The following is an 83,631-nucleotide window of genomic DNA, read 5'->3' on the forward strand; positions in this document are numbered from 1 at the left end:
ACGCCTCGGCCTTGAACTTCGTGTGCGGCGTGATCGAGCCCGGCTTCGCCAGAACCTGACCGCGCTCCACGTCCTCGCGCTTCGTGCCGCGCAGCAGAACGCCCACGTTGTCGCCAGCCTCGCCCTGGTCCAGCAGCTTGCGGAACATCTCGACGCCCGTGCAGGTCGTCTTCACCGTGTCCTTGATGCCGACGATCTCGATTTCCTCGCCCACCTTCACGATCCCGCGCTCGATACGGCCGGTCACCACCGTGCCGCGACCCGAGATCGAGAACACGTCCTCGATCGGCATCAGGAACGGAAGGTTCTTGGGACGCTCCGGCGTCGGGATGTAGGCGTCGACCGTCTCCATCAGCGCCAGGATCGCCTTGCGGCCGATCTCGTCGTTGCTGTCCTCAAGCGCGGCCAGAGCCGAACCCTTGGTGATCGGAATGTCGTCGCCCGGGAACTCGTACGACGACAGCAGCTCGCGGATCTCGAGCTCCACCAGCTCCAGAAGCTCCTCGTCGTCCACCTGGTCGACCTTGTTCATGAACACCACAAGCGCCGGAACGCCGACCTGGCGCGCCAGAAGGATGTGCTCGCGGGTCTGCGGCATCGGGCCGTCGGCCGCCGACACAACCAGAATCGCGCCGTCCATCTGCGCCGCACCCGTGATCATGTTCTTCACGTAGTCGGCGTGGCCCGGGCAATCCACATGCGCGTAGTGACGGTTCTGCGTCTCGTACTCGACATGCGCCGTCGAGATCGTGATGCCGCGCGCCTTCTCTTCAGGCGCCTTGTCGATGGCGTCGTACGCCATGAACGTCGCGCCGCCAGACTCTGCAAGCGTCTTCGTGATCGCGGCCGTCAGCGTCGTCTTGCCATGGTCGACGTGACCGATCGTGCCGATGTTGCAGTGCGGCTTTGTCCGCGCGAATTTCTCCTTGGCCATCTCGTCGTTCCCGTCGGCTGCATCGTGGAGGCATCCAGGAGATGCCGGAAAAATCTAACCTCTGTTCAAGGTCTTGTCGGTCGGTCGCGATCCGGTCAGCGAGTGGTGGTGGGGGTAGGATTCGAACCTACGTACGCATACGCGGGCAGATTTACAGTCTGCTGCCTTTAACCACTCGGCCACCCCACCTTTGGATCGGATCGCTATCTCGCTTCCGCAAGCCCCGTTCCTGAGGGAGTGCGAACTATGTTAATTCGCGACCGTTTGTCAACGACGAACGCGACAAAAAATGTCCGCGCCGGTAATCCAGGCGGATTGTCGTCTCCCAACACAGGAAAACCCTAGCATAGCCATGGCGAAACGAAAATACGGCGGCCGCCCCAACCGCGCGGCGAAATCCCCGGCATCCGGTCGCGACCGGTCCGCTGGCTCCCCCACGCCCCCCGGCCGCGACGCCGAGCGGACATCCCACGACCCGACTCTGCTGTTCGGACGCCATGCCGTCATGGCCGCGCTGGGCAATCCCCGGCGGACCGTCCGTGCGCTGACGGGCAGCGCCGAGACCGCGGCGGAACTGGCCGAGGTCGTGGCCGCCCTGCCCGAGACCCGCCGACAGGCCCTGCCCGTCCCCCGGACGGCGACGGCGGAGGAGATCGTCGCCCTGGTCGGCGAGGGCGCGGTGCACCAGGGGCTCGTCGCCCGGGTCGACCCGCTGCCGGACACCGCCCTGGAGGAGGTGCTCGACGCCGCCGGCCCGCAGGCGCTGCTGATGGTGCTCGACCAGGTGACGGATCCGCACAACCTCGGGGCGGTGCTGCGCTCCGCGGCGGCCTTCGGCGCCGACGCGGTGATCGTCCAGGACCGGCACACGCCGCAGGTGACCGCGGTGGTGGCCAAGACCGCGTCCGGAGCGCTGGACGTCACCCCGCTGGTGCGGGTGATCAATCTGGCCCGTGCCCTGCGCAGCGTTCAGGAGGCCGGATTCTGGTGCGTCGGGCTCGCCGAGGAAGGGCCGGTGGCGCTGGACACCCTGGATCTGTCGGGGCGGGCCGCCCTGGTGATGGGGGCGGAGGGCGACGGCCTGCGCCGGCTGACCCGCGAGACCTGCGACCAGCTCGTGCACCTGCCGACCCGGGCGCCGATCCGCTCGCTGAACGTCTCCGCCGCCGCGGCGATCGCCCTGCATCACGCCGCTGTCGCGCCGGGGCGAAAGGTCGGTTAACCTAATATCAAAGGTTTCTTGGCGATAAACCGACCCTCGACCAGCGCGGCGGGCTCCGGCCCGCGGGTACTATTGCAGGAGTCACATTCGTTATGGTGTTCACGCCGCGCGAGGACATCGAGGTCGCCAAGGCAGCCGTCTGCGAGGAAGCCGCGGACCTCTTCACGGCGGACGCCCGTGAGGTGATGACCCGCGCCGCCGCCGCCTATCTCGGCCCCCGCAAGCTGACCGCGATCGAGGTGCTGTACAGCCCGCGCCATCAGGCCGACCTGATGAACAGCGGCACCAGCGCCATGCAGGCGGTCCAGAAGGCCGCAAGCTGGCAGGTCCGCGGCATGAGCGTGCCGGTGAGCGAGCGCATCCGGCGGCTGTGGGACATTCTCGACCAGGCCAAGGCCGCCTTGGCCGAGGACGTCGCGGCCGTCGCCCCGGCGCCGATGACGCCGGAGACCGCCGGCACGCTGCTGGCCCGCCGCGACCAGGAAACCGACTCGGCCTATATCTTTCGCACCCTGTGCTCGATCGCCGCCGGCCTGGCCGAGAAGAAGACCTGGGCCGACAAGGTCGACACGCTGCTGAAATGCGCCGCCAGCGCCACCACGCCGGAGGCGCTCGGCTGCATGGACCGGTTCCTGGGCGAGCTGCTGCGCCCGGTGGACGTGCTTAAGGACGTCATCGGCGAGGTGCCCAATGCCGGCGACCAGATCGTCAGCCTGCTGGCCCTGGTCAACCAGACCGCGCGGCCGACCGACGCGCCGCCCAAGGCGGTCCTGGCGGTCCCCTTCTACAAACTCCTGACCCGGGCGCCGATGCCCGACACCCGCGCCGCCCTCGCCGGCCACATCGTCCGGCTGGTCGCGGGGTCGGACAAGATGACCGGCAAGGCCCTCTCCGACGAGATCCTGTTCGTCGTCGAGCTGCGGAACACCCTGACCCTCGAGGGCGCGCTGATCGGCGGCGACACCACCCAGCAGGCGCTGGAGCGGCGGCTCGGCCGCGCCCTGTCGGACCAGACCATCGACATGCTGATGCAGGGCACGCGCAGCGTCGGCGAGCGGGTGATGCGGTCGATCACCCTGCACACCAAGGTGTTCGGCGATACCGCGCGCACGTATCTGGAACAGTACATCGCCGAGTTGATGGCTCAGCCGAAGGTCGAGGCCAAGCTGGTGCCGGATGACCTGTCGGTACGCCAGCAGATCAAGGCGATGGGCACCCTGCACCGGGTGCTGAAGGGCTCCCAGCTGACCGAACGGGCCAGGGACCGCATGGCCCGGCAGGTCGAACAGGCCCAGACCGCCCTGCTCGACAGCTCCCGCCTGCTGGAGAAGCTGAACGACGGCACCGGCTCTGCCGCCGAGCGCCTGCTGCGCGTGGTCGACCTATGCCGCGAGGGCGCTTTCACCGAGGGCGAGAACGCCGAGCGCGCCCGGGCCGCCGCCCAGCAGCTCATGAAGCGGCCGGATTTCCTCGACAGCTACCTGGACGGCGCCGAGCAAAAGGGCGAACGTGCGTCCCGTCTGCGCGACCTGCAGCGCAAACTGGCCGAAGCGAGGATCGTTTGAGCGCTCCTGACCGGGATGGACCCAACCGGGACGACCCCAATTTCCAGCCGCATCTGGACCGCGACATGGTCGGCTACGGCCGCACCCCACCCCACGCCAACTGGCCCGGCGGCGCGCGGCTGGCGATCAATTTCGTCATGAACTACGAGGAGGGGTCGGAATACTCGATCCCCGAGGGCGACGGCTTCTCCGAAGGCAGCCTGACCGACTCGCCGGACAGCCCCAACGGCCCCGGCTCGCGCGATCTGGCGGCGGAGTCGATGTTCGAATACGGCACCCGGGTCGGGTTCTGGCGGCTGCACCGGCTGTTCACAGAGCGCAACCTGCCGCTCACCGTCAACGCCTGCGCCCTGGCCCTGGAGCGCAACGACGAGGCCGCCGCCGCGATCCGCGAGAGCGGCTGGGACATCTGCTGCCACGGCTGGCGCTGGGTGAACCATTTCCAGCTCAGCGAGGCCGAGGAGCGCGACCACATCGCCCGCGCGGTGGCGAGCCTGGAGCGCACCACCGGCGCCAAACCGGCCGGCTGGTACTGCCGCCACGGCCCGAGCGTCCATACCCGCCGGCTGGTGGTCGAGCATGGCGGCTTCCTCTACGACAGCGACAGCTATGCCGACGAGCTGCCGTACTGGACCGAAGTGTCGGGCCGGCCGCATCTGGTGGTGCCCTATTCGCTGACCACCAACGACAGCAAGTTCGCCCGCAACCATTTCCCCACCGGCGACGACTATTTCGCCTTCGTGAAGGACGCGATCGACATGCTGTGGGAGGAAGGCGCGACCAGTCCGCGGATGATGTCCTGCGGTCTGCACCTGCGCCTGATCGGCCACCCGTCGAGGGCGGCGGGCCTGGCGAAGCTGCTGGACTATGTGCAGGAGAAGGGCGGCATCTGGGTGACCGGCCGCCGGGACATCGCCGAACACTGGGTCCGAGAGCATCCGCACGCGTGAGGCGGGGGCGACCACGGGACGCTTGACGTCAGGCTCCGAACTGCGCAGAAACGCAGGCGTGCCGGCATAGCTCAGCTGGTAGAGCATCTGATTTGTAATCAGAGGGTCGCGGGTTCAAGTCCTGCTGCCGGCACCACTCCAGCGGACATCTCACCTCAATGAAAATCCCGCGACTTCGGCAGGATCCGCACGTTGCGCGGATGCCGTGCCGGGGCGGAGGGGATCGGCCTCGCCACCTCGTCGGCGCGGGCGAGCGGCGGGTCCAGCGCCATGTCCGGGCGGCCGTCGGACAGGGTGTCCAGAAGGGCCGTGTGGTCCTCCATGTGCTCCGCCACCACGTGGATCACCGTCTCCGACACCTGCACCCGGCCGGTCACCGCCATCAGGCGGGCGCCCATCACGATCGGGCGGTAGGTCTCCAGCGCGTCCGGCCAGACCACCAGATTGGCGATGCCGCTCTCGTCCTCCAGGGTGACGAAGACCACACCCTTCGCACTGCCCGGCCGCTGGCGGATCAGCACCACCCCGGCCACCTTCACCCGCTGGCCGAACCGGGCCTTCTCCAGATCGGCCGTGCGGCGGAAGCCGAGCCCGGCGTAATGGTCGCGCAGGAAGCTCATGGGATGGGCCTTCAGCGACAGGCGGGTGGTCTGGTAGTCGACCACCACATGCTCGCTGAGCGGCATCGCCGGCAGGGTGACGGCCACATCCGGCCCCTCCTGTTCCACCCCGCCCCGAGTGAACAGCGGCAGGTCGGGGGCGTCGCGGATCGCCCGTGCGTCCCACAGCGCGGCCCGCCGGTCGCGGCCCAGGGAGCGGAAGGCGTCGGCCGAGGCCAGCAGCCGGATGCCCCGGCCCGAGACCCCGGCGCGGTCGTGCAGGTCGTCTAGGCTGTCATAAGGCGTGCTGCGCCGGGCCATCAGCCGAGCCGCGTCCTCCTGGGACAGCCCCTCCACCTGGCGCAGGCCGAGGCGCAGGGCATAGTCCGGCGGGCCGAGCGTCCGTCCCTTCCCCCGTCTCGGGCGCGCCATCGGCTCCAGGGTGTTGTCCCAGCCGCTGAAATTGACATCGACCGGCAGCACGGTGACCCCGTGCTCGCGGGCGTCGCGCACGATCTGGGCCGGGGCGTAGAAGCCCATCGGCTGGGAGTTCAGCAGGGCCGCCGCGAAGGCCGCCGGGTAGTGGCACTTCATCCAGCTCGAGACATAGACCAGCAGGGCGAAGCTGGCGGCGTGGCTCTCGGGGAAGCCGTATTCGCCGAACCCCTCGATCTGGCTGAAGCAGCGCTCGGCGAAATCCGGGTCGTAGCCGCGCTCGATCATCCGGCCGACCATCTTCTCCTTGTGCGCGCTGACCTGGCCACGCGAGCGGAAGGTCGCCATCGCCTTACGCAGCTGGTTGGCCTCCACCGGCGAGAACCGGGCGGCGACCATGGCGATCTTCATGGCCTGCTCCTGGAAGATCGGCACGCCCAGGGTGCGCTTCAGGATGTTGCGCAGCTCGTCCGGGTCGTGCTCGGGCCCGGGCGAGGGATAGGTCTCCTGCTCGCGGCCCTGCCGGCGGCGCAGATAGGGATGCACCATGTCGCCCTGGATCGGGCCCGGGCGCACGATCGCCACCTCCACCACCAGGTCGTAGAAGCAGCGCGGCTTCAGACGCGGCAGCATGTTCATCTGCGCCCGGCTCTCGACCTGGAACACGCCGAGGGAGTCGCCCCGGCACAGCATGTCGTAGACCGTCCGGTCCTCCTGCGGGACGCTCGCCAGGGTGTAGGACTTGTTGTAATGCGCCGCGATCAGGTCGAGGCCCTTGCGGATGCAGGTCAGCATGCCGAGCGCCAGCACATCGATCTTCATCATGCGCAGCGCGTCGATATCGTCCTTGTCCCATTCGATGAAGCTGCGGTCGGCCATGGCACCGTTGCCGACCGGCACGGTCTCGATCAGCGGGCTGTCGGTCAGCACGAAGCCGCCCACATGCTGGGACAGGTGGCGCGGCATGCCCATCAGTTCGCCGGCCAGCATCAGGGTGCGGCGCAGATGCGGGTCCGCCAGGTCGAGCCCGGCCTCGCGCACCCGCACCTCGTCCACGCCGCTGCCCCAGGAGCCCCAGACGGTTCGGGCGAGCGCGGCGGTCACGTCCTCCGACAGGCCCATCGCCCTGCCGACCTCGCGCACCGCCAGGCGGGGGCGGTAGTGGATGACGGTGGCGCAGAGACCGGCGCGGTCACGGCCGTAGCGCCGGTAGATGTGCTGGATCACCTCCTCGCGCCGCTCATGCTCGAAATCCACGTCGATATCCGGCGGCTCCCGGCGCTCCTCGGAGATGAAGCGCTCAAACAGCAGCTCGTGCTGGGCCGGGTCGACGGCGGTGATGCCGAGGCAGTAGCACACCGCACTGTTCGCCGCCGACCCGCGGCCCTGGCACAGGATGCCCTCGCCCTTGGCGTAGCCGACGATCTCGTCGATGGTCAGGAAGTAGCGGGCGATGTCGAGCTTGGCGATCATCGCCAGCTCCTTGTCCAGCGTCTCCCGGACCCGTTTCGGAATCCCCCTGGGATAGCGCTTGTTCGCCCCGATCCAGGTGAGCGTCGCCAGGTGCGCGTCGGGGGTGCGGCCCTCGGGGACGGTCTCCTGCGGGTATTCGTAGCGCAGTTCGGACAGGGAGAAGCGGCAGGCATCGGCGATCAGCCGGCTCTGGTCGATGGCGTCGGGCCAGTCGGCGAACAGCCGCCGCATCTCCTGCGGGCTCTTCAGGTGGCGCTCGCCGTTGGGATGCAGCCGGTCGCCGGCGGTGAAGATCGTCACCTTCTCGCGGATGCAGGTCATCACGTCCTGCAGCGGCCGGCGGGCCGGGGTGTGGTAGCGGACGTCGTTGGTCGCCACGATCCGCAAGCCCTGCTCCCGCGCCAGGCCGTCCAGCCGGTTGATCCGCGCCCGGTCGTCACCCCGATAGAGATGACTGGCGGCGACATGGCCGAGGCCGGGCAGCGCCGCCACCAGACGCGGCAGGTCGGCGGCGAAGGCGTCCAGATCCTCACCCGGCACCGCAATCAGCAGCGGATCGCCTATCGGTCCCAGGATCTCGGCGACCATGGACAGGGTCAGGTCGCACACCCCCTTGCGCTGCCAGTTGCCGTCGGCGTCCCGCATCTTGCCGGCCGACAGCAGGCGGCACAGCCGGCCATACCCCGCCCGGCTCTTCGGATAGGCGTAGAGCGCAGGCGCGTCCAGCAGTTCCAGGCGGCAGCCGATCAGCGGGCGCAGACCGCTCTCCTCGGCAGCGACATGAAAGCGCACCACGCCGGCCAGCGTGTTCACATCGGCGAGGCCGAGCGAGTCGTAGCCGAGGGTGGCGGCCCCCTCGACCAGCTCATGGGCGTGCGAGGCGCCCTGCAGGAACGAGAAGTTCGAGACCGTCCCCAGTTCGACGAAGGGTGCGCGCACGGCTCCGCTCCCTCACGCGTCCAGGCCGTGGACGAACCAGCGCGGCGCCCCGCCCCGGCCGTCCCCGGGCAGGCCCTCGCGATAGATCCAGTAGCGCCGGCCCTCGGCATCCTCCACCCGGTAATAGTCGCGCAGCCGGGTGGTGGAGCGCTCCCGCCACCATTCCGGGGCGATCCGCTCCGGTCCCTCGCTGCGCACCACCCGGTGGGTCTGCCGGCGCCAGACCAGCCGGGCCGGCGGGCCGTCCGGGACGGCGTAGAGCACATCGGCGGCTTCCGGCGGCCGCAGCAGGCGCACCGGGCGGGGCTTTGCCGGACCCTTCGGCCGCGGCACCTCCCCCGCCTCCAGGTCGGCCGGACGGAACCGGGAGGCACGCTCGGGAATATGGCTGGCGGTCTCCACCGGCCGCAGCACCGCGTCGCGGCCGAGCCGGGCGGTCAGACGGTCGATCAGCCGGGTCAGATCGAGGTCGCCGCTGTCGCCGCCGGACAAGTCCCATTGCAGGGCCTCCATCTCCTCCAGCACCAGGGCGTCGAGGGTCATCACCTCGAAGCCGAAGCCGGCATCGAGCCCCTCCAGCCGGTCGCGGAACAGCCGGGCGAGATGGTCCGGGTCGCGGTTGGCCCGGGCGGCGGCGGTCTCCACCGAGGCGGTGCCGCCATCGACCCGGTAGCCGGTCAGCCGCAGCCGCCGGGCGCCCTGACCACGGCGCTCCATCTCCGCGGTCAGATCCTTCAGCAGTTCCGCCAGGACCTGGCTGACGCTGTCGACATCGACGATCGGCTCCACCAGTTGGCGCAGGGCGCGGGGGGCCGGCGGCGGCATCTCCGGCATCAGCGGCTCCGCCACCCGGCCCAGCGTCTGGTCCAGCCGGCGGGCCGGATTGGCTTCATCGGGCGCCCGCTCGCGGAACCGGCGGACAAGGGCCGTCCGCGACACCGCCTGAAGCGCATCGACGGTCTTCAGCCCCAGCCGGTGCAGCAGCGACACCGTCTCCTCGTCGAGCCGCAGGGCGACGACCGGCAGGTCGGCCAGGGTTTGCGACAGCGCGTCCGGGGCGCAGATCACCGGCGAGACCGCTCCGTACCGCGCCAGAGCCCAGGCGGCGCCCAGGGTCGGCGCGGCGGCGGCCCGCACACTCAGCCCGATCCGTGCAAAGGCCGAAACCATCGCCGCCAGCATCGCCGCCTCTCCGCCCCACAGATGATCCGACCCGGTGGTGTCGAGCAGCAGCCCGTCGGCCCCGTCGGCGCGGGTCCAGGGACACCAGCGCAGCGCCCAGCGGGCCAGCCGCACGAGCTCCGCCTGATCCGCCTCCAGGGTGGCCGGTTCCACCTGGACGCTCGGCAGCAGGGTGCGGGCGTCGCTGATCCCCATCCCGCCGGCGAGGCCGTGGCGGGCGGCGGCGGGGGTCAGGTCGTGGATGACCGGCCCGTGCCGACCGTCGCGCAGCAGCACGACGGCCTGTTCCGCCTCAGCCCCAGACCTGCTGTCGCGCCGGCTCCTCCGCCAGCACTGGATCGGATACTGCGGCAGAAAAATCGAGACGATGCGCCTGTCGTTCATAGCTCGCCTCCCATGCGCCAGGTCTGGTGTCCCGCGCCCGGAACAGGGTGGTGCGCCAGCGCGGCGCGCCCGGGGCGCGGGGATCGAACGGATGCGGCGCGGAGGCAAGGGTCGTCACCCGCCAGCGCCGCCGCGCCGCCGACAGGGTCTCCTCGGCGGCGTAGCGGATCAGAAAGCACGGGACCCCCGACCGCTCCGCCCGGATGGCGAGCCGCTTGGTCACGGTGAAGTCCAGCGCCTTCGGCATGCCCCAGATCTCCCCGATCACCGCGCCCAGGGACCGGCAGGCCAGCGCCTCCTCCATCGACCACAGCACGTCGGCGGCCCGGCGGGCGCAGACCAGCACCAGCCGGTCGGGATCGACGCCGAAGCCGCGCAGCCCCGGACCGTAGGGCCAGCCCGCCTGCTGTGCGGCCATCCGGTCCAGCACCCAGACGATCGGGCGGCCGGGGGGCACCTGGGCCAGCGTGAAGCCGGTCGCGCCCATGTCCCGGGACTGGGCGAACACCTCCGCGAGCTGCGCCGACTTCGCGAGCGGCGGCGGGACAAGGCGGGGCGCGGCACCCCCCTTTGAGAAGGGCTCCGAAACCCGTCTGATGGGCAGGAGCGTCACGGACATATCTCCACTCCGTTCCGGCGTCGCTTATAAATGTTCTTTCTTTGTTCTTTTAAAATCCAACCCGCCCGAAGAGTCAATTCGCGTTTGAGTCTCGGCTGAGGCTCGGCGGAGTCCCTGGCTTTCCGCGACGGGTTCACGCTGGTATTGCGACTCATTTTCATTTAGAGACGGATTGAATATCCCTTTCACCGGCTTCCGTCGCCCCGCGCGCGCCCATCCGCCCCCGAGTCCCATGACGGCCAATCGCGACACGGCACAGCGCGATCCTGCGGAGGTTTTCGTCGAGCATCGGGCGGATCTGGTGCAGTACGCCGCACGGATCCTCGGCTCGCGCAGCAGTGCCGAGGATGTGGTGCAGGAGGCCTATCTGCGCTTCGCCCGCCAGAGCGAAGGCGGCGGGGCGCCCGGCGATGGTCCGTCCCGGGACGGCATGCGAGGCGACCGGATCCTGGAACCGGTGCGCTACCTGTACCGGATCGTGCGCAACCTGGCCTATGACTGGGGCCGGCGGCCGAGCATGCCGCTGGTCGACGATCTGGATGACGGGCTGCTGGCCCGCGCTGCGAGCACCACACCGAGCCCGGAGGAGAACCTGCGCTGGCGCCAGGATCTCGGCCGGGTCGAGCGGGCACTGGATGGGTTGCCGGAGCGCACCCGCCTGGCCTTCGAGATGCACCGGCTGGGCGGCCTGCCCCTGAAGGAGATCGCCGCCCGGCTCGACATCTCGGTGACCCGCACCCACCAGCTCATCAAGACCGCCCTGACCGTCTGCGCCGAGCAGCTTGCCGACGATCCGGGCGAGGACGGCCGGTGATGGGTCAATTGTCGATGGAAGGTGAAAAACCGGGCGCCCCGCTCGTCATTAGCATGAGGCGCACCGGAACCGACGCGCCGCCGCACCCGGCCAGGGCGGTCCCATGATACGCGAAGAGTCTTCGATGGCGAACGGACGGCTGCAGCAGGATCCCGCCTGGAACCAGGCGCTGGACTGGCTTCTGAAGCTGCAGGAACGGCCGCAGGATGCCCGGCTACGCGCCGATCTGGAAACCTGGCTGGACGCCGCCCCCCGGCACCGCGCCGCCTACGGCAAGGCGCAGCGGGTCTGGGCCCTGACCGGCGAGGCCGTCCCCCGGACCGAGCTACGGGAGGCCGACGAGGACAGCGCCGTCGTTGCCTTCACGCCCCGCCGACCGGCAAGACATCGACGGTGGCTCGCCGCCGGAGCGCTGGCCGCGTGTCTGGCTTTCCTGGTCCTGCTTGGGCCGGTGCAGCGGCTGCTGGACGGAGCGGACCTGTCCTCCGCGACCGCCGAACTGGTCACCCGCACCCAGCCCGACGGCAGCGTCATCACCCTGAACGCGGACAGCGCGGTGAAGACCGACTTCTCCGGCGCCCATCGCCAGGTAGTGCTGGTCGAGGGCGAGGCATTCTTCCAGGTCACCCACGATCAGGCGCGACCCTTCACCGTTCGGGCCGCCGAGACGGTGGTCACGGTAACCGGCACCGCCTTCGGCACCCGGATCGACGCCGCGGCCGTGACGGTCGAGGTCGAAGAGGGGTCGGTCGCCGTCGCCACCCCCGGACGGCCCGAACCGGTGCGGCTGGCGCCCGGCGACCGGCTCTCCATCGACCGGGCCAACGGTGACATCCACGTGGCCGCCGTGCCGGCTGGTCATATCGCCGCCTGGCGGCGCCACCTGCTGATTGCCGAGGGCGAACCGCTGGGTCAGGTGCTCGACCGCATCCGCCCGCATTACCGGGGCATGGTGCTGGCCACGGACGATGCCCTTCTCGATCGGCCGGTCAGCGGCGTCTTCGACCTGCGCCAGCCGCTGGAGGCCCTGCGCGCCGCCGCAACAGCCCGTTCCGCCTCGGTCTACGAGATCACCCCGCTGCTGGCTCTGGTCGTGCCGAACTGACCACCGGGTCGGTTTTCACGCTCGGAGACGAAAAAATTCCGTCCGCCCCCTGAAAAACCGGGTTCGGGTCTCGTCGTCATTAATGCGAATGGATCGCATTTGCATTTTTGTCCGCCCGCGCGGCGGTACCGATCGACCACGAGGGGACTGAAGGCGATGAGACTGCGGGATGGGAGTCCGGCACTGACCGGAGCTGCAAACGGTGCGAACAGGCGGGGCACCCGCACGGCGCTGCACGGGGCGATCGCGGCGGGCGTCGCCTCGCTCATCGCCACCTCCGCTCTGGCGGAGGCGACGGTGGACCAGGTGACGGTGGACCAGGCTGCGGCCGCTTCGTCGGCGCAACAGCTCGCCCAGGCCGAGGCGAAGCGCTTCGACATTGCCGCCAAGTCGCTGGAACAGGCGCTGATCGACTTCGGTCAGCAGGCGGATTTCCAGGTCTCCTTCGATCCGGCCCTGACCGAGGGCCTGACCACCAACAGCCTGCAGGGCCGGTTCACGCCGGATGCCGCCCTGCGCCGGCTTCTGTCGGGCCTGCCGATCACCGCCACCTTCAGCGGCACCAACACCGTGACCCTCAGCCGGGTGACCTCGGACTCCAGCGCCATGATGCTGGGTCCGGTCGTCGTGGAGGGCGAAGGCCAGACCGCCACCGGGCCGGTGGACGGCTACGTGGCGACCCGCAGCGGCAGCGTCTCCAAGACCGACACGCCGATCATCGAGACCCCGCGCTCGGTCTCGGTCGTTACCGCCGATGCGATCAGCGACCGTAAGACCATGACCGTGGAGGACAGCCTGCGCTACGTGCCCGGCGTCCAGGTCAACGGCTACGGCAACGATCCGCGCTTCGACCAGATCAAGGTCCGCGGCTTCGCCGTCACCAGCACGGCCGATTTCCGCGACGGCCTGCGCCAGCCCAATACCGGCTGGCTGTCCTATTTCCACACCGAGCCCTATGCGCTGGAGCGCATCGACGTGGTGAAAGGGCCGAACTCGGTGCTGTTCGGCCAGTCCGCCCCGGGCGGCATGGTCAACCGCGTCACCAAGCGGCCGACCGCGGACACCCGCGGCGAGGTCGAGGTGCAACTCGGCACCGACGAGCACCGCCAGGGCCAGGTCGACCTCTCCGGTCCGGTGACCGAGGACGAGACGCTGCTTTACCGCTTCGTCGGCGTGCTGCGCGAGAGCGAGAGCGGGCTGATGGGCGTCAACAACGACGTCCAGTTCATCGCGCCCTCGGTGACCTGGAAGCCGACCGAGAAGCTCACCCTGACCTTCCTCGGCGAGGCGCAGCATTTCGAGACGGCCGGATCGTCGCGCCCCTACCAATTCGCGTCCGGCGAGCTCAGCGACTTCTGGGCCGGCGACGAGGATTTCGACGGGCTCAAGCAGACCCAGTATATCGGCGGCTACGAGGGCCGGTACGAGTTCAACGAGATCTTCGCCCTGCGCCAGAACTTCCGCTACGGCACGGTGGAGACCGAGAACCAGTATCTCTCCAGCTCGATGACCGGCGACGGCCACACCCTGTCGCGCACCACCTACGGCGTCTACGAGGAGATGGACAATCTCTCGGTCGATACCGCCGCCGAGGCCCGCTTCACCACCGGGGCGGTCAGGCACACCGCGATGATCGGTATCGACTACTCGAAGATCGACGCCGACGTGCAGTACGCCTACGGCACCGGACCGAGCATCGACATGCTGAACCCGGACTACCACCAGGACGTCTCCCGCCCCGGCACGATCCTGGTCGACCAGAACATCGACGCCCATCAGCTCGGATTCTACGCCAACGAGCAGATGGAATGGGGCGGCTGGCGCTTCAACGGCGGCCTGCGCCACGACCGGGCGGAGAAGGAGACCACCAACAACCTGACCGGCGGCGTCACCGAGGGCGAGAACAGCGCAACCACCGGCAGCGCCGGCCTGCTGTACCTGTTCGACAGCGGTTTCGCACCCTATGCCAGCTACGCCACCTCCTTCACCCCGGATTTCGGCACCGACATCAACGGCGACTCCTTCGAGCCGACGGAGGGCGAGCAGTATGAGATTGGCCTGAAGTACCAGCCGCCGGGCCGCGCCAGCATCTACACCGTGAGCCTGTACAACCTGGTCGAAACCAACGTGAAGACCCAGGATCCGAACAACATCGCCAACAGCATCCAGACCGGCGAGCAGCGCTCCCGCGGCCTCGAGCTGGAGGCGGCGATGAAGCTGAGCGACAACATCGACCTGGTCGCCGGCTACTCCTACATCGACGCCGAGACCACCAAGAGCAACGACGGCGACGAGGGCAACGTCCCGGTCGGCGTGGCCGAGCATATGGCCTCGGTCTGGGGCAACTACAGCTTCATCGCCGGCACCCTCGACGGTCTGGAGCTGGGCGCCGGCGCCCGCTATCTCGGCGAAACCTACGACGACAGCGCCAACACCAACACCAACGACGCCGTCACCATGTTCGATGCCCGGATCAGCTACGATCTGGACATGCTCGCCCCGGGCGCTTCCATCGGTCTCACCGGCACCAACCTGACCGACGAGGAGCACATCACCTGCGAGGCCGGCTACTGCTACCGCGGCCGTGGACGCACGGTGATCGGCAGCCTGACCTACCGGTGGTAAGCGGCTGATGGCCGACGCCACCCTTATCGACACCTGGTGCCCGGCTTCCCTGCCGGGCACCAGCGTTTTCGACATCGCGCCGTCCGGCGATGCCGGCGTCCTGCCGTACCGGGTGTTCGTCTACACCCCGTCGGGGGAGGCGTCCGAGACCGGCTGGCCGGTGCTGTACATGGTCGACGGCAACGCGGTCTTCGCCACCGCGATCGACGCGGTGCGTGCCCAGGCGTCCTATCCCAAGGGCACCAACGTCACCCACGGCATGGTCGTCGCCATCGGCTATCCGACCGACGCGGCCTATGACCCGCTGCGCCGCTCCTGGGACCTGAGCCCGCCGCCGGGCCGGGCCTATCCGCCGTTCCACATGGGCGGACCGGACGTGCGCACTGGCGGGGGCGAGGATTTCCTCCGTTTCATCGAGGACGCCCTGAAACCGATGCTGGAGGCGCGCTTCCCGATCGACCGCGGCCGGCAGACCCTGTTCGGCCATTCCTTCGGCGGACTGTTCGCGCTCTACGCCCTGTTCCGCCGGCCGGCCGCCTTCCGGACCTGGGTGGCGGCGAGCCCGGCGATCTACTGGGAGGACACGGTCATCGCCCGCAGCCGGGACGCGCTTTCCGGCGACGACTGGCGCGACTTCAAGGGGCGGGTCCTGCTGTCGGCCGGCGAATACGAGACCGCCGAACTTGCGCCGTTCCAGCGCCGCGCCCCGGATGCCGAAAGCCGCCGCACGCATCTGAGCAAGGTCCGCACCGTGGAGACGGCCCGCGAATGGGCGGACGAGATCAACGTCCTGGCCGGCCGCGTCGACGCCGCGACCTTCGAGCGCTTCGCCGGCGAAAACCACATGTCGGTGCTGCCGGTCGCGGTCAACCGCGCCGTCCAGGCGACCTTCGTGGCGCAGACGGAAGAACCGTGAGCCAGCCCGGCGCCGCCTTCTCCCTGCGCGAGATCGGTCTCCGGATCGGCGAGCGTACCGTGCTGCACCCGCTGACCCTGGAGCTGCCGGCCGGGGCCGTCACCGGCCTGCTCGGCCATAACGGGTCGGGCAAGTCGACGCTGATGAAGATCCTGGCGCGCCAGCTCCAGCCCGACAGCGGCGAGATCGCCCTGTTCGGCACCCCGCTGGCCGCCCATGCACCGCGCCGACTGGCCCGGTCGCTGGCCTATCTGCCGCAGCACACGCCCGATACCGACGGGCTGACGGTGCGCGAGCTGGCGGCGCTGGGGCGCTATCCCTGGCACGGGCCGTTCGGGCGGGTCGGCGATCTCGACCGGCAGAAGACCGAAACCGCCCTAGCGACCGCCAACCTGCTGCCGCTGGCCGACCGGCTGGTCGACACCCTGTCCGGCGGCGAGCGGCAGCGGGCCTTCCTGGCGATGCTGGTGGCGCAGGACGCCGTCTGCCTGCTGCTGGACGAGCCGATCTCCGCCCTCGACGTGGCGCAGCAGATCGACGTCATGGCCTTCGTGCGCCGCCAGGCGACCGAGCACGGCCGCTCGGTGGTGGTGATCCTGCACGACCTGAACATCGCCGCCCGGTTCTGCGACCGGCTGGTGGTGCTGTCCCGGGGCCGGGTGGCCGCGCAGGGGACGCCGGACGCGCTGCTCCATCCCGACCGGCTGGAGGCCCTCTACGGCGTACCCATGGGCGTCTTTCCCCACCCGGCCAGTGGACGGCCGGTCACCTATGTTCTGTGAAACCGCAATGGACCTGACGCGCCGCCACCTGCTGGCCGGGCTCGGCGCCGTCGCCTGCGCTGGACCTGCTTGGACCGGGCCAGCTTGGGCCGGGACCGGGCCGCGCTTCGCCTCGCTGGATCACGGTCTCGCCCAGACCCTGATAGCGCTCGGCGCCGACCTCACCGCCATCGCCCAACTGCCGTATTGGGACATCTGGACCGTCGAGCCGCCGCTGCCGCCGGGTGCGGCCAATCTCGGCCTGGCGCGGGAGCCGAACATGGAATCCCTCGCCCGGCTCGCCCCCGACCTGATCCTCTCCACCCCCTATCTGGAGGGCGTACGCCACCAGCTCGAGCTGGTGGCCCCGGTGGAGTCCTTCCCCATTCACGCTCTGGGCACCTCGCCCTGGCCCAACATCCTGGCCGCGACCCGCCGGTTGGGGACCCTGTCGGGCAGAGAGGCCGCGGCCGACCGGCTGATCGTGGATACCGAGGCGGAACTGGCCCGGATCCGAGACCGCCTCACCCGCCTGCCCGAGTTGCCCATCGTGCCGCTGCATTTCGTCGACACCCGCCATGTGCGGATCTACGGCGACAACGGCATCATCCAGGACACCCTGGACCGCCTCGACCTGCGCAACGGCTGGTCCGGGCCGACCAACGCCTGGGGCTTCGCCACCGCCGGCATCGAGCGTCTGGTGGAGATCGGCGACGCCCGGGTGCTGGTTTTCGACCCGGTCCCGCCGGACGTGGAGGCGACCCTGGCCGGCAGTCCGCTGTGGCAGGGCCTCCCCTTCGTGCGCGAAGGCCGGATGCGGCGGTTCCCCAACGTGGCCGCCTTCGGCACCCTGCCCGCCGCCACCCGTCTCGCCCGGCTGCTGGAATCCTTCGAGCGCGACCATGCCTGACACCCTCGGCCGTTCCGCCCTCTGGCTTGCGGCGATGGCGGTGCTCGCCGCCTGCCTGACCGCCGTCAACCTGGCGCCTGGCCTCGCCTCCCTCGGCCTCGACCGGCTGCTGGCCCCCGTGCCCAGCGACGTAGAGGCCATGGTCATGGCCTACAGCCGCCTGCCGCGGCTGTGCATCGGCCTGCTCTGCGGCGCAGCACTGGGCCTGTCGGGGACACTGTTCCAGCAGGTGATGCGCAACCCCCTGGCCTCGCCCTCGACCATCGGCGTGGAGGCGGGCGCCGGCTTCGCCCTCGCCGCCGCCACGCTCTACCTACCGGGCCTGCTGGGGTGGAGCCGCGGCCTGGTGGCGCTGACCGGCGGGTTTGCCGCGGTGGCGCTGGTCCTCATGATCGCCGGCCGGTTTCGCTTCGCCCCGCTGGCCGTGGTGCTGGGGGGGCTGGTGGTCGGTTTCTACCTCAGCGCGGCGACGACGACCCTCGCCCTGCTGCACGAGTACCGGCTCGCCGGGCTGTTCGTGTGGGGCAGCGGCTCGCTTAGCCAGCAGGACTGGCGCCCCACCCTGGAGCTGCTGCCGCGCCTCGCCCTGGCGGCCCTGGCCGCCGCGTTGCTGGCCCGGCCACTGGTCCTGCTGCAGCTCGACGAGGCGGCGCGCGGGCTCGGCTTGCGGATTGCCTTGGTGCGGGCCGGCGCGCTGGCGGTCGCCGTCGCGCTCGCCGGATTCACCGTCAGCGCGGTCGGGGTGATCGGCTTCCTCGGCCTCGCCGCCCCCAGCATCGCTCGGGCGATCGGTGCCCGACGGCTGGCGAGCCGGATGGTCGTCGCCCCGCTGGTGGGAGCTCTGCTGCTGACCGTCACCGATCAGGCGCTGCAGATACTTACCGCCGCCACCGGCATGTTCCTGCCGACCGGTGCCGTCACGGCGATGCTCGGCGCCCCGGCCCTGTTCCTGCTGGCCACGCGCCTGCGGGCCGCCGAGCCGCAGCATGGCGCCCGCGCGCTCGTCCTGACTCGGGTGTCGTCCACCTGGCTGGTCGCCCTGCTTGCGACCCTGGCCGTGCTGGCCTTGGCCTCGCTCGTCCTCGGCCGCGATCTGGGCGGCGCCTGGGTGGCGGACCTGGGAGCCGGGCTGGAACCCTTCCTCGCCTGGCGGCTGCCGCGCATGGTCGGCGCGCTGGCCGCCGGTGCCCTGCTGGCGGTGGCCGGGGTCATGCTCCAGCGCCTGACCCGCAATCCCATGGCAAGCCCGGAAGTCCTGGGCGTCAGCGCCGGCAGCGCCTTCGGCCTGATGGTCGCCCTCTTCACGATGAGCGCGCCGGGGCAGGTCGCCCTGACCGCCTGCGCCGCCCTGGGAGCGGCGGCGACCCTGGGCGTACTCCTGCTCGGCGTAAGGCGACGCGGGCTCGGCGGCAATCAGGCACTGCTGACCGGCGTGGCGGTGGCGGCCTTTCTGATGGCTCTCCTATCGGCGGTGACCGCGACCGGCGACCCGCGCGCCCTGCTACTCATGGGTTGGATGGCCGGCTCGACCTATCGGGTCGATGCGGCCGGAGCCACGGTCGCCGCCGTCCTCGCGCTGGCCATGCTGCCGGCCCTGCCCGCCCTCGCCCGCCAGCTCGAGCATCTGAGCCTCGGCATGCCACACGCCCGCGCCCTCGGCATTCCGGCGGAACGCAGCGCCCTGCTGGTGCTCTGCGGCGCCGGCCTGCTGACGGCGGCAGCGACCCTCATCGTCGGCCCGCTGAGTTTCGTCGGGTTGATGGCACCGCATATCGCGAAGCGGCTCGGCTTCGCCCGCTGCCTGCCGCAGCTCGCGGCGGCGGCACTGCTAGGGGCCGGCGTCATGGTGACGGCCGACCTGCTTGGTCGCACGGTGCACTTCCCCTGGCAGATCCCGGCCGGACTGCTGAGCGCCCTGATCGGCGCGCCGATCCTGCTCGTCCTTCTGCTGCGGCCGCAGCGCCGGCGCGCCCGACAGTCGGCAAGGGAACCGATCCGGGCCTGAGGCGTTTTTACGGAGACCTCCACACAATCCCGAGTTCCCCGTCCGATGCCGCCACGCACCGCCACGCTGATCGTGAACCCGAAGGCCGGCAGCCTTCTGGACAGTTCGATCACGCCGCAGGACATCGCCGAGCGCGTCCGTGCCACCGGCATCGAGGTCGAGCTGCTGACCGGCGACCCCTCGGAGCTGGGCGACCTGGTCGAGCAGGCGATCAACGGGCCGGCCGAGCTGGTGATCGTCGCCGGCGGCGACGGCACGGTGAACGCCGCCGCCCGCCGGGTCGCGGGATCGGACAAGATCCTGGGCATCCTGCCGAGCGGAACCCTCAACCACCTCTCCCAGGATCTCGGCATTCCCCAGGACCTGGACGGCGCGATCGCCGTGCTGAGCGACGGCGAGCCGGTGGAGATCGATATCGGCGAGGTGAACGGCCACTCCTTCATGTGCAGCTCGGTGATCGGCTTCGCCTCTCGCCTCGCCCGCCAGCGCGAGCACTGGCGCGGCCGCCTGAACCCGGTACGCTGGGCCCGGGTGATCGCCCATCTGTTCAGGACCATGGACCGCGATCCGGCGGTCGAGGTGCAGATCTCGAACCCTGCCAAGGTGTCCCTGCGCACCCGGCACCTGACCGTTGCGGTCGGCGACTATATCGACGAACCCGGCCGGCTGTTCGTGCGCACCGAACTCGACAGCGGGTTCCTCGGCCTCTATGCGCTGCGCCGCCCGTCGCCGGGCAAGATCCTGAAGCTGGCGACCGCCGCCCTGGTCGGGCGTTGGCGGGCCGATCCGGAGTTGACGGCCGAGCGGGTGCGCGCGGCCACGGTGACGAGCCGCCGGAAGCAGATCCGCGTGCTGAACGACGGCGAGATCCTGCTCCTCGACCTGCCGGTGGAATACCGCATCCGCCACCGCGCGCTGCGGGTGATCCGGGCACGCGAGGCGATCGAGGCGGCGACCGCGCGGCCTGAGGAGACGCCGGCGGAGGTCGCATGACCCGGCTGGTCCACCTCTCCGATCTGCATTTCGGCAAGACCGACCTGCGGCTGATCGAGCCCCTGCGTCAGGAGATCGAGCATGCCAAGCCGGATCTGGTCGTCATCAGCGGCGATCTGACCCTGCGGGCGCGCAACCGCGAATTCTCCGAGGCGGCCAAGTTCATCTCGGACCTGTCGGCGCCCTGCTTCGTGGTCCCGGGCAATCACGACATTCCCTACTACCACGCGCTGCTGGAACGCTTCGCCGACCCGTATCGCCGCTGGCGCCAGCACATCGGCGATGCGCTGGAGCCGACCTGGGTCGGCGAGCGGGTCGCCGTGGTCGGGATCAACACCGTGCGCCGCGCCCAGTGGCGCCTGAACTGGGCGGACGGGAAGATCAGCCGCAGCCAGCTCGCCCGGATCGACCGCCGGCTGGCGGCGGTGCCGAAGGGTCGGGTGCGGATCGTCGTCGGCCATCACCCGTTCCTGGCGCCGGAACCCCGGCTGCAGAACCGGGTCGTGCGCCGCGCCGAGGCGGCGCTGTCGCTGTTCCGCCGTCACCGGGTCAGCCTGGTTCTGGCCGGGCACCTGCACCTGCCGTTCATCCGCACCCTGCCGGGGGCAGCGCCCAACCGCCCGATGCTGGTGGTGCATGGCGGCACGACGATCTCCACCCGCCTGCGGGGCGAACCGAATGCCTTCAACGTGATCGACGTGGACGCCCAAGGAGAGATCGGCATCGAGACCCGGATCTGGACCGAGAGCGGCTGGCAGCGCGACGAGCGGAAGCACCAGGCGGCATGAGCCGACAGAGGGCAAGCGGCCCCGTCGGCCTAGCCATCGCATCGCCTGCAGTAGCCCCTTGAGTAAGCGGGATTTTCATGTCTATCTGACGCCGAAATTTGGCGAGCCTGCGGTGGGGAGTGCGGGGGGTCCGGATCGACCCGGCGGCTACCAATTTGTCTCCGTCACTCTGTCATTCGCCAAAGATATTCGGCAACGAGCGTGGAATCGGTGAAAGCAGCAAGCGGGCGATCCCGCCGTTCAGTGGTGCGTGGCCTGCTGTGGAGCGCCGCAGCCCTGTCGGGCGCCAACGGTCTGGGAATGCGGACGGCCTGGGCGGACGACGAGGCACCCACCGGCTTCGGGGACGTGGTCGCCCAGGCTCAGGCACTGGCCGAGCGCGAGTTCGGCGACCGGCCCCCGGCGGGACCGGGCGAGCTGGCCGAGCTGACCTACGATCAGTATCACGACATCCGCTTCCGCCAGGAGCACGCCCTGTGGGTCGAGCAGGGGCTCGGCTTCGAGGTCGATCTGTTCCATCCGGGCTTCCGCTTCATGCGGCCGGTGGAGGTCTATGACGTCGACGGGACCGGCAGGCATCCGGTGACCCTGTCGCCGGAGATGTTCGACTACGGCCCCCGGGTCACGCCGCCCGCCTCGGATACGGATCTCGCCTTCACCGGCTTCCGTGCCCGGGCCCCTATCAACGCGCCGGACCGCCTGGACGAGTTCGCGGTGTTCCAGGGCGGCACCCGCTTCAGGGCGGTCGGCTCAGGCCAGCGCTACGGCGTGTCGGCCCGCGGCCTCGCCATCAACACCGCCGATGCCGAAGGCGAGGAATTCCCCGACTTCACCGCCTTCTGGCTGATCAGGCCGGTGCAGGGCGATTCGACCATGACGGTCCTGGCGCTCATGGACAGCCCGTCGATCGCCGGCGCCTACCGGTTCCAGATCCGCCCGGGGGAGTCGACCGTGATCGACGTGGACACGGTTCTGTTTCCGCGCCGGCAGGTGGCCAAGATCGGGCTCGGCCCCCTGACCTCCATGTTCCTGTACGACGCCTCGGCGCGGGCGGGCTACGACGACTTCCGCACCGCCGTGCACAATTCGGACGGGCTGCAGATGCTCACCGGCAACGGCGAGCGGATCTTCCGTCCGCTGGCCAATCCGTCGCGCCTGCAGATCTCGGCCTTCCAGGACACCAACCCGCGCGGCTTCGGTCTGGTCCAGCGCAACCGCCACTTCGCCGATTTCCAGGACCTGGACAGCCGGTTCGACCTGCGGCCCTCCACCTGGGTGGAGCCGGTCGGCGAGTGGGGTCCCGGTTCGGTCGTCCTTGTCGAGATCCCGACCGACGCGGAGACCAACGACAACATCGTCGCCTATTGGCGTCCGAGCGCCCCGTTCGAACCGGGCAGCCGGACCGACCTGTCCTACCGGCTGCACTACTGCAGCACGCCGCCGGACAACGTTCCGCTGGCCCGCGTCGCCGCCACCCGCGGCGGACGCGGCGGCGACGGCCGGCGACGGCTCTTCGTGATCGACTTCGTCGGCCTGCCGGCCATCGAACGCATGCCCCGCGCCGAGGTCAGCCAGTCCAACGGCGTGATCCTGAACGTCATGGCCGAGCCCAATCCGGTGGACGGTTCCTACCGGGTCAGCTTCGAAGTGGACCCGGGCGACGAGTCCCTGGTCGAATTGCGCGTGGTCCTGGTCGGCGATGCCGGCCCCGTGAGCGAAACCTGGCTGTACCGATGGACCAGCGCGTAGAAGCCGACCCGCCGGCGCCAGCCGATCGCTTGGCCGAACGCCGGGCCGATCACTGGGCCGATCACTGGGCCGATCGCCCGGCGGACTATCCGTCGACGCCGCCCGGCATGCCGCTGGACATGCCGACCCAGACCTTCCGCCGCACGGTGCGGGCGCAGGTGCGCACGCGCGGCCGCCCCTGGACGGCCACCTTCATCGCCCGGCTGGTCGTCTTCGGCGGCGCGCTGCTGCTGACCGCGCTCGCGGCCCGGCAGATGGCACTGGCCGTGGCGGTCGGCGAAGTGACCGCGCTGCAGGCCCTGCTGGTCGCGATCTTCACCGTGACCTTCTGGTGGATCTCCATGTCCACCACCTCCGCCCTCGCCGGCCTGCTGAGATCGCTGCAGCCCAGCGCCGGCTCCGGAACGGCGCTGCCGCAGGAGGCGCCCGGCCTCTGCGCCCTGGTGATGCCGGTCTACAACGAGGACCCGGCCGCCACCACCGGCGCGTTGGCTGCGATCGCCGAGGATCTGGAGCGGACCGGCGCCGCCGGCGGGTTCGAGATCTTCATCCTGTCGGACACCACAGACCCCGCCGTCTGGGTGGTGGAGACCGCCGCCGTCGTCAGACTGCGCGAGCGGCTGGGCAGCACGATGAAGGTCTGGTACCGCCACCGGGCGCGCAACATCGACCGCAAGTCCGGCAACATCCACGATTTCGTCATCCGCTGGGGCGGGCGCTACGAAACCATGCTGGTGCTCGACGCCGACAGCCTGATGACCGCGGCCTCCATCCTGGCCCTGCGCGAGCGCATGGCGGCGGATCCCGCGCTCGGCCTGGTGCAGACGGTCCCGGTGCTGATCGGCCGCGACAGCCTGTTCGCCCGCATGCAGCAGTTCGCCGGCCGGATCTACGGCCCGATCGTCGCCCGCGGGGTCGCCGCCTGGCAGGGCGACGACGGCAATTTCTGGGGCCATAACGCGATCATCCGCACCCAGGCCTTCGCCCAGGCCTGCGGCCTGCCCCGGCTGCCGGGCCGCAAGCCGTTCGGCGGCACGATCATGAGCCACGACTTCGTCGAGGCCGCCCTGCTGCGCCGGGCCGGCTGGGCGGTGCAGATGGCGCCGGAGATCGGCGGATCGTGGGAATCCTCGCCGCCGTCGCTGCTCGACTTCGCCATGCGCGACCGGCGCTGGGCCCAGGGCAACATCCAGCACCTGGCGGTGATCGGCGCGCGCGGCCTGCGCTGGCCGAGCCGGATGCACCTGCTGAACGGCGTGATGAGCTATCTCTCCTCGCCGCTCTGGTTCGCCCTGATCCTGGTCGGTGTCGGGCTGACGGTGCAGGCCTATCTGCTGCGGCCGAAATACTTCACCGAGGCGTTCCAGCTGTTCCCGACCTGGCCGCGCTTCGACAGCGAGCGGATGATCCTGCTCTTTGTGCTGACCATCGGCGCGCTGCTGGTGCCCAAGATCATCGGCCTGCTGCGCGCGATGATCGACCGCTCGGTGGTGAAGAGTTTCGGCGACGCCCGGCGGCTGGTGGTCGGCTGGATCTTCGAGGTGCTGCTGTCGGCCCTGTTCGCGCCGATCATGATGCTGATCCAGTCGCGCCACGTCTGGTCGATCCTGCGCGGCACCGATTCCGGCTGGGGGCCGCAGCGCCGCGACGACGGTGGCATGGGGCTGCGCGAGGCGGTGCGGTTCCATCTCGGCCATACCGCCCTCGGCCTGGTGGTGGTCGCCGCCATCGCGCCGCTGTCCATACCGGTCCTGGCCTGGCTGTCGCCGGTGCTGGCCGGGTGGATCCTGTCGATCCCGCTGTCCTGGGGCAGCGGCAGCGCGTGGCTCGGCCGCAAGCTGGCCGCGCTGGGAATCCTGGTGATCCCGGAGGAGCGCGAGATCCCGGCCCTGGTCACCGCCGCCCGGACCGAGCGGGAGGCGGCCGAGGCGGACCTGGCAGAGGTGTCGCTGGGCCGGCTGCTGGGCGATCCGGCGCTCGCCGACCGGCACTTCGCCCTGGCGGGCGATCACTGGCTGGCCGAGCGCGGCCATCCGGATGTCGAGATGCTGACCGCCGCCGCCAAGGTGGCCGACGCCCGCACCCGGGCCGAGGCGCTCGGCTGGCTACGCCCGGTGGAGCGCATGCGGCTGCTCGGCGACCGGCGGACCTTCGACACCCTGCTCTCCCTGCCGGCATAGGGGAAGCCTGCCCTCCACGGCCCCGCGCCGGGATCCGGGAAAGACGCGGCTGGAGTGCCCGGCGATAATTCTCCGCCGCTCCGGCAAGCGGTCCCCGGGGCCCCGGCGCAGGGCCGGGGAGACTGTGGGGGGAGACGGAGAGGCGGGAGGTGGGGAGGAGCGGGCGCCTCCCCCGCCCTTCAGCGCGGCAGCGGGTCGTACCGATACAGCCAGGTTTCCGTCAGCGCGCCGGCGTCCGTGCGCAGGAAGGCGCGCAATTCCGACGGGTCCGGGACGTTCGGATAGAGGTCGAAGATGATCCGCCACCGCTTGGTGCCGGGGACCTTCTCGGCGAAAGCGTCGTCCACCCGGCCCGATGAGGCCGCGACCACCGCCTCGGGCTCTTCGCCGTCCTTCAGCGCCGACAGCGCCGGACCGTCGAACTCGACCACGAACTTGCGGGCGTCGGTCTGCCGGGTCTGGCCGGGCCGTCCGCCATGGCCGAGGCGGGTCGACACGCAGACCGCAACCGGGCGCGGCGGGGTCGGCATGTCGGTCTGCCAGTACTGCCGGTACTTGAAGGTGTAGCTGTTGCCGGCCCGCGCCGGACCCTCGGGCACCCAGAAGGCGCCGATATTGTCGTGGATCTCGTCGTCGGTGCGCAGCTCCATGAGCTGCACCGAGCCGCGGCCCCAGTCACCGACCGGCTCGATCCACAGGCTCGGTCGGCGGTCGTAGTACACACCGTCGAGATAGTGCTCGAAGTTCCGGTCGCGCTGCATCAGCCCGAAGCCCTTGGGGTTCTCGTCCAGGAAGGAGGAGACGTTCGGGACGCGCGGGTTGGTCAGCGGCCGCCAGATCCGCTCGCCATTGCCGGTCCAGATCGCCAGCCCGTCGGAGTCGTGGATCTCCGGACGCCAGTCGCTGCTGATCTCGGCGTTGCTCTCGCCGTACCAGTACATCGAGGTCAGCGGGGCGATGCCCAGGCGCTCGATGTCGCGGCGCAGGAACAGCCGCGCCTCGACCTCCATCACCACGCCCTTGGTGCGCCGCGCCGTGATCCTGTAGGCGCCGGTGATGCCGGGACCGTCCAGCAGGGCCAGGATGACGTTGGGATCGTCCTTGCGCGCCGCCGGGGTCAGATAGAACTCGCGGAACTCGGGGAACTCCTCCGGGCCCGGCGTGGCACTGTCGATGGCCACGCCGCGGGCGGACAGGCCGTACTGGCCGAGATCGCCGATCGCCCGCCAGTAGCTGGCGCCGAGGAAGGCCAGCCAGTCCTGGGTCCGCCAGTCGTCCCGCGACCGGCTCTCCTGAAAGCGGAAGCCGGCGAAGCCGACATCGCTGGGAAGCTGCTTGGCGACGCTGTCCGCCGGCATGTCGAACAGCTCGGGGCTGTAACGCACCTGCCGCGCATGGCCGTCCATCAGGGTGTGCATCTTCACGCCACGCGCGAAGTAGCGACCGACATGGAAGAAGGTGACCGGGTAGTTGCCGGAGCCGTCGCCGAACACCGCCTCGTCGGGGCGGTAGCGCAGCTTGCCGTGGGTGTCGTAGTCGATCGCCTCGATGACGTCGGGGGCGACGATGGGCGCCGCCGCATAGGGGGTGGCGGCCATCTCGCGGGCGCGGTCGACCAGCGCCTCGTAGCCGAATTCGAAGGGCTGTCCGAAGGACAGGGTGGGAGCCGCGGCCCGGGCGAGGTGCGGATGCGCGAGAACGGCCAGCAGCGCGGCACCCGCGCCCTGGATCACGTCACGCCTGTTAGAATGGGACATGGAAGGACCTGCGAAGACAACAAACGGCACATTGCCGGGCGGGCCGCGACCGTAACCGGGAGCATCCGATCGGCCCCCGCCAGCGACGCGTTACATGACACCGAACCGGGGTTAGCTCAAGCGTCCGATAACCAAGGCCGCGGGACGGTTATGCACAGAGTCGGGACGGGCCGGCGCTAGGATTTCCTGGAGCGCCGGCGCCGGGTCTTCGGCAGCCCGATCCAGTGCTTGCGCAGAAAATAGACCAGCATGGAGAGGCCGCACACGGCCATCAGCCCCAGGGCGAACGGATAGCCGTAGCGCCAGCCCAGCTCCGGCATGTTCCACTCGGAGGCGTCCCGGTCGAAATTCATGCCGTAGAGGCTGGCGATGAAGCTCAGGGGCATGAAGATCGTCGCGATCAGCGTCAGCATCTTCATGATGTCGTTGAGCCGGGCGTTCATGCAGGAGTGATAGACGTCCACCAGGTTGGAGGCAATCTCACGCTCGGTCTCCACGATGTCCATGAGCTGGGCCACGTGGTCGTAGCAGTCGCGCAGGAACACCCGGGTGCGACCATCGATCAGCGGACTGTCGTCGCGGATCAGGGCGTTCACCAGATCGCGGTGCGGCCAGATCGCGCGCCGCATGTCCAGCAGGTCGCGGCGGACCCGATAGACCTCATGGATCTGACCTTCCTGCGGATGCAGGATCACCGCCTCCTCCAACGCCTCCAGATCCTCGCCGATCGCCTCCACCGCCGGGAAATATCCGTCGACCACCGCATCGATCAGGGCATAGGCGAGGTAGTCGGCACCGTACTGGCGGATCTTGCCGTTCTCGCGCCGCAGCCGGTCGCGCACCAGCCCGAGGCAATCGGCCCGGTCGTCGCGGAACGACAGCACGAAGCCCTGGCCCAGCAGCATGGCCATCTGCCGCGTCTCCACCCCGCGCCCTTCCGGCGCCATCCGAGTGACGATGAAGAGCTGGTCGTCGTATTCCTCGAACTTGGGCCGCTGGTGGACGTTGATCACATCCTCCAACGCCAGGCCGTGCAGGCCGAACAGGGCGCCGAGCCGCTCGATCAGCGCGATATCCGCCAGGCCGGTGACGTCGACCCACAGGGTGCCCGCCGTGCCTTTCAGCGCGGTCACGTCCTCGACCGTCAGATCGTGTTTCTCGAAGAACCGCCCGGCGTCATAGCCGATGGCCGAGATCGACGAGCCCTGAGCCTCGGGATCCGCGACCAGCGTTCCGGGCGCCGCTCCGGGCGGGGTGCGGCGGCGGTGTCGCCGGCGTGCGGGCCGGGAGATATGCGGTTGCGTATCGGTCGCACCCATTGTCGGTCTGCCTCGCGATGTCCAAACGTCCCCTGGCTCCAATGGAAGGCTATCTTCTTCGCACCATGTCAGGCGAGCAGGTGTTCCGTGGCGCCGGACGAAAGGCCGTCCCGCGTCATCTGCCCTAGAGCCAAATCCGACCATATTGAATCAGTTCACGGCCCAATATGGTCGGTGAATTTATTTATAAAACAATGAGATAGAGAATATTCACGCACGCTGACGCGATCACGAAGTGATCCCGTCACCGCACGATCTACTCTAGATGTAGAGGTCGACGAAGATCTTCTGAAGTACACCGATGAGAAGCACCAGGGCCAGCATGACCAAGACCGGTACGACCTCGTGGTCCAGAGTTCCGCGAAGCCGCAGGGCGGTACTCCTCACATAGCGGCCAAGCCGGAGGCGTGGGCCGGTCCTTCCCCGTGAACGCCCGTGATTCTTCGGGTCCGGCATGGGCCGGTCAGAAGCTGTAGGTCAGGCCGATCAGGCCCAGGGGCTGTGTCCGTTCCTCCACCAGAGGACTGTTCGCCGCCTCGTCGAGCAGGTGCGACACGCCGATGGACCCGACAGCACTTAGGGAGTCGGTCACCCGATAACGAGCGCTCAGGTGCAGGGTGACGTCCCGGAAGCCGCTTCCGGGCGCGTAGCTCCGCAAGCCCGATGACGACGCCTCGGCCCCGTCGATGCCGAAATATCCGTCCATGAATTTCTCGTTGGCCCAAGTCACCCCGAGGCTGGGCGTGAGCGTCAGCCGATCGGTCGCGTGCACCGGGTAGGCCAGCCCCACCCCCACGGTCATTCCCCGGTCGGTATCGCTCACCCCCTGGGTCGCCTCGAGCGTCGCCACCGCGCCATTGAAGCGCGCCGACAGAAAAAGGCGGGCGCTCAGAGCGTCGTCGGCCCCCTCGACCCCGTCCGGCACGTCGTCGTCGTCATATCCCCGCATCCAGTTGACGGCGACCCCGGCGGCGAAGACGGGGGTCTGAAGCACGTTGACGCCGATTCCGTCTCCGGTCCTGGCGAAGAACCGGCCATACTTCACATCGACCAGCGGCACCGGTTCAATTTCGTAGTCGTCCGATCCCTTGAATTTGGGGGTCCAGGCCGCGCCGGCTCCCACCGTCCAATGGTCGTCATCCTTCTTGGTCTCTGCGTCCTTCTTGGTCTCGGCGCCGGAAGCGAGAACGGCAGCCGACGCTGGGTCTTTCTTCGCGGCGGACCCCGCCTGAGCGGCGTCTGGAAAGGCGATCGTCAGTGCTGTGGCGGCAAGCCACGTTCCGGTGGCGATCCGACGGATCAGAGAGTTGGGGCTTGTCACGTGCATGGCTCCGCAAATAAGATGCATTTTCGTATCTTATAGAGATGACCGAACGATCGAGTCAAGATGCATTGATGCATCTTATTGGGGTGACTGACGCATGAAGGAACGCCGTCGCGGCGCGGATCTGGAAGCGGCCCTGTTGGAGGCCGCCTGGATGGAACTGACGGAACGGGGCTACGCCGGACTGACCATGGAAGGGGTGGCCGCGCGGGCCGGCACGAGCCGGCCGGTAATTGCCCGCCGATGGTCGAGCACCGCCGACCTCGCCATCGCGGCGATCCGCAAGGAGCTGGAAAACCACCCGATGTCTGTGGCCGAGTCAGGCGATCTCCGGGGCGAACTCCTGGAGTATCTGGACCGGGCCTCGAAACGTGCCCAAGGCATCGCTGCGGCCTTCTCCGTTTTCGCCAGTGGATACTTCCAGGAAACCGCCTCCACGCCGCAGGACTTCCGCGAGGCGCTCGGCGCCGGCGGCAACGATACCTTGGGCGGCATTCTGCGCCGGGCGGCGGATCGCGGCGAGATCGAGGAGCACTGCCTCGCCCCACCGGTCGTCACGTTGCTGAGCGACCTCTTCCGCTATCACGCCATCATGTCGTTCTCGCCCCCCTCGCCGGAGCTACGAACCGCCTGGGTGGACAAGATCTTTCTCCCCTTGGTCAGGAGCGACCGTGACCGCTAGGCGGCGCGGTCTCCGCAAACAAGCGCCACCACCGATAAGAGAATGTTTTGCCGGTTGCAAAATCTTGCGCTGTCGGCCACCGTTCACGCCCTCCTGCCCGCGTCAGTAGAATGGGCGGTACAACCTGATCAGGGCCGGCCAGTGGCATCGGTATCGGACTTCCGCGCTCCGGCGGTTTCCCCGGCCGCATGGTACATGCTCACCGCCCTGATCTTCGCGATCATGCTGGCCCTGTTCAAATGGCTCGGGCAGAGCCTGCCGACCACCCAGCTCCTGCTGCTGCGGCAGCTCGGCGTCATGGCGATTCTGGTGCCCGCGATGGTGCAGTCCCGGGGCGAGGTGCTGCGGGCCGAGCGTCCGGGGCTCAACCTGTTCCGCGGCCTGCTCTCGGCCGGCTCGATGCTGCTCGGCTTCACCGCCGTGGTGCATCTGTCCCTGGCGGAATCCACGACCCTGCATTTCACCAAGGTGTTCTTCGTGGTGCTGCTTGGCGGCCTGCTGCTGCGCGAGCGGATGACCGTGACCCGGTGGGGCGCGATGGCGCTGGGTTTCGCCGGGGTGGCCGTGGTGCTCGCCCCCAGCGCCAGTTCGATGGTCGATCCGATGGCGGTCTTCGCCGTCCTGGCCGCGGCGATGACGGCCGGCACGATGCTGGTCGTGCGCACGCTGGCCCAGGTGGAACGGACCTCCACCATGATGATCTGGCAATCGGCCGTGGTGCTCGCCGTGGTGGCGATCCCGGGCACCACCGGATGGATCATGCCGAGCCTGGAGCAGTGGGGCTGGATCGCCCTGCTCTGCCTGCTGATGGGGGCGGCGCAGTGGACCATGATCCGCGCCCACCGCAGCGCCGAGGCCTCCGCCCTGTCGCCGCTGGAATATACCCGGCTGCTCTATGCGGCCGTCTTCGGGTACCTGATCTTCGACCACGTGCCGGAGGGCAACACCCTGCTCGGGGCGATCCTGATCGTTGCCGCGGCGATCTGGGTCCGGCGGGACGCGCGGGCCGCCCCGGTGGAGGACGAGGACGACATCTCCGACCCGGCGGAGCGGCGTTAGACGCGCCGGGATATTGACGATCCGCCCGCGCGACCGATCTTGAAGGGATCAAGGTTAACGACCATTGCCGGAGAGTTTCGTGAACCGCCTCCTGCTCGCTTCCTTTCTGATCGCGTTTTCCACGCCCGCTTTGGCCGCCGGCGGCCCGATGCGCGCCACCTACGAGGTCTATTTCGGCGGGCTGCACATCCTGAGCGCGGAGTCCGAGTTCGCGCCGGAGACGCGCCGCTACGCCGTGACGGCGAAGGCGGAGACCCGGGGCATCCTCAGCGTGTTCTTCGGCTGGCGCGGCGAGACCCGGTCGGCCGGTCGGTTCGACGGTCGCCGCGCGGTGCCGGACCGGCACACGAATTTCGGATGGCGCGGGGACGAGCAGCGCTCGGTGATCCTGACCTACGGCCCCGACGGCGAGGTGACCGAGACCCGCATCGACCCGGCCCCGGATCCCGAGGAGGTGACCGCCCTGCCGGAGGATGCGGAGACCGGAACCATCGACCCGCTGACCGTGATCGCCCAGGTCTCGCGGACGATGAACCAGACGGGGACCTGCGACGGCGAGTTCGCGGTGTTCGACGGCCGCCGGCGCTACGACCTGCGGGTCAGCGACCAGGGCATGGAGACCTTGCCGGCCACCAGCTACTCGATCTTCAGCGGCGAGGCGCGGCGCTGCCGGGTGGAATACGCCATGCTCGGCGGCGAACGGAAGGATCCCAGCAAGTACAGCAAGACCGCCCGCGACCGGGTGGTCTACGTGGCCCGCCCGGTGAAGGACGCGCCGGCCATTCCGGTGGCGCTGAAGATCGAAACCGATTTCGGCACGCTGATGGCCCACCTCACCGGCGTCGAGACTCGCAAGGATCTGGCGTTGAGCGATGAAACCGCCGCGCGCGGCTCACGCTGAGGCCACGATCTCCATCCGCAGATCGCAGGCGACCCGACCTTCCGCATTCACCGCGCTGAGCTGGGCCTGGCGATCGTCTTCCGGGTCCTGCGCGACCAGGGTCAGCGGATCGTCCCAGAACACCGGCCGCTTGAACCGGGCCACCACCATCGCCACCGGTGCGGCGCGCAGCCGCTCGGCCAGATGGGCCACCATCCAGGTCATGGTCATCAGTCCCTGTGCCAGCGGCGCGCGGTAGCCGTAGCGGGCGGCGAATTCCGGGTCGAAATGGATCTCGTTGCCCACCGACTTGGAATAGGTGACCACGTCCTGCGGCTGCATCGCCTTCCGAGCGATCGCCGTGCCCGGCACCGGATCTGGCGCGGACGCCGAGCCGGAACTGGGCTTGGCGCCCATCTTCTCCAGGTCGGGCAGCAGGCGGATATGTTCCGACACCACTGCCAGACTGCGGTCGGCCCGGCGGACCTCGAAGCGCTGGACGATGCGGCGGCCACGCGGCACCGCCTCGTTCGACACGGTCTCGCCGGAGAACAGCACCGCCTCGCCCAGCGGCACCGTACCGGACAGGGTCAGCCGCTGCTCCACATGGATGTAGCCGTCGATCTCCTGACCCGCCGCCGACATTGCGCGGAACCCGTCATTGCCCCACAGGGTCGGCTCGGTCAGCCCGCCCCACGCCGCCGGATCGACGGCGCAGGCCTTCAGCGCCTCCTCCTGGGCGGCCGGATCGCGGGACAGGGTGACCTCGGGGAACCGGAAGCCGGGGATCAGGGTCTCGCCCGCCATCCTCAGTCCTCGATCTCGGCGGCGTCGACCATGCCGCCATAGACCGTGTAGCCGCCGTCCACCGGCAGGTTCACGCCGGTGACCGTGCGGGCCAGCGGCGAGGCGAGGAAGATCATGGCATCGGCGATGGCGCTCGGCGGCAGCATCTCGCCGAGCGGGGTGCGGCGACGGATCTTCTTCTCGTCGATCTTGCCCTGGTCGATCAGGTTCTGGACCAGCGGCGTGCGGATATAGCCGGGGGCGATGGCATTCACCCGGATGCCCTTCTGCGCCCATTCGCAGGCGAGGTTGCGGGTCAGCCCGACGATGCCGTGCTTGGCCGCGGTATAGGCGTTGCGCCGCGGCAGGGCGAGGATGCCGGCGATGGAGGAGATGTTGATCACCACCCCATAGCCGGCGGCGATCATCTCCCGCGCCGCCCGCTTCGACATCACGAAGGTGCCGGTCAGGTGCACGTCGATCAGCCGCTGCCAGTGCTCGGCGGTCTGGTCGATGGTGTCGAGGAAGGTGTCGGACATGCCCGCACAGTTGATCAGCACGTCGATCCGGCCGAAGGCGTCCATGGTGGCCGAGACCAGCCGGTCGGCCGTCGCCTCGGTCGAGACATCGCCGCCGAGCCCGATGTGCCCGTCGCCCAGGGTCGCCGCCTGGGCCTGGGCCGTGTCCTGGTTGAGGTCGGCGATGGCGATCCGCGCGCCGCGTTTGGCGAAGGCCTGGGCGGCGGCGTAGCCGATCCCGCTGGCGCCCCCGGTGATGAGCACAGCCTGACCGCTGAAATCCGTGTCGGACATCCGTTTCCTCCTGGATGGGTCCGCGCTTTCCCGGTCGGGCGCGCGGTTATCCCGGAAGTCTAGGCCGCGCCGATCCTCCGCGTCATCCCGTGGAAAAGCGGGTTCCGCCTTTCCCTTCAATCGTCATCCCGGGAGAGCCCGGACCTGATCCGGGGTCTGCCCGGGACCCTGCACCGAACGATGTGGCTGGGTCCCGGCCGAGCTCCGGGTCGAGCCCGGACCTCACCGGGATGACGATGAAGGGGAGGACGACGCTTGAGACAGCGCCAGCCGCATGCCGAGGATCACCAGCGCCAGCCCGGCGAACAGGCCCAGACCCAGCGTCTCCCCCAGCAGCAGCGCGCCCAGGGCCGACGCGGTGATCGGCGCCAGCGCCAGGAACAGGGTGACCTCGGTCGCCACCATCTCGCGCAGGGAATACAGCCAGGTGATGTAGCCGACACCGCTCAAGATGCCGATGAAGGCCACGATCCCCCAGGGAGCGGCGTCCAGGGCGTCCCAGCCGATCGGCGGGCCGTCGAACGGTGACAGCATCGCCAGGAACAGCACCGAGGCCCCCATGGCGAGGCCGCTGACCTGCACCGTGGGATAGCGGGTCAGGTAGGGCCGGTAGAGCACGGAGCACACCGCCCCGGTGAAGGCACTGGCCAGGGCGGCCGCGATGCCGATCCATAGACCCGCGCCACCCGCCTCGCCGATCAGCCGGTCGCTGAGCGCCGCCGCGACCCCCAGCGTGGTCAGGGCGGCACCGGCCAGCCGGCGCAGGGTCAGCGCCTGACGGCCGAGCAGAGCCGAGATCAGCACCGTCTGCACCGGCATGGTGGCGAAGATCAGGCTGCCCAGGCCGGCGGAGATATGCATCACCGCCAGGTTCAGCAGGGCGACCAGGATGCCGAACTGGCCGATGCCCAGGGCGGCGATCACCCAGAGATCGCGCAGGGGGATTCGGCGCCAGCCGAGATGCACCGCCAGCGGCAGGATCATCGCGGCGCCGATGCTGTAGCGGAACAGCGCCAGCACCGTGGGGCCGAGATCGTCCACCGCCACCCGGCTGGCGACGATCGAGAGGCCGACCTGCACCCCGGTGAAGGCTGCGGTCATGACCGCGAGGGGCGGCCGGGATGCGCTCATCGACCGGTGCTCGTGGGGGCTGGGCTCACAGATCGCGTTCCCAGGTCTCCGCCACCATGGACACGCCGAAGGCGTTTAGCGGCTCGCTGGCGACATGGTCGAACCCGGCCTTGCGGTAGATCTCGCGGGCGGCGGTGAGGATGTCGTTGGTCCACAGGGTCATGCGGGAATAGCCGGCGGACCGGGCGAAGCGCATCGCCTCCTCGGTCAGCCGCTTGCCGATGCCGAGGCCGCGGGCCCGCCCGTCGACGAACAGCATGCGCAGCTTGGCGGTGGTTTCGTCCGCGTCGACGATGAAGACCGAGCCGACCACCACGCCGTCGCGCTCGGCGATCCAGCAGCAGTGGCGAGCCGGGTCGAAGTTGTCGATGAAATCGGCGGCGATCCGGGCGACCAGCGCCTCGAAGCTCATGTCGAACCCGTATTCGGCGGCATAGAGCCTGCCATGGGCGGCGATCACCTCGCCCATGTCGCCGGGCCGGTGCGGCCGCAGCAGATAAGGCTCCGCCGGCGCGGCCGTCGGATCGATGATCGCCTGAATCGTTCCCATGGCCGATAGCAGTCGCCTGCGGTCCTCAGGCGCCAGGGCTTCCAGGGCCTCGGCGGCCACGACATTGGCCCGGTCGTACATGGGCGTGAAGGCGGCCCGGCCGGCCTCGGTCAGGGACAGGCGCCGGACCCGGCCGTCGGTGGCGTCCGGTACGGCGGCGACCCAGCCCTTGGCCCGGAAGCCCTTGAGCAGGCGGCTCACATAGCCGGGATCGACCCGCATGTCGGCGCTGATCTCCTTGGCCGTCGGACCCTCGCGATGGGCGATCTCGTAGAGCACGCGCATCTCGGTGAGCGAGACCGCACTGCCCTGATGGTCCGGCCCGAGCGCCCCGATATAGGACGTGTAGAACCGGCTGAACCGCCGGAACGCGGCAACTTCGGGAGCGAGGGTGGCAGCGGGGTCGGCCATATAGGTGATTATAGCACTGGATTAGATGCCTTAGACAACTAGATCCATCATACCCCGTCATTCCGGCGAGGTCCGGGCCCGACCCGGAGTTCGGCCGGGACTCAGTCTGGGCGCCTGGTGCAAGGTCCCGGGCAGACCCCGGATCAAGTCCGGGCTCTCCCGGGATGACGCGTTAGGGTCATGTCGGGAGCAAACCACGTCACCCGTTTCCGGCACCCCCGCCGTCGCGCTATGCTCGCCGCGTCCGCGACGGACCAACGAGAAACGACCACCATATTCGCCAGGGAGAACCCGCCATGTCCGCCTCTTCGGACGCCAAACGACTGACCGTGCGCCTGAGCAAGGCCGACAACGTCATCACCGCCCGCTTCGACCTCACCCCCGGCGTGGAGCTGTCCGGCGAGGGCATCGCCACCAAGGCCGCGATCCCGGCCGGCCACAAGATCGCCACCAAGCCGATCGCGGCGGGCGAGCCGATCCGCAAATACGACCAGATCATCGGCTTCGCCACCGAGTCGATCGAGCCCGGCGCCCATGTCCACGTGCACAACGTCGAGATGCAGGATTTCGAACGCGACTACGCGTTCGGCGCGGACGTGAAGCCGACCGCCTATTTCAACAACAGCGAACAGGCGACCTTCCAGGGCTTCAAGCGCGACAGCGGCCGGATCGGCACCCGCAACTATATCGGCGTGCTGACCAGCGTGAACTGCTCGGCCACCGCGGCGAGGTACATCGCCGAGGCGATCACCCCGCAGGTGCTGGAGCAGTATCCGAATGTGGACGGCGTGGTGGCGCTCACCCACTCCACCGGCTGCGGCATGGCCGGCGACGGCGAGGGCTACGCCAACCTGCAGCGGGTGCTCTGGGGCATGGCGCGGCATCCGAACTTCGCCGGCGTTCTGATGGTCGGGCTGGGCTGCGAGGTCAACCAGATCGACTTCCTCCTGGAGGCCTACGGCATCAAGCGCGGCGACGCGTTCCAGACCATGAACATCCAGGACGCGGGCGGGCTGCGGAAGACCGTCGACTGGGGCTCGGGCATGATCCGGGAGATGCTGCCCAAGGCGAACGAGGCCGGGCGCAGCACCTGCCCGGCGAGCGAGCTGACCCTAGCGCTGCAATGCGGCGGCTCCGACGCCTATTCCGGCATGACCGCCAACCCGGCCCTGGGCGAGGCGGCGAACCTGCTGGTACGCCATGGCGGCACCGCGGTGCTGGCCGAGACGCCGGAGATCTACGGCGCCGAACACCTGCTCACCCGCCGGGCGGTCAGCCAGGAGGTCGGCGAGAAGCTGGTCGAGCGGATTAAATGGTGGGAGGACTACACCGCCCGCAACGGCGGCGAGATGAACAACAACCCCTCGCCCGGCAACAAGCGCGGCGGGCTTACCACCATCCTGGAGAAGTCGCTGGGGGCGGCGGCCAAGGGCGGCACCACCAACCTGACCGGCGTGTACAAATACGGCGAGACCATCGACACCAAGGGCTTCGTCTTCATGGACAGCCCCGGCTACGACCCGTGCTCGATCACCGGCGAGGTGGCCAGCGGCTCCAACGTCGTCGCCTTCACCACCGGCCGCGGCTCGGTCTACGGCTGCAAGCCCGCCCCCTCGCTGAAGCTCGCCACCAACACGCCGATGTACAGCCGCATGTCGGACGACATGGACATCAACTGCGGCGAGGTGCTGGACGAGGGGATCTCCATCGAGGAGATGGGCCAGCGGATCTTCGACCGGCTGCTGGACGTGGCGTCCGGTTCGCCGACCAAGTCGGAGGCCCAGGGCATGGGCGACAACGAGTTCATCCCGTGGCAGATCGGCGCGGTCATGTGACCGGGGTCCAAGGCACCTCATGAGCGGATCCTTCGCCGACAGCTATCTCGGCCGGCTCCGCGCGATCATCGGCCCGCGTCCGGTCCTGATGCCGGGGGCGCGGGTGATCGTGGAGAACCCCGCCGGCGAGATCCTGCTGATCCGGCGCGGCGATTTCCAGCTGTGGAGCTGGCCCGCCGGCTCGGCGGAGATGGGCCAGACGATCGAGGACACGGCCCGCACCGAACTGCGCGAAGAGACAGGCCTCGTCGCCGGCCCCCTCACTCCGATCGGCTTCGCCAGCCACCCGGAGCACGACCGGGTGGCGTATCCGCACGGCGACGTGCTCTATGCCTACGCGATGATCTTTCACGCCACGGCGTGGGAGGGGGAATTGAGGGCCGACGGGCATGAGAGCCTGGACGTGCAGTTCTTTGCCCAGGACGCGTTGCCGGAGGACCGGACCGGCACGGTCGACCGAACCCTCGGCGTGCTGCACCGCTTCCGCGCCAGCGGCGGGGTGTTTCAGTTGATCTGACACCCCGTCGAGGGGTTAAGCCTTAAACCCCGCCAGCACCCGCTCGGTATCGCTAACCCAGCCGAACAGGTTGTTCTCGCCGTAGACCAGCGAGATCGCGGCGTCGTGCAGCTCCGGCGTCGTGGCGGCACAGGCGTCCTCCACCGTCAGGCAGCGGAAGCCGCGGTCGACCGCCTCGCGCATGGTCGACGCCACGCAGCATTGGGTGGTCACGCCCGTCAGGATCAGCGCGTCCACACCCCGGGCGCGCAGGCGGTCCTCCAGGTCGGTACGGTAGAAGGCGCCGAAGCCCGGCTTGTCCAGGACCAGTTCCCCCGCGGCCGGGCGGCACTCCGCGATGTGGTCCTGGCCCGGCTCGCCGCGGATGAGGAAGCGGCCCAGCGGCCCGTCGCTTCCGGCCACCTTGCGGTCACGCTTGAGCGCGTGCATGTCGGAAAGGTCGGGCGCGTAGCCCTCGCGGGTGTGAACCAGCATGAGGCCGGCCTGCCGGGCGGCGGCGATCAGGGCGACCGCGTTGGGGATGATGGCCCGCATCGGCGCGATGTCGTCGCCCAAGGCGGCCACCATGCCGCCGGGGTCGAGGAAATCGCGCTGGAAGTCGATGGCGACCAGCGCGGTTCTGGCCGGATCGGCCGTGAAGCTCAGTCCGGCATTGCAGGAGATCGTGCCCATGGGTCCGGTTTAACCGGAACCAGGGGCGCACACCATCCGCTGATTTGCCCGGCGCGGCCTATTCCGCCGCCGCCTTCTCCTGGGCGATGGTCGCCTGGGCCGCCGCCAGCCGCGCGATCGGCACGCGGAACGGCGAGCAACTCACATAGTCCAGCCCGATCTCCTCGCAGAAACCGATGGAGGACGGATCGCCGCCATGCTCGCCGCAGATGCCGAGCTTGATGTCCGGGCGGGTCTTGCGGCCACGCTCGGCCGCGATCTTCACCAGTTCGCCGACCCCCTGCTGGTCCAGGCTGACGAACGGGTCGACCTCGATGATGCCCTTCTCCTCGTAGAAGTGGATGAAGGCGCCGGCATCGTCGCGCGACAGGCCGTAGGTGGTCTGGGTCAGGTCGTTGGTGCCGAAGCTGAAGAACTCCGCCTCGACCGCGATCTTGTCGGCCTGCAGGGCGGCGCGCGGCAATTCGATCATCGTGCCGACCAGATAGTCGACCGTGATCCCGCTCTCCTTGGCCACCTGGCCGGCGACGTCGTCGATGATCGCCTTGATGATGCGGACCTCGGCGTCGGTGGCGGCCAGCGGGATCATCACCTCCGGCAGCGGCGCCTCGCCGCGCTTGGCGATCTCGGTCGCCGCCTCGAAGATCGCCCGGGCCTGCATCTCGGAGATCTCCGGATAGCTGATGGCCAGACGGCAGCCGCGATGGCCGAGCATCGGGTTGCTTTCGGTCAGCTCCAGCGCCCGGCGCTTCACCGTCTCCACGGAGACGCCGGCGGCCTTGGCGACCTCTTCCATCTCCTCTTCGGTATGCGGCAGGAACTCGTGCAGCGGCGGGTCGAGCAGGCGGATGGTGACCGGCAGGCCCTCCATGATCCGGAACAGCTCGATGAAATCGTCGCGCTGCATCGGCAGCAGCTTGGCCAGCGCCGCGCGGCGGCCGGCCTCGGTGGTGGAGACGATCATCTCGCGCATGGCGACGATGCGCTCGCCCTCGAAGAACATGTGCTCGGTGCGGCACAGGCCGATGCCCTCGGCGCCGAAATCGCGGGCGACCTGGGCGTCGGCCGGGGTCTCGGCATTGGCGCGGATGCGCATGCGGCGCGCCGCGTCGGCCCATTCCATGACCTTGGCGAAATTGCCCGACAGTTCCGGCTGGATGGTCGGAACCTCGCCGAGCATCACCTCGCCGGTGCCGCCGTCGATGGTGATGCGGTCGCCGACCTTCACCTCGGTGCCGCCGACGAAGAAGGTCTTGTTGGCGTAGTCGACACGGATCTGGCCGGCGCCGGACACGCAGGGCCGACCCATGCCGCGGGCGACCACGGCCGCGTGGCTGGTCATGCCGCCGCGGGTGGTCAGGATGCCCTCCGCGGCGTGCATGCCGTGGATGTCCTCGGGGCTGGTCTCGATGCGGACCAGGATCACCCGCTCGCCCTCGCGGGCGGCGGCCTCGGCGTTGTCGGCAGAGAACACCACCTTGCCCGAGGCGGCCCCGGGCGAGGCCGGCAGCCCCTTGGCGATGACGTTGCGTTCCGCCTCGGGATCGAGGGTCGGATGCAGGAGCTGGTCGAGGCCCTGGGGCTCGATCCGCGACACCGCCTCGCGCTCGGTGATCAGGCCTTCCTCGCACATGTCGACGGCGATCTGCAGGGCGGCGTGGACGGTGCGCTTCCCGTTGCGGGTCTGCAGCATGTACAGCTTCTTCTGCTGCACGGTGAACTCGATGTCCTGCATGTCGCGGTAATGCGTCTCGAGCTTGATGCGCACGTCGTCGAGCTGCTGGAACACCTCCGGCATGACCTCTTCCATCGCCGGCAGGTCGGAGCCCTGCTTGCGTTTGGCGGCGACGGTCAGGCTCTGCGGCGTGCGGATGCCGGCGACCACGTCCTCGCCCTGGGCGTTCACCAGGAACTCGCCGTAGAACATGTTCTCGCCGGTCGAGGGATCGCGGGTGAAGGCCACGCCGGTGGCGCAGTCGTCGCCCATATTGCCGAACACCATGGCCTGGACGTTGACGGCGGTGCCCCAGCTTTCCGGGATGCCGTGCAGACGGCGGTATACATTGGCCCGCTGGTTGCGCCAGGAGCCGAAGACGGCGGTGATCGCACCCCAGAGCTGGTCGCGCGGGTCCTCGGGGAACGGCTCGTCGAGCTGCTCCTTCACCTTCGCCTTGAACTGATCGACGAGGGCTTTCATGTCGTCGGCGCTGAGCTCGGTGTCGAGGGAGACGCCCTTCTCCTCCTTCGCCAGCTCCAGCAGTTCCTCGAAATGGCCGTGGTCGACGCCCATGACGACGTCGGCATACATCTGAATGAAGCGGCGGTAGCTGTCATAGGCGAAGCGCGCGTCGTTGCTGCGCTTGATCAGCCCTTCCACCGTGGTGTCGTTGAGGCCGAGGTTCAGGACCGTGTCCATCATCCCCGGCATGGAGACCCGGGCGCCGGAGCGCACCGAGACCAGCAGCGGGTTCTCGGCATCGCCGAACACCATGCCGACCTCGTCCTCGATCTTTTTGATCGCGACCTCGACGGCGTCGGTCAGGTCCTCGGGATACTGCTCGCCGTGGTCGTAGTAGTAGGTGCAGACCTCGGTGGAGATCGTGAAGCCCGGCGGCACCGGCAGCCCGATGGAGCTCATCTCGGCCAGATTGGCGCCCTTGCCGCCCAGGAGATTGCGCATATCCGCGCGACCCTCGGCAGAGCCGCCACCGAATCCGTAGACCCACTGTGTCATGCTGTCTTTCCCTCGATCCTCTAGCCTTCAACCCGCGAGAAATCGGCAATATTCCCCATTGCCGTTCTGACGGCGTCGAGCAGGCGCAGGCGATTGGTTCTCAGTGCCGCGTCATCGGCGTTGACCGTGACCGCGTCGAAGAATGCGTCGATCGGCCCCCTGAGGTTAGATAGAGACGCCATAGCACTGGTAAAGGCCTCAGCGGCCAGATGGTTCCCGATCTCGGTGTCGGCCGCCCGCACGGCGTCGTACAGGGCCGTCTCCTCCGCCTGGGCCAGAATCGACGGATCGATCCGGTCGGCGAAGGTCTCTTCCGTGGCGGAGAACGGCCCGTCCTTCTTCTCCTCGGCGCGCAGGATGTTGGACGCGCGGCGGTAGCCGGCCAGCAGATTGGCGCCGTCATCGGTGGCCAGGAAGTCCGCCAGCGCGTGGACCCGGGCCAGCAGGCGGACTAGGTCGTCCTCGCCACCCAATTCGAACACGGCGGCGATCAGATCGTGGCGCACGCCCTGCTCACGCAGGTGGACCTTCAGGCGGTCGGCGAAGAAGTCGAGGAGCTTGGCATCGGCCTCCGCCGCCCCTTCGGCACCGGCGATGCGGGCGCGGGCCTGGGCGAACAGCGGCAAAAGACTGATCCGCAGCCCGTTCTCGATGATCAGCCGGATCACGCCGAGCGCGGCGCGGCGCAGGGCGAACGGGTCCTTCGAGCCGGTCGGGGTCTCGCCGATGGCGAAGAAGCCGACCAGGGTGTCGATCTTGTCGGCCATCGCCACGGCGACCGAGACCGGCGCGGTCGGGCAGGTGTCGGTCGGGCCGACGGGCGAGTAGTGCTGGGCGATGGCGTCGGCCACCTGGGCGTCCTCGCCGGCGTCGAGCGCGTAGTAGCGGCCCATCAGGCCCTGCAGCTCCGGGAACTCGCCGACCATGCCGGTGGTCAGGTCCGCCTTGGCCAGGGTCGCGGCGTGGCGGGCGGTGTCGGCATCGGCGCCGACCATCGGGGCGATCTCGGCGGCGAGCTGCGACACCCGCTCCACCTTGTCGGCCATGGTGCCGAGCTTGTCGTAGAACTTGACGTCGCGCAGGGCGTCGCGGCGGTCGGCGAGCTTCACCGCCCGGTCCTGGTCCCAGAAGAACTTGGCGTCGCTCAGCCGCGCGCGCAGGACCTTCTCGTTGCCGGCGGTGATATTGGCGTTGCGGGTCTCCTCGCTCGCCATGTTGGAGACCAGGATGAACCGGTCGGCCAGGGTGCCGTCGGGCTTCTCCACCGCGAAATACTTCTGGTGGCTGCGCATGGAGGTGACCAGCACCTCCGGCGGCACCGACATGAACTCGGCGTCGATCCGGCCCATCAGTGGCACCGGCCATTCGACCAGCCCGCAGACCTCGTCCAGCAGGCCCGGGTCGTCGCGCAGCACCAGCCCCTCGGCCTCGCACAGGGCCTTGGCCTCGGCGAGAATGGCTTCCTTGCGGTCCTCGCGGTCGAGCATCACGAAGGCGCCGCCGATCTCGGTGCGGTACTCGTGGAACGAGCCGACCGTCACGGCATCCGGCGCCAGGAAGCGGTGGCCCCGCGTCTCGCCGGTGAAGGTGAGCTGGGTCTCGCCCAGGTCCAGGCCGCCGTCCAGGACCGCGCCGTCGAACACGGCCAAGATGTGGTGCAGCGGGCGCACCCAGCGGAAGGTGTTGCGGCCCCAGCGCATGGATTTCGGCCAGGGCAGCTCGCGGATGGACGACAGAATGATCTCCGGCAGGACGTCGGCGGTCGCCGCGCCCTTCTTCTCGATCACCACGAACCAGAACTCGCCCTTGCCTGTGTCACGCTTCTCGCACTGGTCCAGGGTCAGGCCGGTGGAGCCGAGGAAGCCCTGGATCGCCTTTTCCGGCGCGTCCACCCGCGGGCCGCGCCGCTCCTCGCTGACGTCCGGCTGCTTGTCCGGCAGACCGTCGACCACCAGGGTCAGCCGGCGCGGGGTCACATAGGCGTCGGCGCTGGAAAACTCCAGGCCCGCGGCCTTGAGCTTACCGGTGACGAGCCCTTTGAGGTCTTCCGCCGCACGCGCCTGCATGCGCGCCGGGATCTCCTCGGAGAACAGCTCCAGAAGCAGTTCAGCCATGATTCTTCTCGGAGCGCTTGGCCTCCGCCTTCTTCTTTTCCCAATCGGCCTTCCAGGCGGCGCTCACCTCGACCCACTTCTCGCAGCAGCCCTTCGCCAGCGTGCGCACCCGGCCGATATAGGCCTGGCGCTCGGTCACGCTGATCACGCCCCGCGCGTCCAACAGGTTGAAGGAGTGACCGGCCTTCAGGCACTGGTCATAGGCCGGCAGCGGCAGGTTCGCCTCCAGCAGCTTGGCGCACTCGGCCTCGCAGTCCTTGAAGCGCCGGAACAGCTGGTCGGTATCGGCGTATTCGAAGTTGTAGGTCGAGAACTCCAGCTCCGCCTGCTTGTAGACGTCGCCATAGACCTTGCCGCCCTCCTCTTCCGGGATGCCGTCCCAGTCGAGGTGGTACACGTCGTCCACGCCCTGGATGTACATCGCCAAGCGCTCCAGACCGTAGGTCAACTCCAGGCTGACCGGCGAACAGTCGATGCCGCCGACCTGCTGGAAATAGGTGTACTGGGACACTTCCATCCCGTCGCACCAGACCTCCCAGCCGAGTCCCCAGGCGCCCAGCGTCGGGTTCTCCCAGTCGTCCTCCACGAAGCGGATATCGTGGGCCAGCGGGTCGAGGCCGATGGCGCGCAGCGAGCCGAGATAGAGCTCCTGGCTGTCGACCGGCGACGGCTTCACGAGGACCTGGAACTGGTAATAGTGCTGCAGCCGGTTCGGGTTCTCGCCGTAGCGGCCGTCCGTCGGCCGCCGCGAGGGCTGCACATAGGCGGTGCGCCACACGTCGTCCGGACCGAGCGAGCGCAGGGTCGTCGCCGGATGCGACGTGCCCGCCCCCACTTCCATGTCGTAAGGCTGAAGGATCACGCAGCCCTTGCTCGCCCAATAGGCCTGGAGCGTCAGAATCAGGGACTGAAAATCGGTGCGTGGCTGATGCGCAGTGCCGGGCCTGTCGCCGTCGGGCATGTCTCGTCTCTCGCGGGATTTCGCGGGTGCGAGAAACTAGACGGGCACCGGGCCCAGATCAAGGCGCGATGGAGTCATGCCGCACTGCAGTCGGCGGCGGATAACGCCCTGCAAAGACTCCCGATACGGCTCAAGGAATGGAACCGCACCCCCACCGGTCTCGTTATCAGAGAGAAAGGTGGTTACTCGACATGGAAAAGGTACTCATCATCCTCAGCATGTTCGGTTGCTCCGACGCGGGCAACCAGTGCGACCTGCTCGACACCGGCGCCGAGGTCTTCCAGTCCCGCGCAGCGTGCGAGCGGCAGATCGACGCCTCGATTCACACCGGGATGGACGCGCCCTACCCCACGATCATCGCCAATTGCGGTACGCCCGAAGAGACCGCGCTGATCTTGAAGGATCTGGCGCCCGGCGCCCCTGACGGCGCGGCCATCGCATCCAAGGAAATCGACTCGCACCCCAATTCCTGACGCTATCGCCCTCCTGATGTTATCGCCGCAGCCCGGCATAGCGCACGACATCGGCCAGCGAGCCGATCGTCGTGGCGCTCAGCCCCGAGGTGATCTCGATGCCGCGAGCGGTGACCGCCCGGTTGCCCTGATGGTTCAGATAGCTGTTGGGGTCGGCCCGCAGCAGGCCGAGCACGACGTCGGCCAGCAGCCGGCTGCCCACCGGCCCGAGGGTACGCCCGCCGCTCAACGCCGCCGCCTCGCGCAGAACGTAGAACCACAGCGGCGTGCGGTCCGCGAAGCCGCCGGCGGCGACGGCGCGGGCCAGCACCGGATCGTCCCCGGCGACCTGCTCCGTGCTCATCGGCACCAGACCGAGACGACGGGCCACCGCCTGGCCGGTCGGCAGGCTGCTGAGATAGCCTTGAAGCAGACGGCGTTGCGCCCGCCCGGTCATCGCCCGCACCGCGTCGGTGCGGCCGCCCAGCCCCCGGGTCAGGCGGGGCCCGATCGGCCGCGCCCGCTGCGGGCCGGGGATGCCCGCCTCCGCGAGATCGACATAGTTGCGCCAGCAGATCACCGCCTCCGGCTTCAGCCGGTGGTCCGGTCCGACCAGCCGGCCGGGCGGATCCTGGGCCTCGTCGAGGGTCAGGGTCAGCCCGTCGTTGACCGTGTAGGCCGGTCGCACCATCGAGTCCGCGAACGGCAAAGCGCCCAGCGCGAACTCCAGAGGCATGGCCGCGGCGCCGCCGGACGGCCGGAAGAACCGGGGGCCGTTGGCCGTCACGTCTGCCAGCACCTCCGCATCGCAGACCGCGGGCAGGAACGCGTTCACGACAAGGTACTGATAGGCCCAGCGCACAAGCCGGCGGGTCTGGCTCCACCGGCTCTGGGTCGAGCATCCATGGGTGCTCTCGAACACCACGTTGTTGAAGCGCAGCATCGCCGCGTGGAACTGACTCAGGTTCAGGCACCCGTCATTGCGCCCGTCGCCGACGATCGCCCGCCCGGCCGAGACGCCGTCGACATGACGCGGCAGATCGAGCCGCCCGTCGCGGTCGAACCGGACCTTCAGGCGCAACCCGTCATAGAGCTGGTCGGAGCTGGCGCCGATCCGGTCGGGGCAGCCGAGCGCCGCCCCCAGACCGGGGCCGTCGCCGTAGAGGCTGGCGAGGTCGAACTGCGGGCGGCGGCCGTTGACGATCCGCCGGACCAACAGATCCGGGGCCATCGGCGCCAGAACGGACCCGGCGGCGACATCGCGTGCGCAGGCTGGTGCCGCGCCCTCTGGAATCGCGCCGTCCGGCAAGGGGGTCGGGCCGGCCTTCCGGTCGATCCGGGCCGTCAGGTCGTGGGCAATGAACCGGGCGAAATAGGTCATGACCGCCGGCAGGGTGCCGTCGGTGCGGATCTCGGCATCGGCCCGGGTGCCCGGATCGCCCATGGCCGCGCCCAGATCCAGGAGTCCGTTCACCGTGCGGTCGCATGCCGGCAGCAGACAGTCCGGCGACCGGGCGGCATCCTCGAACAGATAGCCGAAGGCGCCGCGCCCTGCCGTCTGACCCTCGGTCTCCGCACCATCCTGCTGACTGAAATGCATATCCATGTCCTCTTCCCTATCGAAGAGGCGGCTCCCCGCCCGCCACGGACCCCGGAGGATCCGGCGCCCTTGTGCGCCCTCCGACGGGGCGCGGCAGTGGTCTTTGCCACGTGGTTAACAGGAAATGAACGCACACCCTTCTTTGAGGCGCCGACGCCGGTCGCCGTCCGGTTGTGGGGTGGCGCGCGCCCCCTTGGGGAGCTATGAGTCGGCCACGCATTTCGACTGAGGAGACCCCGCCCATGGCCAACCGTTTCGACCTCTCCGGCAAGACCGCGCTCGTCACCGGGGCGAGCCAGGGGCTGGGGGCCGGCTTCGCCAAGACCCTGGCCGAGGCGGGCGCGAAAGTGGCCCTGGCCGCGCGCCAGACCGGCAAGCTGGAAGCGCTGAAGGGCGAGATCGAGGCGGCCGGCGGGACCGCCGCCGCCATCGCCATGGACGTGACCGATCTGGACTCGGTCCGCGCCGCCTTCGACGCCACGGAAGCGGAGCTCGGCACGGTCGATATCCTGGTGAACAACGCCGGCATCGCGGTGACCAAGCCGTTCCTGGAGATGAGCGTCGAGGACTGGGACTCGGTGCTCGACACCAACCTGAAGGGCTGCTTCCTCGCCGGCCAGGAGGCCGCGCGCCGGATGGCCGCGCGCCACAGCGAGGGCGGCGAGGGCGGCTCGATCATCAACATCGCCAGCGTGCTGGGTCAGAGCGTGATCGGCCACCTGTCGGGCTACTGCACCTCCAAGGCGGCGCTGATCCAGCTCACCAAGTCCATGGCTCTGGAGCTGGCGCGGGTCGGGGTACGGGTGAACGCCCTGGCGCCGGGCTATATCGAGACGCCGATCAACACCGACTTCTTCCACACCCCGGCCGGCGAGAAGCTGGTCAAGGGCATCCCCCAACGCCAGCTCGGCCAGTCGGAGGATCTGGACGGCGGCCTGCTACTGCTGGCTTCCGAGGCCTCGAAATACATGACCGGGACGGTGGTGACCGTCGACGGCGGCTTCCTGGTAGCCTGAGCCATGGCCGCGCCCCTGATCGATCCCCGCGACCTGGACTTCGCCCTCTGGCGCGTCCTCGACGCCGAACAGCTCACCGGCTACGAGCGCTTCGCCGATCACGGGCGCGAGACCTTCGAGGCGGTGATCGAGACCGCCCGGCGCATCGCGGAGGACAAGTTCCTGCCGCACGCCGCCAAGGCCGACGCCAACGAGCCCTATCTGGAGAACGGCAAGGTCGTGCTGATCCCGGAGATCGCCGACGCGGTGCGCGCCTTCTCCGAGGCCGGGTTCATGGCCGCCCACCACGATGCCGACCGCGGCGGGATGCAGCTTCCCTGGACCATCCAGCAGGCCGCCTTCGCCCATTTCAAGGCGGCCAACGTGCCGACCGCCGCCTATCCGTTCCTGACCATCGCGGCGGCCAACCTGATCCTCGCCCACGGGTCGGAGGAACAGCAGCGGGTCTGGATGCAGCCGATGCTGGAGGGGCGCTTCCTCGGCACCATGGCCCTGTCGGAGCCGCAGGCCGGCTCGTCGCTGTCCGACGTGCGCACCACCGCGCGGCTACTGGACGACGGCACCTACGCCATCAAGGGCTCCAAGATGTGGACCTCCGGCGGCGAGCACGAGATCTCCGAGAACATCGTCCACATGACGCTCGCCCGCATCGAGGGGGCGCCGGAAGGAGTGAAGGGGCTGAGCCTGTTCATCGTGCCGCGCTACCGCCTGGACGAGACGGGCAAGGCGGGCGCGCCGAACGGCGTGCGGCTGATCGGGCTGAACCACAAGATGGGCTATCGCGGCACGGTCAACACCGCGCTCAGCTTCGGCGAGGAGGACGACTGCATCGGCTGGATCGTCGGCGAGCCGAACAAGGGCCTGCTGCAGATGTTCCACATGATGAACGAGGCCCGGGTCGGCGTGGCCTTCGGCGCCATCATGCTGGCCTATCGGGGCTATCTGGAGAGCCTGGCCTATGCCCGCGAGCGGCCCCAGGGCCGCCATCCGGGCGACAAGGACCCGACCACGCCGCAACTGCCGCTGATCGAGCATGCCGACGTCAAACGCATGCTGCTGCAGCAGAAGGCGGTGGCCGAGGGTGGGCTGATGCTGGCGCTGGACCTGGCCATGCGCATCGACCGGATGAACCACGACCCCGCGCCCGATATCCGTCGGCGCGAGGGCCTGATGCTCGATTTCCTGACGCCGATCATCAAAGCCTGGTTCTCCGACCAGGCACTGGTGGCGAACCACAACGCCATCCAGATCTTCGGCGGCTACGGCTACACCCGCGACTTCCCGGTCGAGCGGTTCTACCGCGACAACCGGCTGAATCCTATCCACGAGGGCACCAACGCGATCCAGGCGATCGACCTGCTGGGCCGCAAGGCGACGCAGAACCATGGCGCCGCCTTCGCTGCGGTGATCGAGGCGATCGACGACACGATCATCCAGGCCGCCGATATCCCCGAGGCCGCCGAAATCCGCGACGCCACCCGCATCGCCCGGAACTGGCTGGTCGAGATCACCCGCGAACTGACCCAGGCCGCCCCCGAGATCGGCCCGATCCGCCTGCTGGCCAATGCCGAGGCCTATATGGACCTCGCCGGGCTGACCGTGTTCGGCTGGATCTGGACACGGCAGGCGATCGCCGCCGCGCGGGAGGGCGGGGATTTCGCCCAGGGCAAGCTGGCCGCGGCCCGCTATGTCGCCCGCTGGGAGCTGCCGCGGGCCGAACAGCGCGCCCGGCTGCTGCAATCTCTCGACGCCACGCTTGTCGATGTGCAAGAGAGCTGGTTCTAGACCGCGATCGGTTCAGATCGAAACGATCTGAGCCGTGAATCGCCGTCTCACCTATTAAGACATTCCGCCGCTTTGTGGCTCACCCGTTCTGGAGGACGATCCCATGACCATCCAACGTCTCGGCGTATGCGGCGCCGGCATGATGGGTTCCGAAATCGCGCTGGTCTTCGCGCTCGCCGACGTCAAGGTCCGGCTGATGGACGCCAGCCAGGAATACGTCGACAAGGCGATGGCCAAGCTGGAGAAGACGCTGGATTCCGGCATCGGCCGCGGCTTCTTCGCCGAGGAGGACAAGCCCCGCGCGCTGGCCAATATCGAGACCTTCACCGACGTGTCGACCTATGGCGACTGCGACCTGGTGATCGAGGCGATCACCGAGGACCAGGAGGCCAAGGGCGCGCTCTACAAGGAGCTCGACAAGGTCTGTAAGAAGGACGCGATCATCGCGTCGAACACCTCGTCGATCTCGATTTCGGTGCTGGCCTCGTACTTCTCCGAGGAGCGCCAGGGCAATTTCCTCGGCCTGCACTTCTTCTCCCCGGTCAGCCGGATGAAGCTCGTGGAAGTGATCAGCGGCATGGACAGCGATCCGGAGGTGGTGAAGCGCGCCACCGCCATGGTCGAGCTGCCGGGCAAGACCCCGATCCAGGTCAAGGACGTGGTCGGCTTCGCGGTCAACCGCATCCTGTTCGCCATGTGGGACGAGGCGATCCGCCTGGTCGAGGAAGGGGCCGCCACCCCGGCCGATATCGACACCGGTTGCCGCCTCGGCCTCGGCCACCCGGTCGGCCCGTTCGAGCTGATGGACAACATCACCATCGACCTGACTCTGAAGGTCAGCCAGATCCTGGAAGACGCCTATGGCGACCGGATGCACACCCGGCCGACCATCAAGCAGCTCCACGCCGCCGGCCGCCTCGGCCGCCGCTACGGCCGCGGCTGGTACCGCTACCAGGACGGCAAGCGGGTCGACTGACCGCACAGCCCTACCCTGCCCGTCTCCTCGGCCCCGTGCCGGGGCCCAGGATGAGGAATGCTGGAACGCCGGAAGATCCCTCCAGCGCTCCAGCACGCGGCTTCCCTCGGTCCCGGCGCAAAGCCGGGAAGACAGGGAGTATCGCGGTAAGGGCACCCGGCACTCCGGCACCCCCTCCCCTACAACCGTCTCCCCGGGCCTGCCCCGGGGCCCAGGGCGAGGAGCGCTGGAACGCCGGAACGATCCTCCTCCGGCGCTCCGGCACGCCGCTCGCCTCGGTCCCGGCACATGGTCGGGAAGACGGAGAAGAGTGGGTGGGGGAGGAATCCCGCCTCCCCCGTTGCCCTGGCGCGCGCTTTCCTCTAACAGAGGGCGCCACCTGACGGTGGAACTGCGACGACCCGAAGGTATCTGCGTCCCGTGACCGACGATCCCGTCCTGGATCCTGCCCTGACCGCCCTTCTGCCGGCGGGGTTTCGCGACATCCTCGCCCCGAACGCGGCCAACGAGGCCCGGCTGATCGACGCCATGATGTCGACCGCCACCGGTCACGGCTACCTGCGGGTCAAGCCGCCCCTGATCGAGTTCGAGACCAGCCTGCTCCAGGGGCCCGGTGCCGCCACGGCAGAGCGCGTGTTCCGGCTGATGGACCCGATCTCCCAGCGCATGATGGGCTTGCGCGCCGACATGACGGCGCAGGCGGCCCGCATCGCCACCACAAGGCTGAAGAACGCGCCGCGCCCGGTGCGGCTCTGCTATGCGGGCGAGGTGCTGCGCACCACCGCCAACCAGCTCAACCCGGAACGCGAGGTCGTCCAGGTCGGCGCCGAATTGATCGGCAGCCCGACCGCCGAGGCCGATGCCGAGATCATCCTGGTGGCGATCGAGGCCCTGCGCGCGGTCGGCGTGGAACGCATCTCCCTCGACCTCATGGTGCCGACCCTGGTGCCCTCGGTGCTGGCCAAGCTCGGCCTGCCGGCAAAACCGCTCTCCGCCCTGCGCCAGGCGATCGACCGCAAGGACGTGGCCGCGGTGGAGGAAATCGCCGGTGACGGTGCCGCCGTGCTGGTCGGCCTGCTGGAGGCCGCCGGACCGCGCACCGAAGCGATGCAGGCCCTGTCCCGGCTTGACCTCCCCGGAGACGCCCGCGAAGCACTGGACCGGCTGACCGAGGTGGTCGAGCTGGTGACCGCGGTCGAGCCCGACCTTTCCATAACCCTGGACCCGGCCGAGAACCGCGGGTTCGAGTATCACACAGGCATCGCCTTCAGCCTGTTCGCCCGCGGCGTGCGGGCCGAGATGGGCCGCGGCGGACGCTACCGGCCGAACCACGACCCCGAGGGCACGGCCACCGGCTTCACCCTGTATCTGGAGCGAGTGCTGCAGGCCCTGCCGGACCCGAAGAAGCCGCAGACGGTCTTCGTGCCGCATGGCACGCCGCGCGATCAGGCGGCGGCGCTGCGCCGAGACGGCCGGATCACGGTGGCTGGGCTGACACCGGCGGACGATGCCGAGGCCGAGGCCCGGCGCATGGGCTGCACTTTCATTCTGCGCGACGGCCAGGTGGCCGCGCTGAACTGAGCTCGGGCCGGAGCGGCCCGCAAGACTGAGGACAACGGTATGAGCAATGTCGCGGTGATCGGCGCCCAGTGGGGTGACGAGGGCAAAGGCAAGATCGTCGACTGGCTGTCGGAGCGCGCCGACGTGGTCGTGCGGTTCCAGGGCGGCCATAACGCCGGCCATACCCTGGTCATCGGCAACCAGACCTTCAAGCTGAGCCTCCTGCCCTCCGGCGTGGTCCGCAAGGGCAAGCTGTCGGTGATCGGCAACGGCGTGGTGGTCGATCCCTGGGCCTTCGTCGCCGAGAAGCAGCGGATCGAGGAGCAGGGCATCGTCCTCACCCCCGAGGACCTGCAGGTCTCCGAAGTCGCCGCCCTGATCCTGCCGGTGCACCGGATGCTCGACCAGGCGCGCGAGAGCGCGCGCGGCGACAAGAAGATCGGCACCACCGGCCGCGGCATCGGCCCGGCCTACGAGGACAAGGTCGGCCGCCGGGCGATCCGCGTCGGCGATCTGGCCGAGCCGGAGACGGTGAAGGCCAAGGCCGCCTATCTCGCCGAACACCACAACGCCTATCTGCGCGGCCTCGGCCAGCCGGAGATCGACGCAGACAAACTGGTCGCCGAGCTGATGGAGATCGCGCCGAAGATCCTGCCCTATGCCTGCCGCGTCTCCGAGCGGCTCGACGCCGCCCGGCGCGCCGGCAAGCGCATCCTGTTCGAGGGCGCCCAGGCGGTGATGCTGGACGTCGACCATGGCACCTATCCGTTCGTGACATCCTCCAACACCGTCGCCGGCCAGGCCGCCACCGGCTCCGGCATCGGCCCGACCTCCATCGGCACCGTGCTCGGCATCGCCAAGGCCTACACCACCCGGGTCGGCGAAGGCCCCTTCCCGACCGAGCTGACCGACGAGATCGGCAAGCTGCTGGGCGAGCGCGGGCGCGAGTTCGGCGTGGTCACCGGCCGGGCCCGGCGCTGCGGCTGGTTCGACGCCGTGATGGTCCGCCAGGCGGTGCGCACCGGCGGCATCACCGGCATCGCGCTGACCAAGCTGGACGTGCTGGACGGGCTGACCGAGCTGAAGGTCTGCACCGGCTACAAGCTGGACGGCGAGACCATCGACTACTTCCCGGCCGGCATGGGCGCCCAGCAGCGGGTGGAGCCGATCTACGAGACCATCGAGGGCTGGAGCGAGAGTACCAAGGGTGCGCGCTCCTGGGGTCAGCTTCCGGCACCGGCGATCAAGTACATCCGTCGAGTGGAAGAACTGATCGGCGCGCCGGTCACCCTGCTGTCGACCTCGCCGGAGCGCGAGGACACGATCCTCATGGAAGACCCGTTCGCCGACTGATCTTAACCACACAACTGGCGGCTGGCGCGGGTCTTCGACCTCGCCGAACCGCGTGCTAGACTTCGGCCGCGCGTCCTGATTCGCGCGGCTGGAGGATCCTCACGTGGCGGAGCCAATCGTCCTCAAGGAGCGGGTCGAGATCGACGCCGATCATCCGCTCCCTGAGTTCAATATCCAGAACGCGGCGGCCTATGCCGCGAAAGCCCGGCGGGAAAGCCAGGGCGAGATGATCGCCTATGTCTGCGATCCGAGCATTCCGCATCGCCACGACGATCTGGAATCCATGCGCGGGTTCACCACCAACGGGCTGATCCGCCTCGTCGAATGGGGGGTGGTCACCTGGCGTCCCCTCAACCGGCGCCTGGCGGTGGTGGTCTACGAAAAGCCGCTCGGCGGCCGAATCGCGTCGAAGATCTCCGACACGATCGAGCCGATGAGCGACGAGGTCATCACCCGCAACTTCCTCACCCCCGCGATGGGCGTGCTGCGGGACATGTCGGCCCGCGGCGTGCCGCACCGCGCGATCCGGCCGGACAACCTGTTCTATTCGGATTCCGGCAAGCGTCACATCATCCTGGGCGACGCGCTCACCGCCCCGCCCGGCCTGCACAATCCGACCTTCTGCGAGACCCTGGAACAGGGCATGGCCGATCCGGAGGCGCGCGGCCGGGGTGGCGTCTCCGACGACCTCTACGCCATCGGAGTCTGCGTCATTTTCCTGCTGCTCGGCCGCAATCCGCAGCACGCGATGTCACCGACGGAGATCATCGAGCGGAAGATCGCCATCAGCTCCTACGCCGCGCTCACCGCCGGCCACCGGATTCAGATGAACATGGTCGAGCTGCTGCGCGGCCTGCTCGCCGACGACCCGAAGGACCGCTGGTCGGTGCGCGAGGTCGAGCTGTGGATCGGCGGCCGCCGCCTCACGCCGAAGCAGGCGAAGCTGCCGCCGAAGGCGGCGCGCCCGATCAACATCGCCGGCCGCGACCACGACAACGTGCGGTCGGTCGCCGAGGCGCTGGGCCGCAACTGGCTGGTAGCCGGCGAGGTGGTGCGCGGCCAGGACTTCGACAACTGGATCCGCCGCAGCCTCACCGACGAGCGGGTCATCGACGCCATGAACAAGACCCTGGGCAGCCAGGCCCTCCTGGCCAAGACCCCGGACAGCGAGAACCCCCGGCTGGTCACCCGCGCCTGCATGGCCCTGGATGCGAACGCTCCCCTGCGCCACAAGGGCTTCAGCGCCCATGTGGACGGCGTCGGCGCGGCGCTGGCGATCGGCTTCGACCGCGAGGACATCCGCCAGAAGGTGGCCGACTTCATCAATGGAAAGTTCATCGGCGCCTGGATGTCGCTGCAGACCCGCAACCGCGCCGATCTGAACGAGATGTACGGCCTGTTCGACAAACTGCCAGTACCGCTGAACATGACCGGCATCGGCTACGGCATCGAGCGGGTGCTGTACGAGCTGAACAAGCACCTGCACTGTCAGTCGCCGCTGATCGAGCCGTTCTTCGTCACCACCGTCGACCGGCTGATCCCGGCCCTGGAAGGCGCCTCGAAAAGCCGGGACCGGCCGCGCATGCCGATCGACCGGCACATCGCCGCGTTCGCCGCCGCCCGCACCGCCGACGTGGACGAGCGACACCTGCGCGCCCTCTCCAACAACAACCAGGGCGGCACCGACCACATCCTCGCCGCCCTTTCGCTGCTGGCCCGGATCCAGACAATGAGCAAGAACGGTCCGGCGCCGACCCTGGCCGCCTGGTTCGCGGAGCTGATGGAGCCGGCGGTCAACAGCTTCCACAATCTCAAGCAGCGCAAGGCCATCGAGGCGAACGTCGCCCGGGCCGCGGAGACCGGCATGCTGATGGAGCTGCAGGCGATCTATGCCGACCAGAAGGCGATCCAGCGCGACCAGCACGGCTACGCCCAGGCCCAGCAGGAGCACCGTTACTGCGGCGCGCAGATCGAGCAGCTCACCCTGGAACTGAACAACCGGGAACACATGGCGACCGAGTTGGGCGAGCAGGTCGCCGCCGTCACCTCGGGTGTCGTGGGGAGCCTGGGATCGACCGCCATCATCGTCATGTTCATGCTGTAACGCCTTTTACCTGATCCAGGACCCCTAGCCCCCGATGAGTGCCAACGCCGCCAGCTCCGCCGCCACCAAGACCATCATGTTCGTGCTCGTCGCCGGCGGCGCCGTTCTGTTCCTGCCGTCGATGATGCTGCTGGTGATCGGCATGACGCCGACCCTGGCCGCCATGCTCACCGACCGGCGGCGGGAGAAATACGCGACCCTCTGCGTCGGCTGCATAAATTTCACCGGAGTGCTGCCGTTCCTGATCGAGCTGTGGACCCAGGACCATACCTATGAGCATGCGTTCCAGGTGATCAGCTCGCCCTTCACCTGGCTGGTGATGTTCGGGGCGGCCGCAATCGGCTGGGCGATCTACTTCGTCGCGCCGGGGATCGTCGGCATGTTCATCGCCATGCGCGCCGACCAGCGGGTCGAGCGGCTGCGGCGGCGGCAGCGGGATCTGGTGGAGGAATGGGGGCCGGGCGTGGCCGGTAGCGCCGACCGGGAGGAGGACGACGCCAAGAAGGGAGCCCGGCGGGGCGGCGGGCGCGAAGAGTAGGTCCTTCGCACCCGCGCGTCGTTTGCGGAGTTTTCAGTGTATTAGATTCGATCTGAACCGATCGTGCTTTAGGCGTGATCCTTCAGGAGCTTCTGTTCCATCGCGGCGTTCTTGATCGACTTCTGCAGCTTCTCGAAGGCCCGTACCTCAATCTGGCGGACCCGCTCGCGGCTGATGCCGTATTCCTGGCTCAGATCCTCCAGGGTGGTCGGGTCGTCGCGCAGGCGCCGCTCGGTCAGGATGTGACGCTCGCGGTCGTTCAGGGTCTCCATGGCCTTGTTGAGAAGCAGGCGCCGCTTCTGCAGCTCCTCGTCCTCGGCCAGACGTGTCTCCTGGCTGACTTGGTTGTCGTCGACCAGCCAATCCTGCCACTCGCCCTCGCCGTCGATCCGCAGCGGCGCGTTCAGCGAGTGGTCGGGGCTCGCCAGGCGGCGGTTCATAGAGACGACGTCGGCCTCGGTCACGTCCAGCCGCTCGGCGATGGCGGTGACCTTGTCCGGCGACAGGTCGCCGTCCTCGATCGCCTGCATCTGGCCCTTGAGCTTGCGCAGGTTGAAGAACAGCTTCTTCTGAGCGGCGGTGGTGCCCATCTTCACCAGCGACCAGGAATGCAGGATGTACTCCTGGATCGACGCGCGGATCCACCACATGGCATAGGTCGCCAGACGGAAGCCCCGCTCCGGATCGAACCGCTTCACCGCCTGCATCATGCCGACATTGCCCTCCGAGATCAGCTCGGCGACCGGCAGACCATAGCCGCGATAGCCCATGGCGATCTTCGCCACGAGACGCAGGTGGCTGGTGACCAGCTTGTGGGCCGCGTCCGTATCCTCATGCTCGCGCCAGTTCTTGGCGAGGATGTACTCCTCCTCCGGCTCGAGCATCGGAAACTTGCGGATTTCCTGCAGGTACCGTGACAGATTGCCTTCGACGCTGATCGTGGGCAGTGTGTTGCCGCTCGACGCCATGCGGTTTCCTTCCGGTTCGGTCGTCTAATTCCAAGGTCTTTAGAGAAAGCCGGGCACGCGAAGACCCGCTCCCGCAGATCCTATATTTAGGGTCTGCGATGGCAATTTGAAGGCAGCCCGTCAGGCACCGCGCAACGCTCGCAGAAGCGTGATGAGGTCCTCGGGCAGCGGACTTTCGAAACTCAGCGGCTTGCCGGTCACCGGGTGGTCGAAGCCGAGTACCGCGGCATGCAGGGCCTGGCGGGGAAAATGCCGGACCGCCTCGCGCGCGCCGGCCGGAATCCGCGACACCCGCCCCCCGTGTCCGCGGCCATAAACCGGATCGCCGATCAGCGGATGGCCGATATGGCTCAGATGCACCCGGATCTGATGGGTGCGGCCGGTCTCCAGCCGGCATTCCAGCAGGGCCGCCCCGTCAGGCCGCTCCAGCGATCGGTAATGGGTCACCGCGTAGCGACCCTTTGCCTCGCTCACCACGGCCATGCGCTTGCGGTCCTTGGGATGGCGGCCGACAGGCGCGTCGATGGTGCCGGCCGGCGGCACCGGATGGCCGAAGCAGACCGCCCGGTAGGCCCGGTCGATGTCATGGGCGGCGAAGCGGGCCGCCAGTGCCGCATGGGCCCGATCGGTCTTGGCCACCACCAGCAGCCCCGAAGTGTCCTTGTCGATGCGGTGCACGATCCCGGGACGCCGGACCCCGCCGATGCCGGACAGGCTGTCGCCGCAATGGGAGATCAGCGCGTTCACCAGCGTATCGCGCGGCGACCCGGGGGCCGGATGGACCGTCATACCCGCCGGCTTGTCGATGACGATCAGGTCTGCATCCTCGAACAGCACCGTCAGCGGCAGGTCCTGGCCCTCGGGCTCGGCATCCTCCGGGGGCGGCAGGGTGATGCGGTACTGCGCACCCAGTTTGACCGCCGCCGAGGGGTCGGTTATCGTCGTCGCACCGTCGCTGACATTTCCCTGCTGGATCAAGGACTTCAACCGGGATCGGGACAGCAGCGGCGCCTCCTCCAGGCGCTCGACCGCGCCGGCGAGCCAGCGATCCAGACGATCGGCCGGCAAAGCCGCCAGGACGTCGCCGGAGGCTTCGACAACCAGAATTTCGGCATCCGGCGCCAGGGCGTCGGCATCAGACAGGATGGGATCATCGCTCATGAGCGGCACCATAGGCGAAGGCCCTTCCGGGGAGAAGCGGCGTGAGGTCCCGTATCTCGGCGTCGTCAAGATCGCCAGCGTCGTGATGGGGATCATGATCGTGGTCGGGCTGGCGGTGATCGGCGTCACCATCGCCAAGCGCCTCTCCGGCGCGGGGGAGGAGCCGCAGGCCAACGCACCGGTTACACCCTCGCCCGCCGCCGCCGCCACCGCGGCTCCCGGTGCGCCGGGCACACGGGACATCGCCATCCCGGCGCGGTCCCGTGTCGTCGACGTGCAAGCCGACGGCCGGCGGTTGGTGGTCCGGCTGGCGCTGTCGGGCGGCGGCACGGCAATCCTGCTGCTCGACGCCGACACCGGCGCGCGGCTCGGCCTGCTGACGCTGACACAGGAAGGCCGCTGATAAAGGAAGGCCGGTGACACGCCGGCACCGAGCGGTTCCAGGATCCTCAGAAGACCGGGCACCTTATAAGACCTGGGACCTCATAAGACCGGGAGCCTCAGAAGAACTGGAACATGTCGGAGGTGAACTGGGCGCTGGTCATCCCCATGATCCGAACGTAGTTGTTGCCGCCGAGATCGATCTCGGCGTCGCCATCCGTATTGTCGCCGGCGGCCGCCCGGATCCCGGCGAAGCTGACCAGCCCCGAGCCGTTGACGTTGGTCGCGATGTGCACGATGTCGCCGGCGGCGACGTCCAGATCGACGATCACGTCGAAGCCGTTGGACGCCTCGATATAGACGGCGTCCCGGCCGAAGCCGGTATAGATCCAGTCGACACCCGCCCCGCCGATCAGGACGTCGTTGCCCGCACCGCCGTCGAGCACGTCGATCCCCACGGAACCGCCGGCAGCGCCGCCATAGAGCGTGTCGTCGCCCTCCCCTCCGTTCAGCCGGTCGTCCCCGACCCCGCCGCAGAGCACGTCCGCATCGGCGCCGCCGGACAGGGAGTCGTCCCCGACGCCCCCTGAGAGGGTATCGTCGTGCCGGTTGCCGACCAGCCGGTCGTCCCCCTCCCCGCCCCGGAGCAGATCGTCCCCCTGGCCGCCGAACAGCGTGTCGTTGCCGAGCTGTCCCGACAGGCTGTCCCCGGCGACATTGCCGTACAGAACGTCATCGTCCTTGCCGCCGTACAGCGTATCGGACTCCTGGCCGCCGAACAGCGTGTCGCTGTCCCGGTTGCCGTAGAGCAGGTCCGCCTGCTGATTGCCGTAGACCACGTCGGCCCCGACGCTGCCGACCACGGTGTCATTGCCTTCTCCTCCGAAGACCCGGTCGTTGCCGCCTTCGCCGTCCAGACTGTCGTCTCCGGAGCCGGAGCCGATCGTGTCGTCGCCATCGCCGCCGAGCAGCGTGTCGTCGCCTTCCCCGAGGGAGATGAACTGGGAGGCGCTGTCCCCCGTCGCGAAGTTGTCGCCGCTGCCGCCGTTCACCGTGGCCGAGCCGATGATGCTGGCGAATGCGATGTTGTCGAGCTGCAGGACTGAACCGACGGGCAGGGACCGCACATCGATGACGAAGGCCTCGGATCCGGCTGCACCGTCGGACTGGGTGCCGGAAATGGCGATCGGGGCCGACAGGCTTGTCACAGTGGCGGTCGGGACGAGTGTGCGCACATCGAGCGTCGCAGTGGTTCCCAGCCGGCTGATGAAGGTCTGCAGACCGGAGATCAACTCCGCGCCGCTCCCGGCCTGCCGGGCATCCGCCGCCGCGAGCAGGGTGGACAGGGCGTCTTCCGGCGTCTGGGCGGCACTCGGACCTTCCGCGATGATCGATGTTTGGGCCGGAAGGGTGGCGGTGACGGCATTTCCGCCGGACCCCGTGTTCTGGACGAGGGATGCAGAGGCGGTCGCCGTGGTGGAGGTGTTCTGGATTGTCTGGGTCTGCGTGGTGACGACCGCCCCGGTGCTGGACGTCGTCGTGGTGGTGGTCGTGTTGGTTGTCGCCGGCACGGACGGTACCGTCGGGGGTGTGGGCGGTGCTGGCGGAACGACCACGCCTCCGCCGCCACCTCCGCCCCCGCCGCTTCCACCACCGCCACCAGAGCCGCCGCCTCCCCCGCTGCTGGGCGGTGCGGCAACGGTCAGGGTCAGCGCTTGGGAGTCCGCCGAGGCATTGCCGGCGGCGTCGAGTTCGCGAATGGTGATGCCATAGCCGCCCGGCGCCAGGGACCGCCCCGTGACCTGATAACTGCCGTCCGCCTCGCTGACAAAACCGCCGATCGTCACCCCGTTCGCCAGCAGGGCGTGCACGGCCGAGGCGGTCGTATTCGTCCCGGAGAAGCTCGGGGTGGCGATTGTCGTGACATTGTCTGTCTGGCTGGCGCCGTCGTCGCTGGCGTCGATCAGATCCGGCACGGCCGTCGCAGGGGGCGCGGCCGGCGCGGTTCCGTCGATCTCGATGGTCATCGTCTGGCCGGACGCCGCCTCGTTCCCGGCAATGTCCTCGGCGACGACGGAGATGGCATGGGTTCCGTCGGCCAGCGCTTCGGAGAAGGTGAAACTCCATGCGCCCGTCGTGCCGGCGACCGTCGAGCCCATTGTCGTGCCGCCAACCAGGATATGGACCAGCGCCGCCACCTCGGCCCCATCGCCCGACACGGTCGGCGTCGCGACATTCGTGAGGTTGTCCGTGGCGCTCGTCCCACTGTCGCTGGTCGCGATCAGGTCGGGCGGCCCCGACGCGGCCGGCGCGGTCGTGTCGACGACGAGACCGAGACTGCTGGAAACCGGCCCGACATTGCCGACCGCATCGGTAACACCGACAGCGACGGCGTAGCTGCCCTCCCCAAGGGTAAGGGCATAGGACCACGACCCGCCCGAGGCGACGACCGTGCCGCTGGTCACGCCGTCGACGATGACATGCACGTGGTCGCCGTCGGTCGCGGAGCCAGTGAGGACCTGGGTGGTGGAGGCGGTAACGTTGTCCGTGGCGGAAACCCCGGCATCGCTCTCCCCCAGCAGGTCCGGTGCGGCGAGGGCGGTCGGGGCGGTGGTGTCCAGGACGACGCTCAGGCTCGGCGAGACCGGGCTGGCGTTGCCGGCCAGGTCCGTCTGAATAACCGTGATGGCGTTGACGCCTTCCGACAGGCCGGAGGTGAAGCTATAGCTCCACGCCCCGGCATCGGTGGCGGTCACGCTGCCGACCGTCACGCCGCCGTCGAGTATATGGAGCCGCGCGCCGGTCTCCGCCCCGGCACCCTGGATCGTCGGGTTCGCGACGGTGGTTATGTTGTCAGAGTTGCTGAGACCTGTGTCGCTGGCGGCGACCAGATCCGGAAGGCCGGGCGCGATCGCCACGGAATCGACCTGCAGAACCAGGGCCGGGCTCGCCGGACCGCGATTGCCCGCCACGTCCTCGAAGAGCACGGTGATGCTCCGGCTACCGTCCGTCAGCGCCTCGGCAAAGGTGAAGCTCCAGGCCCCTACCCCGTCGGCTGTCGCCACGCCGACCTCATCCCCGTCCAGGAGAACGCGGACCAGCCCGCCAGCGGCCACACCGGCGCCGACGATGGTGGGCCGCGTCACATTCGTGATGTTGTCGGTTGCGCCGGAGCCGCTGTCGCTCGCCGGCGACAGATTGGGCTGGTCGGGGGTTGCCGCGGGTGCGGTGGTGTCTACGGTCACCGACAGAGCCTCGGAGATCGGCCCGGTATTGCCGGCCGCATCGGTGGCCCGGACCGCGATCTCGTAGCTGCCCTCCGCGAGGGTGTGGGCATAGGACCAGGACCCGCCGGACGCTAGGACCGTGTTCGAGGTGACGCCGTCGACCAGGACACTGACGATGTCGCCGCTGGCCGCCGATCCCGTCAGATGCTGGATGGCGGCGGTCGTGATGTTGTCGAGGGAGGACACACCGGTGTCGCTGGCGGCCAGGAGGTCCGGCGCGGCGAGGATACCGGGGGCTGTCGTGTCGACGGTCAGGCTGAGCGCCGGCGATGCGGCACCAACATTGCCGGCTAGGTCCCTGCCCTGCACCGTCACGTCGTAGGTGCCCGGTCCCAGCGTATGAGTATAGGACCAGGACCCATCCGTCGCGGTCACCGTGTTGACCGTCCGCCCATCAACGAAGATGCGGATCACGTCGCCGTTTGACGCGGAGCCGGTGAACTGGTGGGTCGGCGAATTGGTGATGTTGTCGGTGGCCGAAATGCCGGTATCGGACGCAGCCAAAAGGTCGGGAGCGGCGAGAGCGGGTGCAGTGGTATCGAGCACCACCGTGAGCCCGGGGCTGGGGGCCGCAGTGTTGCCCGCCACGTCGCTTGCAACGGCGGTAATCACGTTAGGCCCCTCGCTCAGCGGGCTGGAGAATGCATAGACCCAGTCTCCCACCCAATCGGCCACGACACTTCCCAAAGTCACTCCGTCGACAAGCACGTGCACAGGACTGCCTGATACCGCCCCTCCTCCTAAAACTATTGGCAATGCCACGTTCGTTATGTCGTCCGAATTGCTTGAGCCGGCATCGCTGGTAGACCAGAGATCGGGTGCGCTCGCCACTCCCGGCGCCGAAGTATCGATGACCAGCTCAAGCGCGGAGGAACGGGCGCCCACATTTCCGGCCGTGTCCGTCGCCTGAACGGTGATCGCGTAGGATCCTGCCGTCAGCGTGTGGGTATAGGTCCAGGAGCCCCCGACGGCGGTGACCGTGTTGGCCGTTACGCCGCCGACCAGGATGCTGACGATGTCGCCGGACACCGCCGACCCGGAAAACTCCTGAGTCGGCGAACTGGTGACATTGTCGCTCGACGAGACGCCGAGATCGCTCGTCGCCACCAGATCCGGCGGCGCCAGGGTTCGCGGCGGGATGGTGTCAACGTTGAAGGCGGGAACCGCCAGGCCGACATCTTTTTCAGGCGGGGAAGACAATGGGGTAAACAGGTCCGACGGTTCGAGCCGCACCGTGACCGCACCCTCCTCGTAAGGGGTCAGCGTCGAATAGACACGGAAGGCCGAAGCGTCGGGAAACGTCTCCGTCGCCAAGAGTGCCGGATAGACCGCGCGGGCTCGCCGACCAAATGCCAGGGGGATCGTGGCGGTCTCCGGCCACACGCCGCCGAGCGCATCGCCGCCGACCGGTTGGCCGCAGGCCCGGACCGGACAGTCGAACAGCCGCTCCAGCCTTTCGACGAACGCGGCCCCTGAGTCGCCCTTGGCCACCGAGCAGCCGTAGATCAGCAGCTCGGCCCCGACGGCAAGGCGCGATCGGATACTGTCAACATATCCAACCGCGGCGTCCAACGCGGCCTCATCGACAACCGACCCGCACAACCTAAGCGCGCCCGGCGACCCATGGGACAGAATGTGCAGGGCCTTGATCGAGCCGTGCCGTGTCATGGCACTGGCCATTGCCGCCAGACCGTCGCCGCGATGGGGAAGCCAGACAAGCTCGATGCCGTGCCTCAGCCCGCGGATCAGCGCCGCGCTATGCTGTACGTCGCGATCGACGAACAGGAGCTCGCACCCCGCCCCTCTTTGTAAAATAACGATTTTTTCTGCCGAACCCGGATTCAAACACCGCAGTGCCGGCGGCCGAGAATCCGCTCCGACGGGTGGCCCACCCCAGTCAGACATAGGTGCGAGTCGAACGTCCATATGGTGTCTGCCGTGCTTCCGAGATCATCCCGGTTGGGGGGTGTCGGTAGGCTGAGTCGCTGAATCGTTTTAGTAGAATATCTTAATTTATTATATCCTCAATAGTCGTTTTATTGTTCCAAAATTCTCTATTAAAGAGTATAATAGGGTAGTCTGACTATTCAAAATATGAGTATTATATTATTCGGAATTGTGTCCTCCACTGCTGATCGACCCGCCGCTGGAACAGGGCGAAACGAGTGTTGAAGCCCGACAGAAGTGCAGCGCCGACCGTCCGGCCTGGCGCGAGATGTCTGCGAGACGGCTGAATGAACTGGATGCGAAGACTTGCGGGCCGCGAGAGCACGCCGCAATCCCTGCGCGTCGGCAGAGCGAACCGCCTACCACGCGATTTCTAGAGCGATTCACGATCAGATGGAAACATCTGCTCGTGTGAATTTGCTCTATCTTTAATGGGTTAGAGAGCAAATCACGGTTCAGATCGTTTCGATCTGAACCGATCGCGCTCTTGGACATGACTTCTGGGCCAGGCTGTCCCGGAAAGCGGCCGGCTCTTCCGGGACAGCCTGTTGTAAGGCGTCAGAAGGACAGGGAGTCGACCCGGACCACCTGAGGCAGCGCCTTCACCGAGGCGAGAACCGCATCATCGACCCGCTGGTCCACTTCGACCAGGGCGATCGCCTCGCCCCCAGACTCCCGGCGCCCGAGGTGGAAGGTGGCGATATTCACCCCCGCCTCGCCCAACATCGAGCCCAACGCCCCGATGAAGCCCGGCTTGTCATAGTTGCGGACATACAGCATGCGCGGCGCGAAATCGGCCTCCACGCCGATACCCTGCACGCCGACCAGACGCGGCTTGTCGCCGCCGATCAGCGTACCCACGACCTCGCGGGTGCGGGTCCCGGTGGTCACGGTGACGCGCAGCAGGGTCTGATAATCCGGCTCGCGGTCGTGACGGGTGACGCTGATGTCGATGCCGCGTTGATGGGCCATGGTCGGCGCGTTCACCATGTTGACGCTGTCGACCTGAGAGCGCAGCACGCCGGTGATGGCGGCCGCCTTGATCGGGTCTGCGTTCAACTCCGCGGCATGGCCCTCCAACTCGATCTGGATCGAGCGGATGGCGGACCGGGTGAGCTGGCCGCAGAACGACCCCATCAGCTCCGCAAGCCGCATGTAGGGCCGCAGGATCGGGGCCTCTTCCGCCGTGACAGAGGGCACGTTGATGGCATTGCTCACCGCCCCGGTCAGCAGATAGTCGCTCATCTGCTCGGCGATCTGCAGCGCCACCTTCTCCTGAGCTTCCGAGGTAGCCGCGCCGAGATGCGGAGTGCAGACCACATTCGGATGACCGAACAGCACGTTCTCGGTCGCAGGCTCGGTGACGAAGACGTCGAAGGCGGCCCCGGCGACGTGTCCGCTGTCCAGAGCGGCCCGCAGGTCCTCCTCGACCACCAACCCGCCGCGCGCGCAGTTCACGATCCGCACGCCCTTCTTCATCGTGGCCAGCGCCTCGGCATTGATGATGCCGCGGGTGCTGTCGGTCAGCGGGGTATGCAGGGTGATGATGTCCGCCTCGGCGAACAACTCCTCCAGATCCACCTTGCGCACGCCCAGTTCGATCGCGCGCTGTTCGGAGAGATACGGATCATACGCCAGCACCCGCATCCGCAGGCCACGCGCCCGGTCGGCGACGATGGAGCCGATATTGCCGCAGCCGACCAGTCCCAGCGTCTTGCCGGTCAGCTCGACGCCCATGAACTTGGACTTCTCCCACTTGCCGGCCTGGGTGGAGGTATCGGCCTGGGGGATCTGGCGGGCAAGCGCGAACATCATGGCGATGGCGTGCTCGGCGGTGGTGACCGCGTTGCCGAACGGCGTGTTCATGACAACCACGCCGTGCTCGGTCGCGGCCTTGGTATCCACGTTGTCGACGCCGATACCGGCGCGGCCGACAACCTTCAGGTTGCTCGCCCTGGCCAGCACCTCTGCGGTGACCTTGGTGGCGGAGCGGACGGCCAGACCGTCGTACTCGCCGATGACGGAAAGCAATTCTTCGGCCGGAAGACCGGGACGGAAATCGGTGTCGATGCCGCGGGCGCGGAAGATCTCAACCGCCTGCTCGCTGAGCTTGTCGGAAATCAGAACCTTGGGCATGGGGGTCTCCCCTTGGAAGGTCACGGCTCTCGGCCGGACCCTGATTTTGGAGAAGGCCGCTGGGTCCCGGGCAGCCCCCGGATCACATCCGGGGTCTCCCGGGTAACGGGGTGAGTATGGCGCTACCGGAATACCGTCATCCCGGCCCGGGCCCGGACATGATCCGGGGGCCGGGCTGGGACCCAAAGGCTGGCACGGAGGGAACGGTTGTCCTACGCCGCTTTCGCGAGCTCGGACTTCACCTCGCCCCAGGCCCAGTCGAGCCAGGGCAGCAGCGCCTCGATATCGGAGGTGTCCACCGTCGCCCCGCCCCAGATCCGCAGACCCGGCGGTGCGTCGCGATAACCGGCGATGTCGTAGCCCGCCCCTTCAGCCTCGACCAGCGTCGCGATCTTCTTGGCGGCCGCGGCCTGTTCCTCATCGGAGAGGGAGCGGAATGCCGGATCGACGATCGACAGACAGATCGAGGTGCAGGACCGGATCGCCTTGTCGGTGGCCAGAAAGCCGACCCATCCGGAGGCCTCCGCCCACCGCTCGATTGCGGCGAGGTTGGCGTTGCACCGGGCCTTCAGGCCATCGAGCCCGCCGATCTCCTCGGCCCAGGCCAGGGTATCGAGCGCATCTTCCACCGCCAGCATGGACGGGGTGTTGATGGTCTCGCCCTTGAAGATGCCTTCGTTCAGCTTGCCGCCCTTGGTCATGCGGAACAGCTTGGGCATCGGCCAGGGCGGCGTGTAGCTCTCAAGCCGCTCGACCGCCCGCGGGCTCAGCACGAGCATGCCGTGGGCCGCCTCGCCGCCCAGCACCTTCTGCCAGGACCACGTCACCACATCCAGCTTGTCCCAGGGCAGGTCCATGGCGAACGCCGCCGAGGTGGCGTCGCAGATCGCCAAGCCTTCGCGGCCCGCCGGGATCCAGTCGCCGTTCGGCACGCGGACGCCGGAGGTCGTTCCGTTCCAGGTGAAGACCACGTCACGGGAGAAATCCACCTCGGCCAGATCGACGAGCTCGCCATAGGGCGCTTCCAGAACGCGCACGTCGTCGAGCTTGAGCTGCTTGGTCACGTCGGTGACCCAGCCGGCGCCGAAGCTTTCCCAGGCCAGCATGTCGACGCCACGGGCGCCGAGCATGGACCACAGCACCATCTCGACGGCCCCGGTATCTGAGGCCGGCACGATGCCGATGCGGTAGTCGTCGGGAATGCCCAGGATCTTGCGCGACCGGTCGATCACGTCGCCGAGTTTGGCTTTACCGATCTTGGAACGGTGAGACCGCCCGAGGGCGGCGTCGGAGAGTACAGCGGGGCCCCATCCGGGTCGCTTTGCACACGGTCCGGATGAGAACAATGGTACCCGCGGCAGCTGCTGCGGCTTCATGGCTTCATCCTTCAATGTTATCGCTCGTTGGGGAGCGACGGCCCGCCGATGACACTAGGCGGGTTTGTTCACGTGTCAACAGCTCACACGGATGATTTCTGCAGGGCTCGATCGGATCCGCCAGCGAGTTCCATACGACCTTTATCGATTAATTTATGCAAAGCTACCTTCCGAAAATTCACCCCCGGACAGGTGATCCAATTCTTAAACCCCAATATTTCTACAAATTTAAGTCACATTATAAGTATCATAAGCTGCATGTTCGATTTGTTTTTCCCATCGAATAACGCTGAAAACCAAAACTACAACCTAATACTGTATATAAATGAACATTTACATTAGAGCAATAAACACATCATTAATATTTTAAGCCCATAGGTCTCGGCCGAAGAAACTATCTCTGTTCAACCTACAACCGCTGAAAATCAGCCTAGACCAACCCCGAGCCCATCAAAACAAAAGCACCACAACACTGTGCTTTATCTGATGAAGTCGCTCGAAATAAGGATGCCGAGCCATGACGACACTCTCTACCGACCGACCGACCGAATCCGTCCGCACGCGTGACTCCCTCCTTTTCAGGATCCTGGCCGCCTTCGGCTTGGTCATCGCTGTATTCGTCGTGGGTGCGGGCCTCACATTCTTCAACCTGACCCAGATCTCGTCGGACGTGCACAAGTTCGCGGAGATCGCGAGGGAAGCGGGAAGTGCCGCGAAGATCGAGGCGCAGTTCGCCAAGATGAACGGCCATGCCCGAGAGTACGCAAGTCAGGGCAAGGAAAGCGACGCTGAGGCGGTCCAGTCTCTCGCCGCGGAAATCCAGAAGGAGATCGAGGATCTCCGGAGCTACGAGATCCCGGCGGAGATCGCCGGGCGCGTCACCGAAATCGAGCAGGCGGTCGCCCAGTATCAGACCGACTTCGCCGCGGCCGCCGTCCTGGAGCGCGAGTTCAAGCATCTCGTGAACGACCGGATGATCCCGCAGGGTCAGCTTCTCGTCGAAGACATGGACAAGATGCAGAAGGCGTTCGTGACCACGGGCGATCTGAATGCCGCCCTGAAGGCCGGGACGGCGCGCGAGCATCTGCTGCTGCTGCAACTCCATGCCAACAGCCTGGTCGGACACAAGGACACGAGCGTCAAGGAACTGGTGGACCAGGAAATCGCGATCTCCGACGCCGCGCTCGCGGATCTGGAGTTGCTGGCCCGGACCCCGGACACCGTCGCCCTGCTGGACGAGGTGAAGGGCCTGTTCGCCGACTACCGCGAGGCGGTCGAGACGGCCCATAAGGACGAGGTCCAGATCCGGAACATCGTCAACGGTCCCCTTCAGGCCAATGCCGACAAGATCGCCGCTGCCACCGAGACCTTCCTGGAAAAGGCAGTGGCGTTGGAAGCCGCCTTCGAGGAAGACGCGCTGGATCGGATCGTCTGGACCGAGATCGAGGTGGCCGTCGCCAGTCTCATCAGCTTCGCCCTCGGCGGTGTGATCGCCGTGTTCCTGGGACGCCGGCTTTCCGGCACCGCCATCTCCCTGTCGGCCGTGATGGACAGGCTCGCCAATCAGGACTTGTCCGTTGAGGTTCCTGGTGTCGACCGCCGCGACGAGTTCGGTCTCATGTCGCGCGCCGTCGAGGTGTTCAAGAAGAGCATGATCCAGAACCGTGAGATGGAGGAGGCCCAGAAGGCCGAGCAACTGAAGCGCGAGGAACGGGCAAAGCGGATCGAGGAACTGACGGCCGCGTTCGACGCCGGCGTCAGCGAGATGCTGGAGATGGTCTCCTCCGCGACCACCCAGCTCGACGCATCGGCCCAGTCGATGTCGAGCATCGCCGAACAGACCATGGAACGCTCGACCGCGGTCGCCGGCGCCTCGGAGGAAGCAACCACGAACGTGCAGACCGTTGCCTCCGCCGCCGAGGAGCTGTCGGCCTCGATCATCGAGATCAGCAACCAGATCAGCGAGTCGACGCGGATCTCGAGAGAGGCTTCCGTCAAGGCGCAGACCACGAGCGAGGCCGTCGGCGGCCTGGAGACGGCGGCCACCCAGGTCGGCAACATCGTGGACCTGATCAGCGACATCGCCGAACAGACGAACCTGCTGGCACTGAACGCGACGATCGAGGCGGCTCGTGCCGGGGAGGCCGGCAAAGGCTTCGCCGTGGTGGCGACGGAAGTGAAGTCGCTCGCAGACCAGACCGGAAAGGCGACGGTCGAGATCTCCGACAAGGTGGCGCAAATTCAGACCGAGACCGGTCGCGCCGCCGAGGCCATCCGAGAGATCGCCAGCACGGTCCAGCGTCTCGACGAGATCTCTTCGGCAATCGCGGCCGCCATCGAAGAGCAGTCCTCCGCGACCCAGGAGATCGGCCGCAGCGTCCAGGAGGCTGCCCAGGGAACCCAGGAAGTCTCCTCCAACATCGAAGCGGTCAGCTCCGGCGCCCAGGAGACCAGTTCCGCCGCCGCCGAGGTCCGATCGGCGACCAGCGACGTGTCCGGACAGAGCGATCGCCTTCGGACCCAGATCGCGCAGTTCCTGTCCGAGGTGAAGGTCGCCTGATCGGGTCTGACGGAAACGACGACAGGTCCCGGGCCCGCCGCAATTCGAATGCGGCGGGCCCGGCTCCGTTTTGCGACATCCCGCACCTGCGAAAAAGCTCTCTGGACTCGGTACCGGATTGCCCTCAGGCTTTGCCTTCCAAGAAACTCCACCTAAGGAGGGGCTCAATGAACTGGGGACGCATTTTTAGAAAAACCGCGGGGAAGACCGCACTCGCTGCAGCCATCGCGCTGCCCATGTCGCTCGGCTTGAACGCCACCGCGTCGGCCGAAACCACGCTCCGCGTGGTCATGCACTCGGACCTGAAGATCGTCGACCCGATCTGGACGACGGCCTACATGTCCCGCAACTATGGGTACATGGTGTACGACACGCTGTTCGCGATGGACAGCGACACCAACGTCCATCCGCAGATGGTGGACACCTATTCCGTCAGCGACGACAAGCTCACCTACACGATGACGCTGCGCGACGGCCTGAAATGGCATGACGGCGCGCCTGTCACCTCCGAAGACTGCATCGCTTCGATCAAGCGCTGGGGTGCCAAGGATTCGATGGGCCAGAAGCTCCTGGAGTTCGTCGCCGAGTTCAAGGCGGTGGACGACAAGACCTTCGAAATCGTCCTGAAGAAGCCCTACGGTCTTGTGATCGCCTCGCTCGCCAAGCCGAGCTCCAATGTTCCGTTCATGATGCCGAAGCGCGTCGCGGACACGCCGGCCGCCGACCAGATCACCGACTACACCGGCTCCGGCCCGTTCGTCTTCAAGCAGGACGAGTGGAAGCCGGGCGACGTCGCGGTGTTCGAGAAGTTCGACGACTACGTACCGCGCTCCGAGGAGCCGAGCTGGGCCGCCGGCGGCAAGGTCGTGAACGTCGACCGGGTCGAGTGGGTTTCCATCAAGGACCACCAGACCGCGGTCAACGCCCTGCTGGAAGGCGAGGTCGACTATCTGGAAGCCCCGCCCACCGATCTGCTGCCGCTGTTCGAGGGCAACGACGACATCACCGCCAAGATCCTGAACCCGCTGGGCAACCAGTACATGTTCCGGATGAACTGGCTGCATCCGCCGTTCGACAACGTGAAGCTGCGCCGGGCCGCCCTGATGGCGATCAACCAGGTCGACTTCGTCCAGGCCACCATCGGCAATCCTGACTACTACAAGGAATGCCCGGCCATGTTCGTCTGCGGCACGGCCTTCGCCACCGACGCCGGCACCGAGATCGTGGTGAAGTCCGACATCGACGGTGCCAAGAAGATGCTCGAGGAAGCCGGCTATGACGGCACCCCCGTGGTGGTGATGCAGTCGACCGACGTCGACGTGCTGAACAACCTCGGTCCGGTCGCCGCCGACAAGCTGAAGCAGGCCGGCTTCAACGTCGATCTGCAGGCGATGGACTGGCAGACCCTGGTCGCCCGCCGGGCGAAGAAGGAGCCGCCGTCCGAAGGGGGCTGGAACGTCTTCCTGACGTCCTGGACCGCCGCCGACATCCTGAACCCGATCTCCGCCGCCGGCTTCAACGCCGGGTGCGACAAGGCCTGGTTCGGCTGGCCCTGCGACGCGAAGATGGAGGAACTCCGCGAGGCGTTCGCCACCGAGACCGACGAGGGCAAGCAGAAGGCGATCGCGGAAGACATTCAGGAGCGCGCCATGGAAATCGGCACCCACGCCCATGCGGGTCAGTGGTACCAGGTCCCGGCGTGGCGGAGCGACAAGCTGAGCGGTGTGCTCGGCGGCCCGTTCCCGATCTTCTGGAACATCGCCAAGTCCGAATAGGGACGCGGCGGTCCGTCTCCTGACGCTACCTGACGCTGGAGCCATAACCGCATATGTTCGGATTCATCATCCAACGTCTGCTCGCCACCATCCCGGTCCTCGGGATGGTGGCGGTCTTCGTGTTCCTAATGCTGCGGCTCACCCCGGGCGATCCCGCGGCGGTCCTGGCCGGCGACAACGGCTCGCCCGAACAGGTCGCCGAGATCCGCGAAAGCCTCGGCCTGAACGAACCGCTGGTGGTCCAGCTCGGCATCTGGATCGGGAACATCCTGCAGGGCGATTTCGGCCAGTCCTACTTCTTCAAGAAGGACGTCGCCGAACTCATCCTGCTGCGGGTTGAGCCCACGCTGGCCCTGGCGACCACCACCCTGATCTTCACCATCATGGTGGCCGTCCCGATCGGCGTCATCGCCGCCTACAAGCACGGCACCTGGATCGACCGGGCGGTCATGGCCTTCTCTGTGGCCGGCTTCTCCATCCCGGTCTTCGTGCTGGGCTACATCCTGATCTACCTGTTCGCCATGCAGATCGACCTGTTCCCGGTGCAGGGATACAAATCGATCACCGACGGCTTCTGGCCGTTCCTGCACCGCCTGATCCTGCCCAGCATCACCCTCAGCGTGATCTACATCGCGCTGATCGCCCGCATCACCCGGGCCAGCGTGCTGGAGGTCCTGGGCGAGGACTATATCCGCACCGCCTACGCCAAGGGGCTGACGCCCAACGCCGTACTGCTCAAGCACGCGCTGCGCAACGCGGCGGTGCCCATCGTCACCGTGATCGGCATCGGCATCGCCCTGCTGATCGGCGGCGTGGTGGTGACGGAGAGCGTCTACAACATCCCCGGCCTCGGCCGCCTGACCGTGGACGCCGTACTCGGCCGCGACTATCCGACGATCCAGGCGATCATCATGGTGTTCTCGTTCGTCTACGTGATGATCAACCTGCTGGTCGATCTTACCTACAGCCTGCTTGACCCGAGGATCCGCTATTGACCGAGGGCACGGAAAATCTCGTCGACTCCGCCGCCTCGGCGGACGCGGCCTCGCGCCGGGCGACCGTCTGGGAACAGCTCGTCCGCAACCCCAGCGTCATGTTCGGCGCCATCGTCCTCGGCCTGATGGTCCTGATGGCGCTCTGCGCGCCGCTGCTCGACACCATGGATCCGAGTTCGATCGATCCGGCCTGGCGCAATAAGAACCCGGGCGTGGAGCATCTGAAGACCTTCTCCGACGGCACCGAGCGGGAATGGACCTACCGCATGGGCACCGACACGCTCGGCCGCGACACCTATAGCCGGGTGATCTACGGCGCCCGCGTCTCGCTCGCCGTCGGGATCGTGGTGGCGGTGCTGTCGCTCGCCATCGGTCTGGTGATCGGCCTGGTCTCCGGCTACATCCGCTGGCTCGACACCATCGTCATGCGGGTGATGGACGGGCTGATGGCGATCCCCGGCATCCTGCTCGCCATCGCCCTGGTGTCGCTCGCCGATGCCGGGCTGGTGACGGTGATCCTGGCGATCACCATCCCGGAGATCCCCCGCGTGGTGCGGCTGGTGCGCTCCATCGTGCTGTCGATCCGCGAGGAACCCTATGTGGAGGCGGCGATCTCCGTCGGCACCCGGGTGCCGCTGATCCTGATCCGGCACGTGCTGCCGAACACCATCGCGCCGCTGATCGTCCAGGGCACCTATATCTGTGCCTCGGCGATCCTGGTGGAGGCGATCCTGAGCTTCCTGGGTGTGGGCATCCCGCCGGAAACGCCGACCTGGGGGAACATCATGGCCGAGGGACGGCTGCTGTTCCGCGTCTACCCGCACAACATCATGTTCCCGGGCATCTTCCTGGCGATCACGGTGCTGGCGGTGAACATGCTCGGCGACGGGCTGCGCGACACGCTCGATCCCCGCATGCGCAAGCGGCTGTAGACCATGACAGATCAGACCAGCACCCCGCCGATCCTGGAGATCGACAACCTCACCGTCGATCTGCCGGACGGCAACGACCGCCGGCATGCGGTGGACGGCGTCTCCATCTCCGTCGGTCCGCGCGAGATCGTCTGCCTCGTCGGCGAGTCCGGCTCCGGCAAGTCGGTCACCGCGTTCAGCGTGATGGGGCTGCTGCCGAAGGGCCAGCTCACGCCCAGCGGCGGCGCCATCCGGCTGATGGGCGAGAACGTGTTGGAGGCCAGCGACGAGCGGCTGCGCGAGCTGCGGGGCGCCCGCATGTCTATGATCTTCCAGGAGCCGATGACGGCCCTGAACCCGACCATGACCTGCGGCGACCAGATCGAGGAGGTGCTGACCACCCACACCTCGCTCGACCAGGCAGCGCGCGAGGCCAAGATCCTCGACATCCTGGAGCAGGTGCAGCTTCCCGACCCGCCGCGCATGGCGGCCTCCTACCCGCACCAGCTGTCCGGCGGCCAGCGTCAGCGCATCATGATCGCCATGGCCCTGGTGCTGGAGCCGGTGCTGCTGATCGCCGACGAGCCGACCACCGCGCTCGACGTGACGACCCAGGAACAGATCCTCAAGCTGATCAAGGACATCCAGCGGACCCACGAGACGGCGGTACTGTTCATCACCCACGATTTCGGCGTGGTCGCCGAGATCGCCGACCGGGTCGCGGTGATGCAATGGGGCAAGGTGGTCGAGGAAGGTCCGGCCGAGGCGGTGCTGAAACGGCCGCACGAGCCCTATACCAAGATGCTGATCGGCGCGGTGCCGAGCTTCACCCCGCATGGCCGCGCGCGGGAGGCCAAGGCGCCGGTCGTGCTGGCCACCGACGCGCTGTGCAAGACCTACGGCGGCGGCGGGTTCTTCCAGAAGGCGCGGGCCGTCAACGCCGCTCAGGATGTCAGCATCGAGGTCCGCCGCGGCGAGACCCTGGGCATCGTCGGCGAATCCGGCTCCGGCAAGTCGACGGTGGCGCGCTGCATCGCCCGGCTGATCGACCCGACCTCGGGCCATATCTATTTGCACAACGACGACATCGCCCAGGCGTCCCAGACCCGCCTGCGCGCCCTGCGCCGCCGGGTGCAGATCATCTTCCAGGACCCCTACCGCTCGCTCAATCCGCGGCGCACCGTCGGCGCCTCCATCGTCGAGGGGCCGATGAACTACGGCATGGGCGCGAAGGAGGCCTACGAGCGCGCCCGCTCGCTGATGTCCCTGGTCCGCCTCGACCCGGGGGCGCTGGATCGCTTCCCGCACCAGTTCTCCGGCGGCCAGCGCCAGCGCATCTGCATCGCCCGGGCGCTCGCCATGGAGCCGGACCTGCTGATCGCCGACGAGGCGGTCTCTGCCCTCGACGTCTCGGTGCAGGCGCAGGTGCTGGAACTGCTGGACGACATCCGCCGCCGGCTCGACCTCGCCATGCTGTTCATCACCCACGACCTGCGCGTCGCCGCCCAGGTCTGCGACACGGTCGCGGTGATGCACCGCGGCCGGGTGGTCGAATACGGCGAGGCGGCGGAGGTGTTCGGCAACCCGCAACACGACTATACCCGCGCCCTGTTCGCCGCCGCCCCGGGCCGCGGCTTCGACTTCGGCAGTGCGGCTGCGCTGGCCGCCGGGTGACCATCGTGGAAGCCGCTGTTCGGAACCCGAGGAGTGGCGCCGCGTTGTATCCGCACTGATGAAATTAATGGGCGGGTATCGACATGACGATTCTGCGACTTCTTCTGACCATTCTTTTACCGCCGGTGGGCGTCTTCCTGACGGTCGGCATCGGCGCTCAGTTCTGGATCAACATCCTGCTGACCATCTTGGGCTATATCCCCGGCATCGTTCACGGCGTCTGGGTCATTGCCAAGCGAACGCCGTCCGATCCGTGAATGCCGGCTGCGGCGGCATCGGTTGGTGCCGCCCGACACGTCCCACGACGCGTTCCCGGATCTTCCTGACGGTGCTCCATCTGCTGGTCGCCGCATCCTTTCTCGTTGGGATGCCAGCAGGCTTGGCCCCTGCACTCGCGCAGGGCGCTTCCGGCGTCGACGCGCCTTCCGAGGCGCCGCGTGCCATCGCGGTAGAGCCGGTGGCCAGGGACGACGCGATCGCGAAGCGCATCGACAGCATTCTGGATGCCACCGGCTGGTATCGCGGCGTCGAAGTCCAGGCACGCGAAGGCGTGGTCTTCCTCGACGGCAGCACCCAGAGCGACGAGCATCGCACCTGGGCGCGTAACCTCGCGGCCAATACCCAGGACGTGGTCGCCGTCGTCAACCGGATCACGGTCACACCCAAGAGCGACTGGTCCTTCGCCCCGGCGCTGAACGAGGTTCGCGCCCTGATCTACAAGGCGGTGGCGAGCCTGCCGCTGATCGCCCTGGCGCTGGTAATCCTGCCGATCGCCTTCTACGCCGCCGTCCTGATCGGTCGGGTCGTGGATTGGGCACTGAGCCGACAGGTCGACTCCCCGTTCCTGCGCAGCGTCATCGCCCGCACGGTCTCGATCCCGGTCTTCCTGATCGGGCTCTATATCGTGCTGCAGGTTGCCGGCCTCACCCAGCTCGCCCTGTCGCTGCTCGGCGGCGCCGGCGTGGTCGGCATCATCGTCGGTTTCGCCTTCCGCGACATCGCCGAGAATTTCCTCGCCAGCCTGCTGCTCAGCATCCGCCAGCCGTTCCGGCGCGGCGACTACATCGCCGTGGGCGGCCAGGAGGGCACGGTGCAGAGCATGAACACCCGAAGCACCCTGCTCCTGTCGCGCGAGGGCAACCACATCCAGATCCCCAACGCCTCGGTATTCAAGAGCACCATCGTCAACTTCAGCGCCGCGGCCGCCCGTCAGGAATTCCTGGAGATCGGCATCGGCTACGAGGTCTCCGTCGCCGCTGCCCAGGAGATCGTCCGCAGGGTGCTGGCCGGACACACCGCCGTGCTGGCGGAGCCGGAGGAGCCGCTGGTTCTGGTCCATTCCCTGGGCAGTGCCACGGTCAACCTACGCGCCTATTTCTGGTTCGACGGCCAGGCCTATTCGGTTCTCAAGATCCGCTCGGCCCTGCTGCGGCTGATCAAGAAGGCGCTGACCGAGGCGGGTATCTCCATGCCGGACGAGGCGCGCGAGGTGATCTTCCCCCAGGGCGTGCCGATCATCTCCATGGATGGGGGCTCGGGTACCACCCCCTCTCCCGGGCCGGCATCCCGACCGCCGGAGCCTTCGGCCGCCGCGCCGGCCAAGGAGTCGGGTGCCCCGGCCACCGCCTCGGAGGGCGATCTGGAGAACGACACGGAATCCGTCGAGCGCCACGCCGCCGGCGCGGATATTCCCGAGGCGTCCCAGGATCTGCTCGCCGACGGCGACCGCAGGCTCTGAGGCGACCGCCGGCTCTAAGCCCCTCCGGTCGCGGCGCTTACCCGCCGGCGATCCCCAACGTCTCCAACCCGACGGCCAGCAGGACGCCGAACACCGGGATGATGGCGAGGCCCGCCAGCGCGAACAGGCCGTCTCGGGTCAGCAGACCGGCCGCGATCAGCAGAACCGCACCGCCGGCGACCGAGGAGGAGAACGGGATGAACTCCAGGAACGGCATCGCCAGGCCGCAGAACAGGCAGACGACCTCCAGCACCGTCCGGCCCGGCGGATCGATCAGCCACCTCAGCCGGGCCCGGGCATGGTCGTCCATCCAATGGGCGATCTTTGCGAGCCTGCCGACCGCCCCACGCGCGCGCTTTCCGCTGATGGTGCGCCGGCCGATGACGCCGGGGATCCACAGGCGGCCGAGCCTGGGAAACACCATCTGCGCCGAGATGATGACGATGATCGCACCGCAGAACGAGGACAGCAGGGGCACACCGGACAGCGGCGACATCACCGCGAGCGAGGGAACGACCAGCAACGGCAGGTAGGACCGACGCCCGAAGGCCTCCAGCACTTCGCCGACCGTAACCCGATTGCCCTGGGCAGTGTCCGCCATGCGGTCGACGATATCGCTCATCGGATGGTCGGACGTTGGCTGCCCGTTCGTATCCGATTTGTCCGGTTCCAATGTAGATGCGGTCATGGCGACCTCGACACTGCTCCGATGAAAAGGCATGGCCCGCCGGGCACCACCGCCCTTGGCGGCCGCGACCGACCGGCACCCGATGCTCCAGGCGGCGGCCCTGCGGGAGGCCGCGGGCCCGACGTTTCGTGGTGAAAGTCGAACGCCCCGGCGGGAGCGGGGTTCCCGAATCCTTAGGGGGCAACGGGGGCACAACCGACGTCTTACGAACAACCGGCGGCGGTCCTTTCGTTACCCGCCCGTCGCAGACCGTCGTATTCCCTTTATTGACGCCGCATTTATTCTGGTGTCCCGTGTTCTGAATTCAGAATACGGAAACGGACATGCAGTCCCTCGCCGCAAAGCTCGATCTGACCGCCCAGGCGCATCAGGCCATCCGGGATGCCATCATGGCGATGGACCTGGCGCCCGGAACGCCGCTGGCGCAGGAGGATCTGGCCGAGCGGCTCGGGGTCAGCCGCCAGCCCGTAAGCCACGCGCTGGTGCTTCTGAGGCGCGAGGGCCTGGTGGTCGACCGCGGCCGCAAGGGCCAGATGGTGGCGCCGATCGACCCCGACCGACTGCTCGCCCTGTACCAGGTGCGCGGCGCCATCGACCGGCTGGCCGCCCGGCTTGCTACCACCCGGCTCGATATGTCCGACACGCCGTCCAAACGCTTCCAGCGCCTCATCAAGGACGGGTGGGACGCCTGCACCAGCGGCGAGATCGACGCCCTGGTCAAGGCCGATCTCGCCTTCCATCAGGCGATCCACGCGCTCTCGGGCAACGACGAGATCGAACGCACCGCCGCCGGCTTCTGGCCGCATATGGTCCGCTCCATGCGCGTGGTCCTCGAGGACAGCAAGGGCCACGGAGCAATCTGGCGCGAGCACGAAGAGATCGCCGAGGCCATCCTCTCCGGCGATCCGGTCAAGGCGGGCCATCTGGCCGCCGACCATGCCGAACGGACGGGCGAGCTGACCCATCAACGACTGAGCCGGCCCTAAGACCGGCGGACTTCAAACAAATAAGAAGCCAACACGGAAGGAAACGCCATGAAACTCAGCGCCGAAGACCTCAAGAAATTCGACGAAGAAGGCTACCTGTTCTTCCCCGGCAAGTTCACCCCGCAGGAAGCCGCCCTGATGAAGCAGGAAGCCGACAAGATCTACGCGATGGACCGCAAGGAGGTCTGGCGCGAGAAGTCCGGCGTGGCCCGCACCGCCTTCGCCGCCCATACCTATAACGAGACGTTCCGCCGTCTCGGTGCCCATCCGCGTCTGGTTGAGCCGGTGCAGCAGCTCCTCGACGGGTCGGTCTACATGCACCAGTTCAAGATCAACGCGAAGGCCGCCTTCGACGGCGATGTCTGGCAGTGGCACCAGGACTACGGCACCTGGGCGCGCGACGACGAGATGCCGGAGCCGCGCGCGATGAACATCGCGGTGTTCCTGGACGACGTCACCGCCGCCAACGGCCCGCTGCTGTTCATCCCGGGTAGCCACAAGCAGGGCGTGGTCGAGGCCGGTCACGACCTGGAGACCACCTCCTATCCGCTGTGGACGCTGGACCGCGAGACGGTCTCGGCCCTGGCGGAAAAGGGCGGCTGCGTGGCGCCGACCGGTCCGGCCGGCAGTGTGCTGCTGTTCTCATCGCTGCTGGTGCATGCCAGCCCGCCGAACATCTCGCCGCTCGGCCGCACCATCGTCTATCTGTCGCTCTGCCACGTGGACAACCACATCCGCGCCTTCAAGCGCGACGAGTGGATCGCCCATCGCGACTTCACGCCGATCTCCGCCCTGGAGGACGACTGCTTCGACGAGCTGGTCGCCGGTCAGCTCCAGGCGGCGGAATAGGCGACGATGTATATCTATCAGGACCTTCTGGCCCGCGCCCAGGCCGGCACGCCCGTGCGTGTCGGCCTGATCGGCGCCGGCAAGTTCGGCAGCATGTTCCTCTCCCAGGTCCCGACGACGCCGGGGCTTGAGGTGGCCTGGATCGCCGACCTGTCGCCGGACCGCGCCCGGGCCGCCTGCCGCTCGGTCGGCTGGCCCGACGACCTGATCGCCAGGACGACCGTCGAAGACGACGCCCGCAGGCTGATCGCCTCCGGGGCGGCGGATGTGGTGGTGGAAGCCACCGGCGTGCCGTCGGTCGGCCTGGTCCACGCCCGCGAGGCGATCCGCAACGGCGTCCACATCGTCATGGTCAATGTCGAGGCCGACGTGCTGGCCGGACCGCTCCTGGCGGAGGAGGCACGTCAGGCCGGCGTGGTCTATTCCATGGCCTATGGCGACCAGCCGGCGCTGACCTGCGAGATGGTCGAATGGGCCCGCTCCACCGGCTTCGACGTCGTCGCCGCCGGCAAGGGCACCAAATTCCTGCCGGCCTATCACGCCTCGACGCCGGACACGGTCTGGGACCATTACGGGCTGACCGGCGAACAGGCCGCGGCCGCCGGCATGAACAGCCAGATGTTCAACAGCTTCCTCGACGGCACCAAGTCGGCGCTGGAGATGGCGGCGATCGCCAACGCGACCGGCCTGACCCCGCCGCCGGATGGGTTGATGTTCCCGCCGGCCGGCATGGACGATCTCGCCCATGTGCTCCGCCCCAAGTCCGAAGGCGGCCAGCTCGCCGCCAAGGGACAGGTGGAAGTCGTCTCTTCCCTGGAGCGGGACGGCCGGCCGGTCTTCAAGGACCTGCGCTGGGGCGTCTACGTGGTCATCGAGGCGCCGAACGACTACGCCGCCGCCTGCTTCCGGCAATACGGCATGAACACCGACGCCACAGGACGGTATTCGGCGATGTACAAGCCGTTCCACCTGATCGGCCTGGAGCTCAACGTGTCGATCCTGTCGGCGGCGATCCTGAAGCGTCCGACCGGCTCGACCCAGGGCTTCCGCGGAGACGTGGTGGCGACGGCGAAGCGCGACCTGAAGGCCGGCGACATGCTGGATGGCGAGGGCGGCTTCACGGTATGGGGTAAGCTCTACCCGGCGGAGACGTCCCTGAAGATCGGCGGCCTGCCGATCGGCCTCGCCCACAATGTCAAGCTGAAGGCCGATATCAAGACGGGACAGCCTATCCGGTGGGTCGATGTCGAGGCGGACGAGAGCAGCGAGGCGATCCGCATCCGCCGCGACATGGAGCGCCGGTTCGGCCGCAAGGGGATGGCGGCCTGAAGCCAGGCGCGCCCCCGGAGGGTCCTGGGCTTCCGGCGTAGCTTGGAAACGGAACGTGCCGCCCCAGGGATAAGGGGCGGCACGTCAGGCCGTCAGGCCCGGGTCAGTAGAAGCCGAAATAGCTCTCGTTCAGTTCAGAACTGTGGATGCCGATCAGGCGGACATAGTTGCCGCCGAGATCGATCTCGACATTGCCGTCCACATCGTCCGTCGCCCGGGCGATGACATCGGCAGCGGTGCTGATCGCCTGGCCGTTGAGATTGGCCTGGATCATCAGCTGGTCGCCGGCCGACACGTCGAAATCGGCGACAACATCGAAGCCGTTCATCGCCTCGATATAGATCCGGTCGGCACCGGCCCCGGTGTAGATCCAGTCGATCCCCAGCCCGCCGTAGAGCGAGTCGTCGCCGGCGCCGCCCGACAGCACGTCGAACGAGCCGTCATGGGATCCGTCGTCGCTCGACAGGCCGCCCTTCAGGACGTCGTTGCCGGCTCCGCCGACCAGGATGTCGGCGCCGTTCTCGCCGTACAAGACGTCGTCACCGGCACCGCCGTACAGCGTATCCAGGCCGTTATTGCCGTAGAGCACATCCGCATCGGCGTTCCCGTAGAGCACGTCCTGATGCTGACCGCCATAGAGCGTGTCGGCGTCCTGACCGCCATAGAGCGTGTCGTAGCCCATGTTGCCGTAGATCACGTCGCTCTGCTGATTGCCGTAGACGACATCCTCGTTGGCGCCGCCATAGAGCGTGTCCTCCTCGGTACCGCCGAACACAAGGTCATTCTCCTGGTTGCCGTACAGGATGTCCTTGCCGCTGCCGGAGCCGATCGTGTCCGCCCCGGCACCGCCGTACAGGGTGTCGTCGCCGACGCCGAGCGAGATGAACTGGCTGTTCTCGTCGCCGGTGACGAAGTTGTCGCCGTTGCCGCCGGTAACCGTGGACGAGCCCATGATCGAGGCGAACTCGATGTTGTCGAGCTGCAACGTGCTTCCCGTCGGCAGCGAGCGCATGTCGACCACGAACGCCTCCGACTGGACCGTGCCGTCCGACGACGTGCTGCCGGTGATGACGATCGGGCTGCTCAGCGAACTCGAGGTCGTCGTCGGAATGATCGTGCGAACATCCAATGTGGTCGTTGTCGACAACCTCCGGAGGAACGTGTCGGCGCCGGTCGTCAACTGCTGGGTGGAGGCAGAGTTCCGCCCCGCAATCGCGGCGTTCAGGGTCTCCACGGACGAGGTGCCGATGGTCGCGGTCGCCGGGCCCGAAGAGGTGATGGAGACCGACGCCGGCAGGGTCGCGGTGACGACGTTGCTGTTGTTCCCGGTGTTCTGAACAATCGGCGCCGTGCCAGCCGTGGATCCGTTGTTGGTGATCGTGCGGTCGCCGCCGGTCGTGTTCGTCGGCGTGCTGTCGGTCACGACCACGGTTCCACCGCCGGAGGACCCGCCGGAGGACCCGCCGCCGCCACTGTCGCCGCCACCACCACCGGTCGGCGGTGCAACCAGGGTGATCGTCGTGTTGCCGCCGGCGAAGGTCGCGCTGAACGTCCCGCTGCCCGAGGTGATGCCGGTGAGCGTGGTCGCGACACTGCCGCTGATGTCGATCGTGCCGCTGGCGGCCGTGCCATTCAGCGCCGACAGATCCTTGCCCGTGACGACGATGCTGTCGCCGACCGCAAAGTCGGAGATCGTGTCGGTGTTGAAATCCGAAGCACTGCCGGTGAACGTGTCGTTACCGGCACCGCCGACAAGAGTGTCTTGCCCGCTCCCGCCGCTGATCACGTCGGCACCGTCGCCGCCGTAGAGCGTGTCGTTACCGGCGTCGCCCAGCAGAGTATCGGTACCAGCGTTGCCATAGATCAGATCCGCGCCGGCCCCGCCCGACAGCGTGTCGTTGCCGGCACCGCCGGACAAGACGTCGCTGCCGTTGCCGGCCCGCAGGACATCATCACCGGCGCCGCCCTTGAGACTATCGGCACCGCTCCCGGAGATGAGGGTGTCGTTGGCGCTACCGCCGGTCATGGAGAAGGTGCCGTCGGTCTCGGCCGACCCGTCCCAGTTGATGGCGGACGTGTTGGTCGAGCCGTTGACCGTCATGGTCTGGCCGGACGCCACCGTCCCGTCATGAGTCGTGACCGATTGCGCGCCGGCGGTGATGTTGACGGTTTCGACATTGGTCAGGGTCGTCGCGTTGAGCGTGACCGTCTGCGCCGCCGAAATGTTCAGGGCGTCGGTCCCGGCAAGACCGTCGATCGTATCGCCGGCGTTCAGAACATTGGTCGCGTTGGCGGTCAGAACATCGTTGCCGGTGTCCAGCGTCGGGTTGTCGGCTCCGGCGGTCAGGGTGAAGGAGACCGGCGGCGCCGTCAGCGTGATGGTCGTGTTTCCACCCGCGAGAACCGCCGAGAAGACTCCGCTGGCACCGGTGATGCCGGTCAGGTTCAGGTTCCCCGATCCGGTCGCGATGGTCGCCGCCGCCGACTGGCCGTTCAATGCCGTCAGGTCGGCACCGGTCACGACAATGCTCTCGCCGACGGTAAGATCGGTGATCGTGTCGCCCGCCAGCTCGGCAGCGCTGCCGCGGAAGGTGTCGGTTTCCGAGCCACCGGTGAGGTTGTCGACCCCGGCACCGCCGCTCATCGTGTCGGTGCCAGCACCACCGTTAAGCGTGTCGGACCCGGCGCCGCCGACCACCAGCTGGTTTCCGGCCGAGCCGGTGACCGCCAGATTGGCGGTCCCCGGTGCCGTCAGCGTACCGGTGAAGGCCGCCCGCTGGGCCGCCGTCATGGT

General features: G+C 68.1%; 61 protein-coding genes and 2 tRNA genes. 39 read left to right on the forward strand and 24 right to left on the reverse strand.

Annotation, left to right across the window (positions count from 1 at the left end):
• A partial coding sequence (tuf, locus tag BLS34_RS23140; protein WP_093154253.1) for an elongation factor Tu occupies positions 1-934 on the reverse strand: 934 nt, incomplete at its 3' end.
• Positions 935-1,037: 103 nt separating this feature from the next.
• Positions 1,038-1,123, reverse strand: a tRNA-Tyr gene (locus tag BLS34_RS23145).
• A gap of 163 nt (positions 1,124-1,286) precedes the next feature.
• On the opposite strand from BLS34_RS23145, the gene rlmB reads away from it, so the two are divergent.
• The 4 genes from rlmB (at position 1,287) to BLS34_RS23165 (ending at position 4,807) form a co-directional block, all read left to right on the forward strand.
• On the forward strand, positions 1,287-2,156 hold the full coding sequence (gene rlmB, locus BLS34_RS23150; RefSeq protein WP_093154254.1) for a 23S rRNA (guanosine(2251)-2'-O)-methyltransferase RlmB: 870 nt from the start codon (positions 1,287-1,289) through the stop codon (positions 2,154-2,156).
• Positions 2,157-2,248: 92 nt separating this feature from the next.
• A complete protein-coding gene (locus BLS34_RS23155; protein ID WP_028795273.1) occupies positions 2,249-3,721 on the forward strand; it encodes a hypothetical protein in 1,473 nt (490 codons plus the stop codon).
• On the forward strand, positions 3,718-4,671 hold the full coding sequence (locus BLS34_RS23160) for an allantoinase PuuE (RefSeq protein ID WP_245702158.1): 954 nt from the start codon (positions 3,718-3,720) through the stop codon (positions 4,669-4,671). Before BLS34_RS23155 ends, BLS34_RS23160 begins: the two co-directional genes overlap by 4 nt.
• A gap of 60 nt (positions 4,672-4,731) precedes the next feature.
• Positions 4,732-4,807, forward strand: a tRNA-Thr gene (locus tag BLS34_RS23165).
• Between the two features lie 19 nt (positions 4,808-4,826).
• Here BLS34_RS23165 and BLS34_RS23170 read toward each other — a convergent pair.
• The 3 genes from BLS34_RS23170 to BLS34_RS23180 are packed head-to-tail and all read right to left on the reverse strand — an operon-like array spanning position 4,827 to position 10,296.
• The gene (locus tag BLS34_RS23170) at positions 4,827-8,117 is read right to left on the reverse strand and encodes an error-prone DNA polymerase (protein WP_093154256.1); all 3,291 of its coding nucleotides are present in this window, start codon (positions 8,115-8,117) and stop codon (positions 4,827-4,829) included.
• A 12-nt stretch (positions 8,118-8,129) separates the two neighbouring features.
• Complete coding sequence (locus BLS34_RS23175; RefSeq protein ID WP_084618974.1) at positions 8,130-9,683, reverse strand: Y-family DNA polymerase; 1,554 nt, start codon at positions 9,681-9,683, stop codon at positions 8,130-8,132.
• Positions 9,592-10,296, reverse strand: coding sequence for an ImuA family protein (locus BLS34_RS23180; RefSeq protein WP_211228948.1), 705 nt, complete (start codon positions 10,294-10,296; stop codon positions 9,592-9,594). The genes BLS34_RS23175 and BLS34_RS23180 overlap by 92 nt, the downstream gene beginning before the upstream one ends.
• Before the next feature lie 238 nt (positions 10,297-10,534).
• On the opposite strand from BLS34_RS23180, the gene BLS34_RS23185 reads away from it, so the two are divergent.
• From BLS34_RS23185 to mdoH, 11 genes are all read left to right on the forward strand, one after another.
• Complete coding sequence (locus BLS34_RS23185) at positions 10,535-11,116, forward strand: sigma-70 family RNA polymerase sigma factor (RefSeq protein ID WP_093154257.1); 582 nt, start codon at positions 10,535-10,537, stop codon at positions 11,114-11,116.
• Positions 11,117-11,240: 124 nt separating this feature from the next.
• Positions 11,241-12,221, forward strand: a complete 981-nt coding sequence (locus BLS34_RS23190) for a FecR family protein (protein WP_051244950.1) — start codon at positions 11,241-11,243, stop codon at positions 12,219-12,221.
• Positions 12,222-12,377: 156 nt separating this feature from the next.
• On the forward strand, positions 12,378-14,846 hold the full coding sequence (locus BLS34_RS23195; protein WP_093154261.1) for a TonB-dependent siderophore receptor: 2,469 nt from the start codon (positions 12,378-12,380) through the stop codon (positions 14,844-14,846).
• 7 nt (positions 14,847-14,853) lie between these two features.
• Positions 14,854-15,762 (forward strand): alpha/beta hydrolase, encoded by a 909-nt coding sequence (locus BLS34_RS26565; protein WP_093154262.1) that lies wholly within the window; start codon positions 14,854-14,856, stop codon positions 15,760-15,762.
• On the forward strand, positions 15,759-16,544 hold the full coding sequence (locus BLS34_RS23205; protein WP_093154264.1) for an ABC transporter ATP-binding protein: 786 nt from the start codon (positions 15,759-15,761) through the stop codon (positions 16,542-16,544). Before BLS34_RS26565 ends, BLS34_RS23205 begins: the two co-directional genes overlap by 4 nt.
• A 7-nt stretch (positions 16,545-16,551) precedes the next feature.
• Positions 16,552-17,433 (forward strand): ABC transporter substrate-binding protein, encoded by an 882-nt coding sequence (locus BLS34_RS23210; RefSeq protein ID WP_093154265.1) that lies wholly within the window; start codon positions 16,552-16,554, stop codon positions 17,431-17,433.
• Positions 17,426-19,438, forward strand: a complete 2,013-nt coding sequence (fhuB, locus tag BLS34_RS23215; RefSeq protein ID WP_093154267.1) for a Fe(3+)-hydroxamate ABC transporter permease FhuB — start codon at positions 17,426-17,428, stop codon at positions 19,436-19,438. Before BLS34_RS23210 ends, fhuB begins: the two co-directional genes overlap by 8 nt.
• Before the next feature lie 45 nt (positions 19,439-19,483).
• Positions 19,484-20,431: a diacylglycerol/lipid kinase family protein gene (locus tag BLS34_RS23220; protein WP_093154268.1), complete on the forward strand. Its 948-nt coding sequence runs from the start codon at positions 19,484-19,486 to the stop codon at positions 20,429-20,431.
• Positions 20,428-21,219, forward strand: a complete 792-nt coding sequence (locus tag BLS34_RS23225; RefSeq protein WP_093154269.1) for a metallophosphoesterase family protein — start codon at positions 20,428-20,430, stop codon at positions 21,217-21,219. Before BLS34_RS23220 ends, BLS34_RS23225 begins: the two co-directional genes overlap by 4 nt.
• Positions 21,220-21,462: 243 nt before the next feature.
• Positions 21,463-22,968: an OpgD/OpgG family glucan biosynthesis protein gene (locus BLS34_RS23230; RefSeq protein WP_139189440.1), complete on the forward strand. Its 1,506-nt coding sequence runs from the start codon at positions 21,463-21,465 to the stop codon at positions 22,966-22,968.
• A complete protein-coding gene (gene mdoH, locus BLS34_RS23235) occupies positions 22,953-25,148 on the forward strand; it encodes a glucans biosynthesis glucosyltransferase MdoH (RefSeq protein WP_093154272.1) in 2,196 nt (731 codons plus the stop codon). Before BLS34_RS23230 ends, mdoH begins: the two co-directional genes overlap by 16 nt.
• A gap of 179 nt (positions 25,149-25,327) precedes the next feature.
• Here the strand turns inward: mdoH and BLS34_RS23240 are convergent, their stop codons facing one another.
• The 3 genes from BLS34_RS23240 to BLS34_RS23250 form a co-directional block, all read right to left on the reverse strand.
• Positions 25,328-26,905, reverse strand: coding sequence for an OpgD/OpgG family glucan biosynthesis protein (locus BLS34_RS23240; RefSeq protein ID WP_093154274.1), 1,578 nt, complete (start codon positions 26,903-26,905; stop codon positions 25,328-25,330).
• Between the two features lie 176 nt (positions 26,906-27,081).
• Positions 27,082-28,224, reverse strand: a complete 1,143-nt coding sequence (gene corA / locus BLS34_RS23245) for a magnesium/cobalt transporter CorA (protein WP_051244954.1) — start codon at positions 28,222-28,224, stop codon at positions 27,082-27,084.
• A 463-nt stretch (positions 28,225-28,687) separates the two neighbouring features.
• Positions 28,688-29,545 carry a MipA/OmpV family protein gene (locus BLS34_RS23250; RefSeq protein ID WP_175474357.1) on the reverse strand — a complete coding sequence of 286 codons (858 nt, stop codon included), beginning with the start codon at positions 29,543-29,545 and terminating at the stop codon, positions 28,688-28,690.
• 100 nt (positions 29,546-29,645) lie between these two features.
• Here BLS34_RS23250 and BLS34_RS23255 point away from each other — a divergent pair, with 100 nt between their 5' ends.
• The 3 genes from BLS34_RS23255 (at position 29,646) to BLS34_RS23265 (ending at position 32,190) form a co-directional block, all read left to right on the forward strand.
• Positions 29,646-30,230, forward strand: a complete 585-nt coding sequence (locus BLS34_RS23255; RefSeq protein WP_093154278.1) for a TetR/AcrR family transcriptional regulator — start codon at positions 29,646-29,648, stop codon at positions 30,228-30,230.
• A gap of 195 nt (positions 30,231-30,425) precedes the next feature.
• On the forward strand, positions 30,426-31,289 hold the full coding sequence (locus tag BLS34_RS23260) for a DMT family transporter (RefSeq protein ID WP_175474358.1): 864 nt from the start codon (positions 30,426-30,428) through the stop codon (positions 31,287-31,289).
• 79 nt (positions 31,290-31,368) lie between these two features.
• Positions 31,369-32,190: a DUF3108 domain-containing protein gene (locus tag BLS34_RS23265; protein ID WP_093154281.1), complete on the forward strand. Its 822-nt coding sequence runs from the start codon at positions 31,369-31,371 to the stop codon at positions 32,188-32,190.
• Here the strand turns inward: BLS34_RS23265 and BLS34_RS23270 are convergent.
• From BLS34_RS23270 to BLS34_RS23285, 4 genes are all read right to left on the reverse strand, one after another.
• On the reverse strand, positions 32,182-32,976 hold the full coding sequence (locus BLS34_RS23270; RefSeq protein WP_093154283.1) for a MaoC family dehydratase: 795 nt from the start codon (positions 32,974-32,976) through the stop codon (positions 32,182-32,184). The two genes, BLS34_RS23265 and BLS34_RS23270, sit on opposite strands and share 9 nt — an antisense overlap.
• Positions 32,977-32,978: 2 nt before the next feature.
• A complete protein-coding gene (locus tag BLS34_RS23275; protein WP_093154284.1) occupies positions 32,979-33,767 on the reverse strand; it encodes an SDR family NAD(P)-dependent oxidoreductase in 789 nt (262 codons plus the stop codon).
• Between the two features lie 222 nt (positions 33,768-33,989).
• Positions 33,990-34,898, reverse strand: coding sequence for a DMT family transporter (locus BLS34_RS23280; protein WP_093154286.1), 909 nt, complete (start codon positions 34,896-34,898; stop codon positions 33,990-33,992).
• A gap of 25 nt (positions 34,899-34,923) precedes the next feature.
• Positions 34,924-35,859: a bifunctional helix-turn-helix transcriptional regulator/GNAT family N-acetyltransferase gene (locus BLS34_RS23285; RefSeq protein ID WP_093154287.1), complete on the reverse strand. Its 936-nt coding sequence runs from the start codon at positions 35,857-35,859 to the stop codon at positions 34,924-34,926.
• Positions 35,860-36,155: 296 nt separating this feature from the next.
• On the opposite strand from BLS34_RS23285, the gene BLS34_RS23290 reads away from it, so the two are divergent.
• Positions 36,156-37,694 carry a UxaA family hydrolase gene (locus BLS34_RS23290; RefSeq protein ID WP_093154289.1) on the forward strand — a complete coding sequence of 513 codons (1,539 nt, stop codon included), beginning with the start codon at positions 36,156-36,158 and terminating at the stop codon, positions 37,692-37,694.
• Positions 37,695-37,713: 19 nt separating this feature from the next.
• A complete protein-coding gene (locus BLS34_RS23295) occupies positions 37,714-38,211 on the forward strand; it encodes an NUDIX hydrolase (protein WP_093154290.1) in 498 nt (165 codons plus the stop codon).
• Positions 38,212-38,226: 15 nt separating this feature from the next.
• Here BLS34_RS23295 and BLS34_RS23300 read toward each other — a convergent pair whose 3' ends face one another.
• From BLS34_RS23300 to BLS34_RS23315, 4 genes are read right to left on the reverse strand one after another with little or no spacing between them, the layout of a single operon-like run.
• On the reverse strand, positions 38,227-38,883 hold the full coding sequence (locus BLS34_RS23300) for a cysteine hydrolase family protein (protein WP_093154292.1): 657 nt from the start codon (positions 38,881-38,883) through the stop codon (positions 38,227-38,229).
• Positions 38,884-38,941: 58 nt separating this feature from the next.
• Positions 38,942-41,617 carry a pyruvate, phosphate dikinase gene (ppdK, locus tag BLS34_RS23305; RefSeq protein ID WP_093154293.1) on the reverse strand — a complete coding sequence of 892 codons (2,676 nt, stop codon included), beginning with the start codon at positions 41,615-41,617 and terminating at the stop codon, positions 38,942-38,944.
• A gap of 20 nt (positions 41,618-41,637) precedes the next feature.
• Positions 41,638-43,731 carry a glycine--tRNA ligase subunit beta gene (glyS, locus tag BLS34_RS23310; protein ID WP_093154295.1) on the reverse strand — a complete coding sequence of 698 codons (2,094 nt, stop codon included), beginning with the start codon at positions 43,729-43,731 and terminating at the stop codon, positions 41,638-41,640.
• Positions 43,724-44,692, reverse strand: a complete 969-nt coding sequence (locus BLS34_RS23315; RefSeq protein WP_093154296.1) for a glycine--tRNA ligase subunit alpha — start codon at positions 44,690-44,692, stop codon at positions 43,724-43,726. Before BLS34_RS23315 ends, glyS begins: the two co-directional genes overlap by 8 nt.
• Before the next feature lie 191 nt (positions 44,693-44,883).
• Here BLS34_RS23315 and BLS34_RS23320 point away from each other — a divergent pair, with 191 nt between their 5' ends.
• Entirely contained in the window at positions 44,884-45,165 is a 282-nt protein-coding gene (locus BLS34_RS23320) for a hypothetical protein (protein WP_139189441.1), read from the forward strand.
• Between the two features lie 19 nt (positions 45,166-45,184).
• Here the strand turns inward: BLS34_RS23320 and BLS34_RS23325 are convergent, their stop codons facing one another.
• Entirely contained in the window at positions 45,185-46,750 is a 1,566-nt protein-coding gene (locus tag BLS34_RS23325) for a peroxidase family protein (protein WP_093154298.1), read from the reverse strand.
• A gap of 236 nt (positions 46,751-46,986) precedes the next feature.
• Here BLS34_RS23325 and BLS34_RS23330 point away from each other — a divergent pair, with 236 nt between their 5' ends.
• The 7 genes from BLS34_RS23330 to BLS34_RS23360 all read left to right on the forward strand — a co-directional run bounded on the left by BLS34_RS23330 (position 46,987) and on the right by BLS34_RS23360 (position 56,076).
• Entirely contained in the window at positions 46,987-47,760 is a 774-nt protein-coding gene (locus BLS34_RS23330; protein ID WP_093154300.1) for an SDR family NAD(P)-dependent oxidoreductase, read from the forward strand.
• Between the two features lie 3 nt (positions 47,761-47,763).
• Positions 47,764-49,545, forward strand: a complete 1,782-nt coding sequence (locus tag BLS34_RS23335) for an acyl-CoA dehydrogenase (protein ID WP_093154302.1) — start codon at positions 47,764-47,766, stop codon at positions 49,543-49,545.
• 103 nt (positions 49,546-49,648) lie between these two features.
• Entirely contained in the window at positions 49,649-50,521 is an 873-nt protein-coding gene (locus BLS34_RS23340) for a 3-hydroxyacyl-CoA dehydrogenase family protein (RefSeq protein WP_028795299.1), read from the forward strand.
• A gap of 420 nt (positions 50,522-50,941) precedes the next feature.
• Entirely contained in the window at positions 50,942-52,102 is a 1,161-nt protein-coding gene (locus BLS34_RS23345) for an ATP phosphoribosyltransferase regulatory subunit (protein WP_028795300.1), read from the forward strand.
• Positions 52,103-52,141: 39 nt separating this feature from the next.
• Entirely contained in the window at positions 52,142-53,434 is a 1,293-nt protein-coding gene (locus tag BLS34_RS23350) for an adenylosuccinate synthase (RefSeq protein ID WP_028795301.1), read from the forward strand.
• Positions 53,435-53,537: 103 nt separating this feature from the next.
• On the forward strand, positions 53,538-55,538 hold the full coding sequence (locus tag BLS34_RS23355; RefSeq protein WP_093154303.1) for a protein kinase family protein: 2,001 nt from the start codon (positions 53,538-53,540) through the stop codon (positions 55,536-55,538).
• Positions 55,539-55,572: 34 nt separating this feature from the next.
• Entirely contained in the window at positions 55,573-56,076 is a 504-nt protein-coding gene (locus BLS34_RS23360; protein ID WP_093154305.1) for a hypothetical protein, read from the forward strand.
• A 68-nt stretch (positions 56,077-56,144) separates the two neighbouring features.
• Here BLS34_RS23360 and rpoH read toward each other — a convergent pair whose 3' ends face one another.
• Positions 56,145-57,044 carry an RNA polymerase sigma factor RpoH gene (rpoH, locus tag BLS34_RS23365; RefSeq protein ID WP_028795303.1) on the reverse strand — a complete coding sequence of 300 codons (900 nt, stop codon included), beginning with the start codon at positions 57,042-57,044 and terminating at the stop codon, positions 56,145-56,147.
• Positions 57,045-57,164: 120 nt separating this feature from the next.
• Positions 57,165-58,205: an RluA family pseudouridine synthase gene (locus tag BLS34_RS23370; RefSeq protein WP_215906203.1), complete on the reverse strand. Its 1,041-nt coding sequence runs from the start codon at positions 58,203-58,205 to the stop codon at positions 57,165-57,167.
• Between BLS34_RS23370 and BLS34_RS23375 the strand changes: the two genes are divergently transcribed.
• The gene (locus BLS34_RS23375) at positions 58,204-58,608 is read left to right on the forward strand and encodes a hypothetical protein (RefSeq protein ID WP_139189442.1); all 405 of its coding nucleotides are present in this window, start codon (positions 58,204-58,206) and stop codon (positions 58,606-58,608) included. The two genes, BLS34_RS23370 and BLS34_RS23375, sit on opposite strands and share 2 nt — an antisense overlap.
• Positions 58,609-58,705: 97 nt before the next feature.
• Here BLS34_RS23375 and BLS34_RS23380 read toward each other — a convergent pair whose 3' ends face one another.
• From BLS34_RS23380 to BLS34_RS23390, 3 genes are all read right to left on the reverse strand, one after another.
• Complete coding sequence (locus tag BLS34_RS23380) at positions 58,706-63,799, reverse strand: Ig-like domain-containing protein (RefSeq protein WP_093154310.1); 5,094 nt, start codon at positions 63,797-63,799, stop codon at positions 58,706-58,708.
• Between the two features lie 579 nt (positions 63,800-64,378).
• Complete coding sequence (gene serA, locus BLS34_RS23385; protein WP_028795306.1) at positions 64,379-65,956, reverse strand: phosphoglycerate dehydrogenase; 1,578 nt, start codon at positions 65,954-65,956, stop codon at positions 64,379-64,381.
• A gap of 212 nt (positions 65,957-66,168) precedes the next feature.
• Positions 66,169-67,332 (reverse strand): phosphoserine transaminase, encoded by a 1,164-nt coding sequence (locus BLS34_RS23390; protein WP_093154312.1) that lies wholly within the window; start codon positions 67,330-67,332, stop codon positions 66,169-66,171.
• 517 nt (positions 67,333-67,849) lie between these two features.
• Here BLS34_RS23390 and BLS34_RS23395 point away from each other — a divergent pair.
• The 7 genes from BLS34_RS23395 (at position 67,850) to BLS34_RS23425 (ending at position 76,985) form a co-directional block, all read left to right on the forward strand.
• Positions 67,850-69,892 carry a methyl-accepting chemotaxis protein gene (locus BLS34_RS23395; RefSeq protein WP_093154314.1) on the forward strand — a complete coding sequence of 681 codons (2,043 nt, stop codon included), beginning with the start codon at positions 67,850-67,852 and terminating at the stop codon, positions 69,890-69,892.
• A 167-nt stretch (positions 69,893-70,059) separates the two neighbouring features.
• Positions 70,060-71,667: an ABC transporter substrate-binding protein gene (locus BLS34_RS23400; RefSeq protein ID WP_038015151.1), complete on the forward strand. Its 1,608-nt coding sequence runs from the start codon at positions 70,060-70,062 to the stop codon at positions 71,665-71,667.
• 53 nt (positions 71,668-71,720) lie between these two features.
• Positions 71,721-72,662, forward strand: coding sequence for an ABC transporter permease (locus BLS34_RS23405; RefSeq protein WP_093154316.1), 942 nt, complete (start codon positions 71,721-71,723; stop codon positions 72,660-72,662).
• A complete protein-coding gene (locus BLS34_RS23410; RefSeq protein ID WP_028795310.1) occupies positions 72,659-73,594 on the forward strand; it encodes an ABC transporter permease in 936 nt (311 codons plus the stop codon). The genes BLS34_RS23405 and BLS34_RS23410 overlap by 4 nt, the downstream gene beginning before the upstream one ends.
• 3 nt (positions 73,595-73,597) lie before the next feature.
• Positions 73,598-75,247: an ABC transporter ATP-binding protein gene (locus tag BLS34_RS23415; protein WP_093154317.1), complete on the forward strand. Its 1,650-nt coding sequence runs from the start codon at positions 73,598-73,600 to the stop codon at positions 75,245-75,247.
• Positions 75,248-75,330: 83 nt separating this feature from the next.
• Positions 75,331-75,504: a YqaE/Pmp3 family membrane protein gene (locus BLS34_RS23420; RefSeq protein WP_038015152.1), complete on the forward strand. Its 174-nt coding sequence runs from the start codon at positions 75,331-75,333 to the stop codon at positions 75,502-75,504.
• Between the two features lie 122 nt (positions 75,505-75,626).
• Positions 75,627-76,985 carry a mechanosensitive ion channel family protein gene (locus tag BLS34_RS23425; RefSeq protein WP_175474360.1) on the forward strand — a complete coding sequence of 453 codons (1,359 nt, stop codon included), beginning with the start codon at positions 75,627-75,629 and terminating at the stop codon, positions 76,983-76,985.
• Positions 76,986-77,022: 37 nt separating this feature from the next.
• On the opposite strand, the gene BLS34_RS23430 is transcribed toward BLS34_RS23425, so the two are convergent.
• Positions 77,023-77,607, reverse strand: coding sequence for an exopolysaccharide biosynthesis protein (locus tag BLS34_RS23430; protein WP_028795313.1), 585 nt, complete (start codon positions 77,605-77,607; stop codon positions 77,023-77,025).
• 389 nt (positions 77,608-77,996) lie between these two features.
• Here BLS34_RS23430 and BLS34_RS23435 point away from each other — a divergent pair, with 389 nt between their 5' ends.
• Genes BLS34_RS23435 through BLS34_RS23445 form a run of 3 tightly spaced genes read left to right on the forward strand, consistent with a single transcriptional unit; the run spans position 77,997 to position 80,837 of the window.
• Complete coding sequence (locus BLS34_RS23435) at positions 77,997-78,659, forward strand: GntR family transcriptional regulator (protein WP_093154323.1); 663 nt, start codon at positions 77,997-77,999, stop codon at positions 78,657-78,659.
• A 48-nt stretch (positions 78,660-78,707) separates the two neighbouring features.
• The gene (locus tag BLS34_RS23440; protein ID WP_028795315.1) at positions 78,708-79,508 is read left to right on the forward strand and encodes a phytanoyl-CoA dioxygenase family protein; all 801 of its coding nucleotides are present in this window, start codon (positions 78,708-78,710) and stop codon (positions 79,506-79,508) included.
• A 6-nt stretch (positions 79,509-79,514) separates the two neighbouring features.
• Positions 79,515-80,837 carry an NAD(P)H-dependent oxidoreductase gene (locus BLS34_RS23445; RefSeq protein ID WP_093154324.1) on the forward strand — a complete coding sequence of 441 codons (1,323 nt, stop codon included), beginning with the start codon at positions 79,515-79,517 and terminating at the stop codon, positions 80,835-80,837.
• A gap of 103 nt (positions 80,838-80,940) precedes the next feature.
• On the opposite strand, the gene BLS34_RS23450 is transcribed toward BLS34_RS23445, so the two are convergent.
• Positions 80,941-83,631 (reverse strand): beta strand repeat-containing protein (locus BLS34_RS23450; RefSeq protein ID WP_175474361.1); only part of this gene is annotated, 2,691 nt, incomplete at its 5' end.

The sequence above is a fragment of the Thalassobaculum litoreum DSM 18839 genome, assembly GCF_900102465.1.
Classification (GTDB): domain Bacteria; phylum Pseudomonadota; class Alphaproteobacteria; order Thalassobaculales; family Thalassobaculaceae; genus Thalassobaculum; species Thalassobaculum litoreum.

Bases quoted from the DNA above. Each gene is read 5' to 3' on its own strand.
- rlmB (WP_093154254.1), top strand. From the start codon at position 1,287: ATGGCGAAACGAAAATACGGCGGCCGCCCCAACCGCGCGGCGAAATCC.
- BLS34_RS23155 (WP_028795273.1), top strand. From the start codon at position 2,249: ATGGTGTTCACGCCGCGCGAGGACATCGAGGTCGCCAAGGCAGCCGTC.
- BLS34_RS23175 (WP_084618974.1), bottom strand. From the start codon at position 9,683: ATGAACGACAGGCGCATCGTCTCGATTTTTCTGCCGCAGTATCCGATC.
- BLS34_RS23185 (WP_093154257.1), top strand. From the start codon at position 10,535: ATGACGGCCAATCGCGACACGGCACAGCGCGATCCTGCGGAGGTTTTC.
- BLS34_RS23190 (WP_051244950.1), top strand. From the start codon at position 11,241: ATGGCGAACGGACGGCTGCAGCAGGATCCCGCCTGGAACCAGGCGCTG.
- BLS34_RS23195 (WP_093154261.1), top strand. From the start codon at position 12,378: ATGAGACTGCGGGATGGGAGTCCGGCACTGACCGGAGCTGCAAACGGT.
- BLS34_RS26565 (WP_093154262.1), top strand. From the start codon at position 14,854: ATGGCCGACGCCACCCTTATCGACACCTGGTGCCCGGCTTCCCTGCCG.
- BLS34_RS23210 (WP_093154265.1), top strand. From the start codon at position 16,552: ATGGACCTGACGCGCCGCCACCTGCTGGCCGGGCTCGGCGCCGTCGCC.
- fhuB (WP_093154267.1), top strand. From the start codon at position 17,426: ATGCCTGACACCCTCGGCCGTTCCGCCCTCTGGCTTGCGGCGATGGCG.
- BLS34_RS23220 (WP_093154268.1), top strand. From the start codon at position 19,484: ATGCCGCCACGCACCGCCACGCTGATCGTGAACCCGAAGGCCGGCAGC.
- BLS34_RS23225 (WP_093154269.1), top strand. From the start codon at position 20,428: ATGACCCGGCTGGTCCACCTCTCCGATCTGCATTTCGGCAAGACCGAC.
- mdoH (WP_093154272.1), top strand. From the start codon at position 22,953: ATGGACCAGCGCGTAGAAGCCGACCCGCCGGCGCCAGCCGATCGCTTG.
- BLS34_RS23240 (WP_093154274.1), bottom strand. From the start codon at position 26,905: ATGTCCCATTCTAACAGGCGTGACGTGATCCAGGGCGCGGGTGCCGCG.
- corA (WP_051244954.1), bottom strand. From the start codon at position 28,224: ATGGGTGCGACCGATACGCAACCGCATATCTCCCGGCCCGCACGCCGG.
- BLS34_RS23255 (WP_093154278.1), top strand. From the start codon at position 29,646: ATGAAGGAACGCCGTCGCGGCGCGGATCTGGAAGCGGCCCTGTTGGAG.
- BLS34_RS23260 (WP_175474358.1), top strand. From the start codon at position 30,426: ATGCTCACCGCCCTGATCTTCGCGATCATGCTGGCCCTGTTCAAATGG.
- BLS34_RS23270 (WP_093154283.1), bottom strand. From the start codon at position 32,976: ATGGCGGGCGAGACCCTGATCCCCGGCTTCCGGTTCCCCGAGGTCACC.
- BLS34_RS23275 (WP_093154284.1), bottom strand. From the start codon at position 33,767: ATGTCCGACACGGATTTCAGCGGTCAGGCTGTGCTCATCACCGGGGGC.
- BLS34_RS23280 (WP_093154286.1), bottom strand. From the start codon at position 34,898: ATGAGCGCATCCCGGCCGCCCCTCGCGGTCATGACCGCAGCCTTCACC.
- BLS34_RS23285 (WP_093154287.1), bottom strand. From the start codon at position 35,859: ATGGCCGACCCCGCTGCCACCCTCGCTCCCGAAGTTGCCGCGTTCCGG.
- BLS34_RS23290 (WP_093154289.1), top strand. From the start codon at position 36,156: ATGTCCGCCTCTTCGGACGCCAAACGACTGACCGTGCGCCTGAGCAAG.
- BLS34_RS23295 (WP_093154290.1), top strand. From the start codon at position 37,714: ATGAGCGGATCCTTCGCCGACAGCTATCTCGGCCGGCTCCGCGCGATC.
- BLS34_RS23300 (WP_093154292.1), bottom strand. From the start codon at position 38,883: ATGGGCACGATCTCCTGCAATGCCGGACTGAGCTTCACGGCCGATCCG.
- ppdK (WP_093154293.1), bottom strand. From the start codon at position 41,617: ATGACACAGTGGGTCTACGGATTCGGTGGCGGCTCTGCCGAGGGTCGC.
- glyS (WP_093154295.1), bottom strand. From the start codon at position 43,731: ATGGCTGAACTGCTTCTGGAGCTGTTCTCCGAGGAGATCCCGGCGCGC.
- BLS34_RS23315 (WP_093154296.1), bottom strand. From the start codon at position 44,692: ATGCCCGACGGCGACAGGCCCGGCACTGCGCATCAGCCACGCACCGAT.
- BLS34_RS23320 (WP_139189441.1), top strand. From the start codon at position 44,884: ATGGAAAAGGTACTCATCATCCTCAGCATGTTCGGTTGCTCCGACGCG.
- BLS34_RS23325 (WP_093154298.1), bottom strand. From the start codon at position 46,750: ATGGATATGCATTTCAGTCAGCAGGATGGTGCGGAGACCGAGGGTCAG.
- BLS34_RS23330 (WP_093154300.1), top strand. From the start codon at position 46,987: ATGGCCAACCGTTTCGACCTCTCCGGCAAGACCGCGCTCGTCACCGGG.
- BLS34_RS23335 (WP_093154302.1), top strand. From the start codon at position 47,764: ATGGCCGCGCCCCTGATCGATCCCCGCGACCTGGACTTCGCCCTCTGG.
- BLS34_RS23340 (WP_028795299.1), top strand. From the start codon at position 49,649: ATGACCATCCAACGTCTCGGCGTATGCGGCGCCGGCATGATGGGTTCC.
- BLS34_RS23350 (WP_028795301.1), top strand. From the start codon at position 52,142: ATGAGCAATGTCGCGGTGATCGGCGCCCAGTGGGGTGACGAGGGCAAA.
- BLS34_RS23360 (WP_093154305.1), top strand. From the start codon at position 55,573: ATGAGTGCCAACGCCGCCAGCTCCGCCGCCACCAAGACCATCATGTTC.
- rpoH (WP_028795303.1), bottom strand. From the start codon at position 57,044: ATGGCGTCGAGCGGCAACACACTGCCCACGATCAGCGTCGAAGGCAAT.
- BLS34_RS23375 (WP_139189442.1), top strand. From the start codon at position 58,204: ATGAGCGGCACCATAGGCGAAGGCCCTTCCGGGGAGAAGCGGCGTGAG.
- BLS34_RS23370 (WP_215906203.1), bottom strand. From the start codon at position 58,205: ATGAGCGATGATCCCATCCTGTCTGATGCCGACGCCCTGGCGCCGGAT.
- BLS34_RS23380 (WP_093154310.1), bottom strand. From the start codon at position 63,799: ATGGACGTTCGACTCGCACCTATGTCTGACTGGGGTGGGCCACCCGTC.
- serA (WP_028795306.1), bottom strand. From the start codon at position 65,956: ATGCCCAAGGTTCTGATTTCCGACAAGCTCAGCGAGCAGGCGGTTGAG.
- BLS34_RS23390 (WP_093154312.1), bottom strand. From the start codon at position 67,332: ATGAAGCCGCAGCAGCTGCCGCGGGTACCATTGTTCTCATCCGGACCG.
- BLS34_RS23395 (WP_093154314.1), top strand. From the start codon at position 67,850: ATGACGACACTCTCTACCGACCGACCGACCGAATCCGTCCGCACGCGT.
- BLS34_RS23400 (WP_038015151.1), top strand. From the start codon at position 70,060: ATGAACTGGGGACGCATTTTTAGAAAAACCGCGGGGAAGACCGCACTC.
- BLS34_RS23405 (WP_093154316.1), top strand. From the start codon at position 71,721: ATGTTCGGATTCATCATCCAACGTCTGCTCGCCACCATCCCGGTCCTC.
- BLS34_RS23415 (WP_093154317.1), top strand. From the start codon at position 73,598: ATGACAGATCAGACCAGCACCCCGCCGATCCTGGAGATCGACAACCTC.
- BLS34_RS23420 (WP_038015152.1), top strand. From the start codon at position 75,331: ATGACGATTCTGCGACTTCTTCTGACCATTCTTTTACCGCCGGTGGGC.
- BLS34_RS23430 (WP_028795313.1), bottom strand. From the start codon at position 77,607: ATGAGCGATATCGTCGACCGCATGGCGGACACTGCCCAGGGCAATCGG.
- BLS34_RS23435 (WP_093154323.1), top strand. From the start codon at position 77,997: ATGCAGTCCCTCGCCGCAAAGCTCGATCTGACCGCCCAGGCGCATCAG.
- BLS34_RS23440 (WP_028795315.1), top strand. From the start codon at position 78,708: ATGAAACTCAGCGCCGAAGACCTCAAGAAATTCGACGAAGAAGGCTAC.
- BLS34_RS23445 (WP_093154324.1), top strand. From the start codon at position 79,515: ATGTATATCTATCAGGACCTTCTGGCCCGCGCCCAGGCCGGCACGCCC.